At 51.6% G+C, this 115,343-nt stretch carries 101 protein-coding genes, 9 tRNA genes and 4 pseudogenes (2 of these 114 cut by a window edge); 35 read left to right on the top strand and 79 right to left on the bottom strand.

The window, feature by feature from the left end:
* The 6 genes from WC5_RS09355 to cusR all read right to left on the bottom strand — a co-directional run.
* A protein-coding gene (locus WC5_RS09355; RefSeq protein WP_000987172.1) for a hypothetical protein crosses the window boundary here: on the bottom strand, positions 1 to 146 show its beginning. Its footprint begins 532 nt before the window's first position; the window shows 146 of its 678 coding nt (coding positions 1–146); the start codon lies at positions 144 to 146; its stop codon lies off the left edge, out of view.
* 321 nt (positions 147 to 467) lie between these two features.
* Positions 468 to 1,358, bottom strand: a complete 891-nt coding sequence (locus WC5_RS09350; RefSeq protein ID WP_001228562.1) for a DUF4434 family protein — start codon at positions 1,356 to 1,358, stop codon at positions 468 to 470.
* Positions 1,359 to 4,331 carry a bacteriophage adsorption protein NfrA gene (gene nfrA, locus WC5_RS09345; RefSeq protein WP_010350298.1) on the bottom strand — a complete coding sequence of 991 codons (2,973 nt, stop codon included), beginning with the start codon at positions 4,329 to 4,331 and terminating at the stop codon, positions 1,359 to 1,361.
* Positions 4,318 to 6,555, bottom strand: coding sequence for a cyclic di-3',5'-guanylate-activated glycosyltransferase NfrB (gene nfrB / locus WC5_RS09340; RefSeq protein WP_000383892.1), 2,238 nt, complete (start codon positions 6,553 to 6,555; stop codon positions 4,318 to 4,320). Before nfrB ends, nfrA begins: the two co-directional genes overlap by 14 nt.
* Positions 6,556 to 6,704: 149 nt before the next feature.
* The gene (cusS, locus tag WC5_RS09335; protein ID WP_001284604.1) at positions 6,705 to 8,147 is read right to left on the bottom strand and encodes a Cu(+)/Ag(+) sensor histidine kinase CusS; all 1,443 of its coding nucleotides are present in this window, start codon (positions 8,145 to 8,147) and stop codon (positions 6,705 to 6,707) included.
* On the bottom strand, positions 8,137 to 8,820 hold the full coding sequence (cusR, locus tag WC5_RS09330; RefSeq protein WP_000770939.1) for a copper response regulator transcription factor CusR: 684 nt from the start codon (positions 8,818 to 8,820) through the stop codon (positions 8,137 to 8,139). The genes cusS and cusR overlap by 11 nt, the downstream gene beginning before the upstream one ends.
* 156 nt (positions 8,821 to 8,976) lie before the next feature.
* Between cusR and cusC the strand changes: the two genes are divergently transcribed.
* From cusC to pheP, 5 genes are all read left to right on the top strand, one after another.
* On the top strand, positions 8,977 to 10,359 hold the full coding sequence (gene cusC, locus WC5_RS09325; RefSeq protein WP_000093103.1) for a Cu(+)/Ag(+) efflux RND transporter outer membrane channel CusC: 1,383 nt from the start codon (positions 8,977 to 8,979) through the stop codon (positions 10,357 to 10,359).
* Between the two features lie 23 nt (positions 10,360 to 10,382).
* Positions 10,383 to 10,715 (top strand): Cu(+)/Ag(+) efflux RND transporter periplasmic metallochaperone CusF, encoded by a 333-nt coding sequence (cusF, locus tag WC5_RS09320; protein ID WP_000709872.1) that lies wholly within the window; start codon positions 10,383 to 10,385, stop codon positions 10,713 to 10,715.
* Positions 10,716 to 10,730: 15 nt separating this feature from the next.
* Entirely contained in the window at positions 10,731 to 11,954 is a 1,224-nt protein-coding gene (cusB, locus tag WC5_RS09315; RefSeq protein ID WP_000717129.1) for a Cu(+)/Ag(+) efflux RND transporter periplasmic adaptor subunit CusB, read from the top strand.
* Positions 11,955 to 11,965: 11 nt separating this feature from the next.
* Positions 11,966 to 15,109 (top strand): Cu(+)/Ag(+) efflux RND transporter permease subunit CusA, encoded by a 3,144-nt coding sequence (gene cusA / locus WC5_RS09310; RefSeq protein ID WP_016231620.1) that lies wholly within the window; start codon positions 11,966 to 11,968, stop codon positions 15,107 to 15,109.
* Between the two features lie 101 nt (positions 15,110 to 15,210).
* Positions 15,211 to 16,587, top strand: coding sequence for a phenylalanine transporter (gene pheP / locus WC5_RS09305; protein WP_000786322.1), 1,377 nt, complete (start codon positions 15,211 to 15,213; stop codon positions 16,585 to 16,587).
* A 66-nt stretch (positions 16,588 to 16,653) separates the two neighbouring features.
* Here the strand turns inward: pheP and ybdG are convergent, their stop codons facing one another.
* The 6 genes and pseudogenes from ybdG to WC5_RS26030 all read right to left on the bottom strand — a co-directional run bounded on the left by ybdG (position 16,654) and on the right by WC5_RS26030 (position 21,105).
* Positions 16,654 to 17,901: a mechanosensitive ion channel YbdG gene (gene ybdG / locus WC5_RS09300; protein ID WP_001153137.1), complete on the bottom strand. Its 1,248-nt coding sequence runs from the start codon at positions 17,899 to 17,901 to the stop codon at positions 16,654 to 16,656.
* A 111-nt stretch (positions 17,902 to 18,012) separates the two neighbouring features.
* Complete coding sequence (gene nfsB / locus WC5_RS09295; RefSeq protein WP_000351445.1) at positions 18,013 to 18,666, bottom strand: oxygen-insensitive NAD(P)H nitroreductase; 654 nt, start codon at positions 18,664 to 18,666, stop codon at positions 18,013 to 18,015.
* Positions 18,667 to 18,758: 92 nt separating this feature from the next.
* Complete coding sequence (locus WC5_RS09290; RefSeq protein ID WP_000360932.1) at positions 18,759 to 19,127, bottom strand: MmcQ/YjbR family DNA-binding protein; 369 nt, start codon at positions 19,125 to 19,127, stop codon at positions 18,759 to 18,761.
* 64 nt (positions 19,128 to 19,191) lie between these two features.
* Positions 19,192 to 19,440 (bottom strand): DUF1158 domain-containing protein, encoded by a 249-nt coding sequence (locus tag WC5_RS09285; protein WP_000682511.1) that lies wholly within the window; start codon positions 19,438 to 19,440, stop codon positions 19,192 to 19,194.
* Positions 19,441 to 19,505: 65 nt separating this feature from the next.
* Entirely contained in the window at positions 19,506 to 20,624 is a 1,119-nt protein-coding gene (locus tag WC5_RS09280; RefSeq protein ID WP_001130710.1) for a YbdK family carboxylate-amine ligase, read from the bottom strand.
* Positions 20,625 to 20,830: 206 nt separating this feature from the next.
* Positions 20,831 to 21,105 (bottom strand): annotated as a pseudogene (locus tag WC5_RS26030) (hypothetical protein).
* Between WC5_RS26030 and hokE the strand changes: the two are divergent.
* A complete protein-coding gene (gene hokE / locus WC5_RS09275; RefSeq protein ID WP_000956467.1) occupies positions 21,074 to 21,226 on the top strand; it encodes a type I toxin-antitoxin system toxin HokE in 153 nt (50 codons plus the stop codon). The pseudogene WC5_RS26030 and the gene hokE overlap by 32 nt on opposite strands.
* Positions 21,227 to 21,347: 121 nt before the next feature.
* Here the strand turns inward: hokE and entD are convergent, their stop codons facing one another.
* Both entD and fepA read right to left on the bottom strand, forming a co-directional pair.
* On the bottom strand, positions 21,348 to 21,968 hold the full coding sequence (entD, locus tag WC5_RS09270) for an enterobactin synthase subunit EntD (protein WP_077629238.1): 621 nt from the start codon (positions 21,966 to 21,968) through the stop codon (positions 21,348 to 21,350).
* Positions 21,969 to 22,141: 173 nt separating this feature from the next.
* Positions 22,142 to 24,382 (bottom strand): siderophore enterobactin receptor FepA, encoded by a 2,241-nt coding sequence (gene fepA / locus WC5_RS09265; protein WP_001034898.1) that lies wholly within the window; start codon positions 24,380 to 24,382, stop codon positions 22,142 to 22,144.
* A 242-nt stretch (positions 24,383 to 24,624) separates the two neighbouring features.
* On the opposite strand from fepA, the gene fes reads away from it, so the two are divergent.
* The 4 genes from fes to wzz(fepE) all read left to right on the top strand — a co-directional run bounded on the left by fes (position 24,625) and on the right by wzz(fepE) (position 31,274).
* Entirely contained in the window at positions 24,625 to 25,827 is a 1,203-nt protein-coding gene (fes, locus tag WC5_RS09260) for an enterochelin esterase (protein WP_000126121.1), read from the top strand.
* 2 nt (positions 25,828 to 25,829) lie between these two features.
* Entirely contained in the window at positions 25,830 to 26,048 is a 219-nt protein-coding gene (ybdZ, locus tag WC5_RS09255) for an enterobactin biosynthesis protein YbdZ (protein ID WP_000885782.1), read from the top strand.
* Complete coding sequence (entF, locus tag WC5_RS09250) at positions 26,045 to 29,926, top strand: enterobactin non-ribosomal peptide synthetase EntF (protein ID WP_000077690.1); 3,882 nt, start codon at positions 26,045 to 26,047, stop codon at positions 29,924 to 29,926. Before ybdZ ends, entF begins: the two co-directional genes overlap by 4 nt.
* A gap of 214 nt (positions 29,927 to 30,140) precedes the next feature.
* Positions 30,141 to 31,274, top strand: a complete 1,134-nt coding sequence (gene wzz(fepE), locus WC5_RS09245; protein WP_000096752.1) for an LPS O-antigen length regulator Wzz(fepE) — start codon at positions 30,141 to 30,143, stop codon at positions 31,272 to 31,274.
* On the opposite strand, the gene fepC is transcribed toward wzz(fepE), so the two are convergent.
* Genes fepC through fepD form a run of 3 tightly spaced genes read right to left on the bottom strand, consistent with a single transcriptional unit; the run spans position 31,271 to position 34,076 of the window.
* A complete protein-coding gene (gene fepC, locus WC5_RS09240; RefSeq protein WP_000140652.1) occupies positions 31,271 to 32,086 on the bottom strand; it encodes an iron-enterobactin ABC transporter ATP-binding protein in 816 nt (271 codons plus the stop codon). The genes wzz(fepE) and fepC overlap by 4 nt on opposite strands.
* Positions 32,083 to 33,075, bottom strand: coding sequence for an iron-enterobactin ABC transporter permease (gene fepG / locus WC5_RS09235; protein WP_000640922.1), 993 nt, complete (start codon positions 33,073 to 33,075; stop codon positions 32,083 to 32,085). The genes fepC and fepG overlap by 4 nt, the downstream gene beginning before the upstream one ends.
* A complete protein-coding gene (fepD, locus tag WC5_RS09230) occupies positions 33,072 to 34,076 on the bottom strand; it encodes a Fe(3+)-siderophore ABC transporter permease (RefSeq protein WP_001295314.1) in 1,005 nt (334 codons plus the stop codon). Before fepD ends, fepG begins: the two co-directional genes overlap by 4 nt.
* A gap of 110 nt (positions 34,077 to 34,186) precedes the next feature.
* On the opposite strand from fepD, the gene entS reads away from it, so the two are divergent.
* Positions 34,187 to 35,437, top strand: a complete 1,251-nt coding sequence (gene entS, locus WC5_RS09225; protein WP_001041807.1) for an enterobactin transporter EntS — start codon at positions 34,187 to 34,189, stop codon at positions 35,435 to 35,437.
* Positions 35,438 to 35,517: 80 nt separating this feature from the next.
* On the opposite strand, the gene fepB is transcribed toward entS, so the two are convergent.
* Positions 35,518 to 36,483, bottom strand: coding sequence for a Fe2+-enterobactin ABC transporter substrate-binding protein (gene fepB / locus WC5_RS09220; protein WP_001234321.1), 966 nt, complete (start codon positions 36,481 to 36,483; stop codon positions 35,518 to 35,520).
* A gap of 188 nt (positions 36,484 to 36,671) precedes the next feature.
* Here fepB and entC point away from each other — a divergent pair, with 188 nt between their 5' ends.
* The 7 genes from entC (at position 36,672) to WC5_RS09185 (ending at position 44,126) form a co-directional block, all read left to right on the top strand.
* Positions 36,672 to 37,847, top strand: a complete 1,176-nt coding sequence (gene entC, locus WC5_RS09215; RefSeq protein ID WP_010352083.1) for an isochorismate synthase EntC — start codon at positions 36,672 to 36,674, stop codon at positions 37,845 to 37,847.
* A gap of 9 nt (positions 37,848 to 37,856) precedes the next feature.
* Positions 37,857 to 39,467 carry a (2,3-dihydroxybenzoyl)adenylate synthase EntE gene (entE, locus tag WC5_RS09210; protein WP_000026763.1) on the top strand — a complete coding sequence of 537 codons (1,611 nt, stop codon included), beginning with the start codon at positions 37,857 to 37,859 and terminating at the stop codon, positions 39,465 to 39,467.
* A gap of 13 nt (positions 39,468 to 39,480) precedes the next feature.
* Positions 39,481 to 40,338: an enterobactin biosynthesis bifunctional isochorismatase/aryl carrier protein EntB gene (gene entB, locus WC5_RS09205; RefSeq protein WP_001007144.1), complete on the top strand. Its 858-nt coding sequence runs from the start codon at positions 39,481 to 39,483 to the stop codon at positions 40,336 to 40,338.
* Positions 40,338 to 41,084: a 2,3-dihydro-2,3-dihydroxybenzoate dehydrogenase EntA gene (gene entA, locus WC5_RS09200; protein WP_016231622.1), complete on the top strand. Its 747-nt coding sequence runs from the start codon at positions 40,338 to 40,340 to the stop codon at positions 41,082 to 41,084. The genes entB and entA overlap by 1 nt, the downstream gene beginning before the upstream one ends.
* A gap of 2 nt (positions 41,085 to 41,086) precedes the next feature.
* Positions 41,087 to 41,500: a proofreading thioesterase EntH gene (gene entH, locus WC5_RS09195; RefSeq protein ID WP_000637953.1), complete on the top strand. Its 414-nt coding sequence runs from the start codon at positions 41,087 to 41,089 to the stop codon at positions 41,498 to 41,500.
* 180 nt (positions 41,501 to 41,680) lie between these two features.
* The gene (gene cstA, locus WC5_RS09190) at positions 41,681 to 43,786 is read left to right on the top strand and encodes a pyruvate/proton symporter CstA (RefSeq protein WP_001043162.1); all 2,106 of its coding nucleotides are present in this window, start codon (positions 41,681 to 41,683) and stop codon (positions 43,784 to 43,786) included.
* Between the two features lie 142 nt (positions 43,787 to 43,928).
* A complete protein-coding gene (locus WC5_RS09185; protein ID WP_000460431.1) occupies positions 43,929 to 44,126 on the top strand; it encodes a YbdD/YjiX family protein in 198 nt (65 codons plus the stop codon).
* A gap of 9 nt (positions 44,127 to 44,135) precedes the next feature.
* Here WC5_RS09185 and hcxA read toward each other — a convergent pair whose 3' ends face one another.
* Positions 44,136 to 45,224 (bottom strand): hydroxycarboxylate dehydrogenase HcxA, encoded by a 1,089-nt coding sequence (hcxA, locus tag WC5_RS09180; protein ID WP_016231623.1) that lies wholly within the window; start codon positions 45,222 to 45,224, stop codon positions 44,136 to 44,138.
* A 108-nt stretch (positions 45,225 to 45,332) separates the two neighbouring features.
* Between hcxA and ybdL the strand changes: the two genes are divergently transcribed.
* Entirely contained in the window at positions 45,333 to 46,493 is a 1,161-nt protein-coding gene (gene ybdL / locus WC5_RS09175) for a methionine-oxo-acid transaminase (RefSeq protein ID WP_000183915.1), read from the top strand.
* Here ybdL and WC5_RS09170 read toward each other — a convergent pair whose 3' ends face one another.
* From WC5_RS09170 to dsbG, 4 genes are all read right to left on the bottom strand, one after another.
* Positions 46,494 to 47,123, bottom strand: coding sequence for an IbrB-like domain-containing protein (locus WC5_RS09170; RefSeq protein ID WP_000528560.1), 630 nt, complete (start codon positions 47,121 to 47,123; stop codon positions 46,494 to 46,496). It abuts the gene before it with no gap.
* Positions 47,096 to 48,316, bottom strand: a complete 1,221-nt coding sequence (locus WC5_RS09165; protein WP_000029786.1) for a phosphoadenosine phosphosulfate reductase — start codon at positions 48,314 to 48,316, stop codon at positions 47,096 to 47,098. The genes WC5_RS09170 and WC5_RS09165 overlap by 28 nt, the downstream gene beginning before the upstream one ends.
* Positions 48,317 to 48,456: 140 nt before the next feature.
* Positions 48,457 to 49,362 carry a DNA-binding transcriptional repressor CitR gene (gene citR / locus WC5_RS09160; RefSeq protein WP_000002458.1) on the bottom strand — a complete coding sequence of 302 codons (906 nt, stop codon included), beginning with the start codon at positions 49,360 to 49,362 and terminating at the stop codon, positions 48,457 to 48,459.
* Positions 49,363 to 49,570: 208 nt separating this feature from the next.
* On the bottom strand, positions 49,571 to 50,317 hold the full coding sequence (gene dsbG / locus WC5_RS09155; protein ID WP_000913741.1) for a thiol:disulfide interchange protein DsbG: 747 nt from the start codon (positions 50,315 to 50,317) through the stop codon (positions 49,571 to 49,573).
* Positions 50,318 to 50,690: 373 nt separating this feature from the next.
* On the opposite strand from dsbG, the gene ahpC reads away from it, so the two are divergent.
* Both ahpC and ahpF read left to right on the top strand, forming a co-directional pair.
* Positions 50,691 to 51,254: an alkyl hydroperoxide reductase subunit C gene (gene ahpC, locus WC5_RS09150; protein WP_000052804.1), complete on the top strand. Its 564-nt coding sequence runs from the start codon at positions 50,691 to 50,693 to the stop codon at positions 51,252 to 51,254.
* A gap of 128 nt (positions 51,255 to 51,382) precedes the next feature.
* The gene (ahpF, locus tag WC5_RS09145; RefSeq protein ID WP_010352341.1) at positions 51,383 to 52,948 is read left to right on the top strand and encodes an alkyl hydroperoxide reductase subunit F; all 1,566 of its coding nucleotides are present in this window, start codon (positions 51,383 to 51,385) and stop codon (positions 52,946 to 52,948) included.
* Positions 52,949 to 53,067: 119 nt separating this feature from the next.
* Here the strand turns inward: ahpF and uspG are convergent, their stop codons facing one another.
* The 11 genes from uspG to citC form a co-directional block, all read right to left on the bottom strand.
* Positions 53,068 to 53,496 (bottom strand): universal stress protein UspG, encoded by a 429-nt coding sequence (uspG, locus tag WC5_RS09140; RefSeq protein WP_010352343.1) that lies wholly within the window; start codon positions 53,494 to 53,496, stop codon positions 53,068 to 53,070.
* A 123-nt stretch (positions 53,497 to 53,619) separates the two neighbouring features.
* Entirely contained in the window at positions 53,620 to 53,709 is a 90-nt protein-coding gene (gene yldA, locus WC5_RS26035; RefSeq protein ID WP_016231624.1) for a small membrane protein YldA, read from the bottom strand.
* 142 nt (positions 53,710 to 53,851) lie between these two features.
* The gene (gene rnk / locus WC5_RS09135; RefSeq protein WP_000089726.1) at positions 53,852 to 54,262 is read right to left on the bottom strand and encodes a nucleoside diphosphate kinase regulator; all 411 of its coding nucleotides are present in this window, start codon (positions 54,260 to 54,262) and stop codon (positions 53,852 to 53,854) included.
* 229 nt (positions 54,263 to 54,491) lie between these two features.
* A complete protein-coding gene (rna, locus tag WC5_RS09130) occupies positions 54,492 to 55,298 on the bottom strand; it encodes a ribonuclease I (RefSeq protein WP_010355769.1) in 807 nt (268 codons plus the stop codon).
* A gap of 113 nt (positions 55,299 to 55,411) precedes the next feature.
* Positions 55,412 to 56,875 (bottom strand): citrate/succinate antiporter CitT, encoded by a 1,464-nt coding sequence (citT, locus tag WC5_RS09125; RefSeq protein WP_000050310.1) that lies wholly within the window; start codon positions 56,873 to 56,875, stop codon positions 55,412 to 55,414.
* 50 nt (positions 56,876 to 56,925) lie between these two features.
* Positions 56,926 to 57,804, bottom strand: coding sequence for a triphosphoribosyl-dephospho-CoA synthase CitG (gene citG / locus WC5_RS09120; RefSeq protein ID WP_000062486.1), 879 nt, complete (start codon positions 57,802 to 57,804; stop codon positions 56,926 to 56,928).
* Entirely contained in the window at positions 57,779 to 58,330 is a 552-nt protein-coding gene (citX, locus tag WC5_RS09115) for a citrate lyase holo-[acyl-carrier protein] synthase (protein ID WP_000550395.1), read from the bottom strand. The genes citG and citX overlap by 26 nt, the downstream gene beginning before the upstream one ends.
* A gap of 3 nt (positions 58,331 to 58,333) precedes the next feature.
* Positions 58,334 to 59,866, bottom strand: a complete 1,533-nt coding sequence (citF, locus tag WC5_RS09110; RefSeq protein WP_000192252.1) for a citrate lyase subunit alpha — start codon at positions 59,864 to 59,866, stop codon at positions 58,334 to 58,336.
* 10 nt (positions 59,867 to 59,876) lie between these two features.
* Positions 59,877 to 60,785, bottom strand: a complete 909-nt coding sequence (gene citE, locus WC5_RS09105; RefSeq protein ID WP_000622357.1) for a citrate (pro-3S)-lyase subunit beta — start codon at positions 60,783 to 60,785, stop codon at positions 59,877 to 59,879.
* The gene (gene citD, locus WC5_RS09100) at positions 60,782 to 61,078 is read right to left on the bottom strand and encodes a citrate lyase acyl carrier protein (protein ID WP_000700703.1); all 297 of its coding nucleotides are present in this window, start codon (positions 61,076 to 61,078) and stop codon (positions 60,782 to 60,784) included. Before citD ends, citE begins: the two co-directional genes overlap by 4 nt.
* A 14-nt stretch (positions 61,079 to 61,092) precedes the next feature.
* A complete protein-coding gene (gene citC / locus WC5_RS09095) occupies positions 61,093 to 62,151 on the bottom strand; it encodes a [citrate (pro-3S)-lyase] ligase (protein WP_000467677.1) in 1,059 nt (352 codons plus the stop codon).
* 378 nt (positions 62,152 to 62,529) lie between these two features.
* Here citC and dpiB point away from each other — a divergent pair, with 378 nt between their 5' ends.
* The gene (gene dpiB / locus WC5_RS09090; protein WP_000938912.1) at positions 62,530 to 64,188 is read left to right on the top strand and encodes a sensor histidine kinase DpiB; all 1,659 of its coding nucleotides are present in this window, start codon (positions 62,530 to 62,532) and stop codon (positions 64,186 to 64,188) included.
* Complete coding sequence (gene dpiA / locus WC5_RS09085) at positions 64,157 to 64,837, top strand: two-component response regulator DpiA (protein ID WP_000126492.1); 681 nt, start codon at positions 64,157 to 64,159, stop codon at positions 64,835 to 64,837. Before dpiB ends, dpiA begins: the two co-directional genes overlap by 32 nt.
* A gap of 38 nt (positions 64,838 to 64,875) precedes the next feature.
* Here dpiA and dcuC read toward each other — a convergent pair whose 3' ends face one another.
* Complete coding sequence (gene dcuC / locus WC5_RS0122330; protein WP_000955046.1) at positions 64,876 to 66,261, bottom strand: anaerobic C4-dicarboxylate transporter DcuC; 1,386 nt, start codon at positions 66,259 to 66,261, stop codon at positions 64,876 to 64,878.
* 303 nt (positions 66,262 to 66,564) lie between these two features.
* Positions 66,565 to 66,657: pseudogene (locus WC5_RS24110) on the bottom strand (fluoride efflux transporter CrcB); the annotation flags it as partial.
* 92 nt (positions 66,658 to 66,749) lie between these two features.
* Here WC5_RS24110 and WC5_RS09080 point away from each other — a divergent pair.
* Both WC5_RS09080 and tatE read left to right on the top strand, forming a co-directional pair.
* The gene (locus WC5_RS09080; protein WP_010351627.1) at positions 66,750 to 67,538 is read left to right on the top strand and encodes a deaminated glutathione amidase; all 789 of its coding nucleotides are present in this window, start codon (positions 66,750 to 66,752) and stop codon (positions 67,536 to 67,538) included.
* A 128-nt stretch (positions 67,539 to 67,666) separates the two neighbouring features.
* The gene (gene tatE / locus WC5_RS09075) at positions 67,667 to 67,870 is read left to right on the top strand and encodes a twin-arginine translocase subunit TatE (RefSeq protein WP_000503931.1); all 204 of its coding nucleotides are present in this window, start codon (positions 67,667 to 67,669) and stop codon (positions 67,868 to 67,870) included.
* 99 nt (positions 67,871 to 67,969) lie between these two features.
* On the opposite strand, the gene lipA is transcribed toward tatE, so the two are convergent.
* The 14 genes from lipA to leuS all read right to left on the bottom strand — a co-directional run bounded on the left by lipA (position 67,970) and on the right by leuS (position 82,491).
* A complete protein-coding gene (gene lipA, locus WC5_RS09070) occupies positions 67,970 to 68,935 on the bottom strand; it encodes a lipoyl synthase (protein ID WP_000042619.1) in 966 nt (321 codons plus the stop codon).
* Between the two features lie 411 nt (positions 68,936 to 69,346).
* Positions 69,347 to 69,988, bottom strand: coding sequence for a lipoyl(octanoyl) transferase LipB (gene lipB / locus WC5_RS09065; protein WP_000284038.1), 642 nt, complete (start codon positions 69,986 to 69,988; stop codon positions 69,347 to 69,349).
* A gap of 101 nt (positions 69,989 to 70,089) precedes the next feature.
* The gene (gene ybeD, locus WC5_RS09060; RefSeq protein ID WP_000850550.1) at positions 70,090 to 70,353 is read right to left on the bottom strand and encodes a DUF493 family protein YbeD; all 264 of its coding nucleotides are present in this window, start codon (positions 70,351 to 70,353) and stop codon (positions 70,090 to 70,092) included.
* A gap of 108 nt (positions 70,354 to 70,461) precedes the next feature.
* On the bottom strand, positions 70,462 to 71,673 hold the full coding sequence (dacA, locus tag WC5_RS09055) for a D-alanyl-D-alanine carboxypeptidase DacA (protein WP_001092444.1): 1,212 nt from the start codon (positions 71,671 to 71,673) through the stop codon (positions 70,462 to 70,464).
* Between the two features lie 139 nt (positions 71,674 to 71,812).
* Positions 71,813 to 72,901: an endolytic peptidoglycan transglycosylase RlpA gene (rlpA, locus tag WC5_RS09050; RefSeq protein WP_001231395.1), complete on the bottom strand. Its 1,089-nt coding sequence runs from the start codon at positions 72,899 to 72,901 to the stop codon at positions 71,813 to 71,815.
* A 10-nt stretch (positions 72,902 to 72,911) separates the two neighbouring features.
* The gene (gene mrdB, locus WC5_RS09045; protein WP_000131717.1) at positions 72,912 to 74,024 is read right to left on the bottom strand and encodes a peptidoglycan glycosyltransferase MrdB; all 1,113 of its coding nucleotides are present in this window, start codon (positions 74,022 to 74,024) and stop codon (positions 72,912 to 72,914) included.
* A 2-nt stretch (positions 74,025 to 74,026) separates the two neighbouring features.
* On the bottom strand, positions 74,027 to 75,928 hold the full coding sequence (gene mrdA / locus WC5_RS09040; protein ID WP_000776182.1) for a peptidoglycan DD-transpeptidase MrdA: 1,902 nt from the start codon (positions 75,926 to 75,928) through the stop codon (positions 74,027 to 74,029).
* Between the two features lie 30 nt (positions 75,929 to 75,958).
* Positions 75,959 to 76,426, bottom strand: coding sequence for a 23S rRNA (pseudouridine(1915)-N(3))-methyltransferase RlmH (rlmH, locus tag WC5_RS09035; protein ID WP_000776104.1), 468 nt, complete (start codon positions 76,424 to 76,426; stop codon positions 75,959 to 75,961).
* Between the two features lie 3 nt (positions 76,427 to 76,429).
* Positions 76,430 to 76,747, bottom strand: coding sequence for a ribosome silencing factor (gene rsfS, locus WC5_RS09030; protein ID WP_001161665.1), 318 nt, complete (start codon positions 76,745 to 76,747; stop codon positions 76,430 to 76,432).
* A gap of 259 nt (positions 76,748 to 77,006) precedes the next feature.
* A complete protein-coding gene (locus WC5_RS09025) occupies positions 77,007 to 77,618 on the bottom strand; it encodes an adenosylcobalamin/alpha-ribazole phosphatase (protein WP_010351190.1) in 612 nt (203 codons plus the stop codon).
* Between the two features lie 23 nt (positions 77,619 to 77,641).
* Positions 77,642 to 78,283 (bottom strand): nicotinate-nucleotide adenylyltransferase, encoded by a 642-nt coding sequence (nadD, locus tag WC5_RS09020; protein WP_024191079.1) that lies wholly within the window; start codon positions 78,281 to 78,283, stop codon positions 77,642 to 77,644.
* Between the two features lies 1 nt (position 78,284).
* Entirely contained in the window at positions 78,285 to 79,316 is a 1,032-nt protein-coding gene (gene holA, locus WC5_RS09015) for a DNA polymerase III subunit delta (protein WP_000620557.1), read from the bottom strand.
* The gene (gene lptE / locus WC5_RS09010) at positions 79,316 to 79,894 is read right to left on the bottom strand and encodes an LPS assembly lipoprotein LptE (RefSeq protein WP_001269666.1); all 579 of its coding nucleotides are present in this window, start codon (positions 79,892 to 79,894) and stop codon (positions 79,316 to 79,318) included. Before lptE ends, holA begins: the two co-directional genes overlap by 1 nt.
* A gap of 14 nt (positions 79,895 to 79,908) precedes the next feature.
* Positions 79,909 to 82,491 carry a leucine--tRNA ligase gene (gene leuS, locus WC5_RS09005; protein WP_010351186.1) on the bottom strand — a complete coding sequence of 861 codons (2,583 nt, stop codon included), beginning with the start codon at positions 82,489 to 82,491 and terminating at the stop codon, positions 79,909 to 79,911.
* Between the two features lie 234 nt (positions 82,492 to 82,725).
* Between leuS and WC5_RS09000 the strand changes: the two genes are divergently transcribed.
* A complete protein-coding gene (locus WC5_RS09000) occupies positions 82,726 to 83,208 on the top strand; it encodes a zinc ribbon-containing protein (RefSeq protein ID WP_001044880.1) in 483 nt (160 codons plus the stop codon).
* Between the two features lie 74 nt (positions 83,209 to 83,282).
* Here the strand turns inward: WC5_RS09000 and WC5_RS24890 are convergent.
* Positions 83,283 to 83,528 (bottom strand): annotated as a pseudogene (locus WC5_RS24890) (hypothetical protein); the annotation flags it as partial.
* Between the two features lie 4 nt (positions 83,529 to 83,532).
* Here WC5_RS24890 and WC5_RS08990 point away from each other — a divergent pair.
* Positions 83,533 to 83,802, top strand: a pseudogene (locus tag WC5_RS08990) (J domain-containing protein); the annotation flags it as partial.
* A 9-nt stretch (positions 83,803 to 83,811) separates the two neighbouring features.
* Here WC5_RS08990 and WC5_RS08985 read toward each other — a convergent pair.
* Positions 83,812 to 84,366 (bottom strand): tetratricopeptide repeat protein, encoded by a 555-nt coding sequence (locus WC5_RS08985; protein ID WP_001035174.1) that lies wholly within the window; start codon positions 84,364 to 84,366, stop codon positions 83,812 to 83,814.
* 101 nt (positions 84,367 to 84,467) lie between these two features.
* On the opposite strand from WC5_RS08985, the gene WC5_RS08980 reads away from it, so the two are divergent.
* Complete coding sequence (locus tag WC5_RS08980) at positions 84,468 to 85,175, top strand: DUF1266 domain-containing protein (RefSeq protein WP_000356616.1); 708 nt, start codon at positions 84,468 to 84,470, stop codon at positions 85,173 to 85,175.
* Complete coding sequence (locus WC5_RS08975; RefSeq protein WP_016231626.1) at positions 85,172 to 86,623, top strand: co-chaperone; 1,452 nt, start codon at positions 85,172 to 85,174, stop codon at positions 86,621 to 86,623. Before WC5_RS08980 ends, WC5_RS08975 begins: the two co-directional genes overlap by 4 nt.
* A 75-nt stretch (positions 86,624 to 86,698) precedes the next feature.
* Here the strand turns inward: WC5_RS08975 and hscC are convergent, their stop codons facing one another.
* From hscC to miaB, 11 genes are all read right to left on the bottom strand, one after another.
* Positions 86,699 to 88,369 (bottom strand): molecular chaperone HscC, encoded by a 1,671-nt coding sequence (gene hscC, locus WC5_RS08970; RefSeq protein ID WP_000367834.1) that lies wholly within the window; start codon positions 88,367 to 88,369, stop codon positions 86,699 to 86,701.
* A gap of 83 nt (positions 88,370 to 88,452) precedes the next feature.
* Positions 88,453 to 89,388, bottom strand: a complete 936-nt coding sequence (gene rihA, locus WC5_RS08965) for a pyrimidine-specific ribonucleoside hydrolase RihA (RefSeq protein WP_016231628.1) — start codon at positions 89,386 to 89,388, stop codon at positions 88,453 to 88,455.
* Positions 89,389 to 89,505: 117 nt separating this feature from the next.
* A complete protein-coding gene (gene gltL / locus WC5_RS08960; RefSeq protein WP_000631384.1) occupies positions 89,506 to 90,231 on the bottom strand; it encodes a glutamate/aspartate ABC transporter ATP-binding protein GltL in 726 nt (241 codons plus the stop codon).
* The gene (gene gltK / locus WC5_RS08955) at positions 90,231 to 90,905 is read right to left on the bottom strand and encodes a glutamate/aspartate ABC transporter permease GltK (RefSeq protein ID WP_000272809.1); all 675 of its coding nucleotides are present in this window, start codon (positions 90,903 to 90,905) and stop codon (positions 90,231 to 90,233) included. The genes gltL and gltK overlap by 1 nt, the downstream gene beginning before the upstream one ends.
* The gene (gene gltJ / locus WC5_RS08950) at positions 90,905 to 91,645 is read right to left on the bottom strand and encodes a glutamate/aspartate ABC transporter permease GltJ (protein WP_000020950.1); all 741 of its coding nucleotides are present in this window, start codon (positions 91,643 to 91,645) and stop codon (positions 90,905 to 90,907) included. Before gltJ ends, gltK begins: the two co-directional genes overlap by 1 nt.
* A gap of 169 nt (positions 91,646 to 91,814) precedes the next feature.
* Positions 91,815 to 92,723, bottom strand: coding sequence for a glutamate/aspartate ABC transporter substrate-binding protein GltI (gltI, locus tag WC5_RS08945; protein WP_016231629.1), 909 nt, complete (start codon positions 92,721 to 92,723; stop codon positions 91,815 to 91,817).
* A 396-nt stretch (positions 92,724 to 93,119) separates the two neighbouring features.
* Positions 93,120 to 94,658, bottom strand: a complete 1,539-nt coding sequence (gene lnt, locus WC5_RS08940) for an apolipoprotein N-acyltransferase (RefSeq protein WP_000853082.1) — start codon at positions 94,656 to 94,658, stop codon at positions 93,120 to 93,122.
* A gap of 24 nt (positions 94,659 to 94,682) precedes the next feature.
* Positions 94,683 to 95,561 (bottom strand): CNNM family magnesium/cobalt transport protein CorC, encoded by an 879-nt coding sequence (gene corC, locus WC5_RS08935; RefSeq protein ID WP_001278605.1) that lies wholly within the window; start codon positions 95,559 to 95,561, stop codon positions 94,683 to 94,685.
* Between the two features lie 89 nt (positions 95,562 to 95,650).
* Positions 95,651 to 96,118, bottom strand: a complete 468-nt coding sequence (gene ybeY / locus WC5_RS08930; protein ID WP_000084469.1) for an rRNA maturation RNase YbeY — start codon at positions 96,116 to 96,118, stop codon at positions 95,651 to 95,653.
* Positions 96,115 to 97,155 carry a PhoH family protein gene (locus WC5_RS08925; RefSeq protein WP_002430212.1) on the bottom strand — a complete coding sequence of 347 codons (1,041 nt, stop codon included), beginning with the start codon at positions 97,153 to 97,155 and terminating at the stop codon, positions 96,115 to 96,117. The genes ybeY and WC5_RS08925 overlap by 4 nt, the downstream gene beginning before the upstream one ends.
* A 327-nt stretch (positions 97,156 to 97,482) precedes the next feature.
* Positions 97,483 to 98,907: a tRNA (N6-isopentenyl adenosine(37)-C2)-methylthiotransferase MiaB gene (gene miaB, locus WC5_RS08920; protein WP_000162741.1), complete on the bottom strand. Its 1,425-nt coding sequence runs from the start codon at positions 98,905 to 98,907 to the stop codon at positions 97,483 to 97,485.
* Positions 98,908 to 99,052: 145 nt separating this feature from the next.
* On the opposite strand from miaB, the gene ubiF reads away from it, so the two are divergent.
* Positions 99,053 to 100,228, top strand: a complete 1,176-nt coding sequence (gene ubiF / locus WC5_RS08915) for a 3-demethoxyubiquinol 3-hydroxylase (RefSeq protein WP_000184610.1) — start codon at positions 99,053 to 99,055, stop codon at positions 100,226 to 100,228.
* A gap of 216 nt (positions 100,229 to 100,444) precedes the next feature.
* Here ubiF and WC5_RS08910 read toward each other — a convergent pair.
* The 9 genes from WC5_RS08910 to WC5_RS08870 form a co-directional block, all read right to left on the bottom strand.
* Positions 100,445 to 100,519 (bottom strand) — tRNA-Gln (locus tag WC5_RS08910).
* Positions 100,520 to 100,556: 37 nt separating this feature from the next.
* Positions 100,557 to 100,631, bottom strand: a tRNA-Gln gene (locus WC5_RS08905).
* Positions 100,632 to 100,668: 37 nt separating this feature from the next.
* A tRNA-Gln gene (locus WC5_RS08900) sits at positions 100,669 to 100,743 on the bottom strand.
* 46 nt (positions 100,744 to 100,789) lie between these two features.
* Positions 100,790 to 100,866: transfer RNA gene (locus WC5_RS08895), tRNA-Met, on the bottom strand.
* A 15-nt stretch (positions 100,867 to 100,881) separates the two neighbouring features.
* Positions 100,882 to 100,956: transfer RNA gene (locus WC5_RS08890), tRNA-Gln, on the bottom strand.
* Positions 100,957 to 100,990: 34 nt separating this feature from the next.
* Positions 100,991 to 101,065, bottom strand: a tRNA-Gln gene (locus WC5_RS08885).
* Positions 101,066 to 101,099: 34 nt separating this feature from the next.
* Positions 101,100 to 101,174 (bottom strand) — tRNA-Gln (locus tag WC5_RS08880).
* A 104-nt stretch (positions 101,175 to 101,278) separates the two neighbouring features.
* Positions 101,279 to 101,363 (bottom strand) — tRNA-Leu (locus WC5_RS08875).
* A gap of 10 nt (positions 101,364 to 101,373) precedes the next feature.
* Positions 101,374 to 101,450 (bottom strand) — tRNA-Met (locus tag WC5_RS08870).
* Positions 101,451 to 101,770: 320 nt separating this feature from the next.
* Here WC5_RS08870 and WC5_RS25315 point away from each other — a divergent pair.
* A complete protein-coding gene (locus WC5_RS25315) occupies positions 101,771 to 102,208 on the top strand; it encodes a hypothetical protein (RefSeq protein WP_000943401.1) in 438 nt (145 codons plus the stop codon).
* 41 nt (positions 102,209 to 102,249) lie between these two features.
* Here the strand turns inward: WC5_RS25315 and asnB are convergent, their stop codons facing one another.
* The 5 genes from asnB to nagB all read right to left on the bottom strand — a co-directional run bounded on the left by asnB (position 102,250) and on the right by nagB (position 108,210).
* Positions 102,250 to 103,914, bottom strand: a complete 1,665-nt coding sequence (gene asnB / locus WC5_RS08860; RefSeq protein WP_000337056.1) for an asparagine synthase B — start codon at positions 103,912 to 103,914, stop codon at positions 102,250 to 102,252.
* 256 nt (positions 103,915 to 104,170) lie between these two features.
* Positions 104,171 to 104,923: a ribonucleotide monophosphatase NagD gene (gene nagD / locus WC5_RS08855; protein ID WP_000153129.1), complete on the bottom strand. Its 753-nt coding sequence runs from the start codon at positions 104,921 to 104,923 to the stop codon at positions 104,171 to 104,173.
* Positions 104,924 to 104,970: 47 nt separating this feature from the next.
* A complete protein-coding gene (nagC, locus tag WC5_RS08850) occupies positions 104,971 to 106,191 on the bottom strand; it encodes a DNA-binding transcriptional regulator NagC (protein ID WP_000187570.1) in 1,221 nt (406 codons plus the stop codon).
* A gap of 8 nt (positions 106,192 to 106,199) precedes the next feature.
* On the bottom strand, positions 106,200 to 107,348 hold the full coding sequence (gene nagA / locus WC5_RS08845) for an N-acetylglucosamine-6-phosphate deacetylase (RefSeq protein WP_000271177.1): 1,149 nt from the start codon (positions 107,346 to 107,348) through the stop codon (positions 106,200 to 106,202).
* A gap of 61 nt (positions 107,349 to 107,409) precedes the next feature.
* The gene (nagB, locus tag WC5_RS08840) at positions 107,410 to 108,210 is read right to left on the bottom strand and encodes a glucosamine-6-phosphate deaminase (protein ID WP_001237072.1); all 801 of its coding nucleotides are present in this window, start codon (positions 108,208 to 108,210) and stop codon (positions 107,410 to 107,412) included.
* Between the two features lie 331 nt (positions 108,211 to 108,541).
* Here nagB and nagE point away from each other — a divergent pair, with 331 nt between their 5' ends.
* From nagE to WC5_RS08820, 4 genes are all read left to right on the top strand, one after another.
* A complete protein-coding gene (gene nagE, locus WC5_RS08835; RefSeq protein WP_001023090.1) occupies positions 108,542 to 110,488 on the top strand; it encodes a PTS N-acetyl glucosamine transporter subunit IIABC in 1,947 nt (648 codons plus the stop codon).
* A 254-nt stretch (positions 110,489 to 110,742) separates the two neighbouring features.
* Positions 110,743 to 112,407 (top strand): glutamine--tRNA ligase, encoded by a 1,665-nt coding sequence (glnS, locus tag WC5_RS08830; protein ID WP_016231630.1) that lies wholly within the window; start codon positions 110,743 to 110,745, stop codon positions 112,405 to 112,407.
* Between the two features lie 579 nt (positions 112,408 to 112,986).
* Positions 112,987 to 114,393, top strand: a complete 1,407-nt coding sequence (chiP, locus tag WC5_RS08825) for a chitoporin ChiP (protein WP_001201181.1) — start codon at positions 112,987 to 112,989, stop codon at positions 114,391 to 114,393.
* 49 nt (positions 114,394 to 114,442) lie between these two features.
* Positions 114,443 to 114,769 carry a ChiQ/YbfN family lipoprotein gene (locus WC5_RS08820; protein WP_000733592.1) on the top strand — a complete coding sequence of 109 codons (327 nt, stop codon included), beginning with the start codon at positions 114,443 to 114,445 and terminating at the stop codon, positions 114,767 to 114,769.
* 83 nt (positions 114,770 to 114,852) lie between these two features.
* Here WC5_RS08820 and fur read toward each other — a convergent pair whose 3' ends face one another.
* Both fur and uof read right to left on the bottom strand, forming a co-directional pair.
* Positions 114,853 to 115,299 (bottom strand): ferric iron uptake transcriptional regulator, encoded by a 447-nt coding sequence (fur, locus tag WC5_RS08815; protein WP_000131706.1) that lies wholly within the window; start codon positions 115,297 to 115,299, stop codon positions 114,853 to 114,855.
* Positions 115,292 to 115,343, bottom strand: partial view of a fur leader peptide gene (gene uof / locus WC5_RS0122345; RefSeq protein ID WP_001406816.1) — the 3' portion only. 35 nt of this gene lie beyond the right edge of the window; only the last 52 of its 87 coding nucleotides appear in the window; its start codon lies beyond the right edge, outside the window; the stop codon is at positions 115,292 to 115,294. The genes fur and uof overlap by 8 nt, the downstream gene beginning before the upstream one ends.

Raw genomic sequence — 115,343 nt, forward strand, 5'->3', positions numbered from 1 at the left:
CCATTATTAACTGGGTCATTATCAATAACCATCTTAAAGGTGGCACCTGGAAACAAGCAGTTAGGAAAATGGTAACCATTCTTCATATCATTGTTAATATCATAGATATGGTTGTCAACTAAAACGCCTGTAATTTTACTCATCATTAACTCTCTTTGTTTGTTAAATAAAAGGGTTTATTCCTGTGTAAAGGAATATACTGATGTTAATACAATCAATGAATAATTGTTCTTATTTACAGGTTATATAGTGGCATGAATATGATTATATAATGCCTCTGAGTAGTGGCTGCACCGGTTATTTGTGTCACTGCTATCTTCTTATTGGCTATGCAGGTCGTAGTGGGGCAAAACCGAGACGCATAAAATGCGTTGAAAAAAGAGAATCTGCTAAACAATTAATACAAACAGGATTCTGATTAGGAAAGTGAAAAGGAAGGGAGCAAGCAAAGTTGCTCCCTTAAACAATTAATATTCGAGGATGCCACGCGCGACGGGCAAATAGCGCAGGGAGAAATAGAGCAAGTCCTTGCCGCAGGAGGCGCGTTTTGCTAATAGTGAGGCGATCTCCGCATCTGGTTTTGGTTTAGCTTCAAACGTTTTACCTTTGCCCGCGACAAACAATTCATAAACAATGCCGCTGGCGGGCGAGGCAATCTGGCAATCTGCACTGGCTTGCAGATAACGTTCGCGCTGCCCGGCGGTGAGTTTATCCACGCCGCTGCCATCCTGTACCCAGACATTAACGCTGGTTGCTTTAACTTGTTCCAGCAGTTGGCGATAGCCATCGGGCGACATGTTTCCGGCGAAAAAACTACTGACATAAATCGGTTTTGCCAAAACATCACTAAGCAGTCGCTGAGTATTATTTAACCATTTCAGCAATGGCTGGCGGGCGGCTTCGCTGCGCCAGTTCAAATCGTCAATTTCCGCACTGATGTACCAGCCATCCGGCGTTACGCCCGGTGCGGCGCTCCATAATCTGGCTTGCTGGAGATCGGCCGCCAGCAGGCGATTAAGATAGCTTTCCAGCGCCACAGATGACTGCTTCTGATGCATAAAAAATTCCGGATCGGCATTCAGGCCAACAATCAGCTTCAGGCCAGCGTGCTGCGCTGCCGCTGCACGTCTGAACAATAATGCACGCTCTTCTGGCTGGGTGAATGCATCGCCGTAACGGGTCCATTGCAAAACCAGAGTATCGAAGCCCTGCAAACGTAACTGGCTCATCAGCCCCTGCCACTGGGCGTCGGTGACCTGACTGTCACGATTTTGCGGTTGCCAGATGATACCTTTCATCGCAAAGGAAAAAGGGCTGACCAGCAGCAGTGTCAGCATTACGAAAATTAACTTACGCATTTACCAGTGCACTCCAATGGTGAGAAACGCGTTGTTGCGCTCCCCGCTACGTTGATTAATCGCCTTAAAGGTATGCTGATATTCGACGCCGAGACTGACTTTGTGCGGCCAGGCATCATAGTGCGTCTCGCCGGTCCAGATATTCCAGCGCACGCCAACACCGCCAAGCTGCGCGCCCTGAGTGCCTTTATCACGATAGCCGTTGTCCTGAACGTGAGCGTAAGGCTCAATGGTTTGTCCGTTCGCCACCTTCTGATGCCAGCTCACGCGATAATCTGCCGTCCACGCCTGAATATCCTGGCGGACATATTGCGCCGCATCGAGATACAGGTTTTGGGCAAACCAGCCTGAACCGTTCGGGTGCCACTCGTCGCTGTATTTGCCGCCGTTAAAGAACGAGGCACTGGCGCGCAGCATGGTATCGGAGGCGCCATTTTGCCCGTTCAGCGGCAACTGCTGTTCAACGGCGAGGAAAAAGATTTGGTCGCGCAGGGGCTTCCAGCGCAGGCCGGTGCCGGACATCGGATTTTTCACCGGCATTGCTACACCGTTTTCTCCGGTATCGGCAAATACACGGCTGTAAACCGAAAGCAGGTCGCCTTCCAGCAGCATATTGCGCCCGATGCGGTACTCGGCTTCCAGTTGCGCGTAGCTACGATAACTTTTCCCTGGCGCAGCGCCGCCAACATTGTTGTTAGCGGTACTCATCGCCCCGGAACGCAAGCCGATGGAAGAATCGAAACTGAACGTCCAGCGGCGACCGACATCTTCATGCAGACGGCGGAAATTGAAACGTTGCTGATTTTGCTCTGGCGTCAGTGGGGTTATTAGCGCCTGGTTATCAATATCATCAATTACCAGCCGGGCGTACTGTTGTGTTGCAGGCATATCATCCAGACGCTGGTTCACGTAGGCCAGTTGTCGGATCAGTGCTGGATCGTCCGGCAATCCTTTATGCGCCTGTTCCAGCATTTCCCGCGATTGCGCGATATCACCGCTATCCCACAAGGCGTAACCGAGCGCCGCCTGGGTGTTGCTGTTATTGGGTTCCAGTTCCAGAGCGGCGCGCAAATCGCTCACCGCCGCAGAGACATCATGACGTTGGCGATAAATCGTCGCCCGCGCAACGTAAGCGTTAGCAGAAGGTGCAATGTTAATTGAGCGTGTGAGATCGTTCAGTGCGAGTTCCGGTTGACCGGGAATATAACGTTGCGCATGTAGCCACCAGTACAGCGCATTGTTTCCCAGCCCGCGTTGTTCTGCCTGCTGAAGCCAGCGATCGCGAGCCGCGCCATTTCCTGCCGCCTGAGCGGTATTGGCGGCAGCAAGTAGATCTTCATTGCTCATGTCGTGAAGGCTGATTTTCTGCCAGGCCGCCAGTGCGGTGTTGTAGTCTTCCACCTGGTATGCCTGATAAGCCACCGCGCGATGTTGCCACGCGTTCGGTTGTCGTTGTTCTGCCTGAAGCCAGGCATACAACGCCACGCCGGGTAGCGTGTCCCGATAACACTTCGCCAGACGGTTCCAGGCCGCAGCATCGTAGGAAGGCGACATATCGCCCAGCAAGCGGACTATCACCGGGCAATTATCTGCAATCCCCGGTAACTGGCTTTGCCACTGACGCTGCTCCGCCAGCGGCAAGGGTTTCGATAAAATCGCCACTTTTGCCGGGGTCGCCAGGTAAGGATGCTTTTCCAACAGCGAAGCCAGTCGCGCCATTAAAGTATGACTGACGGTTGTATCTCCCTGGAAGGGGTAGCGTTGCAGCAACAAATCGGCAGCTTCGCGTGACTGTCCGTTCTGTATCAGTTGCCAGGTCAGTTGATCCAGACGGGTAAGATTTGCCGGTTCTTGCTGATACAGCAACCGCGCCAGACGCAGAGCTTCAGCCTTGTTACGAGTCGCCACGCTGACGGCATAACGCTCCTCAAGCATTTCATTGGCGGGAAGGGTAGCGAGCAGTTTTTGCGCTGCGTCGTACTGACCTTCTTTTAACAGCACCGGTAGCGTCGCGCCAACAACATACTGGCGGTTATCGGCAAACTGTACCGTGTGATTCGCCAACGCTTGCACCGGGTTGTCACTGTATTTTGATAACAGATAGAGCCAGCTTTTCTCTTGTGTGTCCGAGGTAAACAGCGGCTTATTTTCAGCGAGATAACGCTGGAGACGTGCTTTTTCGCCACGATAAGCCAGAGAGGTCGCGTAAGTAATATACGACTGTGGATCGGTGAAGATCCCCACTGATTGCAGCGCCAGGATCCGATCATCCAATTGCCCGGTAAGAAGCACATCAAACCACTGGCGGCGCTCTGCCGCGCTTAATGTATTCTGCTGGCGTGCTTCATTGTATAGCGTATCTGCCTGGGACCATTGTTTCAGGTAGATTGCCCGTTGCAGCAGATCGGTACGCAACGTTTTTCCTTCCGGCGATGCGGCAAACGTTGCATCGTTCAGTTGCGCTCTGGCGACAGGTAACTGTGCCAGGCGCAGGGCATTCTGCCCGACTTCACTGCGACAACGCAGGGTCGGCACAGCATCGCACGCCTTTTGCTGAGCCAGCAGTTCTTCAACGGTATTAACGGTTTTGACTTCTACTGGAATTGCCGCGAGATTGCGTTCAAGGCGGGCATCGCCAGGATGACGTTTTAGTTGATCCTCAAGCAACAGCCGCGCGCGATCATCATGACCAAAATGGCGATAGGCTTCTGCCAGATATAACGTCAACGGAATATTATCCGGCACCTGCTGATGAATATATTCAAATTCGCGGATGGCGGTTTTTTCGTCGTTATTTTTCTGTGCCTTCAGCGCCTTATCGAGACGGGGATAAATAACAAAATGGCGATAGTCGCTCAGCCCCAGCTCTTCTGCGCTGGTGCCGATATTGTCTGCGAGTGCGCTGGTACTCAATAAAGACGTCAGCAGTAAACCAGACCATCCGATGACGCGATTAAGGTTATTTTCCTTCATTTTCGGACTCCAGCTCCGCAACCTGTTCTGTGGTTAAACCTGCTTTGAGTAATAATGATTGCATCGAAACTTGTAATTCGCGTTGAATTGTCAGGACGCGATCCAGCGTTTCCTGGCTAATAACGCCTTCGGTGACCAAAAATTTACCGAGCGGCAGTGAGCTGCGTTCATGGCGCAATAACAACACGTTAATTGCAGAACGATTAATATGGCCGAGCGTGGTCAGTATTTCGGCGAACAGGAACTGATGCGGTACATATTGCTGCCAGATGTCGCTGGCCTGCTGTTCAGTGAGCCATTGCTGCTGAACCGCATTGTGCAACATTGCTCGTGGGTCATAACCGCGACGACGCGCATACCAGTGACGTAAACCGGTGACGATTTGCCCGCGCAGAACAATGACGTAACGCACCTTGCGTCCGACCTTACGTGTCAGAGCCGCCAGTGAAACCGGATCGATACCATCTTCGCTGCCGACAATTAACTCATCATTTTCCAGACGTAGCGGCAGCACCGCATAATGTAGCGCCACGGACGCAGGCATTTCGGCAATCAGCGAGGAAGGGATCTGCCAGGCATCGATCGATTCCCACGCCACGCCGTTTTGCTCCGCCAGTGCCTGCGCCAGTTGCTCGGCGCTAATCAATCCCTGCATCAGCATCGAACCGCCGAGGCGTAGACCTTCAACACGATTACGCAGTGCTGTATCGAGTTGCTCTTCAGTGATGACCTGATTTTCCAGCAGGATTTGACCTAACGGGCGCAACGAACGGGTATCGCCAGTCACGCTGGGGAAATCATGCGTCGTTTTATCCCATGCCACGCGACGCGGGTCGCCGTGCTGAAGAACCTGTTTCAACGCGCGCCAGTTGGCCATAAAATTAATCAGGTTGCCCCAGAATAGCCGCAGGACGGAGAGTAAGCCTTGCGTCAGGCCGTAGTATCCGGTGACAAAAATCACTCGTTGCACAATGCGGTTGATCATCAAGCCAAAGTTTAGCCACAGCAGGGTCATCAACCATGTGCTGCCGCTGAAAATAGAAAGAAAATGCCAGGCGTCGGAGCACAAACTTTCATACGCCATCAACAGCAGAAGCTGGAGCATCACCAGCATCGCGAGGAAGCTGACAAAGTTACTGATTGCCCCTTTGCGGTCGCGCCAGAGAAAGTAGTTCAGCGTCAGACTGGAGGTCCATTTGTGGGTTTTAAAGCCCTGGAAAACAATGCCGATGATCCAGCGAGATTTTTGTCGAACCGCAGTTGAAAATGTGTCGGGGAAATATTCGCGCACGCAGATCATGTTTGACGTCCGCGCGTGCTGTAAAAATTTACGCTGTTCGCGCTCTTTGGCTTCGTCCACCACCGGAAAACGGACAAAAATTTCCGTCATACCTTTTTCTTTCAGGCGGAAGCCAATGTCGTAATCTTCAGTAAGACTCTGCACGTCGAAAGCAATACCGTCACCGTCAGCTAACAGTGCGGTCACGGCGCGGCGGCTGAAACAGGTGCCGACGCCTGCGCTGGGCACTTGTCCGGCGAGGGCTTCACGCACCGGAACATCTTTGCCATGCAGTTCTGAAAACTCATCGATATAGGTCATGCTGGTGAAGTGCGTCCATTCGCGTTCGAACGGATACACCGGGATCTGAATCAGATCTTTACGCTCGACCAGATAGTTGAACAGACGCAATTCCATCGGTGAAATCACGTCTTCGGCATCATGCAGAATAAAACCAGCAAAAGCGAAATTGGCGCTACGCTCAAACTGGGTGATGGCGTCCAGCACATTGTTCAGACAGTCGGCTTTACTGGTGGGGCCAGGACGCGCACAGACCACCTTGTGCACATTCGGAAAGCGAGCGCACACTTCGTCAACATCACGCTGAGTATCGGGGTCGTTGGGGTAAGTGCCGACAAAGATATGATAGTTTTCGTAGTCGAGCGTGGTTGCCGCCAGCTCGGCCATATTGCCGATGACGCCAGTTTCATTCCACGCCGGAACCATAATCGCTAAGGGTTTTTCATCCGGCTTATACAGTTCGCGGTAACTCATTCGCGGGTAGTGGCGATAAACACTCAACTTGCGCTTAATGCGGCGTACCCAGTAGACGACATCAATAAAAAAATCGTCCAGCCCGCTGATGAACATTATGACCGCTAACGTTATCGCGATTACTTTTAAGCCGTAGAGCCAGGTAGCAAAAACATCAAGAAGCCAGTCCACACAAAAACCTTACATTAACGCTGGTTATGTTTAGGGTGGCGTATATTAAGGTTTTTTATGGATTGTGACAGCTTTTTACCATTAATAGGTAGGATTATTGCGGCACGTTATTTTTACACTGGTTATAAAAGTTGCCGTTTGCTGAATGATTAAGCGGGTAATGTGATAATAAACCTTGTCTCCCGCGCATCTGACGTAACCGCAACCGTGCCTTTATGCGCGACAACAATCGATTTCACTATCGCCAGACCAATGCCGCTACCTTCGCCTTTTCTCTGGCGGGAAGGGTCAACGCGGTAGAAACGGTCAAACAATCGCGGTAAGTGTTCGGGCGCAATGGGCGTACCGGGGTTTTCGACGGAAACTTGCACCAGGTGATCGACCTTCTGGCAGCGTACTACAATTGTCTCTCCGGGCGGCGTATAACGCAGGGCGTTAGAAAGCAGGTTACTTAACGCCCGACGCAGCATCAGCGGATCGCCCGCAACCTGACACTCGTCACCAACAAACCGCAGCTCCACGCCGCGATCTTCTGCTAACGCCTCGAAAAAATCGAACACTTTGCCGACTTCATCCGCCAGGTTGAGCATTTTCTTTTCGGGGATTAGCTGGTTGTTATCGGCCTGAGCGAGAAACAGCATATCGCTGACCATTTTCGCCATTCGCGTCAGCTCTTCGAGATTAGAGTAGAGCACATCTTCCAGCTCCTTCTGGCTGCGCGACTGGCTGAGGGCGATTTCTGTTTGCGTAATGAGATTTGTAATTGGTGTGCGAATTTCGTGGGCGATATCCGCTGAGAAATTGGACTGGCGGGTAAAGACATCCTCAATACGCTCGATCATATGGTTGAACGACAGTACCAGCTGTTCCAGCTCAATGGGCACGGTCTGCGGGTTGAGGCGAACGTCGAGATCTTTCGAGGTGATATTCTGGATTTGACGGCTGACGCTGCGGATCGGCGCGTGACCTTTATGTACCGCCAACAGCACGATGAAGACGATCAGGATGCTGATGATCGATGCGGTCATAATAAGTTTATTCATCAAATCATTAATGTAATGAAGATGAAAATCGATCGAAAGTGCGATGTAGAGCGTATAAATCGGTTTGCCGTCCACCAACGGGCCAACCGGCAAGCTAATCATCCGCCAGTTGCTGTGTTCCATATGCCCGTGACCGTGGCCTGGCATCATAATCGTCGGGCCGGAAAGGAGATACACCTCGCCGCCCCGCGCGTCTTTATCGGGTATGGCGTCACGCGTAAACTCGCGGATATCGGGCGCGCCGGGGGAGTGATACACCGTTTTACCGTGGCTATCTGCCAGAGAAATCAATACGTTGGAATAACCACTGACAATATCTTCCAGCGTCATTAAGCGTCGGGCTTGCGTCTCTTCAGGATGATTAAGAACGCGCTTGAGCGTGGCGCTAATCTCTTTTAAATCATTAATATCCTGCTCGGCAAAATGCACCTTTACCGAGTGGATCATGATCCACGCGAAGGCGAAAAATGCCGCGATGGTGGCAAGGCTGATAAAAAAGGTCAGGCGGGTTGCCAGCGAAAACGGGCGCTGAAACGGCTTATTGGCCATCCGGCACCTCAAGCATATAGCCCACGCCGCGCACGGTCTGAATTAGCTTCGGCTCAAAGTCGTTGTCGATTTTGCCTCTCAGCCGCTTCACTGCCACATCAATGGCGTTGGTGTCGCTGTCAAAATTCATGTCCCACACCTGTGAGGCGATAAGCGAGCGGGGCAGCACTTCGCCCTGATGGCGGAGAAAAAATTCCAGCAGAGTAAACTCTTTACTGGTCAAAGTGATGCGCGTGCCGCTGCGGGTGACTTTGCGGCTGACGAGATCGACCATCAGGTCGGCAACCTGAAACTGACTTTCGACAATTACCGCCGCCCCGCGCCGCAGTAAAGTGCGCACCCGCGCCAGCAGTTCAGCAAAAGCGAACGGCTTCACCAGGTAGTCATCCGCTCCCAGCTCCAGCCCCTTGACACGATGTTCAATCGTACCCAGCGCGCTGAGCAGCAGAATCGGCATCCCTTTGTTGGCAGAACGCAACATGCGCACGATATCCCAGCCGTTCACGTCCGGCAGCATAATATCGAGGATTATCAGATCATAATCACCGGTCATCGCCAGATGGTAGCCATTCAACCCGTTGTCGGCCAAATCGACTACAAAACCGGCTTCGGTTAACCCTTTGGTCAAGTATTCTCCGGTTTTCTTTTCATCTTCGACAATCAACAGTTTCATATTTCCTCCGCATGTTGCCCGGGCAATTCTAGAGGAGCGGGATCAGATGGCAATCGCTTATTGGCAAAATGACAATTTTGTCATTTTCCTGTCACCGGAAAATCAGAGCCTGGAGGGTAAAGTTGGCGGCATAAAATCACCAGAAATTATGCGCCTATGTCTTCTTGTAAACTCCTGACACTTTGTGTAGCCCTTGCACTAACCGGTTGTTCACTGGCGCCGGATTATCAGCGTCCGGCAATGCCTGTGCCGCAACAGTTCTCACTCAGCCAGAACGGCCTGGTTAACGCGGCAGATAACTACCAGAACGCGGGCTGGCGCACCTTTTTTGTTGATAATCAACTGAAGACGTTGATTAGCGAGGCGCTGGTGAATAACCGGGATTTGCGCATGGCGACCCTGAAAGTGCAGGAGGCGCGGGCGCAATATCGTCTGACCGATGCCGACCGTTACCCGCAACTCAATGGCGATGGCAGCGGCAGCTGGAGCGGCAATCTTAAAGGCGATTCAGCCACGACTAGGGAGTTTTCGACTGGCCTTAACGCCAGCTTTGACCTCGATTTTTTCGGTCGCTTAAAGAACATGAGCGAAGCCGAGCGACAAAATTATTTAGCCACTGAGGAAGCTCAGCGCGCGGTGCATATTCTGCTGGTTTCTAATGTCGCGCAAAGCTATTTCAATCAGCAACTGGCTTATGCGCAATTGCAAATAGCCGAAGAAACGCTGCGTAATTATCAGCAGTCATATGCGTTTGTCGAAAAACAACTGTTAACCGGCAGCAGCAATGTTCTGGCGCTGGAACAGGCTCGCGGGGTGATTGAAAGTACCCGCAGCGATATCGCTAAACGTCAGGGGGAACTGGCGCAGGCGAATAATGCATTGCAACTGTTATTAGGAAGCTACGGCAAGCTGCCGCAAGCGCAGACAGCGGGTAGCGACAGCCTGCAAAGCGTTAAATTACCGGCGGGCTTGTCGTCGCAAATCTTGTTGCAGCGCCCGGATATTATGGAAGCTGAACACGCGTTAATGGCGGCTAATGCCAATATTGGCGCCGCACGCGCGGCATTTTTCCCGTCTATCAGTCTGACCAGCGGAATCTCAACCGCCAGCAGCGATCTCTCATCATTATTTAACGCCAGCAGCGGAATGTGGAATTTTATTCCCAAAATTGAGATCCCCATTTTTAATGCCGGGCGTAACCAGGCCAATCTGGATATCGCTGAAATTCGCCAGCAGCAGTCGGTGGTGAATTATGAACAAAAAATCCAGAATGCCTTTAAAGAAGTGGTAGATGCGCTGGCGTTACGTCAAAGCCTGAATGATCAAATTAGCGCCCAACAGCGTTATCTGGCGTCGCTGCAAATTACCCTGCAACGGGCACGGGCATTATATCAGCACGGCGCAGTCAGTTATCTGGAAGTGCTGGATGCCGAACGTTCTTTATTTGCTACCCGACAAACCTTACTCGACCTGAATTATGCCCGTCAGGTTAATGAAATTTCTTTATATACCGCCCTGGGTGGCGGTTGGCAGCAATAATTTTTAACTCCAGGAGAGAATAAATGAAAAAAGCACTGCAAGTCGCAATGTTCAGTCTGTTTACTGTTATTGGTTTTAATGCCCAGGCTAACGAACATCATCATGAAACCATGAGCGAAGCACAACCGCAGGTGATTAGCGCCACCGGTGTGGTAAAAGGTGTTGATCTGGAAAGCAAAAAAATCACCATCCACCACGATCCGATTGCCGCAGTGAACTGGCCAGAGATGACTATGCGCTTTACCATCACCCCGCAGACGAAAATGGGTGAAATTAAAACCGGCGACAAAGTGGCGTTTAATTTTGTCCAGCAGGGCAACCTTTCTTTATTACAGGATATTAAAGTCAGCCAGTAACCCAGGTTTAATTCAATGAAAAAAATCGCGCTTATTATCGGCAGCATGATCGCGGGCGGTATTATTTCTGCGGCAGGTTTTACCTGGTTTGCAAAGGCGGAACCGCCAGTGGAAAAAACGCCAACCGCAGAACGTAAAATCTTATTCTGGTACGACCCGATGTATCCCAATACGCGGTTCGATAAACCAGGTAAATCGCCGTTTATGGATATGGATCTGGTGCCGAAATATGCCGATGAAGAGAGTTCTGCGTCTGGTGTACGCATTGACCCGACCCAGACGCAGAATCTGGGGGTGAAAACGGCTACCGTCACGCGCGGGCCGCTGACTTTTGCCCAGAGTTTCCCGGCGAATGTCAGTTACAACGAGTATCAGTTTGCCATTGTGCAGGCTCGAGCCGCCGGATTTATTGACAAAGTTTATCCGCTCACGGTGGGCGATAAAGTGAAAAAGGGCGCGCCGCTTCTCGACCTGACCATTCCCGACTGGGTGGAAGCGCAGAGTGAGTATTTACTGCTGCGCGAAACCGGCGGTACGGCGACCCAGACCGAAGGTATTCTTGAACGCCTGCGGCTGGCGGGAATGCCGGAGGCCGATATTCGCCGCCTGATCGCCACGCAAAAAATCCAGACTCGCTTTACGCTCAAAGCGCCCATTGATGGCGTGATCACCGCGTTTGATCTGCGCGCGGGAATGAATATCGCCAAAGATAATGTGGTAGCGAAAATTCAGGGTATGGACCCGGTGTGGGTCACTGCTGCGATCCCGGAGTCTATCGCCTGGCTGGTGAAAGATGCCTCGCAGTTTACGCTCACCGTTCCGGCGCGACCCGATAAAACGCTCACCATCCGCAAATGGACGATGCTACCCGGCGTAGATGCCGCGACCCGCACTTTGCAACTGCGTCTGGAAGTCGACAACGCCGACGAGGCGCTAAAGCCGGGAATGAACGCCTGGTTGCAACTCAACACCGCCAGCGAACCGATGCTGCTCATTCCGTCACAGGCGCTGATTGATACCGGCAGCGAACAGCGGGTGATTACCGTTGACGCCGACGGGCGCTTTGTACCGAAACGCGTTTCCGTTTTCCAGGCCTCGCAAGGCGTCACCGCGTTACGCTCAGGTCTGGCGGAAGGGGAAAAGGTGGTTTCCAGCGGCCTGTTCCTGATTGATTCTGAAGCCAATATTTCTGGCGCGCTGGAGCGGATGCGCTCTGAAAGTGCTACCCACGCGCATTGAGGGAATAACCAATGATTGAATGGATTATTCGTCGCTCGGTGGCGAACCGTTTTCTGGTGCTGATGGGCGCGTTGTTTTTGAGCATCTGGGGCACCTGGACCATCATTAACACGCCAGTGGATGCACTGCCGGATCTCTCTGATGTGCAGGTGATTATTAAAACCAGCTATCCCGGTCAGGCACCGCAAATCGTTGAAAATCAGGTGACTTATCCGCTAACTACCACCATGTTGTCGGTGCCTGGCGCGAAGACTGTGCGTGGTTTCTCGCAGTTTGGCGACTCTTATGTGTATGTCATTTTCGAAGATGGCACAGATCCATACTGGGCGCGCTCGCGGGTGCTGGAGTACCTCAACCAGGTGCAGGGTAAGCTGCCAGCGGGTGTCAGCGCGGAGCTGGGGCCAGACGCCACGGGCGTTGGCTGGATTTATGAATACGCGCTGGTGGATCGCAGCGGTAAGCACGATCTGGCTGATTTACGCTCATTGCAGGACTGGTTTCTCAAATATGAGCTAAAAACCATCCCTGACGTTGCGGAAGTGGCGTCGGTGGGCGGTGTGGTGAAAGAGTATCAGGTGGTTATCGATCCCCAGCGCCTGGCGCAATATGGCATCACACTCGCCGAAGTGAAAAGCGCGCTGGATGCCTCAAACCAGGAAGCGGGTGGTTCGTCGATTGAACTGGCGGAAGCGGAATATATGGTGCGCGCCAGCGGCTATCTGCAAACGCTCGACGACTTTAATCACATCGTTTTAAAAGCCAGTGAAAATGGCGTGCCCGTTTATTTGCGTGATGTTGCGAAAGTCCAGGTAGGGCCGGAAATGCGCCGGGGCATTGCGGAACTGAACGGCGAAGGCGAAGTCGCTGGCGGGGTGGTGATCCTGCGTTCCGGCAAAAATGCCCGTGAAGTGATCGCCGCCGTGAAGGACAAACTGGAAACGCTGAAAAGCAGTCTGCCGGAAGGCGTGGAGATAGTTACAACATACGATCGCAGCCAGCTCATTGACCGCGCCTTCGACAACCTCAGCGGCAAGCTGCTGGAAGAGTTTATTGTGGTGGCGGTAGTCTGCGCGCTGTTTCTCTGGCATGTGCGCTCGGCGCTGGTGGCGATTATTTCGTTGCCGCTGGGGTTGTGTATTGCTTTTATTGTCATGCACTTCCAGGGGCTGAATGCCAATATTATGTCGCTGGGCGGTATTGCGATTGCCGTCGGGGCGATGGTCGATGCCGCTATCGTCATGATCGAGAATGCGCATAAACGGCTGGAAGAGTGGCAGCACCAGCATCCTGACGCCACGCTGGATAATAAAACGCGCTGGCAGGTGATTACCGATGCATCTGTTGAAGTGGGGCCGGCGCTTTTTATCAGTCTGCTGATTATCACGCTGTCGTTTATCCCAATCTTCACTCTGGAAGGGCAGGAAGGGCGTCTGTTTGGTCCGCTGGCGTTCACCAAAACTTATGCCATGGCAGGCGCGGCGCTGCTGGCGATCGTGGTGATCCCCATTCTGATGGGCTACTGGATCCGTGGCAAAATTCCGCCAGAAAGCAGTAACCCGCTCAATCGTTTTTTGATTCGTATTTACCATCCGCTGTTGCTGAAAGTACTGCACTGGCCGAAAACCACGCTGCTGGTGGCGGCGCTTTCGGTGCTGACAGTTATCTGGCCGCTCAATAAAGTTGGCGGGGAATTTTTACCGCAGATCAATGAAGGCGACTTGTTGTATATGCCTTCGACGCTGCCGGGGATTTCCGCGTCGGAAGCAGCGAGTATGCTGCAAAAAACCGACAAGCTGATTATGAGCGTACCGGAAGTGGCGCGGGTGTTTGGCAAAACCGGGAAAGCGGAAACTGCCACCGACTCCGCTCCGCTGGAGATGGTAGAAACGACCATTCAGCTTAAGCCGCAGGATCAGTGGCGGCCTGGCATGACGATGGACAAAATCATCGAAGAGCTGGATAGCACCGTGCGACTACCGGGGCTGGCGAATCTGTGGGTGCCACCAATCCGTAACCGTATTGATATGCTTTCCACCGGCATTAAAAGCCCCATCGGCATTAAAGTGTCCGGCAATGTGCTGGCGGATATCGACGCGATGGCGGAGCAAATTGAAGACGTGGCGCGAACGGTGCCAGGCGTGGCTTCTGCTCTTGCCGAACGTCTGGAAGGTGGGCGCTATATCAATATTGAGATTAACCGTGAAAAAGCCGCGCGTTACGGTATGACGGTGGCGGATGTACAGTTGTTTGTGACATCTGCGGTGGGTGGGGCGATGGTTGGCGAAACGGTGGAAGGGATTGCCCGTTATCCAATTAATCTACGTTATCCGCAAAGCTGGCGCGATAGCCCGCAGGCTCTGCGACAGTTGCCGATCCTGACGCCGATGAAACAGCAAATCACCCTGGCAGACGTGGCCGACGTTAACGTCTCCACCGGTCCGTCGATGCTGAAAACCGAGAATGCGCGCCCGACGAGCTGGATTTATATCGACGCCCGCGATCGTGACATGGTGTCGGTGGTTCACGATCTGCAAAAAGCGATTGCCGAAAAAGTGCAGTTGAAACCGGGCACCAGCGTGGCGTTTTCCGGTCAGTTCGAGCTACTGGAGCGCGCCAACCATAAGCTGAAACTCATGGTGCCGATGACGCTGATGATCATTTTCGTGCTGTTATATCTGGCGTTCCGTCGGGTGGGCGAAGCGTTACTGATTATCAGCAGCGTACCGTTTGCGCTGGTGGGCGGTATCTGGTTTCTGTGGTGGATGGGCTTTCATCTTTCCGTCGCGACCGGCACCGGTTTTATCGCTCTCGCCGGGGTCGCTGCCGAGTTTGGCGTGGTGATGCTGATGTATTTACGTCACGCCATAGAGGCAGAGCCGTCGCTGGATAATCCACAAACATTCAGCGAGCAGAAACTGGATGAGGCGTTGTATCACGGCGCGGTACTGCGCGTGCGCCCGAAAGCGATGACGGTGGCGGTGATTATCGCCGGTCTGCTGCCGATTCTGTGGGGAACGGGGGCGGGTTCCGAAGTGATGAGCCGTATCGCCGCGCCGATGATTGGCGGCATGATCACCGCACCTTTGCTGTCGCTGTTTATTATCCCGGCGGCGTATAAGCTGATGTGGCTGCATCGGCATCGGGTACGGAAATAAAAGCAGGATACCCGGTTTAACTGTGTGGATTGTGTCTTGCGACGACCAGCACTAAATGTTAAAAGGAGCCCCTCAATAAAAAAGACACACAGGGGAAAGGCGTGAAAAACGCGTCAACCGTATCGGAAGATACTGCGTCGAATCAAGAACCGACGCTTCATCGGGGATTACATAACCGTCATATTCAGCTAATTGCGCTGGGTGGCGCCATTGGTACTGGTCTGTTTCTTGGCATTGGTCCGGCGATTCAGATGGCGGGGCCGGCTGTATTGCTGGGCTACGGCGTTGCCGGGATCATCGCTTTCCTGATTATGCGCCAGCTCGGCGAGATGGTGGTCGAAGAGCCGGTATCCGGTTCGTTTGCCCACTTTGCCTATAAATACTGGGGACCGTTTGCGGGCTTCCTCTCCGGCTGGAACTACTGGGTGATGTTCGTGCTGGTAGGAATGGCAGAGCTGACGGCGGCGGGTATCTATATGCAGTACTGGTTCCCGGATGTTCCCACCTGGATCTGGGCTGCTGCCTTCTTTATTATCATCAACGCCGTTAACCTGGTGAACGTGCGCTTGTATGGTGAAACTGAGTTCTGGTTCGCGCTGATTAAAGTGCTGGCGATCATCGGCATGATCGGTTTTGGCCTGTGGCTGCTGTTCTCTGGTCACGGCGGCGAGAAAGCCAGTATCGACAACCTCTGGCGCTACGGTGGTTTCTTTGCCACCGGCTGGAATGGGCTGATTTTGTCGCTGGCGGTGATTATGTTCTCCTTCGGCGGTCTGGAGCTGATTGGGATTACTGCGGCTGAAGCGCGCGATCCAGAAAAAAGCATTCCGAAGGCAGTGAATCAGGTGGTTTATCGTATCCTGCTGTTTTATATCGGTTCACTGGTGGTTTTACTGGCGCTCTACCCGTGGGTGGAAGTGAAATCCAACAGTAGCCCGTTTGTGATGATTTTCCATAATCTCGACAGTAATGTGGTGGCTTCTGCGCTGAACTTTGTCATTCTGGTGGCGTCGCTGTCGGTGTATAACAGCGGGGTTTACTCCAACAGCCGGATGCTGTTTGGCCTCTCTGTACAGGGGAATGCGCCGAAGTTTCTTACCCGTGTTAGCCGTCGCGGCGTGCCGATCAACTCGTTGATGCTTTCTGGAGCGATCACTTCGCTGGTGGTGTTGATTAACTATCTGCTGCCGCAAAAAGCGTTTGGTTTGCTGATGGCGCTGGTGGTGGCAACGCTGCTGCTGAACTGGATTATGATCTGCCTGGCGCATCTGCGTTTTCGCGCGGCGATGCGACGTCAGGGGCGAGAAACACAGTTTAAGGCACTGCTCTATCCGTTCGGCAACTATCTTTGCATTGCCTTCCTCGGCATGATTTTGGTGCTGATGTGCACGATGGATGATATGCGCTTGTCAGCAATTTTGCTGCCGGTGTGGATTGTGTTCCTGTTTGTGGCGTTTAAAACGCTGCGCCGGAAATAAGGCATTCACGCTACATCCGACAAAACGATGTCCGCTCTCATCCATTCGATGAGAGCGGTTTTTTAATTATTGCTTAAATGCACCTGCCAGAGAGCGAATATCATTGCCGGTTGGCGACTGATGAAGTCGCAGACCAAACTCTTCGACGATGGCAAATATATGGTCGAAAATATCAGCCTGAATGCTTTCATATTCCAGCCACACTACGGTATTGGTAAACGCATATATCTCAAGCGGTAAACCATTATCGCCCGGTGCAAGCTGGCGTACCATTAAGGTCATATCTTTACGAATACGTGGATGGTTTCGTAGATATTCGTTCAGATAGGCACGAAAAGTTCCAATATTCGTCATTCGGCGCAGATTTAATACTGACTCCGTAGACCCTTGCTGGCGGTTCCACTCATTAATTTCCTGATGGCGGCTGGTTAAATAAGGCTTTAACAGATGAGCTTTATTCAGCCGTTGCATTTCGGTTTCATCAAGAAAGCGAATACTGGTGACATCAATACTGATACTGCGTTTAATGCGTCGTCCACCAGAGGCTGACATTCCGCTCCAGTTTTTAAAGGAGTCAGAAACCAGAGACCAGGTGGGAATAGTGGTAATTGTATTATCCCAGTTACGCACTTTGACGGTGGTTAAACCAATATCGATCACCGCGCCATCCGCGCCGTATTTCGGCATTTCCAGCCAGTCGCCCAGTTTCAGCATATCGTTCGCGGAAAGCTGAATACCTGCTACCAGACCAAGAATCGGATCTTTAAATACCAACATCAGCACGGCAGCCATTGCGCCAAGACCACTGATCAGAATGGTTGGTGACTGACCAATCAGCAGTGAGATCATCAATATGCCGACCAGAATTGCGCCGATCAGCTTTATCCCCTGAAATATCCCTTTTAGCGGTAACTGTTTTGCTGCCGGGAATTTCTGCGCCAGATTTAAAATAACATCCAGCAACGAGAAGACTGAAAGCAGCGCATACATCATGATCCACAACTGCGCGCAGGTGGTCAGAATATCAGCCGCTTCGGTGCCTTTTTGCAGCCAGAATACCGCCTGAATATTGACGATAATCCCTTGCAGGGTAAAAGCTAAACGATGAAATAGTTTATTCTGGGTAATGATTTGCAACCACAGCCGTGAACTGGCAATGGCGCGTTTTTCGAAGGTACGTAGTACCACCCAGTGCAAAATAATATGCACTACAACGGCGGTCAGAAAAATAATACCGAAAATCATCACCATTGAGGTGGTGTGATCAATCTCAATACCCGCTAAATCTTCAACCTGGGATATTAAATCCTGCATAACGTCTCCTGTATACAACAGCGGCCTATGATGACGGCTGAAACAGGGTTATGCAAATCAGGAAAATCTGATGTGAAATAGCCGGGATCAGTTCCCGGCTATAAAGGAGAATTACACTTCAGTTAAGGTGATACTTTGTGGCAGACGAGATTTCGGCAGGGTAGCGTTAAAATCTTCCACGCTGTGATGGCCTACCGGTACGACCACCAGACTGGTGTAACCTTTCTCTTTCAAACCAAATTCTTCATCGAGGATCGCCGCGTCAAAACCTTCGATTGGCACCGCGTCCAGACCCAGTGCCGCAACGCCCAGCAGGAAGTTACCGACGTTGAGATAAACCTGTTTTGCCATCCACTCTGCATCATCATGCAGATCTTTACGGTGCATATCGGCGAAGAACTTACGGCCTTTATCGTTCGCCGCTTTGGCTTCCGGCGTGGCAAAGCGACCATCGGCATCTTCCTGGTCAACAACCAGCTTCAGCCAGGCATCGTCCATTGCGGTTTTCGCGCAGAACACCACGACGTGCGAGGCATCAAGTATTTTACGTTCGTTGAACACGTAATTGTCGGCGGCGGATTTAGCGACACGCGCTTTACCTTCTTCCGTGCTGGCCACAATAAAATGCCATGGCTGGGAGTTGGTGCTGGATGGGCTGTACTGCAACAGGGTTTTGATCTGCTCGGCTTGTTCCGGGGTAAGTTTTTTGCTGGCATCAAATGCCTTAGTGGAATGACGCTTTAAGGCGACAGAAATGATATCCATAAAGACTCCTTGTGAAAGATGTTTGTGTGCCAGCAGATTACAAGGATCAAAGTAAAATGGTAAGCGAGAAAAATGCTCTATAGATTTCCGTTTTAGCCAGGGCGCAGCCTTTTTTGATCGCGTTTAGCTAAGCCATCAACCACTAAATTCCATGAGTCGTTGATCAGCTCGCTGAGCAACGATTCAGAGATTTCCTCGCCGGGATACACAGAAATCCAGTGCTTTTTATTCATGTGATACCCAGGCTTAATGCTTGGATATATTTGCTGATTTAACAGGGAATTTTGTGGATCGGACTTCAGATTTATGAAGGGGACGCCGCGCAGCTCCGACGACAGCATAAAAATCTTGCCGCCAATTTTAAAGACATCGAACTCTGGGCCAAACGGCCAGCAAAGCTCGACGAAGGGTAACTCAAGGGCAAGGTGTTTCGCCGTTTCGTGCAGTGATTGCTTATCCATAAACGTTCCTTAAGGCGAAGGAGAATAAGCAAAGTATGCCGCGAAGTACGGTGATAATCGACGTTTAATCCGCCAGCGAGAACCAGCGTCGCCAGATAAATCTAAGAATAAAATATTCAATAGCGCCCAGCACTAAAAACCACAGACAAAATAACAATGTGTAAAGCTGACTCAGATCCATCAGATGGAACGTGGTCATCAGTTTCTGTGCCAGCGTCAGCCCCAGCGCAGGGGCGGGCAGCAGCAGGCAAGAGAGGAAAGCCATCAGCAAAATGCCTGCTGCGGTAGTCAAGGTTTCTAAGGGGTGTTTCATAACATTGTTAAATGTAAGTTAAAACACCATTGTCGGGGATATTTCTGCGTAACGCAATTCTCCGCTTAGTCTCCAGCCCAAATCTCACAATGCTTTTTCACCAGTCCAATCAGCGAGCCGCCATCGGCGACGAAATCTCTCATCAGCTGCGCTTCATTCAGACCGCTGATAACCTGGCGGTGCAGTGCTTCAATTGCACTCGATGCACCAATTTTATGTGCAGAAGGGGCGATTTTTTCCAGCAATCGCAAGGTGTCTTCCGTTAGTGGTCGACGATCGCCGGTGTGCGGATCGGTAACGACGCCTTCCAGACCATAACGGCAGGCCTGGAAACGGTTGAATTTATACAGCAGATAATCTTTCTCCTGATGTTTGAAAGGGCGTTCCGTCAGCAACCAGTGGGCGGTGGCCTGAATCAATCCCGCCATATTTACCGCATGGCTAAGGGTTAACGGGGTATCCATCACCCGAACTTCCACCGTGCCAAAATGGGGGCTGGGGCGAATATCCCAGTGCAGATCTTTAATGCTGTCGATCATCGTGGTGTAACTCAGGCAGCGAAACAGGGCTTCAAATTGTTGCCAGTTACTGACCCACGGCATCGGGCCATTATCGGGAAAGGCAGAAAAAATATTCGGTCTTGAGGAGGCAAAACGCGTATCCGTTCCTTGCATATACGGCGACGCGGCAGAAAGGGCGATAAAGTGCGGCACAAACCTCGATAAGCCGTGCAGCAAATAAATAGCGTCATCGCCACTGGCACAGCCAACGTGCACGTGTTGACCAAAAACGGTCGCCTGCTGAATGAGATAGCCGAAGTTTTCCAGCGTCCGTTGATAACGTTCGTTATCGCACACCTCCTGACGCTGCCATTTCTGAAATGGGTGTGTACCACCGCCGCAAATTTCCAGATGATGGTCTGCGGCTGCCTGCAATACGACTTTCTGCATCGCTGAATATTGCCCGGCAGCCTGGTTGATATCACGGCAAACATCTGTCGCCAGCTCCAGCATACTTTCGGTGATATCGTGCTTCACTTCCCCGGCAGTGATCTGATTTTTAACGGCGTCAATCAGCGTTGAAGAGTCCTGGCTAAGGTCATATCCCGGAGGATTAACCACCTGCATTTCCAGTTCAATACCGAGGGTAAAAGGTTCAGAAATATGAAACTCAGGTAATGGCATAGGTTTCTCTTATGTTGGCATTTTCATTCCAGTATAGAAGTGGCAGCGGCAGGGCGAGATGCGGAAGTTCTGGAATGTTTTTTTTTTGGTGGTGGTGAACTGATTGCTACTGAAGCAATTTGGCTACTTTTGCAAGGTGACCAGTAGTGGCAGAGCTGGCTGGCGGCGAAGAATTTTGACGATTGGGGCGTGCAGAAAAAACTGGCTCAGCTTCGGTTGATCAAATGAGTAGTGAGAAGTCCGGAACAGGATTTACTGTATAAATAAACAGCAATTTTATTAAGGAAGGGTAAGATAACGGCGGGTGCCTGAAGCTTTCCGGTTTCAGGTTAACTCTGAGATCTGGAAAGATGAAGCCCCAGGACGATATTTCTATCAACCCTGGGGCTGCCACTCCAAACCAGACAATTTGGATGGTAGTCCCTTCTTCGCATGGAGGCAATATAAACATGCTGACGAAATATGCCCTTGTGGCAGTCATAGTGCTGTGTTTAACGGTGCTGGGATTTACGCTTCTGGTCGGAGACTCGCTGTGTGAGTTCACCGTAAAAGAACGTAATATTGAGTTCAGGGCTGTTCTCGCTTACGAACCGAAGAAGTAGCCGTTGTGCGGGGAGCAATCCCCGCATATCCGGTTGTCAGGTCTGGATGGTAAGGCACCTGCTTTACACTTTCGCCCGCAGTCAGCAATGGCTGCGGGCGAATCGCACCGGGTATTGTCAATTAATCGTGTTGGCACAGCGTGATGACTCTCTTTTCTTTTATCTGCCAGTGCACAGCAAACTTCTCATCCTCTCGACGAATGATGATCTGCTGTTTATTCCAGTTAATTATTTGATAATCCAGAAAACCTTGAACTGTCTGTAACTTGCTTGCCTTAAACGCACTCTCTTTCGCTGAAAATGCCAGTGTAAGCGCCACAGAAAAGGGTAAATCGCTGACCTCAAGCAGCTCGTATTCTGCTGGTGTCATAATGCTGTCTTTCAGCTCTTCCGCTGCTTGTGCAGAGAAGGTCTCTTCGATATCAATACCTGTTGGTTGATGGGATACCACAGCTAATGCCGTAGCCCCGCAGTGGCTAATACTGCCGTATAACCCCGCAGGCCACACAGGTTGGCGTAGCTCGCCGATTGCGGGCACACATTTATAGCCATACTCTCGCAACGCATGAACAGCAGCAATCCGTCCGGCTAAATGTTCGGCTTTGCGTTTACGTCCGGCATGTTGCAGTTGCGCGTAATGCGGCAGCCAGAGCAAATCCTGCTCACAAAAACTTGCCGGCTCAAACTCAACAAAATGCAGCGTATGTCCGGCAAAGGGGAGGGAGGTATGCGTAGTTTTCATGTCGACCATATTAGAGACTGATGACAAACGCAAAACTGTCTGATGCGCTACGCTTATCAGGCCTACGTGATCCTGCAATATATTGAATTGGCAAGATTTTGTAGGCCGGATAAGGCGTTCACGCCGCATCCGGCATGAACGACGCGCACTTTGTCAACAATCTGACGTTAGCATCAGAAGTGAGTATTAATGCTCATATACCACGTACGTCCCGGCTCGTTATAGGTATACGCACCAGCACCGGCAATATAGTTGGCTCCTGCCAGATCGCCTGTGGTCTGGGCATTACCCGCACGCCACAAACGCTTGTCGAACAGGTTGTCTACGCCGCCGGTCAGACTGACATTCTTCGTTACATCCCAGGTCGCGCTCAGACCCACAATGCTGTACGGACTGATTTCTTTGGTTTCCGGCCCAACCGCTGGCTGACCTTTATAGTTGTACTTCTTCGGCTGCTGCTTGCCGTACCAGGTGAAGGTTGTTTGCATCGACAAATCTTCCCGTGCCTGCCAGTTCAGCGTTGAGTTCAACGTATATTCCGGGATGATAGACAAACGGTCGCCCGTGGTTTTGTTTTCACTCTTCAGCATATAAGTAATGTTGTTGGTCCACATCACCGTTTCGCTAACCGGCACGTTTAACGATCCTTCCAGACCTTCCACCACCGCTTTCGGTACGTTATCCCACTGATAGAGATCGGTGCCGACTGCATTTTGCCCTACAGCCACATAGCCCGCTTCAATCTTATTGCGATAATCGTTACGGAACCAGGTGACGCCCGCCAGCCAGCCGTCGCGTTTGAACTCCAGGCCAATCTCTTTGTTGATACTGGTTTCTGCTTTCAGGTCATCGTTCCCCTGCAAATAGCAGCCGCCCGCGCTGGCATAGCAACCCTGACCTTTACTGTAGAGAATGTAGTTCGGGTTAGTCTGGTACAGACTCGGCGCTTTATAAGCACGGGCGATGCCCATTTTCAGCGTGAAGTCATCGCCTAAACCTTGCGATATGTTCAGCGCCGGGCTCCAGTTATCGCCAACAATGCTGTGATGATCGAAACGCAGCCCCGGCGTTACGATGGTGCTGTCAGTCAGCTCCATGTTGTTTTCGGCAAACAGCGAGAAAATTTCTGCTTTTGAATACGGGCTACGGTCGGTGGCACTCACACCATCAATAGCACCGCCGGTATTCGTCCCGGTCAGCGCCTGGGTGTTGGAACTCAAGTCCTTCATCCGCTGCTGATTCCACTCCGTACCCAGCGTCAGCGTCTGGTTAACGAGGAAATCAATCGGTAGGTTAACTTCGCTGTGCAGCATCACGTCATCAAGATCGATATCGACGAAGTCTTGTGTCGCTTTTTCGTTAAATTTCCCTTCGGTGCCGCCCGCCAGACCTTCCGGAATACGCGAGTTACGGGTGTGTTCGTACTGCACCCAGTTACTGGTGGTCACACCGTTATCCCAGCCACCGTTCCAGGTCAGTGAGTAGTTCTGGCGATACAGGCGGTTGGTTTCATCGCCGTATTTAGAGCGAGTGTAGGCGTCGGAGTTGGTGTTCTGAGTATCGCCCGCATACAGGTTGCCCTGGCGGCTGTAACCCGCTTCCAGTTCGAGTGATTGCAGAGGCGCGAAGTCCCAACGAACAACGCCGTTAATATCTTTGTTGATCACCCCTTCGCGCCCGGCTGGTAACGTCGTGGCATACGTTCCGGCACGCGCGGACTGATGACCCTGGTTGATATCCCACGCGTCAGCCTGGGTTTTGTCGAGGTTGCCATACAAGCGGAAGCTGAATTCGTCGCCCAGCGGACCGGTCAGGCTGAAGTTGGTGCGTTTAGTGGCACCTTCCTCTTTATGTTCTGGCGCATTGAAATAAGCGTCCCAGGAGCCGTGCCACTCACCGCTGCCTTTTTTGGTAATGATGTTAACCACGCCGCCCGCCGCGCCGTTGCCGTAACGCGCAGCTGCCGGACCACGCAGAACTTCAATACGTTCAATCATTTCAGGTGGCACCCAGGAAGTATCACCACGGGTATCGCGCTCGCCACGCCAGCCCTGACGCACCGAGTTACGGCTGCTGACCGGTTTGCCGTCAATTAAAATCAGCGTGTTTTCCGGACCCATGCCGCGAATATCAATCTGGCGGTTATTACCACGCTGACCACTGGTGGAGTTACCGGTCAGGTTAACGCCTGGCATGGTACGGATAATCTCCGACACATCGCGGGCAACCGGGTTTTTGCGGATTTCATCTGCGGTGATGGTCGAAACGCCAGGCGCCTGCAAGTTCTGCTCGGCGGCGGTAACGACAATAGTATCGTCATGTGAAACAGGAGTATCGGTCGGCTCTTGTGCCTGCGCTACCCCATAAATCCCCAGATTGACCAACAAGGCCAGGGAATGAATCTTCTTGTTCATTGTTTTATTCCTGCATTTTTGCCACGAATTGCAACTGTCGGGCATGGTCGTCATCAGCATGACGCCTCCCGCTACCGCGAAAACCTTTGATCCTGAAAGACACGCAGTGCAGTTGGTTAATTAATGTGCGCGCTTGACATGGCGCGCCAATACGCTATTGCAAATGCAAATAGTTATCAATAATATTATCAATATATTTCTGCAATCAATAAAAAATTGCACAGTAAACATGGGGTTATGGTGTGACGGCGTTAAACGTGGGAAGTGAGAGCTGGTGGCTGTCGAAACATGGCCCGGAATGGCAGCGTCTGAATGACGAAATATATCAGGTCACTTTCTGGTGGCGTGACCCTCAAGGTTCTGAAGACCGCTCGACGATAAAGCGCGTATGGGTTTATATCACTGGCGTTACCGATCACCATCAGAACAGCCAGCCCCAGTCGATGCAGCGCATTGCAGGCACTGACGTTTGGCAGTGGACGACACAACTCAGTGCTAACTGGCGCGGCAGCTACTGTTTTATTCCCACTGAACGCGATGACATTTTTTCTGCACCATCACCCGATCGCCTCGAATTACGTGAGGGCTGGCGAAAACTATTACCCCAGGCGATAGCCGATCCGCTGAATCCACAAAGCTGGAAAGGCGGGCGAGGGCACGCTGTTTCTGCACTCGAAATGCCGCAAGCGCCTCTGCAACCGGGATGGGATTGTCCGCAAGCGCCAGAAATACCTGCCAAAGAAATTATCTGGAAAAGTGAATGGTTGAAAAATTCACGTCGTGTATGGATTTTTTCCACTGGTGATGCGCCAGCCGAAGAGCGTCCGTTAGCCATTCTGCTCGATGGCGAATTTTGGGCGCAAAGTATGCCCGTCTGGCCTGCGCTGACTTCGCTGACCTATCGTCAGCAACTTCCTCCCGCCGTGTATGTGTTGATCGATGCTATTGACACCACGCACCGTGCCCGCGAACTTCCGTGTAATGCGGATTTCTGGCTGGCAGTACAGCAAGAGTTACTGCCGCTGGTGAAAACAATCGCTCCTTTTAGCGATAGTGCCGATCGCACCGTGGTCGCCGGGCAGAGTTTTGGTGGACTTTCCGCGCTGTATGCCGGACTGCACTGGCCTGAACGCTTTGGCTGTGTATTAAGCCAGTCAGGATCGTACTGGTGGCCGCATCGGGGCGGGCAGCAAGAGGGCGTGTTACTTGAAAAGCTTAAAGCTGGTGAAGTTAGCGCCGAAGGTCTGCGCATTGTGCTGGAAGCGGGTATTCGCGAGCCGATGATTATGCGGGCCAATCAGGCGCTGTATGCGCAATTACACCCCATAAAAAAATCCATTTTCTGGCGTCAGGTTGACGGCGGACATGATGCGCTTTGTTGGCGCGGTGGCTTGATGCAGGGGCTAATCGACCTCTGGCAACCACTTTTCCATGACAGGAGTTGAATATGGCATTCAGTAATCCCTTCGATGATCCACAGGGAGCGTTTTACATTTTGCGCAATGCGCAGGGGCAATTCAGTCTGTGGCCGCAACAATGCGCCTTACCGGCAGGCTGGGACATTGTGTGTCAGCCGCAGTCACAAGAGTCCTGTCAGCAGTGGCTTGAAGCCCACTGGCGTACTCTGACACCGGCGAATTTCACCCAGTTGCAGGAGGCACAATGAGCCAGCATTTACCTTTGGTCGCCGCACAGCCCGGCATCTGGATGGCAGAAAAACTGTCAGATTTACCCTCTGCCTGGAGCGTGGCGCATTACGTTGAGTTAACCGGAGATGTTGATGCACCGCTGCTGGCCCGCGCGGTGGTTGCCGGATTAGCGCAAGCGGATACGCTGCGGATGCGTTTTACGGAAGATAACGGCGAAGTCTGGCAATGGGTCGATGATGCGCTGACGTTTGAACAGCCAGAAATTATCGACCTGCGTACCAATATTGATCCACACGGTACTGCGCAGGCCTTAATGCAAGCCGATTTGCAACAAAACCTGCGCGTCGATAGCGGTAAACCGCTGGTCTTTCATCAGTTAATTCAGGTGGCGGATAACCGCTGGTACTGGTATCAGCGTTACCACCATTTGCTGGTCGATGGCTTCAGTTTCCCGGCAATTACCCGCCAGATCGCCAATATTTACTGTGCATGGCTGCGTGGCGAACCAACGCCTGCTTCGCCGTTTACGCCTTTCGCTGAAGTGGTGGATGAGTACCAGCAGTACCGCGAAAGCGAGGCCTGGCAGCGTGATGCGGCATTCTGGGCGGAACAGCGTCGCCAACTGCCGCCACCTGCGTCACTTTCGTCTGCACCTTTAGCGGGGCGCGGCGCCTCGGCAGATATTCTGCGCCTGAAACTGGAATTTACCGATGGTGAATTCCGCCAGCTTGCTACACAACTTCCCGGTGTGCAACGTACCGATTTAGCACTTGCGCTGGCGGCCTTATGGCTGGGGCGATTGTGCAACCGCATGGACTACGCCGCCGGATTCATCTTTATGCGTCGAATGGGCTCGGCGGCGCTGACGGCTACCGGCCCCGTGCTCAACGTTTTACCGTTGGGTATTCACATTGAAGCGCAAGAAACGCTGTCGCAACTGGCAACCCGACTGGCGGCACAACTGAAAAAAATGCGCCGCCATCAACGCTACGACGCCGAACAAATTGTCCGTGACAGTGGGCGCGCGGCGGGAGAGGAACCGCTGTTCGGTCCGGTACTCAATATCAAGGTATTTGATTACCAACTGGATATTCCGGGTGTTCAGGCGCAAACCCACACCCTGGCAACGGGGCCGGTTAATGACCTTGAACTGGCGCTGTTCCCGGATGAACACGGTGGTTTGAGCATTGAGATCCTCGCCAATAAACAGCGTTACGATGAGCCAACGTTAATCCAGCACGCCGAACGCCTGAAAATGCTGATTGCGCAGTTCGCCGCGAATCCGGCGCTGTTGTGCGGCGATGTCGATATTATGCTGCCAGGTGAGTATGCACAGTTGGCGCAGATCAACGCCACACAGGTAGAAATCCCTGAAACCACGCTGAGCGCGCTGGTGGCAGAACAGGCAGCCAAAACGCCGGATGCTCCGGCACTGGCTGACGCTCATTATCAGTTCAGCTATCGGGAAATGCGCGAGCAGGTGGTGGCGCTGGCGAATCTGCTGCGTGAGCGCGGCGTTAAACCTGGCGACAGCGTGGCGGTGGCATTACCGCGCTCGGTCTTTTTGACCCTGGCGCTACATGCGATAGTTGAAGCAGGTGCGGCCTGGCTACCGCTGGATACGGGTTATCCGGACGATCGCCTGAAAATGATGCTGGAAGATGCGCGCCCGTCGCTGTTAATCACCACCGACGATCAACTGCCGCGCTTTAGCGATGTTCCCAATTTAACCAGCCTTTGCTATAACGCCCCGCTTACTCCACAGGGCAGTGCGCCGCTGCAACTTTCACAACCGCACCACACGGCTTATATCATCTTTACCTCTGGTTCAACCGGCAGGCCGAAAGGGGTGATGGTTGGGCAGAAGGCTATCGTCAACCGCCTGTTGTGGATGCAAAATCATTATCCGCTTACAGGCGAAGATGTCGTTGCCCAAAAAACGCCGTGCAGTTTTGATGTCTCGGTGTGGGAGTTTTTCTGGCCGTTTATTGCGGGGGCGAAACTGGTGATGGCAGAGCCAGAGGCGCACCGCGATCCGCTCGCTATGCAACAATTCTTTGTCGAATATGGCGTGACGACCACGCACTTTGTTCCCTCGATGCTGGCGGCGTTTGTTGCTTCACTGACACCGGAAACTGCCCGGAAAAGTTGTGCGACGTTGAAACAGGTTTTCTGTAGCGGTGAAGCGTTACCGGCCGATTTATGCCGTGAATGGCAACAGTTAACCGGCGCGCCGTTACATAATCTTTATGGCCCAACGGAAGCAGCGGTGGATGTTAGCTGGTATCCGGCTTTTGGCGAGGAACTGGCACAAGTACGCGGCAGCAGCGTGCCAATTGGTTATCCGGTGTGGAACACGGGGCTGCGTATTCTTGATGCGATGATGCATCCGGTGCCGCCGGGTGTGGCGGGCGATCTCTACCTCACTGGCATTCAACTGGCGCAAGGGTATCTTGGACGCCCCGATCTGACCGCCAGCCGCTTTATTGCCGACCCTTTCGCTCCAGGTGAACGCATGTACCGTACCGGAGACGTTGCTCGTTGGCTGGAAAATGGCGCGGTAGAATACCTCGGGCGCAGTGACGATCAGCTAAAAATTCGTGGTCAGCGTATTGAACTGGGCGAAATCGACCGCGTGATGCAGGCGCTGCCGGATGTCGAACAGGCCGTTACCCATGCTTGTGTGATTAACCAGGCGGCAGCAACCGGCGGCGACGCGCGCCAGTTGGTAGGGTATCTGGTGTCGCAATCAGGCCTGCCGCTGGATACCAGCGCATTACAGGCGCAGTTGCGCGAAACGTTGCCACCGCATATGGTGCCCGTCGTTCTGCTGCAACTTCCGCAGTTGCCGCTTAGCGCCAATGGCAAGCTGGATCGTAAAGCTTTACCGTTGCCGGAATTGAAAGCACAAACGCCGGGACGAGCGCCGAAAGCGGGCAGCGAAATGATTATCGCCAGGGCGTTTTCGTCATTGCTGGGATGTGATGTGCAGGATGCCGACGTTGATTTCTTCGCTCTTGGCGGTCATTCGCTGCTGGCGATGAAACTGGCGGCGCAGTTAAGTCGGCAGTTTGCCCGCCAGGTGACGCCGGGGCAGGTGATGGTTGCGTCAACCGTCGCCAAACTGGCAACGATTATTGATGGTGAAGAAGATAGCACCCGGCGCATGGGATTCGAAACCATTCTGCCGTTGCGTGAAGGTAATGGCCCGACGCTGTTCTGTTTCCATCCGGCGTCCGGTTTTGCCTGGCAGTTTAGCGTGCTCTCGCGTTATCTCGATCCACAATGGTCGATTATTGGCATTCAGTCGCCGCGCCCTCATGGACCTATGCAGACGGCGACGAACCTGGATGAAGTCTGCGAAGCGCATCTGGCAACGTTACTTGAACAACAACCTCACGGCCCTTATTACCTGCTGGGTTATTCGCTGGGCGGTACGCTGGCGCAGGGGATTGCGGCGCGGTTGCGTGCCCGTGGCGAACAGGTGGCATTTCTTGGCTTGCTGGATACCTGGCCGCCAGAAACGCAAAACTGGCAGGAAAAAGAAGCTAACGGTCTGGACCCGGAAGTGCTGGCGGAGATTAACCGCGAGCGCGAAGCCTTCCTGGCGGCACAGCAGGGAACTGCGTCGACGGAGCTGTTTACCACCATTGAAGGTAATTACGCTGATGCAGTGCGTCTGTTAAGCACGGCTCATAGCGTACCATTTGATGGTAAAGCGACGCTGTTTGTTGCTGAACGTACACTTCAGGAAGGTATGAGTCCTGAACGCGCCTGGTCGCCATGGGTAGCTGAGCTGGATATTTATCGTTTAGATTGTGCGCATGTGGATATTATCTCGCCAATGGCGTTTGAAAAAATCGGGCCAATTATTTTGGCGACGCTAAATAAATAACTTTATCTTAAATAAAATCCATAATTACTGTAAATGATTGTGGATTTTATTATTTATTATTATGATGAATCCTCAGTTGCTTCTCTGAAAACACGCTTAATGTTGTGTTCGGTGAGGGGAATTTACAAAGTTCAGCTTCGGATAATTCTTGCTAACTGATAAAGTGAGCGCCGTGGAGATTTAATCTTATTGGACTCATTTCAGGTCATATCGCATGTCATCACTGAATATTAAGCAGGGAAGCGATTCTCATTTTCCCGATTATCATCTGGCGTCGCCCAGTAATAATGAAATTGATTTACTTAAACTTATCGAAGTTTTGTGGTACGCAAAAACGCGGGTAATAGCGGTGGCTTTAGCCTTTGCCTGTATCGGGTTACTGGTGTCTTTCATTTTGCCGCAAAAATGGACCAGCTCGGCAGTTATCACGCCCGCAGAGGCTGTCCAGTGGCAAGATCTGGAGAAGGTCTTCACCAAACTCCGCGTGCTGGATCTGGATGCCAATATCGATCGCAACGGTGTGTTTAACCTGTTTATCAAGAAATTTCAGTCTGTGAGTTTATTGGAAGACTATCTGCGTTCGTCCCCTTATGTCATGGATCAATTAAAAGAGGCGAAGATTGATGAACAGGAGCTGCATCGCGCTATTGTCACATTGAGCGAAAAAATGAAAGCGGTTGATGACAACGCCAGTAAGAAAAAAGATGAGCCCGCGTTGTATACCTCCTGGACATTAAGTTTCACTGCGCCAACCAGTGAAGAAGCGCAGACAGTATTGGCTGGTTATATCGATTATATCTCAACGTTGGTGGTGAAAGAGTCGATAGAAAACATACGTAATAAACTGGAAATCAGAACCCAGTTTGAAAAAGAAAAACTGGCTCAGGATCGCATTAAAACGAAAAACCAGCTTGATGCAAATATTCAGCGGCTCAATTATTCACTGGATATTGCCAATGCGGCAGGAATTAAAAAGCCTGTTTATAGTAATGGTCAGGCTGTTAAAGATGACCCTGATTTTTCTATTTCTCTCGGCGCAGACGGTATTGAACGTAAACTTGACATTGAAAAATCAGTCACCGATGTTGCGGAACTGAACGTTGAATTACGTAATCGTCAATATCTTGTCGATCAATTAACAAAAGCAAATGTCAACGATGTTACTTTTCCGCCATTTAAATATCAGTTGCGCCCATCCTTGCCGGTGAAAAAAGACGGTCCAGGAAAAGCGATTATTGTGATCCTTTCCGCCTTGATCGGCGGTATGGTTGCTTGTGGCAGTGTGCTCTTACATCATGCAATGGCATCCAGAAAACAGGATGCCATGATGGAAGATCGGTTAGTTTAAATCACGGCGGTTGATGGTGCCGTTCGTCCGAGCGGCACCACTAATGGCGTTCCGGCTACTGGATCGTCAATAATCATGCAGCGCAGACCGTAAATACGCTCGATCAATTCAGCTGTGACGATCTCTTTCGGCGCTCCCTGAGCGACAATTTTTCCTTCCCGCAGCGCAATTAAATGGCTGGCGTAGCGACAGGCCTGATTAAGATCGTGCAGCACCGCCGCCAGGGTATAGCCTTTCTCGCGGTTCAGTTCGCTCAATAATTCCAGTAGATCAATTTGATGACTGATATCCAGCCAGGTGGTCGGCTCGTCGAGCAGCATAATCGCCGTTTCCTGTGCCAGCACCATCGCGATCCACGCTCGCTGGCGTTGTCCACCAGAAAGGGTATCCACGCTTTGATTTGCCAGATGAGTTATTCCCGTGGCCTGCATCGCTTTCGTTACCGCTTCTTCATCTTCTTTGCGCCAGCGGGTAAACAGCGGTTGATGCGGGTAACGTCCACGCGCCACCAGCTCCTGCACGGTGATATCGCCCGGCGTGGTAGCATTTTGCGCCAACAGACCAATCCGGCGTGCAACCTCTTTACTGGCGTAATGTTGAATGTGCTCGCCATCCAGCCAGACATGCCCGTGAGCAGGCGTCATCAGGCGGCTTAAAGTACGCAGTAAAGTGGATTTACCGCAGCCATTTGGCCCGATAATTGCCGTGAAGTGACCGTCAGGAATTTCTACAGTCAGATTTTCCGCAACGGTATATTTGCCATATCCGAGGGTTAACTGTTCGCCGCGCAAACGGGCTACTGATTCGGTCATTTTTTGCGAGACTCCTGAATTAACAAGACGATAAGGTAAATACCGCCGAGGCTGACGGTAACGACGCCAACCGGAAGTTGATACGGCATAAACAGTTGTTGGGCGCAGAGATCGGCTGCCAGCAGTAACAGCGCACCACACAGCGCAGCCTGGGTTAGTCCCCAGCGGGCAGTGCCGCTGATGCGCCGGGCAATGTGCGGTGCGACTAAAGCAATAAAGGAAATCGGCCCCGCCAGGGCAGTGGCAGCAGCGGTAAGTACTACGGCAACCAGCATCATTAACAGACGCGAGCGTTCGACGCTGACGCCCAGCGCGCAGGCGGTATCATCGCCCATCTCCAGCAAGCGCATTCTCCGTACCAACAAGGCGGCGGCAATTAACATCAATATAATGATGGGCGCGGAAGGCCAGGTTTTTGTCCACGTCAGGCCGTTGAGCGATCCGGCATTCCATAATCCTGCGGTTAGTGCCGTTTCTAAGGACGCTTTCAGCAACAGCCAGGTATTAAAGGCCACCAGCATGGCGCGAACGCCGATGCCGATAATAATCAACCGAAAGGTGTCGATACCGTTACGCCAGGCAAGTAGCCAGACCAGTAGAGAAGTGACAATGCCGCCTGCCATTGCTGCCAGCGCGATAGCTGTCAGATCCTGACCAAACAGCACCATCGCCACCAGTACGCCGCTCCACGCTCCGGTGTTAAAGCCCATTACGTCAGGGCTGCCGAGCGGGTTACGCATCAACGACTGAAAAATCGCGCCGCTGACGCCCAGCGCCGCGCCAATCAACAGCGCCATCAGCACGCGTGGTAAACGCCATTCGGTGACCACCATCGTCATACTGCGTGGTGCGTCACCCATCAGCGCGGCGAATACCTGCGAGGTTTCCAGTGGCACGGTGCCACTGCGTAATCCCCAAACACTTGCCACCGCACAGGCAGTTATCAACAGCAAACAGGTGATGATTAATCGGCGAGAGACGTAAATCATGCGCCACCTCGCGTTTTACGTCGCACGAGGAAGATCAACACCGGCGCACCAATAAACGCACTGACCACCGAAACGCGCAGCTCGCCGGGAACAATCACACGCCCGATGATATCGGCAAACAGCAGCAGGGCAGGGGTGGCGAGCAGCGTGACGGGCAGCGACCAGCGATGATCGGCACCCACCAGCCAACGCGCCATATGCGGCATCATCAGGCCGATAAAGGCAATCGGGCCAACTACCGCTGTCGCACTACCACAAAGCACGGTAATCGCCAGCAGACCAATTAACTGTGTGCGCGCCACGCGACTGCCCAGCGCCGTCGCGGTGTCGCTGCCGAGGCTTAAACTGTTCAGTGCGCGGCTCAGTAATAGCGCGGTTGCTCCGGCGATCAGCACCGGGATCAGCACCACTTTTAAGGTGTGTAGATTGCGAATATCCAGCGAACCGGCTTGCCAGAAACGCAGTTGATCGTAGACGTCAGGATTAAGCAGGGCGATGCCGCTGGTCAGCCCTTCCAGCACCGCTGCCAGCGCCACACCCGCCAGAGTTAAACGCACCGGACTTAACTGCCCGCCGCCCTGACTGCCGGTAAAGGCAACAATCAACGAGGCCACCAGCGCCCCGGCGAAGGCCATCGCCAGTTGTTCCTGTGCGGAAGAGTAACCAAACAGCGCCGCACCCAGCACAATGGCAAAGCTGGCTCCGGCGTTCACGCCAAGCAATCCGGGGTCGGCAAGTGGATTTCGGGTGAGGGTTTGCATCAACGCCCCGGCAAGGCCAAGCGCGCCGCCTGCAAGTAAACCGGCAAGGGTGCGCGGCAGTCGCGCGTCGAGCACGATGGTGCAGTCGGCGCTCTGACAGGTGCCGGAGAGGGCCTCCAGCACTACGGAAGCGGGGAGTGATTTTGCCCCAATGAGCAGGCTTAATGCCGTCGCGATAATCAGTAATAACAGCAATCCGGGCACGGCAATGGCGCGTGTCACGGCAACAGAACCAGACATACGAACTTCCATGATAATGAAATTAATTATCGTTATCGATCTTATTTGGATATGTTAGCATGTGCAGCCTAAGAATAGGTATTTAAAATATTTGATGGCAAGGCATTGTAATGAATAAACAATCCTGGCTGCTTAACCTCAGCCTGTTGAAAACGCACCCGGCGTTTCGCGCAGTATTCCTCGCTCGTTTTATCTCAATTGTGTCTCTGGGTTTGCTCGGCGTCGCGGTACCGGTGCAGATCCAGATGATGACGCATTCTACCTGGCAGGTGGGGCTTTCGGTGACGCTGACCGGCGGCGCGATGTTTGTTGGCCTGATGGTCGGCGGTGTGCTGGCGGATCGCTATGAGCGCAAAAAAGTGATTTTGCTGGCGCGCGGCACCTGTGGCATTGGCTTCATTGGACTGTGCCTGAACGTGCTGCTGCCGGAGCCGTCATTGCTGGCAATCTATTTACTTGGTTTATGGGATGGTTTTTTCGCATCGCTTGGCGTTACGGCGCTACTGGCGGCGACACCAGCACTGGTAGGACGTGAAAACTTAATGCAGGCCGGGGCGATCACCATGTTGACCGTGCGTCTGGGGTCGGTGATTTCGCCCATGATTGGCGGTTTATTGCTGGCGACCGGAGGCGTAGCCTGGAACTACGGGCTGGCGGCGGCGGGCACGTTTATTACCTTGCTACCGTTGTTAAGCCTTCCGGCGTTGCCACCGCCGCCGCAGCCGCGTGAGCATCCGCTGAAATCGCTTCTGGCAGCGTTTCGTTTTCTGCTCGCCAGCCCGCTGGTAGGAGGGATTGCGCTGCTGGGTGGTTTATTGACGATGGCGAGTGCGGTGCGGGTACTGTATCCGGCGCTGGCTGACAACTGGCAGATGTCGGCGGCACAGATTGGTTTTCTCTATGCGGCGATCCCGCTCGGTGCGGCTATTGGCGCGTTAACCAGCGGGAAGCTGGCACATAGCGCGCGACCAGGGTTATTGATGCTGCTCTCCACGCTGGGATCGTTCCTCGCCATTGGTCTGTTTGGCCTGATGCCGATGTGGATTTTAGGCGTGGTTTGTCTGGCGCTGTTCGGCTGGCTGAGCGCGGTTAGTTCGTTGCTGCAATATACAATGCTGCAAACGCAAACCCCGGAAGCAATGTTAGGGCGGATTAACGGTTTGTGGACGGCGCAGAACGTGACGGGCGATGCCATAGGCGCGGCGCTGCTGGGCGGTCTGGGGGCGATGATGACACCGGTGGCCTCCGCAAGCGTGAGCGGTTTTGGTTTGTTGATTATCGGCGTGTTGTTGTTGCTGGTGCTGGTGGAGTTGCGACGTTTTCGCCAGACGCCGCCACAAGCGGCAGCGTCTGAGAATTAGTTAAAGGTGCATTTTCCCCTCACCCTAACCCTCTCCCCGGAGGGGAGAGGGGACTGTTAGTGCTCTAATTGTATGTTTTATCAATCTTTTTTAAACAGTGAATTAAGCCCATCCAGCACTTGCATGGCGCTGTAGTAATCCAGACGGAACGTCTCGGTTCCCAGCGCATAAACCTGCTTGTTTTGTACTGCGGGCAGGTGCGCGAGCAGCGGATTGGCATAAATAGCATCGGCGTCTTTCTGATCACCGGCGAACAGGAATAGTGACTCGCCATTTAACCCTGCCGCCAGATTTTCCCCACCAAGCTGAATGATGTCATGGCGTTTGCCCTGGCTTTGGCTGGCGTTTAACCCTGCGGGCAACTTCGCCAGCGTAAAGCCGAGTTGTTCCAGCATCTGCCCTTGTGCTGATTCCGGCGTCCAGAGATTAGCACTGTGCGCGGCAGCAGTATAAACAATGGCAGTGACTGGCTGCGGCGGTAATTTGATTTGCTCTTTCGCCGCCGTCAGTTGCTTATCAAACTGTGCAATCCGCTCTGCCGCTTGTTTCTCATGTCCGGTAATTTCGCCAAGCTGCGTTAACAGCGACTGCCAGCTTTTGTCGTCGTAATTGATGATTAACGTCGGGGCGATGGTGGAAAGCTGATCGTACAGCGCCAGCGCCGAATCGCCGCCGGTGGCGCTAATTAAAATCAGATCTGGCATTTGCGCGGCAACGGCTTCGGCACTTGGTTCGCCGATATAGAGCCGCTGCAGTTTGCGTTCTTTCGCCACCTTGCTCCACTGGCGTAAAAAGCCCTGGTCATCCGCTACGCGGTTATTCGGCGTGGTCGCGCCACTGGCGATCACTGGAGCATCAATCGCCAGCAGTGAGCCGGTCAGGGTGACGCTGGTGGAAACAATACGCTGCGGTTGGCTTTCCAGGGTATGAGTGCCACGACTGTCAGTAATCTGACGCGGCCAGTCGGCAGCCTGAACTGCGGCTATTCCTGAAAGCAAAAGTCCTGTTAATAGAAGGGCGTTGCGGTAGAGCGGGGCGAGTCTCACGAATCAGCTTCCTGTTATTAATGAAGTTAATGCTTCTCATTTTCATTGTAACGACAAGCAGATGCAACCCCGAGTTGCAGATTGCGTTACCTCAAGAGTTGACATAGTGCGCGTTTGCTTTTAGGTTAGCGACCGAAAATATAAATGATAATCATTATTAAATCCTTTATCATTTTGTGGAGGATGATATGGATACGTCACTGGCTGAGGAAGTACAGCAGACCATGGCAACACTTGCGCCCAATCGCTTTTTCTTTATGTCGCCGTACCGCAGTTTTACGACGTCAGGATGTTTCGCCCGCTTCGATGAACCGGCTGTGAACGGGGATTCGCCCGACAGTCCCTTCCAGCAAAAACTCGCCGCGCTGTTTGCCGATGCCAAAGCGCAGGGCATCAAAAATCCGGTGATGGTCGGGGCGATTCCCTTCGATCCACGCCAGCCTTCGTCGCTGTATATTCCCGAATCCTGGCAGCCATTCTCCCGTCAGGAAAAACAAGCTTCCGCGCGCCGTTTCACCCGCAGCCAGGCGCTGAACGTGGTGGAACGCCAGGCAATTCCAGAACAAGCCACGTTTGAACAGATGGTTGCTCGCGCTGCTGCACTTACCGCCACGCCGCAGGTCGACAAAGTGGTGTTGTCACGGTTGATTGATATCACCACTGACGCCGCCATTGATAGTGGCGTATTGCTGGAACGGTTGATTGCGCAAAACCCGGTTAGTTACAACTTCCATGTCCCGCTGGCTGATGGTGGCGTCCTGTTGGGGGCCAGCCCGGAACTGCTGCTACGTAAAGACGGCGAGCGTTTTAGCTCCATTCCGTTAGCCGGTTCCGCGCGTCGTCAGCCGGATGAAGTGCTGGACAGGGAAGCGGGTAATCGTCTGCTGGCGTCAGAAAAAGATCGCCATGAACATGAACTGGTGACTCAGGCGATGAAAGAGGTGCTGCGCGAGCGCAGCAGTGAGTTACACGTTCCTTCCTCTCCACAACTGATCACCACGCCGACGCTGTGGCATCTCGCAACACCCTTTGAAGGTAAAGCGAATTCGCAAGAAAACGCACTGACACTGGCCTGTCTGCTGCATCCGACCCCCGCGCTGAGTGGTTTCCCGCATCAGGCCGCGACCCAGGTTATTGCTGAACTGGAGCCGTTCGACCGCGAACTGTTTGGCGGCATTGTCGGCTGGTGTGACAGCGAAGGTAACGGCGAGTGGGTGGTGACCATCCGCTGCGCGAAGCTGCGGAAAAATCAGGTGCGCCTGTTTGCCGGAGCGGGGATTGTGCCTGCGTCATCACCACTTAGCGAATGGCGCGAAACCGGCGTCAAACTTTCTACCATGTTGAACGTTTTTGGATTGCATTAAGGAGCGAGGATGAGCATCCCATTCACCCGCTGGCCGGAAGAGTTTGCCCGTCGCTATCGGGAAAAAGGCTACTGGCAGGATTTGCCGCTGACCGACATTTTGACCCGCCACGCCGCGAGTGACAGCATCGCGGTTATCGACGGCGAGCGGCAGTTGAGTTATCGGGAACTGAATCAGGCGGCGGATAATCTCGCCTGTAACCTGCGCCGTCAGGGAATTAAATCGGGCGAAACCGCGCTGGTACAGTTGGGTAACGTCGCTGAACTGTACATTACCTTTTTTGCGCTGCTGAAACTGGGCGTCGCGCCGGTGCTGGCGCTGTTCAGCCATCAGCGTAGTGAACTGAACGCCTATGCCAGCCAGATTGAACCGGCGTTACTGATTGCCGATCGCCAACATGCGCTATTTAGCGGGGATGATTTCCTCAATACTTTCGTCACAGACCATTCCTCCATTCGTGTGGTGCAACTGCACAACGACAGCGGCGAGCACAATTTGCAGGATGTGATTAACCATCCGGCAGAAGATTTTACTGCCACGCCGTCACCTGCCGATGAAGTGGCCTATTTCCAGCTTTCCGGCGGCACCACCGGCACACCGAAACTGATCCCGCGTACCCATAATGACTATTACTACAGCGTGCGCCGTAGCGTCGAGATTTGTCAGTTCACGCAACAGACTCGCTATCTGTGTGCGATTCCGGCGGCGCACAACTACGCCATGAGTTCACCAGGATCGCTGGGGGTATTTCTCGCTGGCGGCACAGTGGTTCTGGCGGCCGATCCCAGCGCCACGCTCTGCTTCCCATTGATTGCAAAACATCAGGTCAACGTCACCGCGCTGGTGCCGCCGGCGGTAAGCCTGTGGTTACAGGCGCTGGCTGAAGGTGAAAGCAGGGCGCAGCTTGCCTCGCTAAAACTGTTACAGGTCGGTGGCGCGCGTCTTTCTGCCACGCTTGCGGCGCGTATTCCCGCAGAGATTGGCTGCCAGTTGCAGCAGGTGTTCGGCATGGCGGAAGGGCTGGTGAACTACACCCGTCTTGATGATAGCGCGGAGAAAATTATCCATACCCAGGGTTACCCAATGTGTCCGGATGATGAAGTGTGGGTCGCCGATGCTGACGGAAATCCACTGCCGCAAGGGGAAGTTGGACGCCTGATGACGCGCGGACCGTACACCTTCCGTGGCTATTACAAAAGCCCGCAGCACAATGCCAGCGCCTTTGATGCCAACGGTTTTTACTGTTCTGGCGATCTGATCTCCATTGATCCAGACGGTTACATCACCGTGCAGGGGCGCGAGAAAGATCAGATCAACCGTGGCGGCGAGAAGATCGCTGCCGAAGAGATCGAAAACCTGCTGCTGCGCCATCCGGCGGTGATCTACGCCGCACTGGTGAGCATGGAAGATGAGCTGATGGGCGAAAAAAGCTGCGCTTATCTGGTGGTGAAAGAGCCGCTGCGTGCAGTGCAGGTGCGTCGTTTCCTGCGTGAGCAGGGTATTGCCGAATTTAAATTACCGGATCGCGTGGAGTGTGTGGATTCACTTCCGCTGACGGCGGTCGGGAAAGTCGATAAAAAACAATTACGTCAGTGGCTGGCGTCACGCGCATCAGCCTGAAGGAGAGAACACGATGGCTATTCCAAAATTACAGGCTTACGCACTGCCGGAGTCTCACGATATTCCGCAAAATAAAGTCGACTGGGCATTTGAACCGCAACGCGCCGCGCTGTTAATCCATGATATGCAGGATTATTTCGTCAGCTTCTGGGGCGAGAACTGCCCGATGATGGAACAGGTGATCGCGAATATTGCTGCGCTGCGCGACTACTGCAAACAGCACAATATTCCGGTTTATTACACCGCCCAGCCGAAAGAGCAGAGCGATGAAGATCGGGCGCTGTTGAATGATATGTGGGGGCCGGGCCTGACCCGTTCGCCGGAACAGCAAAAGGTGGTGGATCGCCTGACGCCGGATGCCGACGATACGGTGCTGGTGAAGTGGCGCTACAGCGCGTTTCATCGTTCTCCGCTGGAGCAAATGCTGAAAGAGAGCGGACGTAACCAACTGATTATCACCGGGGTGTACGCGCATATTGGCTGTATGACCACCGCGACCGACGCGTTTATGCGTGATATCAAACCATTTATGGTGGCGGATGCGCTGGCCGATTTCAGCCGTGACGAGCATTTGATGTCGCTGAAATATGTTGCCGGGCGTTCTGGTCGGGTGGTGATGACCGAGGAACTGCTGCCGACGCCAATTCCCGCCAGCAAAGCGGCGCTGCGAGAGGTGATCCTGCCGCTGCTGGACGAATCCGATGAGCCGTTCGATGACGACAACCTGATCGACTACGGTCTGGATTCAGTGCGCATGATGGCGCTGGCGGCGCGCTGGCGCAAAGTGCATGGCGATATCGATTTTGTCATGCTGGCGAAAAACCCAACCATTGATGCCTGGTGGAAACTGCTCTCCCGCGAGGTGAAATAATGGATTTCAGCGGCAAAAATGTCTGGGTTACCGGAGCGGGTAAAGGTATCGGTTACGCCACGGCGCTGGCGTTTGTTGACGTGGGTGCGAAAGTTACAGGTTTTGATCAAGCGTTCACTCAGGAGCAATATCCCTTTGCGACCGAAGTGATGGATGTAGCCGACGCCGGGCAGGTGGCGCAGGTATGTCAGCGACTGTTAGCTGAAACGGAGCGACTGGACGTGCTGGTCAATGCGGCGGGAATTTTACGCATGGGCGCGACCGATCAGCTCAGCAAAGAAGACTGGCAGCAGACCTTTGCGGTCAACGTTGGCGGCGCATTTAACCTGTTTCAGCAAACCATGAACCAGTTTCGCCGTCAGCGGGGCGGGGCGATTGTTACGGTAGCGTCCGACGCTGCACATACGCCGCGTATTGGTATGAGTGCTTACGGTGCGTCGAAAGCGGCGCTGAAAAGCCTGGCGTTGAGCGTCGGGCTGGAACTGGCGGGTAGCGGCGTGCGCTGTAACGTGGTTTCGCCCGGCTCCACCGACACCGATATGCAACGCACGCTGTGGGTGAGCGATGACGCCGAAGAGCTGCGTATTCGCGGCTTTGGCGAGCAGTTTAAGCTCGGCATTCCGCTGGGGAAAATTGCCCGTCCGCAGGAGATCGCCAACACGATTTTGTTCCTCGCCTCTGACCTCGCCAGCCATATCACGCTACAGGATATCGTGGTGGATGGCGGCTCAACGCTGGGAGCATAAGCATGATCTGGAAACGCCATTTAACGCTCGACGAACTCAACGCCACCAGCGACAACACAATGGTGGCGCATCTGGGAATTGTTTATACCCGCCTGGGCGATGATGTGCTGGAAGCCGAAATGCCGGTTGATACCCGTACTCATCAGCCGTTTGGCCTGCTGCATGGCGGTGCGTCGGCGGCGCTGGCGGAAACGCTGGGATCGATGGCCGGATTTATGATGACTCGCGACGGTCAGTGCGTGGTAGGCACGGAACTGAACGCCACGCATCATCGTCCGGTGTCTGAGGGAAAGGTGCGCGGCGTCTGCCAGCCGCTGCATCTTGGGCGGCAAAATCAGAGCTGGGAAATCGTCGTTTTCGATGAACAGGGGCGGCGTTGCTGCACTTGTCGGCTGGGTACGGCGGTTTTGGGATGAACCCGACAGAATTAAATGAGATTGCAGGAAAACTCGGTTAACGGAGTGATCGAGTTAACATTGTTAAGTTAATTATTGGTTTTAACTCTTATTTGTTTGGTTATCGCGTTGTTAAATTCCGCAAAGATGTTATAGAAACAAAATGTAACATCTCTATGGACACGCACACGGATAACAATTATGAACAAATCAGGGAAATACCTCGTCTGGACAGTGCTCTCTGTAATGGGAGCATTTGCTCTGGGATACATTGCTTTAAATCGTGGGGAACAGATCAACGCACTGTGGATTGTGGTGGCGTCGGTCTGTATCTATCTGATCGCTTACCGTTTTTATGGTCTGTATATCGCCAAAAATGTGCTGGCGGTTGACCCGACGCGTATGACGCCAGCGGTGCGCCATAACGACGGGCTGGACTATGTGCCGACGGACAAGAAAGTGCTGTTCGGTCACCATTTTGCGGCCATTGCCGGCGCAGGCCCGCTGGTGGGGCCGGTGCTGGCAGCACAAATGGGCTACCTGCCGGGGATGATCTGGCTGCTCGCCGGGGTGGTCCTCGCCGGTGCGGTGCAGGATTTCATGGTGCTGTTTGTTTCTACGCGCCGTGACGGTCGCTCGCTGGGCGAACTGGTCAAAGAAGAGATGGGGCCAACCGCCGGGGTGATTGCGCTGGTGGCCTGCTTTATGATCATGGTGATCATCCTTGCAGTGCTGGCGATGATTGTGGTGAAAGCCCTGACTCATAGCCCGTGGGGAACGTATACCGTTGCGTTCACCATTCCGCTGGCGCTGTTCATGGGGATCTACCTGCGCTACCTGCGTCCTGGTCGCATTGGGGAAGTGTCGGTGATTGGCCTGGTGTTCCTGATTTTCGCCATTATCTCTGGCGGCTGGGTGGCAGAAAGCCCGACCTGGGCGCCGTACTTTGACTTTACCGGTGTGCAGTTGACCTGGATGCTGGTGGGTTACGGTTTTGTGGCGGCGGTGCTGCCCGTATGGCTGCTGCTGGCTCCGCGTGACTACCTTTCTACCTTCCTGAAAATCGGGACTATCGTCGGTCTGGCGGTAGGCATTTTGATCATGCGCCCGACGCTGACTATGCCTGCGCTGACCAAATTTGTCGATGGCACAGGCCCGGTATGGACCGGTAACCTGTTCCCGTTCCTGTTTATCACCATCGCCTGTGGTGCGGTGTCTGGCTTCCATGCGCTGATCTCTTCCGGCACCACGCCGAAGATGCTGGCGAACGAAGGTCAGGCGTGTTTTATCGGCTACGGCGGGATGTTGATGGAATCCTTCGTGGCGATTATGGCGCTAGTTTCTGCCTGTATCATCGATCCGGGCGTGTATTTTGCCATGAACAGCCCGATGGCGGTGCTGGCTCCGGCGGGTACGACGGATGTGGTGGCTTCTGCCGCGCAGGTGGTGAGTAGTTGGGGCTTTGCGATAACCCCGGATACGTTAAACCAGATTGCCAGCGAAGTCGGTGAACAGTCGATCATTTCCCGTGCGGGCGGTGCGCCGACGTTGGCGGTGGGGATGGCCTACATTCTGCACGGCGCGCTGGGCGGCATGATGGATGTGGCGTTCTGGTATCACTTCGCCATTTTGTTTGAAGCACTGTTTATTCTGACAGCGGTGGATGCAGGTACGCGTGCTGCGCGCTTTATGTTGCAGGATTTGCTGGGTGTGGTTTCTCCGGGCCTGAAACGGACCGATTCACTGCCTGCTAACCTGCTGGCAACGGCGCTGTGCGTGCTGGCGTGGGGCTACTTCCTGCATCAGGGCGTGGTCGATCCGCTGGGCGGTATTAACACTCTGTGGCCGCTGTTTGGTATTGCCAACCAGATGCTGGCAGGGATGGCGCTGATGCTCTGTGCCGTGGTGTTGTTCAAAATGAAACGCCAACGTTACGCCTGGGTGGCGCTGGTGCCAACGGCCTGGTTGCTGATTTGTACCCTGACCGCAGGCTGGCAGAAAGCGTTTAGCCCGGATGCGAAAGTCGGCTTCCTGGCCATTGCTAACAAGTTCCAGGCCATGATCGACAGCGGCAACATTCCGTCGCAGTATACCGAGTCACAACTGGCGCAACTGGTGTTCAACAACCGTCTGGATGCCGGGTTAACCATCTTCTTTATGGTGGTCGTGGTGGTTCTGGCGCTGTTCTCGATTAAAACGGCGCTGGAGGCATTGAAAGAGCCGAAGCCAACGGCGAAAGAAACGCCGTATGAGCCGATGCCAGAAAATGTCGAGGAGATCGTGGCGCAGGCAAAAGGCGCGCACTAAAGTCAGAGTGAGGGGGAATGTTGGTATAGTGCCGATGGTTCCCCCTCACCCTAACCCTCTCCCCGGTGGGGCGAGGAGACTGACCGAGCGCGTTGATAGCTATTAATGCACTCTCTCAGCAATCTGATTACCGGAGGTAAAGATGTTTGATTCACTGGCAAAAGCCGGAAAATATTTAGGTCAGGCGGCGAAGCTGATGATTGGGATGCCTGATTACGACAACTATGTCGAACATATGCGGGTTAATCATCCCGATCAGACGCCGATGACCTATGAAGAGTTTTTCCGCGAGCGGCAGGACGCGCGCTACGGTGGGAAAGGCGGCGCGCGCTGCTGCTAAATTTGTTCGTCAGGCTTTAAACGATTCCACTTTTTCCAACGCTGCACGCAACGTATCTGGTGTCAGCGTGACTGGCAGGTAATGAATGGACTCCACCGGACGTAAGGTGTGGGCAATCACTTTGTCGATCTCCGCCTGATTATTGATATCCACTTCCAGCTCCGCCAGCGTAGTCGGCAGATGAAAACGCTGATACGCGCCTGTTAATTGCGCCAGCACATCATCCTGACCCAGCAAGGCGCTTTGCACCAGAATTCCGTAGGCGACTTTGGTGCCGTGGAGAAACTTCTCGGTTTGCGGCAGAACAGTCAGACCGTTATGCACGGCATGAGCCGCCGCCACACGCGTAAAACGATCGCCCAGACCGCCGACCATTCCGCCACCAGCGATAATGGCATCCACCACATCGCAAAATGATTGCGTTAACTGCTGATTTTGCTGATCGGCAAGCGCCTGTTCGCTACTGTTTAACAAGACGTCGCGAATGGCTTGCGCGTTATTAATCCCCAGACGCACGGTTAGCGGCAAGGTTTCTGGCTGCGGAGCCAGTACCACCGCTTCATACCATTTCGCCAGCGTGTCGCCGATCCCCGCCAGCAGATATTCTTGCGGCGCATTGAGGATAATCTCCGGTTCCACCAAAACCATAAAATTGGCGTCGTCGAAAATTTCATAATGTAGCGCCTGTCCGGCATCGTTATACCAGACGGAGAGCGGTGTCCAGGCGGCGCAGGTAGCGGCGATCGTTGGAACGGCAACAAACGGCAGACCGAGACGGCGGGCGAGGGCTTTCGCGGTGTCGAGCAGTGCGCCGCCACCGACGCCAATTACTACGCTGCGATCGTCACCAGACTGTGTCGCCAGTTGTTGCACATCGCTTTCGCTGCAATGACCGCGAAACAAAATATGCTTTGCTCCTGGCAGTTCAAACGCTAGTGGAAGTTTGGTTTGCGCCGCAGCAATGGCGCGTTCACCATAAATCCACACAGCGCGAGAAAGCTGTTCAGTCGTGAAAAAATCATGCAGGTGATTGAGACTGCCGGGATGAGAAAAGTAGTTAGCCGGGCCGACGACGACGCGGATAGGATTGTGAGGCATGTTGTGTTGTCCTTATTGTTTTATTTAGACATCTAAACGTCTTGATTGCCAAATACTAGCATCGTGTTATAGTGCCTTCAACACGCAACTTCGTCAGGCACAATAAAAATGACAAATAACCCTCTGATTCCACAAAGCAAACTTCCACAACTTGGCACTACCATTTTCACCCAGATGAGTGCGCTGGCGCAGCAACACCAGGCGATTAACCTGTCGCAAGGCTTTCCTGATTTTGATGGTCCGCGCTATTTACAGGAGCGACTGGCGTATCACGTTGCCCAGGGCGCAAATCAATACGCGCCAATGACCGGCGTACAGGCATTGCGCGAGGCGATTGCTCAGAAAACGGAACGTTTGTATGGCTATCACCCGGATGCCGACAGCGATATCACCGTAACAGCAGGGGCGACGGAGGCGTTATACGCGGCGATTACCGCGCTGGTACGTAGTGGCGATGAAGTTATCTGTTTCGACCCCAGTTATGACAGTTATGCGCCAGCCATTACGCTATCAGGTGGGATCGTGAAACGCATTGCGCTACAGCCGCCGCATTTTCGCGTTGACTGGCAAGAATTTGCTGCGCTATTGGGCGAGCGCACCCGGCTGGTGATCCTCAACACGCCGCATAATCCCAGCGCCACCGTCTGGCAACAGGCTGATTTTGCCGCTTTGTGGCAGGCAATTGCCGATCGTGAGATTTTTGTCATTAGTGATGAAGTTTACGAGCACATCAACTTTTCACAGCCGGGCCATGCCAGCGTGCTGGCGCATCCGCAGTTGCGTGAGCGGGCGGTGGCGGTGTCATCGTTTGGCAAGACCTATCACATGACCGGCTGGAAAGTGGGGTATTGCGTTGCGCCAGCGCCCATCAGTGCCGAAATTCGCAAGGTACATCAGTATCTGACCTTTTCGGTGAATACCCCGGCACAGCTGGCACTTGCGGATATGCTACGTGCAGAACCTGAGCATTATCTTGCATTACCGGACTTTTATCGCCAGAAGCGCGATATTCTGGTGAATGCCTTAAATGAAAGTCGGCTGGAGATTTTACCGTGTGAAGGCACATACTTTTTGCTGGTGGATTACAGCGCCGTGTCTACGCTGGATGATGTTGAGTTTTGCCAGTGGCTGACGCGGGAGCATGGCGTGGCGGCGATCCCGCTGTCGGTGTTTTGCGCCGATCCCTTCCCGCATAAACTGATTCGTCTCTGTTTTGCCAAGAAGGAATCGACGCTGATGGCGGCGGCTGAACGCCTGCGCCAGCTTTAGTTATTTGACAGTCCAGGCGCGGGAATATTGGCGGTCGGCAAACAGTTCTTGCAGGCCGTTAATTTGCTTCAGGCGCAACACTTCGTCGCTGTCCATTCCCAACTCTTTGCCGATTTTATTGTCATCCCAACCTAACTGGCTGAGTTCACGAACAATTTCTGACATTGCCGTGACCTGGTGGCGACCGCGCGCCCGGTTGTGGCGAATAGTTGCAGCGATACGTTCGTTACGTGTTCCTTCCAGGCAGGTGACCGGTAAATACCCTTTTAATCGCAATTTTAACGTGTTAGAGCCTTTACCAATTTCATGACGGTGAAAACCATCAACAATTTCAAGTGTGCTGGCTCGTGTGTTGGTCACCACAATTGGCTGGGTAAAACCATCGACCTCAATTGATTTTTGCAGTAATCGTTTCTCTGGCGGCGCGACGTTATTCGGATTGTAATCATTGGGAGTGAGTTGGGTGTTCTTAACCCACAAAACACAATCTACCGGTTCGTCGCGAAATGGACTTACTTGATGGATCGCCGTTCTGATCTCATTGATCGCCTTAATGCGATCTTCTTCCGCCAGACTGGCGAGAAATTGAGTTAAATCCTGCGTTAATCGCTGCTGCATAGTATTCCCCATTCCTGACGTTTTCCTTTAATCCGTTCGTTATAACGTTGATAATTTTTGGCTTTTGTGGGGCTGAATGATAATGCCCGACACCAATAATCATTGTTGAGCAATACTTTGCAGATTCGTCGCCAGGAAGGAACATCTTTTGAGCCAATATCTCCATGCTGTGTCTGAGGGATCTCGATGCCTTTTTTTTGATACCAGTGCAAATAAACAGCAATCTTATTGCGATAATGTTCAGCCGTTTTTTCCGGCATACTATTAAGCAGTAATAAGGCATATTCTTGCCAGTCTAAATGGTCGGGCTTAAGGATCTTCCTATGACCATAAAATTGATTGTCATGACCAGCGTAAATTCCACCGCTTTTTACGCCACTGACCCTGGCGCACATTGCGGCCCATCGGTCAGGTTCAAGAACATGATATAGCCATAAACCTTGCCGTTGCTCTGGACCAAAAGGTTCGCAGATTCGCATATGACGCAGAGGGACGCCAGCCTGGTACATCAGATTATACAAAGGGTTAGATAGAGTCTGGTGTTTAGCATACCAGGTCCAGATATCGGCCACCTTCCAGTCGTAAATGGGATAAATATACCAACAATGACCACCTGGTGCGGCGGTGGTCCACGGTTTATCGTCAGCAAAACGTTGTTTATTTAAGCTGGCAATGGCGACGAAACGATTATAAGACTCGTCGGCACGGATACCGACTAACATTGCGGCTGGACGATGTTGTGAAAACCATTCGGCAAATTCACGCACAAAATGTTCAAAGGTCATGCCTGATTGATAAAACGAGAAAAATGCTGGATCGGTTATCGCATCTTCTGGCGGCTGACGAACCCATTCAATATCAGGCTGCCAGCACTGCCATTCGGGTTGATATTGGGATAATGAATTTTGCGTTGTTAGCGGTAGTGCCACCCAATAAAACTCTTCGATAACATCGGCATACTGCTCACGTAGCGATTGAACATAGTCAATCGTACAAGAAAACTGAGCTTCCCAGTCGATAAACAGGACGTGTATTTTTTTTCCCATTTTTCTGGCCAGATCTGCGGTCAAATGGAGCATTAAGCCAGAATCTTTACCACCAGAAAAAGAGACGCATACGCGAGGCAGAGTATTAAGTGTCCAGGTGATACGGTCTTGTGCTGCTTCCAGGATATTGAGAGGTAGCGGGATTTTATAAATGGACATCTGAAGACGCTCTCTTAACGTGACCGTGAGAAAAGTGCGATAGTTTCCTGATTATAATATTAATAAATTAAAATGAGGTATCTTATTTTATATTCACATGCTGAATTTTTAAGACGAATATTATCCATGCCGGCAGATGTTTAACATAAGTTGTCATTCAAACGATCAATAAAACGAGAGAAACTCAGGTTGTTTAATGATGATTTATTATAGGAAATATAAAGTGTATTAGACGGTAGATTCTGTTCTATCTTTATTTGTTTTAATTGAAGGTTTTTTTGATAGCTACGATATAATTCGAAGGGCACAATGCCCAGTAAATCGGTAACCGCAATAGTATTGACAATAGTAAACAGTGAAGAGCTACGGAATGCTATTTTTCGGTTTGTAAGAATCGCTTCTATTTCCATCTGAAAATCTTCAAGGCCAGGTGCTTTCGATGTCAGAGAAGTGAACTCTTCATCAAGAATTTCTTCGCGGCTACTGTGTTCCGTTATTCTCGGATGGGATGCGCTACAGATAAGCGTGTTTCGTATCGACTGAAAAGGCATACAGCTTACCGAGCGACTGATGACCGGCATTAATGTGATGACCAGATCTGCTTTGCGATAAGTCAATAAATCTTCGGCGCTTTCTGCTGACATCATGATGTCATGATGTTCAATTTCTACGGCTGTATCTTGTCGCAGACATCCGATCAAGAGGCTACTGTTGGTTGAAGAGATGAGTTGCGGGCCATAAATAATAAATTTTTTCTTCAGTTCTGCTTTATTGACAATGTTGATTGTTTGCTCAAGGTTCTTGAGATTTTTCTCAAGGTGATGATGCAAATTTAACCCTGTCGTTGTTGGTGCAATACCTTTCCCGGAGCGAATAAATAAGGGGTCATTAAATTGTGCACGTAGACGTTGTAAAGACTGACTCACCGCAGAAGGGGTTATATATAACGATTCTGCGGCCTTGCTAATGCTAAGATGTTGGTATATGCATTCAAAAATGACAAGCAAGTTCAAATCGAATTTTTTTAAGTCGTAAAGATTAGCCATGATGCGCTCCATTCATATGCTTGTTCTCATAATATTCATCAAGTCAATGATATGGCTTTATGTATTTATATATATTATGTTGTTTTACTTAATTTACGATTAAGTTTTTCTAAAATACCATAGTTGATATGAGCGGGGTGAACAATACTTGCGATTTTATGGATAACTGAAAAGGAGTGAACTATTTCAGCTATCCATACAATGAATGTTATTTATTTCCCATAATAATATTTAAGGTCTTTTGATCCGGTAATCCGACAGCCTGCTGCAATGTGTTCTCTGGACTCATGTAATAAATCGCAGGTGTGACATTTGCACCCAGTTCGTCCATCAACGCCTCATTGGCACTTAGAATCTTCATCTGTTCCGGGCCCACGCTCCCGGAGAGGTTCAGCTTTAACTTGCCGCCTGATGCTTCATACTCTTGCCACGTTTTTGCCGGATCCTTAGACGCAAGGATTGCCGCCGCAGTTGCTGGGCTTTCGGGTTTTATCACGCCAACCAGTAGGGTACGGATTTGTACTTTACCGGCATCAACCCATGGGCGCGCTTGTTGCCAGAATTGTTTGCAATACGGGCAGAAAGGATCGGCAAAAACATAAACCACGACTGGTGCATCTTTTTTACCGTCAAGTAACCAGCTTGATTGTTCCATGCGTTGCCACATTTCGCGTCCGGCAGGTGCGTAAATCTCTTTTTCAATAAGGGCGTTACTGAGGTTCTCTCCCTTTTCGTTGTACATATAGCCAGATATGGCATGTTTGCCGTCAGGCGTAAGGTAGATAGTGACTCCCATGTCCTGATATTTCCCCAGATAACCTTTCATGCCGCCAGGTGCATCGAACGATTTGATAATCGTAATCCCCTGTTTTTCAATCGCTTTAACGGGCGCAGGAAGCTCTTCGGCGTAAGCAAATCCAGGGAGTAGGGTAAACAAAATTATCTTTTTTAACATTGCTTTGTCCTTTTCGTTCAGTGCAAATACACAATAAAAGGCTTAACCTATCACTGTCATAGTTAAGACCTTATGTCAGATGATTGCCCTTTGTTTATGAGGGTGTTGTAATCCCTCTCGTCGTTGCGATCATCATTGCAACACCGCAGCCTGTTGAACAGGCGCTGAAGATACCAAAGGGTAGTTCAGGTTATGCGGTCACCTGGAAAGGGGACCCTTTTTACTTTTTATCGCCGCTGGCGGTGCAAAGTTCACAAAGTTGTCTTACGAAGGTTGTAAGGTAAAACTTATCGATTTGATAATGGAAACGCATTAGCCGAATCGGCAAAAATTGGTTACCTTACATCACATCGAAAACACGGAGGAAGTATAGATGTCCTTGATTAACACCAAAATTAAACCTTTTAAAAACCAGGCATTCAAAAACGGCGAATTCGTTGAAATCACCGAAAAAGATACCGAAGGCCGCTGGAGCGTCTTCTTCTTCTACCCGGCTGACTTTACTTTCGTATGCCCGACCGAACTGGGCGACGTTGCTGACCACTACGAAGAACTGCAGAAACTGGGCGTAGACGTATACGCAGTATCTACCGATACTCACTTCACCCACAAAGCATGGCACAGCAGCTCTGAAACCATCGCTAAAATCAAATATGCGATGATCGGCGACCCGACTGGCGCCCTGACCCGTAACTTCGACAACATGCGTGAAGATGAAGGTCTGGCTGACCGTGCTACCTTCGTTGTTGACCCGCAGGGTATCATCCAGGCTATCGAAGTTACCGCTGAAGGCATTGGCCGTGACGCGTCTGACCTGCTGCGTAAAATCAAAGCAGCACAGTACGTGGCTTCTCACCCAGGTGAAGTTTGCCCGGCTAAATGGAAAGAAGGTGAAGCAACTCTGGCTCCGTCCCTGGACCTGGTTGGTAAAATCTAAGTTCCGCAATCGCGTAATTAATCGGGTGCTGCGGCACCCGATTTTCTTCCCCGCACCATGATGCAAGCTGCATCCAGGTAGCCGATGAGGCCGCTTGCATGATGATGTTTAAAGCCCAGGAGATAAACATGCTCGACACAAATATGAAAACTCAACTCAAGGCTTACCTTGAGAAATTGACAAAGCCTGTTGAGTTAATTGCCACGCTGGATGACAGCGCAAAATCGGCAGAAATCAAGGAACTGTTGGCTGAGATCGCAGAACTGTCAGACAAAGTCACCTTTAAAGAAGATAACAGCTTGCCGGTGCGTAAACCGTCATTCCTGATCACCAATCCAGGTTCCAACCAGGGGCCGCGTTTTGCAGGTTCCCCGCTGGGCCACGAGTTCACCTCACTGGTACTGGCGCTGCTGTGGACCGGTGGTCATCCGTCGAAAGAAGCACAGTCTCTGCTGGAGCAGATTCGCCATATCGACGGTGATTTTGAATTTGAAACTTATTATTCGCTCTCCTGCCATAACTGCCCGGACGTGGTGCAGGCGCTGAACCTGATGAGCGTACTGAACCCGCGCATTAAGCACACGGCGATTGATGGCGGTACGTTCCAGAACGAAATCACCGATCGCAATGTGATGGGCGTTCCGGCGGTGTTCGTGAATGGTAAAGAGTTTGGTCAGGGCCGCATGACTATTTCCGAAATCGTCGCCAAAATCGATACTGGTGCGGAAAAACGTGCGGCAGAAGAGCTGAACAAGCGTGATGCTTATGACGTATTAATCGTCGGTTCCGGCCCGGCGGGTGCAGCGGCGGCCATTTATTCCGCACGTAAAGGCATTCGTACCGGTCTGATGGGCGAACGCTTTGGCGGTCAGATCCTCGATACTGTTGATATCGAAAACTACATTTCTGTACCGAAGACCGAAGGGCAGAAGCTGGCAGGTGCACTGAAAGTTCACGTTGATGAATACGACGTTGATGTAATCGACAGCCAGAGCGCGAGCAAACTAATCCCGGCAGCAGTTGAAGGCGGCCTGCATCAGATTGAAACAGCTTCCGGCGCGGTACTGAAGGCACGCAGCATTATCGTGGCGACCGGTGCAAAATGGCGCAACATGAACGTTCCGGGCGAAGATCAGTATCGCACCAAAGGCGTGACTTATTGTCCACACTGCGACGGCCCGCTGTTTAAAGGCAAACGCGTAGCGGTCATCGGCGGCGGTAACTCCGGTGTCGAAGCGGCAATCGATCTGGCAGGTATTGTTGAACACGTAACCCTGCTTGAGTTTGCTCCAGAAATGAAGGCAGACCAGGTATTGCAGGACAAACTGCGCAGCCTGAAAAACGTCGATATTATTCTGAACGCGCAAACCACTGAAGTAAAAGGTGACGGCAGCAAAGTTGTTGGTCTGGAATACCGTGACCGTGTGAGCGGCGATATTCACAACATCGAACTGGCCGGTATTTTCGTCCAGATCGGTCTGCTGCCGAACACTAACTGGCTGGAAGGCACAGTTGAACGTAACCGCATGGGTGAGGTAATCATCGATGCGAAATGCGAAACCAACATTAAAGGTGTGTTTGCTGCCGGTGACTGTACGACTGTTCCGTACAAGCAGATCATCATTGCCACTGGCGAAGGTGCTAAAGCCTCTCTGAGTGCCTTTGACTACCTGATTCGCACCAAAACTGCATAAGAAGAAGTAAGATTCACCTGCAATTGTTAGCCGCCGGGGTCAAACCTGGCGGCTTTTTTTCGTTATAAAAAAACCTGCCGGGATTGCTCCGGGCAGGGCATCATAAATACGTTAATCTGTTAACGAACGACTAATACAGGCAGATTAGCATGGCGGATCACGCTGGAAGCGTTAGAACCTAACAGATGGGTTGAAATTGATGGATTACGCGAACCGATAACCACTACATCTGCATTCAGTTCTTTGGCTAACTCGTTCACCTCATCCCGCACGCTACCAAAGCGGACATGTGGTTTGATACGGGAGGGATCAATATTGAAATGACCAACCATTGTCTGTAGGCGTTCTTCCGCCTCATGTTGCAAATGCTCTTCGAAACGACGCACATCGGCAGCAAAACGGTGCAGACTAAGGCTTGCGGCGCCAGGTAATACATGGAGTAAATGAATTACACCATCATCCTGGGCGAGAAATTCAGCATGACGAACGGCTTTGTCGCTTAATTCCATTTCAAATACGTCTACCGGCATAATGATTGTTTTGTACATAAGCATTCTCTCCTTGCTGTTGCATGAATACATAACATCACATTATTGATTGCAGTTCTGTGATTTGCGACGTTGATTTTATATCTATTAAATATTGATTGGTAAAATATATTCACATAAACACTACCAGTGTTGCTCAAGGTATAGCACCGCGACAACGAGTATTGCCGCGATGAAAATATAAAGCACTGTAATACCAAGAGCTTCACTCATAATGGAGTCCGCAGGTTGATAACTTGTTCAGATTAGAACGTAGCGGGGAAGAGCAAAATGATAAGTCTGGTTGATATTTGAACAGAAAGAGGATGCGGATGCATCCTCTGGGCAAAGCGAGTAAACGCTTGTGCAGATGGGATTAAAGCAGGTAGTCGCCAGCGGCTTCAGGCTGGTATTCGAGTTCCAGCACTTCAAGGTGGGTTGCGGTGCCGCCCGGAAGTTCCCAGTGAATGGTATCGCCAACGCGAAGTCCCAGCAGTGCGGCACCCACCGGAGCCATCACGGAAAGCTGAGTATTGCTGTCGGTCATTTTGGCCGGATACACCAGCGTGCGCACACGCACTTCGCCATCGCTAAGATTGCGGAATTTAACCCGGCTGTTCATCGTCACCACGTCGTGTGGTATCTCTTCAGGCGAACACATTTGGGCGCGATCCAACTCTGCGTTTAACGCGTCGGCGATTGGCAAACCGGCATAGGCGGGTTGCTCCAGCAGAATATCGATGCGTTCGGCATCCAGGTCGTTAATGATGATAGTTGGTCTGGACATTTTTACTCCATGTCGTCGGTACTGCGAGTGTCGCAGATAAACATACCCAAAAGAAAACCCTCACCGTCAGGCGGCGAGGGTTTAACTCATATGATGATACTGACTGTTGCTCACTCTTTGAAGTGATATACGTCACATTCAGGTAATTCCTCAATGCAGCGCATTATGTATATATATTAATCATCATGTTTTACGTAAAACGCGCTACGACGTTTTACAGATTTGATTATTAATAACCCGCTTTATCAATCACAAAGGCTTTGCCACAGTTGCCAGGGTGTGGTTGTGGTAAGAATGAGTTTGCTGAGAGCGGTGCGTTGATGGCGTCAGCTTTTATCGAAATCTGGATTTCAGTCAAATACGCCGGGTTACCCTGGCACGTTAACTTGACCGCTTTGACGTTCTCTTTCCCCCAACTTTTGGCAAAGGCGGCGTCAAAGTCACTGCGGCTCACGGTTTTTCCGTAGTTATCCGCGAGGAATTTTCCGGCTGCGCTCTCTTTAATTTCTTGATTCAGACGCACCATCGTGCCGAAATAAGCATCCGGGTCAAAACCAAAACAGGCACCATGTTTCGCGTATTCGTAACGTTCCAGACAAGAGCGTCCGCCAGCCCCCGGCATAACTTCACTCAGTTTAGCTGCGGTTTCCAGCGATAACCCGGTTTCCGGTGAGGAACACATCCGGCTGGCGCGAGCTTCCGGCAAGTTCGGGATTGGACGAGTGGCGCAGCCGAAGCGCATCCAGCGACGTTCATCAACGCCACGCGCTGCAACTGATTTTGGCAACCCCGGCCACAGACCATGAACGGTCAGAAAATCGGCTTTGTTGGTCGTTTCGGTTTGCAGGCGACATTCATCCCGTTCGTTACGATTTCGATCGTGCTGGCTCTGGCAAAATCCTGTTTGCCAGGAGAGAGCCAGGACATAGCGGTCAAAATCGCCATACTGTTTTGCCTGCAACGCAGCGGCGTTGACAGAAGATAAGGGGAGCAGAGAAGCCGCCAGTAAAGCGGCGTTACGCCAGAATGCTTTCATAATGGGTGTGGGACTCATACATACACTGAATACTATCTATTAAATCATAAAAAAGCCCGCCAGGTGGGGTTACCTGGCGGGCGTGATGATTTATTCAGCGTTTGACGAACGTATTAGTTCCACATGGCGAGAATCGGCCAGCCTACCAGAAGCAGCATGGCAATATAAATCACCCCGAAGATAGCGCCAAGACGCCAGTAATCTTTCGATTTCACATAGCCGCAGCCGTAAATAATAACCCCTGGACCGGTTGCATATGGCGTCAGGCAGCCCATGATACCGATAGACAGAACCAGCAGGATACACAGTTGTTCCATCGGTACGCCCGGAATACCTTTACCGACGGCCAGAATGACCGGCAGCATGGTTGCGGTATGCGCAGAGAGGCTGGCAAACAGGTAGTGTGCAAAGTAGAAGACCAGAACCAGTACAATCACTGTGGCGTTTGGTGAGAAGCCTTCCAGGTGAGTACTCATGGTGCTGGCGAACCAGTCGATAAAGCCAGAACGGGTCAGGCCATTAGCCATAACAACCAGTGTTGCCAGGTTGACCAGCGTGTTCCATGCGCTGTTATAGCGGGTAATGTCTTTCCACGGCACAACGTGCAGCGCCAGCATCAGCGAAACCGCCAGCAGGCCAACTGCAGTGGCGTTAATGACTTCACTACCAAATACCCACAAACCTAAGCTGAGCAGAACAAGACCAATCAGCGTCCACTCTCTGCGTGTCAGCGCACCCATGGTTTTTAGTTCATCACCCGCCCAGGTTGCCACTTCTTCACTGTGTGTGATTTCCGGTTTGTACAGCACGTAGGAAAGCCACGGCGCAATGATAAGTAAGATAACCCCAACTGGCAGGAAGCAGAGGAACCACTGCAACCAGCTAATCTGGATACCGGCAATTTTGCTGACGAACTCCAGACCCAGCACGTTTGGTGCTGCACCGGTGACAAACATGGAGGAACTCAGACTGGTACTGATGACCATCATCCACATTAAATAACCGCCAATGCGACGTGCAGACGGATCGTTCGGGAATGATTTAAACAGCGGCGGCAGGTTTTTAATGACCGGGAAAACCGTACCCCCGGTACGTGCGGTGTTAGACGGTGTAAACGGAGCCAGCAGAATGTCGATAATGACAATTGCATAACCCAACGTCAGCGTGCGTTTACCCATGAATTTTACCAGGAAAAGGGCAATACGACGGCCTAATCCGGAAACTTCATACCCTAATGCAAAGATAAATGCGCCAAATACCAGCCAGACAGTGGTACTGGAAAAACCAGCCAGTCCCCATTTCAGCGCCTGTTTTTGGGCATTAAAAGCGGGGTCAGCTAATTCTTTGGCGTCAAAGAGCAGGTAATTACTGCCAATAACGCAAATAGTCACTGCAATAAAACTGATCGCTGTTGCCGGAATTGGCTCGAGGATCATGCCGACAATCATTGCCACAAACACGGCGAAGTAATGCCATGCCTGCGGCGGCATACCGTCGGGTACAGGGATAAGAAACATGACGCCCATCACCACCAGTGGGGCCAATAATTTCCATATCTTATCTTTTGCTAAAGACATACGGGTTCTCCGAAAATTAATATTTCCAAATTTATCAAGTGCTTAAATTTTTAAATCTGTGCTAAAAACCAGGTAAGAATCAGCAGGTCGGCGCTGCCGCCTGGACTGAGATTTCGTTCGATACACTCCCTGTCGAACTGCCGGAGATAATCGAGATCGGCGGGGGTTCGGATGCCCCCTTTTTGCAATAATGTTTGCGCCTCGCGCTGTAGCCAGCGCAGGCCCCCTTCGCCACCGCGCGATGCGACGTTGGTATCGCCGTTAATCGCCATCAGTAGGAGCAAGGTATCGAGCAATGCCAGTTCAGGATCCAGCCCCTGATCCAGCAGAGTGAGGTAATGCGGGAGGGCGCGGTTGATAACCAGCGGGTAGCCCGCTTCGGCTTCACCGCGCGCACCGGTAAGGCCAAGTTGCTGATATAACCGTTGGCCTGCCGTCAGTTGTGGATTATTGGTGCGCAGTTCGCGATCGGTCAGACCACGGCAAAAACTGGCTGCCGTCGCACAAACGGTTTTGGGCGTTACCGGCTGGTTGAGCTGAAGCAAACGACCAATTGCCGCACACATCAGCCCTAAAGAAAAAATACTGCCTTTATGGGTGTTTACACCTGCGGTAGCGCGGAACATATCGCCTTCGCAGGCCATACCAATTGGGCGTAATCCGCTGAGTACCGATTCTGGTGCCATTTCTGCACTACAGGCACCAAATTCAATGAAACGTGGTAACCAGCCCTGAATCGCCAGCGCGCTACGGTGGAAATCCTCCAGCGACATATCTTTGTGCGCACCGCAGTTAATGCGATCCACGAGACCGGGTTTCGGTGACAGATTGACTTCAGTCAGCATGGCGCGCCAGCCCAGAAGGGCATAGTCATTGATTAATGACGTCGCAAGCTTTGTGGTTTTAGTTGACGTTGCAGGCATCGACATCGTTCAGCAGCGCCTCCATACGGTTGAGTAAATCGGTCAGTTGATGCGTTTTTCCACGCGCACAAACAGCCGCACTTTGCTCGCATAACAGGCAGCGGCGAGGCGGCAGCGAATAATCGCGGCGGGAGAGAATTTCGCCTTCGGGCGTCAGGACATCGATATCCCACAAACGCCCGAGAGCATGACTATGCTCAAGCTCAATGGTTGCGAGCTTGAGGTCGCGAGCCGGTGCGGCAATGCTCAACATGCCCTCCGGCCCGCTGGCGGAAACCAGTGCAGCCTGCTCCTGAATTTGCCAGCCCTGTTTTGCGGCTAAAGCACGCAGGGCAGTCACGCCATGATTAAAAATCCGGCGTGTGACCTCGCTGTCTTTAACCGGCCCAGGCGCAACCACGGTAAAGGAGACCAGTGGAACAGGATGGCGCTTGAGCCAGGCGTGTTGCCGTGCTTGCCTTTCATCCCGGCTTATAAGCAACTCGGGAATCGAAACCGCATGGTGGCTGGCGAGTTCAGGGAGCAGGTGCATGGCTTATTCCTTCACCTGATGTACAACATCAATCACCGAGCCATCGCGGTAACGCACGACGGCAACGACGCGGTCGGTGAATTCAATCGGCTGTGGTTCACCGGTCAGCAGACGCGCGCGTTCGCGCAGCCACTCAATGGAAACCACTTTAATGCCCGCCTCCTGCAGACGCTCTGCCAGTTCAGGACGTGCCGGGTTAACTGCGATACCGTGGTCGGTAACCAGGATATCGACGCTGGAGCCAGGGGTGATGCAGGTCAGCACGTTATCCACCAGGGTCGGAATACGACCGCGCACCAGCGGTGCGACGATGATGGAAAGGGCGGATGCAATCGCAGTATCGCAGTGACCGCCGGAAGCGCCACGCAGTACGCCGTCAGAGCCAGTCAGCACGTTGACGTTGAACTGGGTATCAATTTCCAACGCGCTCAGTACCACCACGTCGAGACGATCAACCGATGCGCCTTTCGAACCCCAGTTGGCGTACTGGTTGGCGCTGATTTCGATGTGATTCGGGTTACGAGCCAGCGATTGCGCAGCGTGGCTGTCAAAGCTCTGCACATCCAGCAGTTTGCGGATCAGCCCTTTTTCATGCAGATCAACCATCGTTGCAGTAATACCGCCGAGGGCGAAGTCGGCGCGAATATCGCGGCTACGCATTTTGTCTTCCAGGAAACGGGTGACTGCCAGCGAAGCGCCGCCGGTGCCGGTCTGCATGGAAAAACCTTCTTTGAAGTAGCCGGAGTTGACAATCACATCCGCTGCGCTGCGGGCAATCAGCAGTTCGCGCGGGTTAGTGGTCATACGGGTCGCGCCTGCGCCGATTTTTGCGGCATCACCAACGCGATCGACTTTGACGATCAGATCGACCTGATCCTGTTCAATACTGGCCGGGTTATGCGGATAAGGCAGCAGTTCTTCGGTGAGCATCACGACTTGTTTTGCGTTGTCGGCATCGACCATCGCATAGCCGAGAGAACCGCAGCAGGCTTTACCGGTGTAGCCGTTGGCATTACCAAATTCGTCGCAGGACGGGACGCCGAGGAAAGCCACGTCGATATTCAGTTCACCGCTCTGTACCAGATGCACACGACCACCGTGAGAGTGGATTTGTACCGGTTCAGCCAGCAGACCACGGGAAATTTCTTCCGCCAGTGGGCCGCGCAGACCAGAGGTATAAATGCGGGTTACTACGCCCTGACGAATATGTTCTACCAGCGGCGCATGGCAGTCGCTCAAAGAGCTGGACGCCAGTGTCAGGTTTTTAAAGCCCATCTTCGCGATGACGTCCATCACCATATTGACGGTCAGGTCACCGCCACGGAAAGCGTGGTGGAAGGAGACGGTCATGCCGTCCTTTAAACCAGAACGACGAATAGCGTCTTCCAGGTTGGCGCACAGTTTGCGATCGCGCGCTTTTTCAGCCTGGTAGGTTTGCTTTGGCGAGTTCTGGAAAGCGGCAAGATCGCATTCAGCGCGACGATTCCAGGTCGCTACCCGTTCTTGTCGTTGAGATTGTTCAATTTTCTGCGTCATTTTGATTGCCTTATTCTTCGCGGATGCCGGAAAGTTCTGCGCGGGAGAGCACCAGACGGGCACGATCGATAACCGGACCGTCAACCATCTTGCCGTTCAGGGAAACCACGCCGAGGCCTTCGCGAGCGGCGGCTTCAGCGGCTTCTACGACGCGGCGTGCGTGATCCACTTCTTTCTGGGTTGGTGCGTAGAGGTTGTGCAGAAGATCAATCTGACGCGGGTTGATCAGCGATTTGCCATCAAAGCCCAGCTGTTTGATATGTGCAGCTTCTTGCAGGAATCCGGCTTCATTGTTAGCGTCGGAATAGACCGTATCGAATGCCTGGATACCGGCAGAGCGCGCGGCCTGCAAAATGGAGCAGCGAGCGAACAGCAGTTCCGTACCTTCCGGTGAGCGTTCTGTACGCAGGTTGCGCACGTAGTCTTCCGCACCCAGTGCGATACCGATTAAACGTTCAGATGCGTGAGCGATTTCTACCGCACGGGTAATACCCAGCGGAGATTCAATTGCCGCCAGCAAACCGGTGCTGCCCGGTTCACGTCCACAGGCTTTTTCAATACGCAGGATCTCTTTTTCGATATCCAGCACATCCTGAGCGGTGTCAGTTTTCGGCAGACGCACAACGTCTGCGCCACCACGAACGACGGCTTCCAGGTCGTTAACGCCCCATTCGGAATCCAGTGCGTTTACACGCACAATGGTTTCAATGTCGCGATACAGAGGATGTTGCAGTGCGTGGTAAACCATGCGGCGAGCGGTGTCTTTTTCACGCAGCGCCACGGAGTCTTCGAGGTCAAACATCAGGGCATCTGCCGGGTAGATGAAAGAGTTGCTGACCATCGCGGCATTAGCGCCAGGCACAAACAACATGCTGCGGCGGGTGCGGGTTTTACGTTGTTGCAGCGAAGCGGAAATCATTGGCAATCCTCCCATGGCAGAGCCGGGATACCGCTGGCGCGCGCCAGCAGGGCTTCCAGTCGTGCACGTAAAATGCAGTCCAGTGCGCCTTTGTCATCGACATTCAGCTGTACGCCGCGCACGTTATAGCGGGCGAGAACGTCCAGAATGGTGGTGCGAATCGCATCGCCAAACTGTTTCTCAACGCTGCTGTTGATTTGCAGGTCGATATCCTGCGTATCGAGCGGGGCGATGCGTATCATCACATCCCCAGACTCAAGGGTGCCTGCAACGGCGGGCTGGTTTATTTTCATTTTTCACCTGTTTCTCATGCGGGGGTCTTTTGACGAGCTGCCGCGTCCTGGCGGGAGTGTTCAAGCAGATTCTGCAAGTAATGCAGCGTGGCTGCCGGAACCAGCGGCGCGATAGCCGTGAGATCGTTTTTCACCAGCAGTTGGCGTACCCGGGAAGCGGATATCGGCATCTCCTGGTAACGCAGCCGCTCAATTTCAACCAGTTCAATGGGCGGTGCGGAGATAGTCGGTGTTTCCAGCCAGTAGCGCATATCCTGGTTGTACTGGGCGGTCACGCGGCAATAAGGTTCAGTACCAACAAAGCGATGGGTAACGCCCAGTGCGGGAGCGAGGTACTGACGGAAAATCTTCAGATCAATTTCGGTGTAACAATGGTTAATGACGCTCTGTTCTTTAATGAAGTAGCAGGGGAACGTGGCGCGGGAGATGATGTATTCGGAGCCGCGATGCACGGTCAGGCGCGGAATATCGGCGGTGCCTTTCAATACCAGATCCAGCCGGTCTTCATAGGGAAAGCGCGAAGAATCTTCTTTGACTAAAAACAGATGCAGGCAGTCACACTGTGCCGCTGCCTGTTGAATCAGATAACGGTGACCGTTAGTAAAGGGATTGGCGTTCATCACAATGCAGCCAATTTTGTTCCCTTCATGACGAAATTTTTTTAGTGACTCGGCATAGCGTTTCAGACGTGTGGCACTGTTTTCCATCAACACCATCACGCCAGGTACGCTGGTCAGCGTGTAAAAACCGCACTGGCGGAACAGCGCCTCGTATTCGGTTTTGGTATAAATAAACAGATGCGTGCTGTGTCGTTCATAGGCGAGGTTTATCAGTTCAGTGGCTAATGTCAGCGCCAGTCCTTCACCGCGAACAGATTCGCTGATAGCGACGCACTTAATAATATTTCCGGCGATTCCACCGCAAGCGATAAGCTTTTCATTGCGAGTTACGGTAATAAATACTTCGACTGTTGTGTCAACGCTCAAATCATTGTCATGCAGAAATTGGGCAATTTCTGCCATTTTTTTATTTTCTGAACGTTTTACCCGGGTGAAAATATCATTGCCGAACATAATAAGTCATATCCTGAAGGTATGTGTTGTTATCAATTTGCAATGAATGTTATTCAGTGTTGCAAACTGATAACCTTTTATTTTCAGTTGGGAGAAAGGGCAGCGAGCGAGGTATATCTGTTTCTCCTTTTGCCATACATCCTAAGGAGTATTGCGGCGTGAAATTTTGATTTATTTCACATAGAGTTAGTGGTTTTTTATTTATTTAATGGTTTTAAGTTTTTTAATTAATGTAATTGCGGATTAGTGCGTGGTTTTAAGTTATTTAATTGATTTAATGAATGAATTTTGCCACGATTATATTTGATTTTTATATATCGAGATTCAACATTTTAATTACATTCACCAAAAGACAGGGTTTACCCCGCAAGGAAAACAATGTTGCAGTTTAATGAGAATAAACAGTTTGCTTTTTTCGAACGACTGGCATTTCCGTTGCGTATCTTCCTGCTGATTCTGGTGTTCTCAATATTTGTCATCGCAGCACTGGCACAATATTTCACGGCCAGTTTTGAGGACTATTTAACGCTTCATGTGCGCGATATGGCAATGAATCAGGCGAAAATTATTGCCTCCAATGACAGCATCATCACGGCAGTTAAAGCGCGTAATTACAAACGGCTGGCGACCATCGCCAATAAATTGCAAAGAGATACTGATTTTGACTACGTGGTGATAGGTGACCGTAACTCGATCCGCCTTTATCATCCTAATCCCGAGAAAATTGGTTATCCCATGCAGTTCACCAAACCCGGCGCGCTGGAGAAAGGGGAGAGCTACTTCATCACCGGGAAAGGGTCAATTGGTATGGCGATGCGTGCCAAAACACCAATCTTTGATGATGATGGCAAAGTCATCGGCGTGGTGTCGGTGGGTTACCTTGTCAGTAAAATCGATAGCTGGCGCGCCGAATTTTTATTACCAATGGCCGGCGTATTTGTCGTGCTGCTGGGTATTCTGATGCTGTTGTCGTGGTTCTTAGCCGCACATATCCGCCGCCAGATGATGGGGATGGAACCGAAGCAAATTGCGCGCGTTGTTCGTCAGCAGGAGGCGCTGTTTAGTTCGGTTTATGAAGGGCTGATTGCAGTAGACCCGCACGGTGACATAACCGCCATCAACCGTAACGCAAGAAAAATGCTGGGACTGAGTTCCCCGGGGCGGCAGTGGCTGGGCAGACCCATTGCAGAAGTGGTCAGACCCGCCGATTTCTTCACCGAGCAGATTGATGAAAAACGCCAGGATGTGGTGACAAATTTTAACGGCCTGAGCGTCATTGCTAATCGGGAGGCTATTCGTTCTGGCGATGATTTGCTGGGGGCAATTATCAGCTTTCGTAGTAAAGACGAAATTTCCACCCTTAACGCACAACTGACGCAAATTAAACAATACGTTGAAAGCCTGCGCACATTGCGTCATGAACATCTCAATTGGATGTCTACGCTCAATGGTCTGTTGCAGATGAAAGAGTATGATCGCGTGCTGGCGATGGTTCAGGGGGAGTCTCAGGCTCAGCAACAGCTTATTGACAGCCTGCGCGAAGCCTTTGCCGATCGCCAGGTGGCGGGGCTGTTGTTTGGTAAAGTACAGCGCGCCCGCGAACTGGGGCTAAAAATGACAATCGTCCCCGGTAGCCAGCTTTCTCAACTGCCGCCAGGGCTGGACAGCACTGAGTTTGCGGCGATTGTGGGCAACTTACTCGATAACGCCTTCGAAGCCAGTTTGCGCAGCGATGAAGGGAATAAGATCGTCGAATTATATTTGAGTGATGAAGGCGCTGATGTGGTGATTGAAGTCGCCGATCAGGGTTGCGGCGTCCCAGAGGCTCTGCGCGACAAAATATTTGAGCAGGGCGTCAGTACGCGTGCTGATGAACCCGGTGAGCATGGCATTGGGTTGTATCTTATTGCCAGCTATGTAACGCGCTGCGGTGGAGTTATCACTCTTGAAGAGAATGACCCCTGCGGTACTTTATTTTCAATCTATATTCCGAAAGTGAAACCTAATGACAGCTCCATTAACTCTATTGATCGTTGAGGACGAAACGCCGCTGGCAGAGATGCATGCGGAATATATTCGTCACATTCCCGGATTCAGTCAGATATTGCTGGCGGGAAACCTGGCGCAGGCCCGAATGATGATCGAGCGTTTTAAGCCGGGGCTTATCTTGCTGGATAACTATCTCCCTGACGGTAGGGGAATTAATTTACTGCATGAACTGGTGCAGGCGCATTATCCTGGTGACGTGGTGTTTACTACTGCTGCCAGCGATATGGAAACGGTGTCTGAAGCAGTACGCTGTGGTGTGTTTGATTATCTGATAAAACCAATTGCTTATGAGCGTCTGGGACAGACGTTGACCCGTTTTCGCCAGCGTAAACATATGCTGGAAAGCATTGATAGTGCCAGTCAGAAGCAAATTGATGAGATGTTTAACGCTTATGCGCGTGGCGAACCGAAGGACGATCTTCCGACTGGTATTGATGCGTTGACACTTAACGCAGTGCGGAAACTTTTCAAAGAGCCAGGTGTGCAACATACGGCGGAGACGGTAGCGCAGGCATTGACCATCAGTCGCACTACCGCCAGACGTTATCTTGAATATTGCGCCAGCCGCCATCTTATTATTGCTGAAATTGTTCACGGCAAAGTTGGCAGGCCGCAGCGCATTTACCACAGTGGCTGAAGAGAGTGCCGGAGGAAGCACGCCTCCGGCAAGGAGAATTACTTACCTGTAACTGCGGCGGCTGTACCGGGTACAATCAACTCTGTAGCCACGATGACAATCACCAGCCCAACAAGCACCGGTACCGAGGTGCGTTTAACCACTTCAAAAGGCGAAATTTTTGCCATCCCGGCAACCGCAACCACCACGCCAGAGACAGGCGAAATCGTGCGACCCAGGTTTGACGCCTGGAGCATTGGAATAGTCAGGTATGCCGGGTTAATACCAGAAGAGTGCGCCAGTTTCGGGATCATCTCAACGAATGCATAGAATGGCGCATTGCCGGAACCCGTAGTCACCGCCGCCAGCATCGTCAGGATAACCAGCACCAGCATGAGGATAATGCTCGCTGAACCAAACGAGGTAGCGATTGAGATCAGGCTTTGGATAAAGCCAATGGTGCTAAGACCCTGAGCAAAAACCCCTGCCGCAACTAATAGCATTACCACGTTAGCGAAGGCATCAGCCATGCCGCGATAAGCCACTTCGAGGCCAGAAAAGACTTTTTGAGTATTAAAGCTGCGAATAAATTCCAGAACGGAGGCAATCAGCATACATATCACCAGAATGGTGATGATGTGTAATTGCGGACCCCATTTGCCGTCAAAAAATAGCACGCCAATGATCGGTGTGAACGGCAGAATGGCGTAAAACGTGGGAGCGGTGGTAGTGATTTCGCTGACATCTAACATTTCATGAGAGATGTGCTCTTTTTTATCCAGATAACGCTGCCAGAAAAAATGGGCAATCGCCATGCCGATAATTGCGGCAATTGAGATAGGCAGCGTCGTTTTGAAGGCGAAGTCAATTAACGGCATTTCGGAAGCCTGCGCCGCCAGCACCACATCACCGGAAGTTGGTGCGAGAATAATCGCCGCCGGTGAGGCGCAAATGGCAGCTGCCGCGCCGCGACTAATACCCACGTTCACCATGACCGGGAACAACGTTGCCATCAGTAAAACGCCCAGGCCCGTTGCGGAGGAAACTGCCAGTGACATCAGGCAGGCAACAAAATAGGCGGCAATCATCAGCAGGTAAGGGGAATTTATGTACTGCAGCGGTTTTGACGCCAGCTTGACGACCATATCATTTGCGCCGATATGGGTCATATAAGCGGCAAAACCACACAGCATCATAATCATCATGCCAAGATCGCCACCGCGACTCATCAGCAATATTTTAATGTATTCAACGATATCCGTGGCACTGTAGCCCGTTGAAGTCTGGCTGGCAGGTAAAACTTTGTGCCCCATAATGGCACTGATAATCAGCAATAACAGACCACCTGCAAATAATACCCCGGTGGCGGAATACCCTTTAATGATGTAGCGAGCTACACCCACAATAACCATAACTCCAATAAGGAGCTCAATGAATGTCAGCATAATTTTTCCTGTTCCAGACTCCAAGATAAATAATAACAAATTCCTAAGGCTAAAGAGAAAATATGCCGAATAAATGGGTGTCGAATGCTGATTAAAATCAAGAAAAGCTACCATTAAGACATTGGTGTTTTTGTTTTTTATACCTGAATAACAAAATGCATTTTTATGACCGGTATTTATTAATATGATTATGTGTGCTAATTGATAAGTAATTGATGCGGTTTTGTTAATTGTTTTGGTGGAGGATTGTTTTTTACGTAGAAAATGATTTTCTTTATACGCGTGCTGGTAGTGTAATGGATATTGGCTTGCTGGGTTAAATCGCATACTTAACAGCCATCTCGCCACGCTTCCCGTACCACCGCCAATAAAAACTGCTAAAAGGAGTTGTAACACTGCAAAATCCTGCTATTTGATTTGTATGAGTGATAAGTGTAACGCCGAATAATCGTCGTTGGCGAATTTTACGACTCTAACAGGAGGTGGTAATGCTGGTTGCCGCAGGACAGTTTGCTGTTACATCCGTGTGGGAAAAGAACGCTGAAATTTGCGCCTCGTTGATGGCGCAGGCGGCGGAAAACGACGTCTCGTTGTTTGTTCTGCCGGAAGCCTTGCTGGCGCGAGACGATCATGATCCGGATCTATCTGTTAAATCAGCGCAGCTGCTGGAAGGCCAATTTATCGGGCGTTTATTGCGGGAAAGTAAACGTAACATGATGACGACAATTCTGACGATTCATGTTCCCTCTGCGCCGGGGCGCGCATGGAATATGCTGGTGGCTCTTCAGGCGGGAAAAATTGTCGCTCGTTATGCCAAACTGCATCTTTATGATGCGTTCTCCATTCAGGAGTCGCGTCATGTTGATGCGGGTAATGAAATAGCCCCGTTACTGGAGGTCGAAGGCATGAAAGTTGGGCTGATGACCTGCTATGACTTACGCTTTCCGGAGCTGGCGTTGGCACAGGCCATACAGGGAGCAGAAATCCTGGTCCTTCCGGCAGCCTGGGTTCGCGGACCGCTCAAAGAGCATCACTGGTCAACGTTGCTTGCCGCTCGTGCTCTGGATACCACCTGTTATATGGTGGCGGCAGGGGAGTGCGGGAACAAAAATATCGGGCAAAGCCGGATTATAGATCCCTTTGGCGTCACTATTGCGGCGGCGGCAGAAATGCCGGCCTTAATCATGGCGGAAGTGACACCTGAACGCGTGCGTCAGGTACGTGCACAACTCCCCGTCTTAAACAACCGACGGTTTGCGCCACCGCAATTATTATGATGTTTTTTTATTCGGCGCTTGATTCACCTTGTTACAGATTGCTATTGTGTGCGCGCGTCGAATGACCGTTAATATTCTCTGGTTTTTAAGGCGCGTTCTGTTGCCGGTTTTATGTCAAGAAGGTATCTATGGGTGAGATTAGTATTACCAAACTGCTGGTAGTTGCGGCACTGGTCGTTCTGCTGTTTGGGACTAAGAAGTTACGTACGCTGGGCGGAGACCTTGGAGCGGCTATCAAAGGATTCAAGAAAGCGATGAATGATGACGATGCTGCGGCGAAGAAAGGCGCAGACGTTGATCTTCAGGCTGAAAAGCTCTCTCATAAAGAGTGACGTGGCGAGCAGGACGCTCCCTCAATATCTTGTTCGATAAAAAAAACCCGCTTCAGATAGCGGGTTTTTATCAGACAGATGTAAGTAATTATTACAGGATTACTTAACTTCCATCCCTTTCGCCTGCAAATCGGCGTGGTAGGAAGAACGGACAAACGGGCCACATGCAGCATGGGTAAAGCCCATCGCCAGTGCCTCGGCTTTCATTTCGTCGAACTCATCCGGGCTAACGTAACGTTGAACCGGCAGGTGATGACGGCTTGGCTGCAAATATTGCCCCAGCGTTAACATGGTCACACCATGACGACGCAGATCGCGCATCACTTCAATAATTTCTTCATTGGTTTCGCCCAGACCCACCATTAAACCAGATTTGGTCGGGATTTCCGGATGAGCTTCTTTAAAGCGTTCTAATAGTTTCAGCGACCAGTTGTAATCCGCGCCCGGACGTACCTGACGGTAAATACGTGGCACGTTTTCCAGGTTGTGGTTGAACACGTCTGGCGGCGTGGCGGTCAGAATATCCAGCGCGCGATCCATACGACCACGGAAATCCGGCACCAGAGTTTCAATTTTGATTTCCGGGCTTTTTTCCCGAATGGCTGTAATGCAATCCGCAAAGTGCTGGGCACCGCCATCGCGCAGGTCATCACGGTCAACGGAGGTGATAACCACATAACGCAGCGCCATATCAGCAATGGTCTGTGCCAGTTTCACCGGCTCATTGGCATCCGGAGCTACCGGGCGACCGTGGGCAACGTCACAGAACGGACAACGGCGGGTACAAATAGCGCCGAGGATCATAAACGTTGCTGTACCGTGGTTGAAGCATTCTGCCAGGTTAGGGCAGGAGGCTTCCTCGCAGACAGAATGCAGGCCATTTTTGCGCATTGCGGCTTTGATGCCCTGGATACGTGTAGAGTCTGCTGGAAGCTTGATTTTCATCCATTCCGGCTTGCGCAGCAGGGCTTCGTGCTCTGTTGCCACGTTTTTAACCGGGATAAGGGCCATCTTATCGGCATCGCGGTATTTAACACCGCGTTCCATCACAATGGGTTTACTCATAGCGTGCGTGTTCCAGTTGCGAATTACGAAGGAAAGCGTTCAACTCAATAGATTGTTGTAATTATCAACTATTTTTGAATTAACGACTGGCAGTATATCATTGAAACGGTCCAGAAAGCAGCCAAAGCGGTCGTGAAAATGTAAAATTGTTGTTGGTTTGTGCCATTTTGTCGTTTATCTCTGTGATCTGGCTGTAACAATAATTTTTTCAAATGGCGTTATCGGTAACATCAATCATTCATGAAGTCTGGGGCATGCCGGATGAATTTGTTGTAATAGGCAGCACAATCCATTTGCTCCTCATTTAATGCTGAAAAGGGCTATCTCTCCAGAGGCCAGCAACGGTTAAAGAGGACATAAATGTGGGCATGAGTAATGACCCAGTGCAAGTCGGGTCATTTATGAGCGTCGTTAAGCAGGTATATATTCTACGGCAGGATTATTTAGCAGTGCTAAAATATTTCTCAGCAACCGTGGTGCAACATTATCGGTTGTCGCATCAGGTCTCCATTGTGATATTTTAGCCATTTCCATTCCCGCATAACCACAAGGGTTAATGCGTAAAAATGGCGAAAGATCCATATTGACGTTTAATGCCAGGCCGTGGAATGAACAACCGCGACGAATACGTAAGCCGAGCGAGCAAATTTTCTTTTCCCCGACATAGACACCCGGAGCATCGGCACGAGGATGTGCATCAATATCCAGTTCAGCCAGGGTATTCACTACCGTTTGTTCGAGTAAGGTCACCAGCTCACGCACACCCAGTTTGCGGCGTTTAAGATTAAACAGAACGTACATTACCTGCTGACCTGGGCCGTGATAAGTCACCTGACCGCCACGGTCGCTCTGGATCACCGGAATATCGCCCGGCATTAAGATATGTTCCGCTTTTCCTGCTTGTCCCTGAGTGAATACCGGATAGTGCTCGACCAGCCAGATCTCATCAAGGGTATTTTCATCGCGGGTATCGGTGAATTCATGCATAGCCTGGGAAATTGGCTCGTAAGGCTGAAGACCGAGCTGGCGGACAAGAATTTTATCCTGATACAAAACGGCATCTCCGTGGAGAATGAGTAAAAGTGGAGAAAAAGTATATCACAGAGGAGGGAGGGGAGTTACCCGACCAGGAGGCCGGGTAATGGTAAAGCGAGTTACAGAACCATGCGGACAATATCGATTTTGCCCAGTTCTTCATACAGTGTTTCAACCTGCTCGATATGAGTGGCGTTGATAGTGATAGATACCGAGTGGTAGTTGCCTTTGCTGCTTGGTTTTACCGTTGGGGTGTAGTCACCTGGCGCATGGCGCTGTACCACTTCAACCACCTGATCAACCAGCTCAGGTAACGCCTGCCCCATTACTTTGTAGGTAAAAGGAGTAGGGAATTCAAGCAGTTCGTTAAGTTTGGTTTTCATGTCAGCTCCGGCGTAACGTAATTAAATAGCAACTCCCGCCAGAAGGCGGGAGTTTTTACTGATGCTTAGTATATGGGGGCGGAAATTACACTTTCAAGTGTTCAATTTTCAACCAAACCAGTGATGGAACATTAATTTAATGTAATCAATGATTTTACCGAAGAAGTTACCTTCCGGGATTTCCTGCAACACCACCAGCGGACGTTGCTCAATGGTTTTGCCGTCAAGCTGGAAGTTAATAGTACCGACGACCTGATTCTTTTGCAGCGGCGCATGAAGCTCACTGCTGTTCAGCACGTAGCTGGCTTTCAGGTCTTTCATGCGGCCACGTGGAATGGTCAGGTAAACGTCTTTATCAACACCTAACGAAGCACGGTCAGAATCACCAAACCATACTGGTTCAGAGGCGAACTCTTTGCCTACTTTCAGCGGGTTAACGGTTTCGAAGAAACGGAAGCCCCAGGTCAGCAGTTTTTTACTTTCAGCTTCACGGCCTTTGAAAGTACGTCCGCCCATGACTGCCGAGATCAGACGCATCTGACCCTCTGTCGCGGAAGCAACAAGGTTGTAACCTGCCTTGTCAGTATGGCCGGTTTTGATACCGTCGACATTCAGGCTGTTATCCCACAGCAGGCCGTTACGGTTGAGCTGACGAATACCGTTAAAGGTGAACTCTTTCTCTTTATAGATAGAGTATTCATTTGGCACATCACGAATCAGTGCCTGGCCGATCAGCGCCATATCACGTGCAGAGCTGTACTGACCGTCAGCGTCAAGACCGTGCACGGTCTGGAAGTGGGTATTTTTCAGACCCAGCGCGTTAACGTAGCTGTTCATCAGGCCAACAAAAGCATCCTGACTACCGGCGGCAAAGTCTGCCATAGCAACACAAGCATCGTTACCGGATTGCAGGTTAATACCACGGATAAGCTGTGAAACCGGTACTTGCATACCAGGTTTGAGGAACATCAGCGAAGAACCTTTAAACACCGGGTTACCGGTAGCCCAGGCGTCATTACCGATGGTCACTAAATCAGTTTCTTTAAATTTACCCGCTTTCATTGCCTGGCCGATAACGTAGCTGGTCATCATTTTGGTCAGACTGGCAGGATCGCGGCGGACATCTGCATTTTGCTCGGCGAGAACTTTGCCGGAGTTATAGTCGATCAGGATGTAGGACTCCGCGTCGATCTGCGGTACACCCGGGATCATAGTTTTGATATTCAGGTCATCGGCATGTGCAGCAGAGATAAAGGCTGTGCAAAGAGCCGTGGTGAGCGCCAGGCGCTTCATGATACGAGCGGAAGAAATGGTATTCATGGTCTGAACTACGACATCCGTGATGGAATTAAAAAAAGTGCCCTACTATAGCAAATGCACTACCGGCAGGCATCTGACTTTCCGCGTGACTTTGTTAACGTCATTTACAGAAATTGACACTTCAGTTGCCTGCTTTACGCTACTGCGCGGTGGTAATAAATGACTGTAATTGGGCTTCGGTTTGTAAACGTTGCTGCAAGGTACTGGCTTCGGCTTTGCTGGCAAATGGGCCAAGCTGGATCCGCCAGACTGCGCCGTTTTGGGTCACACGACCGGGAACGCCGAACTTCTGTCCTAACTGCTGTTGATACTGTTGAGCGCGCGCCTGATCGCTAACAGCACCGACTTGCACCATAAAGTTACCGCTGACATTTTGCGAAGCTGCTTGCGGTGTCACCATTGCTGGTGTTGTTGCAGGCGTTGAAGCCGGAGCTGTGACCACTGGCTGCGGTGCCGGCGTCGGTTCGCTGCCCTCCAGTACACCAGGTGCTAAGGTGGTTGGTGCGCCGAGAAAACCGCTGCTGGTTACCGGCGCGCCGGTCGGATCTTCGCTTTTTAGCGTCGCATTACTGACCGGAAGAATGTCACCCTGCGGGCCAGACCCTGAGCTTGTTCCCGCGCCGCCGCTTAAGTCGGGTGGTGCGGGCAGGGCATAAGTCTGTTTGGCGACAGTAGTACAAGCCATACCTGGGCCAGAAAGTGAACCATCCTGGGCGACGATAATCGGGTCGATGCGAACTTTGGTGTTGTTCGAGGTGTTAAGACGGTCGGCTGCCGCGCGCGAAAGTGAAATTACGCGGTCGTTGCCGTAGGGACCACGATCGTTAATGCGCACCACAATCATCCGACCGTTAGCCAGGTTAGTGATTCGCGCGTAGCTGGGGATCGGCAGCGTCGGGTGTGCCGCTGTTAGCTGCATCGGATCGAATGCTTCACCTGAGGCCGTCAGATTGCTGCCCGGTTCGGCATCATAAATAGCAGCCAGGCCAGCCTGACTAAAGCGTGATGGATCCTGCACGATTTTGTAGCTTTTGCCATCGCGCTGGTAATCCTGATTCGCTGTCGCGTTCAGTGGTTCGAAACGTGGTTCTGCCCCGCCAATCTCAACTATTGGGCCATTACATACCGCAGGCTGCGGTACACTTACCGTCTGTTGCTGACCATCATCGCTTGTACATGCCGCGAGCATTCCTGCCGCGATGCAGATCCCGAGCCACTGCTTACGCATTGCGCACCTCTTACACGCTTTTCGACAACATTTTCCTGTGGGTGTGGATTGACATCACAATCCCGAACCCAGCCATCAGCACTATAAGCGCCGATCCTCCATAACTGACCAGTGGGAGCGGAACCCCTACAACCGGCAGAATACCGCTTACCATACCAATATTTACGAAGACATAAACGAATAATATCAGCATTAAGCCGCCAGCCATGACGCGACCAAAGGTGGTTTGCGCTCTGGCGGCTATCCACAGTCCGCGCATGATCAGCAGAATATAGAGAGCGAGCAGAATCAAAATACCCACTAATCCCAGCTCTTCTGCCAGTACCGCGAAGATAAAGTCGGTATGGCGTTCGGGCAGAAATTCAAGCTGTGACTGAGTACCGTGCAGCCAGCCTTTGCCGCGTAATCCGCCGGAGCCAATAGCTATTTTAGACTGAATAATGTGATAACCCGCGCCAAGAGGGTCTGATTCTGGGTCGAGGAGCATCATTACGCGCTGGCGTTGGTAATCATGCATCAGGAAGAACCACAGAATCGGAATGAACGCGGCTACCAGCACCACTGCAACGCCGATTAGGCGCCAGCTAAGGCCAGAGAGGAACAGTACGAACAGACCGGAAAGCGCAACGAGAATTGATGTCCCCAGGTCAGGCTGCGCTGCGACCAGCAGCGTGGGCATAAATATCAGCACCAGCGCGATGGCGGTATTTTTTAACGACGGCGGACAAACATCGCGGTTGATAAAGCGCGCCACCATCAGCGGTACGGCTATTTTGGCAATTTCCGACGGCTGAAAACGGACGATACCGAGATCCAGCCAGCGTTGAGCACCTTTAGAGATGGCACCAAAGGCATCTACCGCCACCAGCAAAATAATACAGATGATATAGAGATAGGGCGCCCAGCCTTCATAAACGCGCGGAGGGATTTGCGCCATTACGACCATAATGACCAGACCCATTGCGATCTGACCGATTTTACGCTCCATCATGCCGATATCCTGGCCGCTGGCACTCCAGATTACCAGAGCACTGTAGACCAGCAATGCCAGTAAAATCAGCAGCATCGTGGGATCAAGATGGACTTTATCCCAGAATGTTTTTTTATTCGGATTATCCGTCATGATTAATGGTCCTCCGCTGCGGTAACCGCTGGGTTTTCCGCAGGCAGATCGGTGTTGTTATCGCCCAGCATAATGTGGTCGAGGATCTGGCGCATCAGCGTACCGACCGCCGGGCCCGCGCCGCCGTTCTCCAGAATCATGGCGACAGCCACTTGCGGATTGTTATACGGCGCAAAGGCGGTCATCAATTTGTGGTCACGCAGACGCTCAGCAATTTTGTGCGCATTATAGGTTTCGTTCGCTTTCAGACCGAAGACCTGAGCTGTACCCGATTTCGCCGCAATTTTGTACGGTGCGCTGGCAAAGTATTTATGTGCCGTACCGTTAGGGCGGTTAGCAACCCCGTACATACCGTCTTTCGCCAGCTCCCAGTAACCGGAGTGAATATCGCCGACTGGCGGTTCATGCGGTTGTACCCATGGCACCTGTTTGCCGTCTTCGGCGGTACTCATCAGCAAATGCGGAACCTTCACGACACCGTCATTAATCAGGATCATCAGTGCCTTACTCATCTGGATTGGGGTTGCTGTCCAGTAACCCTGACCGATACCGACCGGAATGGTGTCACCCTGATACCACGGTTTTTTAAAGCGTTTTTGTTTCCATTCGCGGGTAGGCATGTTGCCGGAACGTTCTTCTGCAAGATCGATACCGGTGTAATGGCCATAACCGAATTTACCCATCCATTCGGAAAGGCGATCGATCCCCATATCGTAGGCCACCTGGTAGAAGAAGGTATCCGCAGATTCTTCCAGCGATCTTGTGACATTCAGGCGACCATGGCCCCATTTTTTCCAGTCACGGTAACGTTTTTCCGACCCTGGCAGCTGCCACCAGCCAGGGTCAAACAGCGTAGTATTGCGAGTGATCACCCCCGCACTTAATGCTGAAACTGCCACATAAGGTTTAACCGTAGACGCCGGTGGATAAACCCCTTGCGTGGCTCGGTTCACCAGCGGTGTGTTCGGGTCGTTCAGCAATGCGGAATAATCTTTGCTGGAGATACCGTCAACAAACAAATTTGGGTCATAGCTTGGCGTGGAAACCAGCGCCAGCACACCGCCCGTGCGCGGATCGGTGACTACTACAGCCGCGCGGCTGCCTGCCAGCAGTGTTTCAATATACTGCTGGAGTTTGAGATCTATCGTCAGGTAAATATCGTGTCCGGCTTGCGGCGGTACTTCTTTTAACTGGCGGATGACGCGACCACGGTTGTTAACTTCAACCTCTTCATAACCGGTTTGACCGTGCAGCACATCTTCATAGTAACGCTCAATTCCCAGCTTACCGATATCATGCGTTGCCGCATAGTTGGCTAGTTTGCCGTCATTATTCAGGCGTTCGACGTCTTTATCGTTGATTTTCGACACATAGCCGATGACGTGAGTCAACGCTGAACCGTAGGGATAGTAACGGCGTTTATAGCCTTTAACTTCCACCCCGGGAAAACGGTACTGATTGACGGCAAAGCGCGCCACCTGTACTTCGGTCAGGTTAGTTTTCACTGGAATCGAGGTGAAACGGTGTGAACGTGCGCGCTCTTTTCTGAATGCAGCGATATCATCATCGGTCAGATCGACGACGCTGCGCAGGGCATCCAGCGTTTGCTGCACGTTATCGACTTTCTCCGGCATCATCTCTATCTGATAGATAGTGCGGTTGAGTGCCAGAGGGATGCCGTTACGGTCGTAGATAATGCCGCGACTGGGGGCGATAGGCACCAGTTTGATGCGGTTTTCATTAGAACGGGTCTGATAATCGGTAAAACGAACAATTTGCAGATTATACAGGTTGGCGATAAGCACGCCGGTCAGCAGCAAAATTCCCAAAAAGGCGACCAGCGCCCGGCGCACAAACAGTGCGGACTCTGCCGTATAGTCGCGAAAAGAGTTCTGTAGTTTCATCCGCTGCGTTTTCTACTCAAAGCTTTCTTATCACTCACGATGATAAGGATGGTTGGTGGTAATGCTCCACGCCCGGTACAGACTCTCTGCGACCAGTACGCGAACCAGCGGATGGGGGAGGGTCAGCGCGGAAAGCGACCAGCTTTGTTCTGCCGCTGCTTTACAGGCAGGTGATAACCCTTCAGGCCCGCCAATAAGCAGGCTGACGTCGCGGCCATCAAGCTTCCATCGTTCCAGTTCAGCGGCTAACTGCGGTGTGTCCCAGGGCTTGCCTGGAATGTCGAGGGTGACAATGCGGTTTTTGCCTGCGGCTGCCAGCATCTGCTCACCCTCTTTGTCGAGTATGCGCTTGATGTCCGCGTTCTTGCCGCGTTTTCCAGCCGGAATTTCAATCAGCTCAAAAGGCATATCTTTCGGAAAACGACGCAGGTACTCAGTAAAACCGGTTTGTACCCAGTCCGGCATTTTCGTTCCCACGGCCACAAGTTGCAGCTTCACACATTAACTCCAGAGTTTTTCCAGTTCATACAGGCGACGGCTCTCTTCCTGCATGACATGGACAATAACTTCGCCCAAATCAACGACAATCCAGTCGGCGCTGTTTTCACCTTCTACGCCGAGCGGCAATAGACCAGCAGCACGAGACTCCTGAACAACGTGGTCAGCAATGGACATAACATGACGGCTGGACGTACCCGTACAGATGATCATGCAGTCGGTGATGCTGGATTTGCCCTGAACGTCTAAGGCGATGATGTCCTGACCTTTGAGGTCATCAATTTTGTCGATAACAAAATCCTGGAGTGCTTTACCCTGCAAGTTTTCCCCCTGGGTGAATTAAAAAGATAAAAACGGTTTGTCAGTATACCTGAACCAGAGGCGATTTCGGGACAATTGTCGCCGAATCGGCTTTCGAAAGTGGGCTATCATCCCACCCCGCGCCGCAGATTGCATCGCCATTTTTGTAAAACAATTTCTACAAAGTCGTGTTTAGCGGAAAAAGTCTGGCTGCGGAGAATATCAGCCTGTCCGGGGCTGTCAATGGGCGCTGCACCTTACATGCAAAAAAACAGAAAAGTCATGCATCCCTATGCCAGATAGCACGGCTATTGAGGACACGTAGAGTTGCGAATGCGTCATTGATTTCAATGGCGCTCCAGCAGCCCTGCTCTACACGAAAATGCCACATCGCCCCGGCTGGCATACCAAGTAAGCGGGCAATTAACAGACTCAACACGCCCTGATGGCTGACGACTAATATATTTTTGTCGTGCTGATATTCAACAAATCTGGCAATAAACCTTTCTACCCGCTGCAAAAACGCCTGAAAACCTTCACCGTTAGTTGGGACGGTATGCTGCCAGTCATTGCACCATGCGTTATAGTTTTCGGCATCTTCTTGCATCAAATCGCGATGATGCCGCATCTCCCAGTCACCAAAAAACATTTCATTAAGCTCAGGGACGGTTTGTACAGGGAGCTGGCGGTCACTGAGAACCAGCCGCGCGGTATGCTGCGCGCGTTCCAGTTCACTACATAAAACCCTATCGAAGGGAACATCACGCAACAGGGTATGCAGGCTTTGAGCTTGCTCGATACCGCGTGCAGTCAGTGGCGTCGGCGCATGACCGCTGTACAATCCATCGACATTTGCCTGCGTTTCGCCGTGACGAATTAACCACAGTCGCATCATTCCCTCCGTGATGACAGCTATCAGCGATACAAGCCTTGTTGGTTAATGTAAGTCAATACAGATTCCGGCAACAAATCTTCACATGATTCGCCGTTTTGCAAGCGTTCGCGGATGATGGTCGCCGAGATGTTAAACCACGGCGTTTCAGCGAGGTAAATTTTACCAGCAGACTGAAGGTGCAGATCTTCCGGATTATGCGTCAAATGATCTTCCAGCCACTGCTGGTATTGTGGTTGCGCCATTTCAAGCGGGTAGCCAGGACGCCGACAGACAATTAAATGCGCATTGTCGAGGATCGTTTCGTATTCGTACCAGGTTGGAAAAGTCAGCAGTGAATCCTGACCAATAATAAACGCCAGTGGCACATCGGCACCTTGTTCCTGTCGCCACTCTTTGAGTGTTTGCGCAGTGTAAGAGGGGGCATTGCGTTTTAACTCACGTTCATCAAGGGTAAACAGTGGTTTATCGGCAATAGCCAGTTCAAGCATATGTTTTCGCTGCGCGCTGTTTGCTTCCGGCTGTGGACGATGCGGAGGAACATTGTTAGGGATAATAGTCACTCGCGTCAGACCAATCAGATTCGCCAGCGTTTCCACGGGTTTAAGATGACCATAGTGCACCGGATCGAAGGTGCCGCCAAACAGAGCCTGTAAAGATTTCATATCAACCATTGATAAATACGTCTGCCAGTGGTTTATGGCACAACAGAAGGGATAATCCCTCCAGATCTGCCCACACCGACTGGCCGTAATCTTGTTTGAGGGTGAGTTCCGTTCGTGTCAGAAGTTGCACGGCCTGACGTAACTGCGGCTGGCTTAAGCGATTTAATGCCTCGCCCATCATGCCCCGCCGGTTCTGCCAAACGCGATGCTTATCAAATAACGCGCGTAGCGGCATATGGGCAGATTGACGTTTCAAATTAACCAGTAACAACAGTTCACGTTGTAATGTGCGCAACAAAATAACCGGCTCGCTGCCTTCCAGACGCAGTTGCTGAAGAATGTGCAACGCGCGCTTGCTTTTGCCCATCAACAAAGCATCAACCCAATGAAAAGGGGTGAAATGCGCGGCATCATTCACTGCCTGCTCAACGCGCGGTAATGTCAGTTTGCCTTCCGGCCAGAGAAGCGATAAACGCTCCAGTGCCTGTGCCAGCGCCAGCAGGTTACCTTCATAACAATAGCAGAGCATCTGATTTGCAGCGTCATCCAGCTCTAAGTTGAGCTGTTTTGCACGCGCAGCAACCCAGCGAGGAAGCTGAGCCTGCTCCGGTGTCTGACAGGTTACCTGCACGCTTCGATTAGCAAGAGCAGTAAACCAGGCAGCATTTTCCTGCGCTTTGCTTAATTTATTGCCGCGCACGATCAACAGCAAATCGTCATGCAGCAGTCCGGTCAGTGTCAGAAGTTGTTCATTGATCGCCGCATTTGGTCCGTTTTCTGGTAACAGCAGCAATAGCGTTTGTCGACTGGCGAACAGACTCATGGCCTGGCATAGCGAAAATATCGCATTCCAGTCGGTGTTGGGATCAATGGAAAAAGTGTGGTGTTCTGCAAATCCTTGTGTTGCAGCCACCTGACGAACAGCGTCCTGGCTTTCCTGCAACAACAGAGGATCGTTACCAAGCAAAAGATACGCCGCGCGCAGCCCTTCATTGAGCTGCGCGCGGAGTTGTTCCGGGTACAACCGAATCATCAGTTACCCAGTGTGGTAGAGACGCGTGCAGGCGTTGCTGCAGTATCCGTTGTTTTCGACGTATCTTCGTCGGAACGGATATCCGCAGCGCGAATGCTTGGCAGCTTACGAATCAGCTGTTCGGCAGCACGGTCGTACATCTCTTGAATGATCATGCCTTGCTCATTATCTTTCGCTAACGCCATTTGCGGGTTATCGAAGAACGAACGGAAGACTTTGGCGCTAATCGGGTAGATGTCACGGCCAGGGATCAATACCGACGCGCTGACGGTCATCACCATTTGATATTCAGCAGTTTGACCATTACGGAAAACTGAAGCGGTATCCTGGGAGATTGATACAGCGCCCAAACGCAGGGATGGAACGTCCTTACGCGTGGTTTCTTTATCAAGCAACTCGACACCGTTCAGACGTAACTGATTACGCACCGCACGGCTTAACGGCCCGTTCGGGTCGCCTGAGTCCAGGATCATGACCTTCATAGTGGAAGGAACCTGCGTGGTATCACGCAGATGCCAGCCACACCCGGCGGTGATTAACACCGCCAGAGATAACAACAATGTTGCCAGATATCGCACGCTTCCTCCCGCGCTTAGCCAACGACCAGATTGAGGAGTTTACCCGGTACGTAAATCACTTTACGCACGGTAACGCCATCAAGATATTTTGCTACCAGATGTTCCTGGCCAGCACGTTCGCGAACCTGTTCTTCCGTTGCATCTACCGGAACGGTGATTTTGGCACGGACTTTACCGTTAACCTGCACCACCACCAGCGTGGAGTCTTCCACCATCGCTTTCTCGTCTGCAACCGGCCACGGCGCGTTGTCGATATCGCCTTCGCCTTTCAGTTCCTGCCACAGCGTGAAGCAGATGTGCGGCGTGAACGGGTTAAGCATACGGACAACGGCCAGCAGGGCTTCCTGCATCAGCGCGCGATCCTGCTCGCCATCGGTCGGCGCTTTCGCCAGTTTATTCATCAGCTCCATAATCGCCGCAATTGCGGTGTTGAAGGTCTGACGACGACCGATATCATCGGTCACTTTAGCGATAGTTTTATGAACATCACGACGCAGAGCTTTCTGATCTTCAGTCAGTGCATCAACGTTCAGCGCCGCAACATCACCTTTCGTAGTGTGCTCGTAAACCAGTTTCCAGACACGTTTCAGGAAGCGGTTAGCCCCTTCAACGCCGGACTCTTGCCATTCGAGAGTCATATCCGCCGGAGAAGCGAACATCATAAACAGACGAACGGTGTCCGCGCCGTAACGTTCAACCATCACCTGTGGGTCGATACCGTTGTTCTTCGACTTGGACATTTTGCTCATGCCGGTATACACCAGTTCATGGCCAGCCGCGTCTTTCGCTTTCACGATACGGCCTTTCTCGTCGCGCTCAACGATAGCATCAACCGGGGAAACCCAGTTACGTTCGCCGTTTTCGCCTACATAGTAGAAGGCGTCTGCCAGCACCATACCCTGACACAGCAGCTGTTTCGCTGGTTCGTCAGAGTTCACCATGCCTGCATCACGCATCAGTTTGTGGAAGAAGCGGAAGTAGAGCAGGTGCATGATGGCGTGTTCGATACCACCAATATAGATATCCACCGGCAGCCAGTAGTTAGCCGCTTTGGAATCCAGCATACCCTCTTTGTACTCTGGGCAAGTGTAGCGCGCATAGTACCAGGAGGACTCCATAAAGGTGTCGAAAGTATCGGTTTCACGCAGCGCCGGCATACCGTTAACGGTGGTTTTCGCCCACTCAGGATCTGCTTTGATCGGGCTGGTAATACCGTCCATTACCACATCTTCCGGCAGGATCACCGGCAGTTGGTCGTCCGGGGTAGGCATCACCGTGCCGTCTTCCAGCGTCACCATCGGAATCGGCGCACCCCAGTAACGTTGACGGGAAACACCCCAGTCGCGCAGGCGATAGTTTACTTTACGCTCGCCAACACCCATTGCCGTCAGTTTGTCGGCAATGGCGTTAAAGGCCGCTTCATGGTCAAGACCGTTGAACTCGCCAGAGTTGAACAGCACGCCTTTTTCCGTCAGCGCCTGCTGGGAGAGATCCGGTTCAGAACCGTCAGCCGCCAGGATAACCGGCTTGATGTTCAGGCCGTATTTAGAGGCAAACTCGTAGTCGCGCTGGTCGTGACCCGGAACTGCCATGACTGCGCCAGTGCCGTACTCCATCAATACGAAGTTTGCTGCCCAAACCGGAATTTCTTCGCCCGTTAATGGGTGAACCGCTTTAAAGCCAGTATCGACACCTTTTTTCTCCATCGTTGCCATTTCAGCTTCAGCAACTTTGGTGTTACGACATTCGTCAACGAAAGCCGCCAGTTCAGGATTATTTTCTGCCGCTTTCTGCGCCAGCGGGTGACCCGCCGCTACCGCCAGATAAGTACAACCCATAAAGGTGTCCGGGCGGGTAGTGTAAACGGTCAGCGTGTTGTCATAGCCGTTAACGTTGAAGGTGATTTCCACGCCTTCGGAACGACCGATCCAGTTACGCTGCATGGTTTTAACGGTGTCTGGCCAGTGATCCAGTTTATCCAGATCGTTGAGCAGTTCGTCAGCGTAAGCGGTGATTTTGATAAACCACTGCGGGATCTCTTTACGTTCAACTTTGGTATCGCAGCGCCAGCAGCAGCCGTCAATAACCTGTTCGTTAGCCAGTACGGTCTGGTCGTTCGGACACCAGTTGACCGCAGAAGTCTTCTTATATACCAGGCCTTTTTTATACAGCTCGGTGAAGAATTTCTGTTCCCAACGGTAGTATTCCGGCGTACAGGTTGCCAGCTCGCGGCTCCAGTCATAACCAAAGCCCAGCATTTTGAGCTGGTTTTTCATATACGCGATGTTGTCGTATGTCCACGGTGCCGGTGCGGTGTTGTTTTTCACCGCCGCGCCTTCCGCAGGCAGACCAAACGCGTCCCAGCCGATCGGCTGCAGGACGTTTTTGCCCAGCATACGCTGGTAGCGGGCGATCACGTCACCGATGGTGTAGTTACGTACGTGGCCCATGTGTAGTCGACCAGAAGGATAGGGAAGCATAGACAGGCAGTAATACTTCTCTTTGCTCTCGTCTTCGGTTACTTCAAATGTGCGCTTCTCATCCCAGTGAAGCTGTACTTTGGATTCTATCTCTTCCGGGCGGTATTGCTCTTGCATGGCAGCCAGTGGTCCTGTTTTCAATACGGCTACAAATGTAGCGTTGAGGTGGTTTTTCAGATCCGCATAGCATAGCCCAAACGTCCGCGTCAAAACAGCCTTTCGCGCACTCGACGTTGAAATGATGCCCGGATTATTCATACATTAATTTACAGAGTTTGTGGGCGTATTAGCAAAGCAAGGAACAAAGAACGTCTATTATTATAGTCAGTTAACGACCCGGGAGATGAAACGATGAACAAGGTTGCTCAATATTACCGTGAACTGGTCGCGTCACTGAGCGAACGCCTGCGCAATGGCGAACGTGATATCGACGCACTGGTGGAACAGGCGCGCGAGCGCGTAATAAAAACAGGGGAGTTAACGCGAACCGAGGTCGATGAGTTGACGCGAGCTGTCAGGCGTGACCTGGAAGAGTTCGCCATGAGCTATGAAGAGAGCCTGAAAGAAGAGTCTGACAGTGTTTTTATGCGGGTGATTAAAGAAAGCCTCTGGCAGGAACTGGCGGACATCACCGATAAAACGCAGCTTGAATGGCGCGAAGTTTTCCAGGATCTCAACCATCACGGGGTTTATCACAGCGGAGAAGTGGTAGGGCTGGGGAATCTGGTCTGCGAGAAATGTCACTTCCATCTCCCGATCTACACGCCGGAAGTCCTAACGCTATGCCCGAAATGTGGTCATGACCAGTTCCAGAGACGCCCGTTCGAGCCGTAATAGTCTGATTTCGCACAGCAATAAAGATAATTGGGGTCGAATGAAAATCGTCCGGCCCTTATTTGTTTTTATCTCTACAGTAAATCTTCAACCTCACGGATTTCTTGATCGACATCTCTTGTACCGGATGACTGAACCTTACGGTATAAGTCGAGAGCCTGTCGGAGATCGGCGGATCTTCCTTCGCCATAGTGGTACATAATGGCCAGGCTATACCAGGCGATGACGTCATTGCATTCAGCGGCTTTCGTAAACCATTCAAAGGCAGCTTTCAGATACCAGTACATCGCTTGCTTATAGTTCTGCTCTACCCCTTCGCCTGGTGCTGGCGAACCAACTACGGAAGAATCATTAATGCCGCTCTTGAGCTGTCTTGATGCAGAAGATCGTTGTCCACTGGAAGCATTAATTATTAGGCGATTATTAATTCAGTCAGCGAATTTTGTCGGTCAACAAACCATCGAGCCAGAGCCGAAATCGAAGCCAATGCCCGTTGACGATGGTGGACCGGGCTGCCTGGGCGTCATCAAAATTATTTTCTACATTTTTATCTTTGCCGGTTTGATAGGGAAAATACTCCATCTACTGGGTTGAAACTCAACCTTAATGTGCGGGAAGTTCAGCCAGTAATCTTTCCGCATTTTTATAATGTTGATCCGCTGCCAGTTTTAGCCATTTGCGTGCTTCATAATTGTTGATGTTAATTCCAGTGCCGTTTCTGTAGATCAAACCCAAAGTGTATTGAGCATGGGCATATCCTTTTTCCGCAGCTTGTTTATACCACTGGATTGCCATTCGACTATCGGGCTTTACACCCAATCCTTTCAGGTAGATCCACCCTAGTTTGCTCTGCGCGCGCGGATTTTCCTGTTCTGCCGATTGCTTATACCAGTATCTCGCCATCGTGTAATCCAGAGGCTTACCATTGCTGCCATGAAGATAAAATCCGCCAAGGCTATATTGTGACGTCGAGTGACCATGAATGGCGGAAAGCTCCGTTGCTGCCGTGGTAAACGGAAGACTGCCCGGTGCGCTTAAATAATCAAAGACATAATTCGCCATAGCTTTATCGCGCAAGGTCGTTTTCTTAGGTTGGCTAATACAAGTGATTGCCGCAACTATAAATATTGCGAATATAAAATATATTTTTTTGTTCATTTATCAATGCTTCGATTTTCTTTTTATTTTGAAAGCGTCAAGTTTATACTCATCATTAATAAAAAAGTAGTCAGTTAATGTACTTAAAGGATTGTTAATAAATGGATAAGGAAGAACAACACCTTCTATTTGCGCTTTCTACGCCAATGGAAATTCTTAATCAGGGATGCAAGCCCGCACATGACTCGCCAAAAATGTATACCGGAATAAAAGAATTTGATCTCTCATCATCCTGGGGAATAAATAATCGTGATGATTTAATTCAGACTATTTACCAAATGACTGATGATGGTCACGCAAATAATTTAGCTGGTTTATATCTGGCATGGCATCGTTCTTCCCCTGATGAGTGGAAAACATTAATTGCTGGCGGCTCCGAACGCGGGTTGATTTATACCCAATTTGTTGCCGAAACTGCCCTGTGTTGTGGGGAGGCAGGAATCAAAGCCTGGGATTATGTTCGCATGGGCTTTTTATCGCGCGTCGGTGTGCTCAACAAGTGGCTGACGGAAGACGAGAGTTTATGGCTGCAATCGCGCATTTATGTACGAGCTCACCATTACTATCACAGCTGGATGCACTATTTTTCTGCCTATTCGTTAGGACGTCTCTACTGGCAATCCTCTCAGTGTGAAGACAACGCTTCGCTACGCGAGGCGCTAATCCTGTACAAATACGATAGCGCCGGGAGCCGGATGTTTGAAGAGCTGGTGGCAGGAAGCGATCGTTTCTATGCCACGCTTCCCTGGCAGCCGTTAACTGTCCAACCAGAATGTCCGGCAACGCTTAAGGATGTGAGCGACCTATGAAAACATGTTGGCAAATTCTCGAAATTGAAAGCACGACGCAAACAGAGATTATCCGTCAGGCTTATCTTGCTCGCTTACCGTTGTGTCACCCCGAAACCGATCCGCAGGGGTTTAAAGCATTACGCCAGGCCTATGAAGAGGCGCTGCGACTGGCGGTAAATCCTGTAGAAGAATCAGTTGATGGAAAGAGTAACGCCGCTGTTGAACATGAAGCACTGGGCGCATTAAGGGCATTACTGGATTCGGAAAGTGATCGTTTTCAGCCCTCCGCCTGGCAGAAATTTATTCAGCAATTAAATACCTACAACATGGAAGAGGTGGATCAATTACGCTGGCCGCTGTGTGCAATCGCCATAGAAGCGCGATACCTTTCATTAAATTGCGCTTCTTTGCTGGCAGAGCGTTTGAACTGGCATTCGTTTAATGATAGCGAAGGAATGGTCGAGGAAGAACGGGAGGCTTTTCTTGAGGCTATTCAGGCTGGGGATTGTTTCGATTTTCTCAGCCTTCTGGAATATCCCGTCGCGTTACAGAACCAGACTGTTGAGTATTACTTCGCGCTGGAACGCTGCTGTCGTTACCATCCTGACTATGTGACTGCGTTTTTAGCGATGGAAGGTCCGTGGTTCATTCCTGATGATGCAAAGTTACATCGCAAACTGTTGCGCTGGTACAGCTCGGTGCAAACAGGTATGGCGGAACTCATTCCTGTTGCCCAACAATGGCAAACGGAAGAACCAGAAAGCGAAGATGCCCGGTATTACCAGTGTGCACAACGTTTGTACTGCGGCGAGGGGGAAAGCCTGCTTGCCGATCTCTGCGCGAACTGGGAAAGTTACCCATCTACACAAGCTGATAATTTGTTGTTGCAGTGGAGCAAGCGTCATTGCCCGGATTATTTCGCGTTATTAGTGATGGTTATCGAAGCGCGGAGCATGGTAGATGCGCAAGGTCAACCGCTGAAATATGTTCCTGGCGAGAGCGCCCTGACGCGGCTTTTGTGGGCGCAAATTTTACATAGCGGTAAATTATCGCCGTTGGGTCAATCATTTATCGAGTCGCTGTTTTATAAGCGCAAAGCATGGGCGTGGTGGAAATCGAGAGTAGGTAGTGAGACAGAGCAAGATTCACCATTACTGGATCTGTATCGGGTGGCGGAACAGGTTGTGCTGGAAGCGTTTCCGAAACAAGAGATGCTGGCTCGCCTGAACGCGAGGCTGGAACGCGGAGATGCCCATCCATTAGAGGCTATTATCACCCGGATGCTGTTGACGAAAGTGAAGCTTGAGCCGGTGGATGAAGATGTCGATGAGCCAACACCTGAAGCACATGAAGAGAAGAATGATGAGGTTGAAAAACCACAGAGCATTTCCAGCATTATCAAAATCAGCTTAACGGTGCTGGTGATAGGTTATGCACTCGGCAAAATTGCGATGTTGTTTAGTTAGATACGATGCTGACGCATCTTATCCGACCTACGAGTAGGCGGGATAAGGCGTTTACGCCGCATCCGGCAGTCGTGTTCAGGGGATCTCAATTGCCAGATAATCGCTCGCCCGCTGACGAACTTCATCGACGCGGGCCATATCGTTTGACTGCAACGCCGCATCAAAATCGGTGATCACCTGACCAATCTCTTCTCGTTCATCGCCCAGCGCCCGGGCCCACAACTCTTCCAGTTTGGCTTTAAAGGTACGGTTGATGAGCATATCGCGCGGATAAATTTTCAATGCGGATAACCGCGCCCGACTCTCTTCAATCTGCTGCGCGCTCAATGTTACCGGGCTGTGGTTAATGACTCTGGACTTAACGCTACCGTCTTCCAGAAGTACGTCAACTTCAAGCAAACCATTGATATCATAGCTAAATCTAATATCGATAGACTGGTAATCCCCGTTTTTTTTCAACGGCACATCGAAGGACTCTACCAGGATATTATTCTTAACTTTGTGGTTTTCCCCCTGGTAAACATTTACCGTAATTGAATCCTGCTCCGGGTGCATGGTCGAGTAAGTTTCGACTCGCGACACAGGCACCGTGGTGTTTCGCTCAATAATCGGCGAGAAAATGCCGGAAACGCCCTGGCGGTTAACTTCAACGCCTAAAGAGTAGGGACAGATATCAGTAAGGATCACTTCTTCGATATCTTCGCTACGTAAGCGGCAGGCGGCCTGGATTGCTGCGCCCAGCGCGACAATGGTGCTCGGATCGTAACTTTGATATGGTAATTTGCCAAACAGACGCACGGCGATTCGCTGCACCAGCGGCATTTGCGACGCGCCGCCAACAAGTACCAGGCTGTCGATTTGGCTCGGTTTCAGACGCGCATCGCGCAATGCTTGTTCGATTGGCACACGCAAGCGGTTGAGCAGCGGCAACCACAAATCTTCCAGTTCGTTCTCGTAAAATTCGCACTCACGCGTTTCTTCCTGATACTGCCAGCTAATTTGCAGCGGTAATTGATTGCCACATTTTGCCGCTTCCACGCTGGTGTACAGGGCTGCCAGTTCACTTTCGTTGAGCATGTTTTTAGCCACTGTGGCGCGTTTTAAAACTTTATCCACCAGCATATGAGTAAAATCTTCGCCACCAAGAAAGTTGTCGCCAGCGGAGGCGTGAACTTCAATCACCGGTGTGGCGTATTCGAGCACCGTGACGTCAAACGTGCCGCCACCGAGATCAAAAACCAGCGAGCGGGTGTTTTGCTGCGTATGCAGGCCATACGCCATCGCGGCTGCCGTGGGTTCATTAATTAAGCGTACCGCATTTAACCCTGCCAACTCTGCTGCTAAACGGGTATGTTTGCGTTGTTCATCACTGAAATAAGCCGGAACGGAGATCACCACATCTTTAATTGGGCGTTGCAGAAATTCTTCGGCATCTTCTTTTAATGAACGTAATACCAAAGAAGACAATTCCGGCGCGTTAAATGTGCCATTGCCTAAGTGCCAGTTGGTATTACTGCCCATGGCACGTTTAAATAACGCAGCGGTTTTATCAGGATGTGAAGTACGCCGTGATACAGCCGGTTTTCCGACCAGAATATGATTATTTTCATCCATGCTAATTATAGATGGTGTTAAATATTCACCGAATTTATTTGGAATTAATTGCGCGGCACCGTCTTTCCAGATGGCAATTAAACTATTGGTAGTACCGAGATCGATACCAATGGCGAGTTCTGCATTATCCATTGCATTTATATCTTGAAGGAAAAAGAGAGCGTCAGAGTAAGACCACCACATTTTTACATGGTGATCTTAATCAATGACGTGTATTAAGCGTAAAATTTCAGACGATCTGCCAGTAAATCAACAAAGCCCTGACGATCAACATCGACCATGACGGTGGCATTCGGTTTATTGCCGGTCAGATAGTAATAATCAACAACTGTCATGCCCTGGGTATATTTCCCTTGCGTTTCGACGCCAACCCAGCGTTCAACGGTGGTGAACAGTTCAGGTTTCAGCAGCCAGGCGATGGTGCATGGGTCATGCAGCGGTGCGCCAACAAATCCCCATTTTTCATCTTTATGATATTCGAGGAAGAAATCCAGCAGTTCGGCGACGATGGTTGAAATTGGGTTGCCAATCGCGCGGAAACGCTCGGTGTCCTCAACGTGAATTTGCGCTTTGTGAGTGACATCCAGACCTGCCATTACCACCGGAATTCCAGACTGGAAGACAATTTCAGCCGCTTCCGGGTCAACGTAAATATTAAATTCAGCCGCTGGCGTCCAGTTACCAAGCCCCATTGCACCGCCCATAATCACGATACGGGCAATTTTGCTATGCAGTTCCGGATGGCTATTGAGCAGCAAGGCGACGTTAGTTTGCGGTCCGGTAGAGACAATGGTGACGGGGTCCACACTTTCACGCAGCGTTTTCGCCATCAGCTCCACCGCCGTGCAGTTTTGCGGTGCGAATGCGGGTTCCGGTAATGCCGGGCCGTCCAGTCCACTTTCGCCGTGCACGTTGTCTGCGATAATCAACTCACGCATTAACGGTTTCACCGCGCCGCCTGCCACCGGAATATCGGTGCGATTAAGCAGGGTCAGCATACGCAGAACATTACGTAATGTTTTTTCTGGTGTCTGGTTTCCGGCGGAAGAAGTAATCGCTTTGACATCAAGCTCTGGTGAGGCGAGGGCGAGAACTATTGCGATAGCGTCATCATGACCTGGGTCGCAATCTAACAGAATTGGCAGTGCCATTGTTGCTCCTTGTTGTGTGCTTCTTTGCGACAAGGGTAACGCCAGGATGTAACAGATACGAGAGGCGAAATGATAAAGCGTGAGATGGCGCGCACTTGGCTATGCGCGCCAGAGTGATTAATGCAGTATTTTCGCGAGGAAGTCTTTTGCACGGTCCGATTTCGGATCATCAAAGAAAGCGTCTTTCGGCGAATCTTCGACAATTTTACCTTCATCCATAAAGATCACCCGATTCGCCACTTTGCGGGCAAAGCCCATTTCGTGGGTCACCACCATCATGGTCATCCCCTCGTTCGCCAGTTCCACCATCACGTCCAGCACTTCGTTGATCATCTCCGGATCGAGCGCCGATGTCGGTTCGTCGAACAGCATGGCGATGGGGTCCATACATAACGCGCGAGCGATTGCCACACGCTGCTGCTGACCACCGGAAAGCTGCGCCGGAAACTTATTGGCGTGAGCAGAAAGCCCGACTCGCTCCAGCAGTTTCAGTGCTTTTTCACGAGCCGGCGCTTTATCGCGTTTAAGTACTTTCACCTGCGCCAGCGTCAGGTTTTCGATAATCGACAGATGGGGAAACAGCTCAAAATGCTGGAACACCATTCCCACACGGGAGCGCAGCTTTGCCAGATCGGTTTTCTTATCGTTAACCACGATGCCATCAACGGTAATTTCGCCTTGCTGCACCGGTTCGAGGCCGTTGACGGTTTTAATCAGCGTTGATTTACCGGAGCCTGACGGCCCACAAACCACCACCACTTCGCCTTTTTTCACTTCCGTTGAGCAGTCGGTCAGCACCTGAAAGTGACCATACCATTTTGAAACATTTTTCAGGGTAATCATTATGCTGTCCTTCTTTTCAAGTAGCTGACCAACAACGATGCGCTAAGGCTAATAACGAAATAAACAAATCCGGCAAACAGGATCATCTCGACCTGCGTACCATCACGCTCACCAATGGTTGAGGCGGTACGGAAGAAATCGGCCAGAGATAACACATACACCAGCGAGGTATCCTGGAACAGAACGATGCCCTGAGTGAGCAGCAGCGGCACCATTGCACGAAACGCCTGTGGCAGAATGATGAGTTTCATCGACTGCCAGTGAGTCATGCCCAACGCCAGCGCGGCGCTCGACTGCCCACGAGAAATACTTTGAATACCGGCACGGATAATCTCTGAATAGTAGGCCGCTTCAAACATCGAAAACGCCACCATCGCAGAAATTAAGCGGATATCGGTTTTCGGCGATAATCCCAGCACGTTTTGCAGAAAACCCGGCACAATCAGGTAAAACCACAGCAGAACCATCACCAGTGGGATTGAACGGAATACGTTAACGTAGGCTTTGGCAAACCATGCCACGGGCGCAAAGCTGGACAGGCGCATCACTGCCAGCATGGTGCCCCACAAAATACCAATCACTACCGCCGTAATGGTGATTTTCAGGGTGATCACCAGCCCATCCAGCAGATACGGCAGGGAAGGGACAATGGAACTCCAGTCAAACTCGTACATTATTTGCCTCCCATATTGCCGGGCAGGCGAACTTTACGTTCAACCAGCGTCATCACCAGCATGATAACCGCGTTAATCAACACATACGCCAGCGTAATAGCAGTGAACGATTCCCAGGCGTGAGCGGAGTAATCGAGCAATTTACCGGCCTGCGCCGCCATATCCACCAGCCCGATGGTCGAGGCGATGGCGGAGTTTTTCACCAGGTTCATCATCTCGGACGTCATCGGCGGGACGATAACGCGATAAGCGTTAGGCAGTAGTACGTAGCGGTAAGCCTGCGGTAGCGTCAGACCCATTGCCAGCGCGGCATTTTTTTGCCCACGCGGTAACGACTGGATCGCGGCGCGTACCTGTTCGCAAACACGGGCGGCGGTAAACAGCCCCAGGCAAAGCATGGAGGAGAGGAAAAACTGAATATTAGGATCCAGCTCCGCCTTAAACCACATGCCAATTTTCTCCGGCAGTAGCTCCGGGATCACCAGATACCAGGTAAAGAACTGCACAATCAGTGGCACGTTGCGGAACAGTTCGACATACAACGTACCCAGACCGGAGAGAAAACGGTTAGGAACGGTACGCAAAATGCCGAATAACGAGCCGACGAGGAAAGCGATAATCCAGGCGCAGATCGACAGAGCGATCGTCACCTGAAAGCCGCTCCAGATCCAGCCGAGATAGGTGGTGTTGCCGAACGGGGCTTGTTGTAAAAAAATACCCCAGTTCCAGTCTATAGACATAAATCTACTCCAGAAAAAAGAGGGTAGCAGCGTTAACTGCTACCCTCGAAGATTGTTACCCAGCGTATTGCGGTTTTCAGGCCCGATGGGGAACGACCATCAGGCGTATAGTCTGTCCGTGCTACGTAACAATCGAGAGGGCTGGAATTTCCGCCCCTGGTTCTTGTAATTAGTTCAGTGCCTTGTCATTCGGTTCTTTGAACAGTGCTTTCATTTCGTCTGACAGTTCGAAATTCATGTTCAGGTTTTTCGGCGGAATGGGGTTTTTGAACCACTTATCAAACCATTTTTCCGCTTCACCGGAGGTCTGCACCTGAGCGATAGTGTCATCCATCAGCTTTTTGAACAGCGGATCGTCTTTACGTAACATGCAGCCGTAAGCTTCCTGAGACTGCGGTTTGCCGACGATTTCCCAGTTGTCTGGTTTCTTCGCTTTCGCACGTTCACCGGCCAGCAGGGCATCGTCCATCATAAAGGCAACGGCACGACCGCTTTCCAGGGTGCGGAAAGAGTCACCGTGATCTTTGGCGCTGATGATGCGCATATTCATTTTTTGCTCTTCATTCAGTTTGTTGAGCAAAACTTCAGAGGTGGTGCCGGAAGTGACGACTACGGCTTTATCTTTCAGATCGGCAAAATCTTTAACATCGCCGCCTTTTTTGGTCAGCAGGCGCGTACCGACCACGAAAATGGTGTCAGAGAAAGCCGCCTGTTTCTGGCGTTCGAGGTTGTTGGTGGTTGAACCGCATTCAAAATCGAAAGTGCCGTTTTGCAGCAGCGGAATACGATTTTGTGAGGTGATCGGAATCAGTTTCACCTGTAAGTCCGGTTTGTTGAGTTTCTTTTTCACTGCTTCAACGATGGCGTTGGAGTAATCCTGTGAGTAACCCACCACTTTTTGCTGATTGTCGTAATAAGAGAAAGGTACTGAAGATTCACGGTGACCGACGACAATCACGCCGTTTTTGGCGATTTTGTCCAGCGTACTGCCCGCTGCCGGGGCAGCGTCTTCTGCCTGTGCCAGTCCTGCAGAAAGCGCCAGGGCCAGGATTGCTGTGGCAGGTTTACGTAATTGCATATCCAACTCCTTTATCTCCTGCGTTAAAAACGCATGGATACCCGTTGTGAGTGTTTGTGTTGTTATCATCTGCAACTTTATTGTGCAGTGTTGTGCTTGTTAGGTAACATTTAGTTTGGCTAAATGTAAAGATATTGCTGTTTTATTGTTTGTTTTTGCGAGATGTACCGCACCATTCCGAAGCAAAATTCTTAAAATGCACTCTTTTGGTGCTGCCCGTGGATTGCTGTGGTGCAACCGGGTTGTACTGACGCCGGTTCAAGGTTTGCCTTGTATAACAAAGCAATAGATGTGCCAAAGTTGGAGGGACGTATTTTGTCATCCGGATAACGCATTGACGCTGCATCCGGTGAATGTGCCGAAATACGGGATGTATTCCGGCACGATAAGAAGGGATTATTTACGTCGCTGACGCAGACTCATCAGCACAGCGGCAAAACCAAACAGTGCTGTCAGTACCCACAGCGGCCAGTTGCCGGTACGTGCGTACGGTGTGAGTCCGGTGGTTGGCGTCACGTGAGTGGTCAACACCTCGCGGGTGAATTGCGGGATCATCGCCTGAATCTCACCTTGCGGACCAATTACCGCCGTAATGCCGTTGTTGGTGCTACGCAGCAGCGGGCGCGCCAGCTCCAGCGCACGCATTCGCGCCATCTGGAAGTGCTGCCACGGACCAATAGACTTACCAAACCACGCATCGTTTGAGATGGTCAGCAGATAGTCGGTATCCGGGCGGAAGTTATCGCGCACTTGCTCGCCGAGAATGATCTCGTAGCAAATAGCCGCAGTAAGCTCAATACCATTTACCGACAGCGGCGGCTGGATATATGGCCCACGGCTGAACGACGACATCGGCAGATCAAAGAACGGTGCTAACGGACGCAGAATCGACTCCAGCGGGACAAACTCGCCAAACGGCACCAGATGGTTTTTGTTATAGCGATCGGCTGATTCGTAGCTGTACGGCGCACCTTTACCCAGCGTGATGATGGTGTTGTAAGTATCGTAGCGGTTCTGCTTATTGAGGCGCGCGTCGACAATCCCGGTTACCAGCGAACTACCTTTATCGCGCAACTCACTGTCCAGTGCTTTGAGGAACGGTTGCTGATTAATTTCCAGATCGGTTATCGCCGACTCCGGCCAGATAATCAGTGAAGATTTGCCCATCAGCAGCGCCGTCGCGTTGTAATAAATTTTCAGCGTATTAAGAAGCTGGCTTTCATCCCATTTCAGCGATTGCGGAATATCGCCCTGAACCATCGAAACCTGAATGGTTTTCTCCGGTTGCTGGGTAAACCACTGGATGTAACGCAGCGGGAAGGGAAGGGCAAACAGCACGACGGCTACCACCAGCGGACGCCAGTTGCGTTTGACCAGCGCCAGCGCCAACAGGCCGCTTACCATCATCAGCAGGAAGTTAATGGCTTCCACGCCCATTATCGGTGCCAGCCCTTTTAACGGGCCGTCAATCTGACTATAGCCGAACTGTAACCACGGGAAGCCAGTCAGCACCCAACCGCGCAGAAACTCGGTCACTTGCCAGAGGGCAGGAGCCGCAATGGCTACGCGCAACCAGGTCGTTTTCGGCCACAGCCGCGACAGCACACCGGCAAACAGCCCGGTATACAACGACAGATACGCCGCCAGCAGTACCACCAGGAAGATGTTTACCGGGCCAGGCATCCCGCCAAAGGTCGCAATGCTGACATAGACCCAGTTAATACCGCTGCCAAAGAGACCAAATCCCCAGCAGAAGCCGATAGCGGCAGACTGGAGTGGGCGACGGTTAAAGGTTAGTGCCTGCAACCCCATCAGCGAAACAATCGCCGCAGGCCAGACATCATAAGGAGAGAAGGCCAGCGTTCCGCAGGCACCGAATAATAACGCCAGCAGCAGGCGAATGCGCTGGCGTTCAATTAATGAGGCAAAAGCCATGTAGTTATCTATCCAGTTTCGGTTTTATTCATCCAGCTTCGGCTGGGGTGAGTCATCCGGGATTTTGACATGAACCTGAATAATACGCCGACTGTCAGCCATCGCCACCTTGAACTGGTAACCGTCGATGTCGATGGTTTCGCCACGCGCCGGGAGATGTCCAAACGCCTGCATCACCAGACCACCGATAGTGTCGACCTCTTCATCGCTGAAGTGGGTGCCGAACGCTTCGTTGAAATCTTCAATAGAAGCCAGCGCGCGCACGGTCCAGGTATGACGACTCAGCTGACGGAAGTCGATATCATCTTCTTCGTCATACTCGTCTTCAATCTCACCAACAATCAGTTCCAGGATGTCTTCAATGGTCACCAGACCGGAAACACCACCGAATTCGTCAATGACGATCGCCATGTGGTAACGCTGAGAGCGAAACTCTTTCAGCATCCGGTCTACGCGCTTACTTTCAGGAACGACAACCGCCTGACGTAACACTTTGTCCATGCTGAAGGCTTCAGCATCGCTACGCATAAACGGCAGCAAGTCTTTCGCCATCAGAATCCCTTCAATGTGATCTTTGTCTTCGCTAATCACCGGGAAACGTGAGTGGGCGGACTCGATGATGACATCAAGGCATTCGTCCAGCGTCTGGTTGCGTTTCAGGGTAATCATCTGGGAGCGGGGGATCATGATGTCGCGAACGCGTTGGTCTGCGATGTCCATCACCCCTTCGAGCATATCGCGCGTATCTTCGTCGATAAGGTCGTTCTGCCCGGAATCACGGATCAGCGCCAGCAGTTCGTCACGGTTTTTCGGTTCACCGTGGAAAAGTTGGCTGAGTAACAGGGAGAAAAATCCCTTCTTGTTGCTTATCGTGTCACTACTGTGTGAATTGTCGTCGCTCATGGCGTCGTATGGGTTCTCATGTTAGTTAATCAAAACGCCGTCGTTAATCGCCAACGGCGGGGACGTCTGCCAGTCAAATGCTTGGCAAATTACTCTTTCTCGGCAATGTACGGATCCTCATAGCCCAGAGCAAGCATAATCTCTGTTTCGAGGGCTTCCATTTCTTCTGCTTCGTCATCTTCGATGTGATCGTAACCTAACAAATGCAGACTGCCGTGCACCACCATATGCGCCCAGTGCGCCTCCAGTGGTTTGCCTTGCTCCTGTGCTTCCTTCTCAACCACCTGACGGCAGATAACCAGATCGCCCAGTAGCGACATCTCCATGCCAGGAGGCACTTCAAACGGGAAGGAGAGCACGTTGGTCGGCTTATCCTTACCGCGATAGGTCAGATTCAGACTGTGGCTTTCGGCGGTATCGACCACGCGAATAGTCACTTCCGATTCTTCCTGAAACTGCGGGATCACCGCATTCAGCCATGTCTGAAACTGGCTCTCTTCCGGCAATCCGGAGTTATCTTCACATGCCAGTTGTAAATCGAGGATCACCTGACTCATTTTTGTTCCTGTTCTTCGCGCTTGCGCTCTGCTGCCAGCGCCGCTTTTCGTTTTTGTTCGGCTTCTTCCCAGGCTTCATAGGCGTTAACGATGCGCGCCACCACTGGGTGACGAACCACGTCTTCGCTGTGGAAGAAGTTAAAGCTGATTTCTTCGACTTCGGCGAGCACCTCAATGGCGTGACGCAAGCCTGACTTGGTATTACGTGGCAGGTCGATCTGCGTGACGTCGCCGGTGATAACTGCTTTTGAGTTAAAACCGATACGGGTCAGGAACATCTTCATCTGTTCGATGGTGGTGTTCTGGCTCTCATCAAGAATGATAAAGGCGTCGTTCAGCGTACGACCACGCATATAGGCCAGCGGTGCGACTTCAATAACGTTGCGCTCAATCAGCTTCTCGACTTTCTCAAAGCCAAGCATTTCGAACAGCGCGTCGTACAGCGGACGCAGATACGGGTCCACTTTCTGACTTAAATCGCCAGGCAGGAAGCCCAGCTTCTCACCGGCCTCTACTGCTGGACGAGTCAGCAGAATACGGCGGATTTCCTGACGCTCCAGGGCATCAACCGCCGCAGCTACCGCCAGGTAGGTTTTACCCGTACCCGCCGGGCCAACGCCGAAAGTGATGTCATGGTCGAGAATATTGGCGATGTACTGTGCCTGGTTCGGTGTACGCGGCTTAATCACGCCGCGTTTGGTCTTGATATTGACCGCTTTGCCGTACTCCGGCACGCTCTCCGCGCTTTGCTCCAGCACTCGTGCTTCTTTAATCGCAAGGTGGATCTGTTCCGGCTCGATATCCTGAATCTGACCGCGCATCGGGGCAGTATCGACATACAGGCTACGCAGAATATCTGCCGCAGCGGTGACGCAAATCGGACGGCCGGTCAGTTTAAAGTGGTTATCGCGGCGATTGATTTCGATGCCGAGACGGCGTTCGAGCTGCTTGATATTGTCATCAAACGGGCCGCACAGGCTCAACAGACGCGCATTGTCTGCTGGCTCCAGGGTGATTTCGCGAGTGTCTATGTTCAAACCGTTCCTCTTATCTGTATGCCGCCGGAAGCTGAACATTCACCGGCCTATAAGGAAATTATTCACGCCACAGGAAAAAGGCGCAAGCATTGCGATAAAGATGGGGATAAAGAGAGAAAAAACAAGGCCCACCGGAACGGCGGGCCAGTGATAATTGACGGAGTGCGTATTGTTCATGCCGGATGCGGCGTAAACGCCTTATCCAGCCTACAAATTCATGCGAATTCAATATATTGCAGGAATCATGTAGGCCTGATAAGCGTAGCGCATCAGGCAATTTGCATTTGTCGTCAATCTCATAACTTGCCGGAACGGCGAGCCTGAGAATTACGGCTGATAATAACCCACGCCCAGGTCATTTTCTTTGCGGGTACGGGCAATCACCGATTCCGGGGTTTCTGCCACGCGCAGACCCATTTCCTCTTCGGTACGTACCACTTTACCGCGCAGGGAGTTCGGGTAGACGTCGGTAATTTCTACATCGACGAATTTACCGATCATATCCGGTGTGCCCTCGAAGTTGACCACGCGGTTATTTTCGGTACGCCCGGAAAGCTCCATGATGCTCTTACGTGAAGTCCCTTCTACCAGAATACGCTGGGTGGTGCCGAGCATCCGGCGGCTCCATGCCATCGCCTGCTGATTAATGCGCTCTTGCAGAATATACAGACGCTGCTTCTTCTCTTCTTCCGGAACATCATCAACCATATCGGCGGCTGGCGTCCCCGGACGTGCGGAGAAGATAAAGCTGTAGCTCATGTCGAAATTGACGTCGGCAATCAGCTTCATCGTTTTCTCGAAGTCTTCGGTGGTTTCGCCAGGGAAGCCAACGATGAAGTCAGAACTGATCTGAATATCCGGACGCGCCGCCCGCAGTTTACGGATGATCGCTTTGTACTCCAGCGCCGTATGGGTACGTCCCATCAGGTTCAGAATGCGATCGGAACCGCTCTGTACCGGCAGGTGCAGGAAGCTCACCAGCTCCGGTGTGTCGCGATACACTTCGATGATATCGTCGGTGAATTCGATCGGATGGCTGGTGGTAAAGCGAATACGATCGATCCCGTCGATCGCAGCAACCAGACGCAGCAGATCGGCAAACGATCCGGTGGTGCCGTCGTAGTTCTCACCACGCCAGGCGTTCACGTTCTGGCCGAGCAGGTTGACTTCACGCACGCCCTGAGCCGCAAGTTGGGCAATCTCAAACAGAATATCGTCGGACGGACGGCTTACCTCTTCACCACGGGTGTAAGGCACCACGCAGTAGGTGCAATATTTATTGCAGCCTTCCATTATGGAGACAAACGCGGTCGGCCCTTCGGCGCGCGGTTCCGGCAGACGGTCAAACTTCTCGATTTCCGGGAAGCTGATATCTACAACCGGGCTGCGGTCGCCGCGCACGGAGTTAATCATCTCCGGCAGGCGGTGCAGCGTTTGCGGCCCAAAAATAATATCGACATAGTGGGCGCGCTGGCGAATGTGCTCGCCTTCTTGCGATGCCACGCAGCCGCCGACGCCGATAATCAGGTCTGGATTCTTCTCTTTTAACAGTTTCCAGCGACCCAACTGATGGAAGACTTTTTCCTGAGCCTTCTCGCGGATTGAGCAGGTGTTCAGCAGCAGCACATCCGCTTCTTCCGCCACGTCGGTCAGTTGATAGCCGTGGGTGGCATCCAGCAGATCGGCCATCTTCGATGAATCGTACTCGTTCATCTGACAGCCCCAGGTTTTAATATGGAGTTTTTTGGTCATCGACTTGCTCTTGCGAAATAGTAGCCAGGAATGCAGGGCGCATAGTGTAATGCTTTGCTGCCGTTGTGACCAGTATGAGCGTTATCAGCCCTTGGGGGTAAAAATCCTGTAAACTTAAAGCATATTGCTAACAGGATGATTGACCATGACAAATCAACCAACGGAAATTGCCATTGTCGGCGGAGGAATGGTCGGTGGCGCACTGGCGCTGGGACTGGCACAGCACGGATTTACGGTAACGGTGATCGAGCACGCAGAACCTGCACCGTTTGTCGCTGACAGCCAACCGGACGTTCGGATCTCAGCGATCAGCGCGGCTTCGGTATCATTGCTTAAAGGTTTAGGCGTCTGGGATGCGGTACAGGCCATGCGTTGCCATCCTTACCGCAGACTGGAAACCTGGGAGTGGGAAACGGCGCATGTGGTGTTTGACGCCGCTGAACTTAAGCTACCGTTGCTTGGCTATATGGTGGAAAACACGGTCCTGCAACAGGCGCTGTGGCAGGCGCTGGAAGCGCATCCGAAAGTAACGTTACGTGTGCCTACCTCGCTGATTGCGCTGCATCGCCATAATGATCTTCAGGAGCTGGAACTGAAGGGCGGTGAAACGATCCGCGCGAAACTGGTGATTGGTGCCGACGGCGCAAATTCGCAGGTGCGGCAGATGGCGGGAATTGGCGTTCATGCCTGGCAGTATGCGCAGTCGTGTATGTTGATTAGCGTACAGTGCGAGAACGATCCCGGCGACAGCACCTGGCAGCAGTTTACCCCGGACGGCCCACGCGCGTTTCTGCCGCTGTTTGATAACTGGGCGTCGCTGGTGTGGTATGACTCTCCGGCGCGCATTCGCCAGTTGCAGAATATGAATATGGTGCAGTTGCAGGCGGAGATAGCGAAACATTTCCCGTCGCGTCTGGGTTATGTGACGCCGCTTGCCGCAGGCGCTTTTCCGCTGACGCGCCGTCATGCATTGCAGTATGTTCAGCCGGGGCTGGCGCTGGTGGGCGATGCCGCGCACACCATCCATCCGCTGGCGGGGCAGGGGGTGAATCTTGGTTATCGTGATGTCGATGCCCTGATTGACGTTCTGGTAAACGCGCGCAGTCATGGTGAAGCATGGGCCAGTTATCCCATTCTCAAGCGTTACCAGATGCGGCGCATGGCGGATAACTTTATTATGCAGAGCGGTATGGATCTGTTTTATGCCGGATTCAGCAATAATCTGCCGCCGCTGCGTTTTATGCGTAATCTCGGATTAATGGCGGCGGAGCGTGCTGGCGTTTTGAAACGTCAGGCGCTGAAGTATGCGTTAGGGTTGTAGCGTAACGGTTGATACCAAAGCTACAAAAGCGTGCGGACGATCCCCTCGCCCCTCGTGGAGAGGGTTAGGGTGAGGGGGAAAGCCGCGCCTGCGTGTGCTTCCAGGCTGGTTTGCCCTGAACCGTGAGCCAAATTCAAATTAGCTGTATCAACATCGCATTCGACATTGAATATATGCAGAAAAGCAAAAAGCTCGCCGAAGCGAGCTTTTCTAATGTGGCTGGGGTACGAGGATTCGAACCTCGGAATGCCGGAATCAGAATCCGGTGCCTTACCGCTTGGCGATACCCCAACTGGGTGCACTTACGATGTAAGCGTCTTGAATAAATTGGCTGGGGTACGAGGATTCGAACCTCGGAATGCCGGAATCAGAATCCGGTGCCTTACCGCTTGGCGATACCCCAACTGGGTGCACTTACGATGTAAGCGTCTTGAATAAATTGGCTGGGGTACGAGGATTCGAACCTCGGAATGCCGGAATCAGAATCCGGTGCCTTACCGCTTGGCGATACCCCAACAAATTTTTTCGAATTTGCCGAACATATTCGACACATTCAGAATTTGGTGGCTACGACGGGATTCGAACCTGTGACCCCATCATTATGAGTGATGTGCTCTAACCAACTGAGCTACGTAGCCAGATTATTTCTTCGATGGCTGGGGTACCTGGATTCGAACCAGGGAATGCCGGTATCAAAAACCGGTGCCTTACCGCTTGGCGATACCCCAATAACCGGGCGGTGAACCGCTTACTCGAAGAAGATGGCTGGGGTACCTGGATTCGAACCAGGGAATGCCGGTATCAAAAACCGGTGCCTTACCGCTTGGCGATACCCCAATAACCGGGCGGTGAACCGCTTACTCGAAGAAGATGGCTGGGGTACCTGGATTCGAACCAGGGAATGCCGGTATCAAAAACCGGTGCCTTACCGCTTGGCGATACCCCAACAAATTTCTTACAGAATGGAGAACTTCAAACTATATCATTGCCAGCCGAGGTGGCTAACTTACAGCCTGGATATACCCCATCCGTACAACGCTTTCTGGTGAATGGTGCGGGAGGCGAGACTTGAACTCGCACACCTTGCGGCGCCAGAACCTAAATCTGGTGCGTCTACCAATTTCGCCACTCCCGCAAAAAAAAGATGGTGGCTACGACGGGATTCGAACCTGTGACCCCATCATTATGAGTGATGTGCTCTAACCAACTGAGCTACGTAGCCATCTTTTTTTTCGCGTTACCTTATCGGCGTTGCGGGGCGCATTATGCGTATAGAGCCTTGCAGCGTCAACCTCTTTTTCAAGGAAAATTGCTCGAAAGTGACTGTTTGGTTAGGTTGCGAACAGCGTGGCGCTATATTCGTCAATTATTGTTTATTTCGTGTTTTTCTCTGTTGTTTTGCGATGCAGGATGAAATTCGGAATTCAACAATAGCGCCCGAGAATTATCCCATGAAATACTGCACCGTTACGATTGGACAGAGCAGGGATTGCGGTGCCTGCATCTCTGCTACCACTTCAGGCTATTTATTGAGGGAATAATATGCTGCGTTTTATCACGGTGCTGGTCAGTGCTTTATTACTTATGCAATCCGCATTTGCCGACGAAGCCCGATCGGAAATCGGTAAGTATGTCTTTGGTTATCGTGGTCAGGAAGGGGCAGTGGTCTGGATGATGCGAATCGGGCCGAAAGCGAAAAATGAAGCACTCGTTCAGGTATCTCATGTTGATAATGACATCGATGGTCAGATTTTTCGCTGTAAAGTGAAAGCATTACAGGACGGTGAGAAATCCTATACCGCCGTAATTAAGGGCAAATCTTTTGAGTTATTACGCCTGAAAGAGGGAAATGGCAGCCTGCATATCCCGGATGAGCAGGCAACCTGGTCGGTGGCTTACAGTGATGAGTTGTCAAACAGCGATGTAGCAAATCCGGAACATTTCCTCACTGCGTATCAAAATCAACAAGCTCCCCAGTAACTGAAATTGCCCCGGAATTCTCCGGGGCGTTAATACACTTCTTATTTATACGCTGACTGGTGAACGCCAACCGCGCGACCAGAAGGATCATCCATTTTTTTGAACGCTTCATCCCACTCGATCGCTTTGGCGGAAGAACAGGCGACGGAAGGGCCGCCCGGTACGCACTCTGCGGCGCTCGGAAGCGGGAACAGTTCTTCAAAGATTTCCCGGTACAGATATGCTTCTTTGGAAGTTGGCGTGTTGTACGGGAAGCGGAAGCGGGCAGTTTCCATTTGCTGATCAGTAACCTGCTGCGCCGCTACTTCTTTCAGAGTGTCGATCCAGCTATAACCGACGCCATCAGAGAACTGCTCTTTCTGCCGCCAGGCCACGCTTGCGGGCAGATACGACTCAAAACATTCACGCAGGATGTGTTTTTCCATTTTGCCGTTGCCGCACATTTTATCCTGCGGGTTAATGCGCATCGCCACATCGAGGAATTTTTTGTCGAGGAACGGAACGCGTGCTTCCACGCCCCAGGCTGACATCGCTTTGTTGGCGCGTGCGCAGTCATACATATGCAGGGCCAGCAGTTTACGTACCGTCTCTTCATGCAGCTCTTTGGCATTCGGCGCTTTGTGGAAGTAGAGATAACCACCAAATACTTCGTCAGAACCTTCGCCTGACAACACCATTTTAATACCCATCGCCTTGATCTTACGCGACATTAAATACATCGGCGTCGAAGCGCGAATAGTCGTCACATCATAGGTTTCGATGTGGTAAATCACGTCGCGGATGGCATCCAGACCTTCCTGTACGGTGAAGTGAATTTCGTGATGCACAGTACCCAGATGGTTTGCCACTTCCTGTGCCGCTTTCAGATCCGGTGAACCCGGCAGACCCACGGCAAAGGAGTGCAACTGCGGCCACCATGCTTCCGAGCGTTCCTGATCTTCCACGCGACGGGCGGCGTATTTCTTGGTGATCGCAGAAATAATTGAGGAATCCAGACCACCCGAGAGCAGCACGCCGTACGGCACATCGGACATCAGATGGCTTTTAACGGAATCCTCCAGCGCCTGGCGCAGCTCGTTTTTGTCGGTCACGTTATCTTTCACTGCATCGTAGTCGAACCAGTCGCGATGATAATAAGAACGGATTTCGCCGTCCTGACTCCATAAATAGCTTCCTGCCGGGAACTCTTTAATGGTGCGGCAAACCGGCACCAGGGCTTTCATTTCTGAGGCCACATACAGCTGACCATGTTCGTCATAGCCCATATACAGCGGGATGATCCCCAGATGGTCGCGACCAATCAGATATGCATCTTTTTCGCTGTCGTACAGGGCAAAGGCGAACATGCCTTGCAAGTCGTCGAGAAATTCCGCCCCTTTTTCCTGATACAGCGCGAGGATCACTTCGCAGTCAGATCCAGTCTGGAACTGGTAACGATCGCCATACTCGGCGCGCAATGCCTGGTGGTTGTAGATTTCACCGTTTACCGCCAGTACGTGGGTTTTTTGTTGGTTGTAGAGAGGTTGCGCGCCTGCGTTAACGTCAACAATTGACAGACGTTCGTGGGCGAGAATGGCGTTATCGCTGGCATAAATACCGGACCAGTCCGGGCCACGATGACGCATCAGGCGTGACAGCTCGAGTGCTTTCTTGCGCAGCTCAACTGCGTCTGTTTTGATATCGAATACGCCAAAAATTGAACACATAACCTTCTCCGTTAACCTGGTGTTTGCTGCTTGTTGTGTTTGCTTGTTTAAAAAAATGCCGCAAAGCAGCACTGTGCGCAAGAGATTTGGCGGTGTAAAAATAAAAAACGTAATGGTGATTGCTGATTGATGAAAAAGGGTAGGGTGTAGTGGCGTGTTTATTGATGAATCGATAATTTTTGACGTGTTTTATTGAATGGGTGAGTTTTGGCGAGCGGTGAAAATAAAAAACCACGTCCTGAGACGTGGTTGATATTCAGATAACGTCGATTTCAGCGACCGACGGGTAAATCCAGCTTGGGCGGAACGGCATACTGTCGATATCGTCGAGCGAAGAAACGCCAGAGAGCACCAGAATCGTCTCCAGACCCGCCTGGAAGCCCGCCAGAATATCGGTACGCAGGTTATCGCCGACAATCACCGTTTCTTCCGAATGCGCCTGCATTTTGTTTAATGCCGCGCGGATGATCCACGGACTTGGCTTACCGACATAAAAAGGTTTACGCCCGGAGATTTTCTCAATACCTGCGCACAGCGCGCCACAGGCGGGATAAAAACCGCGCCCGTGGGTATCCGGGTTAGTGGCGATAAATCGCGCACCGTTAGCGACGAAATACGCCGCTTTATGCATCATGTCCCAGTTGTATGAACGCGTTTCGCCAACAATCACAAAATCAGGATTCACGTCCGTAATAGTGAAACCGGCTTTGTACAGCTCATGGATCAGCGCGCCTTCGCCCACCACATACGCTTTTTTACCTTCCTGACGGCGCAGGAAATCGGCGGTTGCCATCGCGGAGGTATAAAACACGCTGTCCGGCACATCGACACCCGCAGTGGCAAAGCGGTTCGCCAGATCTTGCCCGGTCTGCGAAGGATAGTTGGTCAGCAACACCAGCGGCAGGCCTTTATCCATAATCCCGTGCAAAAATTCCGCTGCACCCGGTACGGCGACGTTATCGTGCATCAGCACGCCGTCGATATCGCAAATTACATTTTTAATGGTCATGGACTACCCAGAATATTGACAACAATAAGCGCCACTATAAAAGCACATTAATTTTCCAGCAAATGCTGGAGCAAAATACCGTTGAGCATGGCGCGTTTTACCAGCGCAAAAGCGCCGATTGCTGAGCGGTGATCCAGCTCAGAACGTACCACGGGCAGATTGGTGCGAAATGCCTTCAGCGCCTGGGTATTAATGCAGCTTTCAATAGCAGGGAGCAGCACTTTATCGGCTTCGGTAATTTCACCGGCGATAACAATTTTTTGCGGATTAAATAAGTTGATAGCAATGGCGATGGTTTTGCCCAGATGACGACCGACATACTCAATCACTTCCGACGCCAGACCGTCGCCTTTGTTCGCGGCTTTGCAGATAGTTTTGATAGTGCAGTCATCCAGCGGCACACGGCTCTGGTAGCCCTGCTTTAACAGATTCAACACCCGCTGTTCAATGGCGGCGTTGGCAGCGATAGTTTCCAGACAACCGAAGTTGCCGCAGTGGCAGCGTTCACCCAGTGGTTCGACCTGAATATGACCAATTTCACCGACGTTGCCGTTGCGACCGATAAAAATGCGCCCGTTAGAGATAATACCGGCCCCGGTTCCGCGATGTACTCGCACCAGAATAGAGTCTTCGCAATCCTGACTTGCACCGAAGTAGTGCTCTGCCAGCGCCAGACTGCGGATATCGTGACCGACAAAACAGGTCACTTTAAAACGCTCTTCCAGTGCCTCTACCAGCCCCCAGTTTTCCACCTGAATATGCGGCATGTAATGAATTTTACCGCTGTCCGGGTCAACAAGCCCGGGCAGGATCACGGAAATCGCGATCAGCTCGCGCAGTTTGCGCTGGTAGCTATCAATAAACTGAGCAATGGCATTCAGCAGGGCATGTTCCAGCGTCTGCTGGGTACGTTCTGGTAGCGGATAATGTTCTTCTGCCAGCACTTTGCTGCTGAGATCAAACAGAGTGATGGTGGCATCGTGACGACCGAGTCGTACGCCGATAGCGTGGAAATTACGAGTTTCAGTAACGATGGAGATAGCGCGGCGGCCCCCGGTGGAGGCCTGCTGATCGACTTCTTTGATCAGCCCGCGTTCGATAAGCTGACGTGTAATTTTGGTTACGCTGGCGGGGGCAAGCTGGCTTTGCTCAGCAATCTGAATCCGCGAGATTGGCCCGAACTGGTCAATCAGGCGATAAACCGCCGCGCTGTTAAGCTGTTTTACGAGATCAACATTACCTATCTGAGCTTGTCCGCCTGGTGTCATACTTTCTCTTATTGAGTTACGACCTCGTTACCATTAACGATGGTCCTGGTGATTTTAAAATCAGGTGTGAATGCGGTCAGGTTGGCCACTTTACCTGCGGCGAGCGTGCCGAGACGTTTTTCAACGCCAATTGCACGTGCCGGGTAGAGCGTCGCCATACGCAGCACTTCATCCAGTGCGATACCGCAATGTTCGACCAGATTACGCACGCCTTCAATCATGGTTAATGATGAACCACTTAACGTACCATTTTCATCCACACAAAGTCCGTTGCGGTAGTATATTGTTTTACCCGCAAAAATGAACTGTTCAATATTGGCGCCTGCTGGTGCAGTAGCGTCGGTGACCAGACACAGTTTGTCGCCTTTCAGACGTTTGGCGTTGCGGATGTTAGCGTAATCAACGTGCAGGCCATCGGCAATAATACCGCAATAAATGTCTGCTTCGTCGAGAATTGCACCTGCCAGTCCCGGTTCGCGACCAGTAATATACGGCATCGCGTTATACAGATGGGTGGCAAAAGTAATACCTGCGCGGAAACCGGCTTTCGCTTCTTTCAACGTCGCGTTGGAGTGACCAGCAGAAACCACAATCCCGGCATTTGCCAGTTTGCTGATGACTTCCGCAGGAACCATTTCCGGTGCCAGGGTAACTTTAGTAATCACATCAGCGTTTTCGCACAGGAAATCAACCAGCGCAGCATCGGGTTTACGCACGAAATTCGGGTTATGAGTGCCTTTTTTCACCAGGTTCAGCCACGGACCTTCCAGATGCAGACCTAATGCCTGATTCGGATGTTTTGCCAGGTACTCGCGCATTACGCGCACACCCTGTTTCATCAGGTCATCGCTGGTAGTGATAAGCGTCGGCAGATAGTTAGTACAGCCTGATTTCTCATTGGCTTTCTGCATGATTTCCAGCGTTTCAACGCTTACCGCTTCCGCAGTGTCGTTGAACTGCACGCCGCCGCAGCCGTTTAACTGTACATCAATAAAACCGGGGGAGAGAATGGCTCCGTTCAGTGAACGTTGTTCAATTTCTGACGGCAGTTCCGCAACCGGACAGACGCTTTTAATCAGGCCATCAGCGATAACAACCGCGTGGTCATCAAGAAATTCGTGACCGGTAAAGATCCGGCCCTGGGTTAATGCATACATTCCGACCCCCGATTTTAAAGATAATATTGCCCTGAACAAGGTGTCAGGGCAGGGATAATAATTACAGACCTTTGATATTTTCTGCTTCTAATTCATTGAAATATCTTAAAGTCTTAACTTTCAGCTCCATGGTGGAAGGTTCATCGCACACCATGATCGCTTTCGGATGCAGTTGCAGGCAGCTGATGGTCCACATATGGTTAACGCAACCTTCAACTGCGGCTTGCAGCGCCAGTGCTTTCTGGCTACCCAGAACCAGAATCATCACTTCTTCGGCATCCAGCAATGTACCAACACCGACAGTCAGGGCATATTTTGGCACCTGATTAACATCGTTATCAAAGAAACGAGAGTTCGCGACGCGAGTGTCATGAGTCAGGGTTTTGATACGGGTGCGAGAAGCCAGAGAAGAGGCCGGTTCGTTAAATGCGATGTGACCGTCGTTACCTACGCCGCCCATAAACAGATGAATTTTACCGTAAGAGCGGATTTTTTCTTCATACTGGCGGCACTCGGCGTCGATATCCGGGGCGTTACCGTTGAGAAGGTTGATATTTTCTGCTGGAATATCAACGTGATCGAAGAAATTACGGTGCATAAAGCTGTAGTAACTTTCCGGATGCTCTTTCGGCAGACCGACATATTCATCCATGTTGAAGGTGACAACGTGTTTAAAGCTGACCTGGCCTGCTTTATGCATTTCGACTAACGCTTTATAGGTGGTCATCGGTGTGCCGCCAGTCGGCAGACCGAGCACGAACGGACGATCGGCAGTCGGTTTGAACGCGTTGATACGATTAACGATATGGCGAGCAGCCCATTTGCCGACCTGTTCAGCGGTAGTCAGGGGGATCAGTCTCATTATTCACCTCAATAAGTAAAATGTAAGCCGTTGGCGGATTAGGCATCTTTAAGCGTAACCTGGATTTGCGCAGAGAGGCGTCAATCCGACCTGATTTTTTGAATGATAAAATAAGTTTTCTGGTTTAGCCAGTAAAAGGGAGTAATGATAACGATATTTGGTGACAAAACTCACAAAAGACACGCGTTTAATTTGCGGTACGAATTAATTTTTTACACACTCTGTAGCAGATGATCTAACAATATGATTACAGAACATCGGCAGTACAGTTTGCAGCAAAATAAAAAACGGCTTTAAACGAGCCAAATAGGATTCTCGTAGGGGGAATAAGATGAATATTTTAGGGTTTTTTCAGCGACTCGGTAGGGCGTTACAGCTCCCTATCGCAGTACTGCCGGTGGCGGCACTGTTGCTGCGATTCGGTCAGCCAGATTTACTTAACGTTGCGTTTATTGCCCAGGCGGGCGGCGCGATTTTTGATAACCTCGCATTAATCTTCGCCATCGGCGTGGCATCCAGCTGGTCCAAAGACAGCGCAGGTGCGGCGGCGCTGGCAGGTGCGGTAGGTTACTTTGTGTTAACCAAAGCGATGGTGACCATCAACCCGGAAATCAACATGGGTGTACTGGCGGGTATCATTACCGGTCTGGTCGGTGGTGCAGCCTATAATCGCTGGTCCGATATTAAACTGCCGGACTTCCTGAGCTTCTTCGGTGGTAAACGTTTTGTGCCGATTGCCACTGGCTTCTTCTGCCTGGTATTGGCGGCTATTTTTGGTTATGTCTGGCCACCGGTGCAGCACGCTATTCATGCTGGTGGTGAATGGATCGTTTCTGCGGGCGCGCTGGGCTCCGGTATCTTTGGTTTCATCAACCGTCTGCTGATCCCAACCGGTCTGCATCAGGTGCTGAACACCATCGCCTGGTTCCAGATTGGTGAATTCACCAACGCGGCGGGGACGGTTTTCCACGGCGACATCAACCGCTTCTATGCCGGTGATGGCACTGCGGGGATGTTCATGTCCGGCTTCTTCCCGATCATGATGTTTGGTCTGCCGGGTGCGGCACTGGCGATGTACTTCGCAGCACCGAAAGAGCGTCGTCCGATGGTTGGCGGGATGCTGCTTTCCGTTGCTATCACCGCGTTCCTGACCGGTGTTACCGAGCCGCTGGAATTCCTGTTCATGTTCCTTGCTCCGTTGCTGTACCTTCTGCACGCACTGCTGACCGGTATTAGCCTGTTTGTGGCAACGCTGCTGGGTATTCACGCGGGCTTCTCCTTTTCTGCGGGTGCCATCGACTATGCGTTGATGTATAACCTGCCGGCAGCCAGCCAGAACGTCTGGATGCTGCTGGTGATGGGCGTTATCTTCTTCGTTATCTACTTTGTGGTGTTCAGTGCAGTTATCCGCATGTTCAACCTGAAAACGCCAGGTCGTGAAGATAAAGAAGACGAAATTGTTACTGAAGAAGCCAACAGCAACACTGAAGAAGGTCTGACTCAACTGGCGACCAACTATATTGCTGCGGTTGGCGGTAGTGACAACCTGAAAGCGATTGACGCCTGTATTACCCGTCTGCGCCTGACGGTGGGTGACTCAGCCCGCGTCAACGATGCGATGTGTAAACGTCTGGGTGCTTCTGGGGTGGTGAAACTGAACAAACAGACCATCCAGGTGATTGTTGGTGCGAAAGCGGAATCTATCGGTGATGCGATGAAGAAAGTCGTTGCTCGTGGTCCGGTAGCTGCTGCTTCTGCTGAAGCTGCTCCAGCAACTGCCGCGCCGGTTGCGAAACCACAGGCTGTACCAAATGCAGTGTCTATCGCTGAGCTGGTATCGCCGATCACTGGTGATGTTGTCGCACTGGATCAGGTGCCAGACGAAGCGTTTGCCAGCAAAGCGGTGGGCGACGGTGTGGCGGTGAAACCGACGGATAAAATCGTTGTATCACCAGCCGCAGGGACTATCGTAAAAATCTTCAACACCAACCACGCGTTCTGCCTGGAAACCGAAAAAGGCGCCGAGATCGTCGTCCACATGGGTATCGACACCGTGGCGCTGGAAGGTAAAGGCTTTAAACGTCTGGTGGAAGAGGGCGCGCAAGTAAGCGCAGGGCAACCGGTTCTGGAAATGGATCTGGATTACCTGAACGCTAACGCCCGCTCGATGATTAGCCCAGTGGTTTGCAGCAATATCGACGATTTCAGCGGCCTGAACATTCAAGCTCAGGGTCATGTTGTGGCGGGTCAAACGCCGCTGTATGAAATCAAAAAGTAATCTGTTTCATGCCTGATGCGACGCTTGACGCGTCTTATCAGGCCTGTCGGTTGGATAAGACGCACCAGTGTCGCATCCAACTATGACACAGCAGTGGCAAAAGCGGCGGATATCATCTTCGCCGCTTTTTTTTTCATCAATCATCCCCATAATCTCAGTGAGATTTTCTATTTTCTCTAACTAACAGTTGTCAGCCTGTCCCGCTTATAAGATCATACGCCGTTATACGTTGTTTACGCTTTGAGGAATCCACGATGAGTGAGGCAGAAGCCCGCCCGACTAACTTTATTCGTCAGATCATTGATGAAGATCTGGCCAGTGGCAAGCACACCACAGTACACACCCGTTTCCCGCCAGAACCAAATGGCTATCTGCATATTGGTCATGCGAAATCTATCTGCCTGAACTTCGGGATCGCCCAGGACTATAAAGGCCAGTGCAACCTGCGTTTCGACGACACTAACCCGGTAAAAGAAGATATCGAGTACGTAGAGTCGATCAAAAACGACGTTGAATGGTTAGGTTTTCACTGGTCTGGTAACGTTCGTTACTCCTCCGACTATTTTGATCAGCTCCATGCCTATGCGATCGAATTGATCAATAAAGGCCTGGCGTATGTCGATGAACTGACGCCGGAACAGATCCGCGAATACCGTGGCACCCTGACGCAGCCAGGTAAAAACAGCCCGTACCGCGACCGCAGCGTTGAAGAGAACCTGGCGCTGTTCGAAAAAATGCGTACCGGCGGTTTTGAAGAAGGTAAAGCCTGCCTGCGAGCGAAAATCGACATGGCTTCGCCGTTTATCGTGATGCGCGATCCTGTGCTGTATCGTATTAAATTTGCGGAACACCACCAGACCGGCAACAAGTGGTGCATCTACCCGATGTACGACTTCACCCACTGCATCAGCGATGCGCTGGAAGGCATTACGCACTCTCTGTGTACGCTGGAGTTCCAGGACAACCGTCGTCTGTATGACTGGGTTCTGGACAACATCACCATTCCTGTTCATCCGCGCCAGTACGAATTCTCGCGCCTGAATCTGGAATACACCGTGATGTCCAAGCGTAAGCTGAACCAGTTGGTGACCGACAAGCACGTAGAAGGCTGGGACGATCCGCGTATGCCGACCATTTCTGGTCTGCGTCGTCGTGGTTATACCGCAGCTTCTATTCGTGAGTTCTGCAAACGCATCGGCGTGACCAAACAGGACAACACCATTGAGATGGCATCTTTGGAATCCTGCATTCGTGAAGATCTCAACGAAAACGCGCCGCGTGCAATGGCGGTTATCGATCCAGTGAAACTGGTTATCGAAAACTATCAGGGCGAAGGCGAAATGCTCACCATGCCGAACCATCCGAACAAACCGGAAATGGGTAGCCGTCAGGTGCCGTTTAGCGGTGAGATTTGGATCGATCGCGCTGATTTCCGCGAAGAAGCTAACAAGCAGTACAAGCGTCTGGTGCTGGGTAAAGAAGTGCGTCTGCGTAATGCTTACGTGATTAAAGCAGAACGCGTGGAGAAAGATGCCGAAGGCAATATCACCACCATCTTCTGTACTTACGATGCCGACACCTTAAGCAAAGATCCGGCTGATGGTCGCAAAGTGAAAGGCGTTATCCACTGGGTAAGCGCGGCACATGCGCTGCCGGTTGAAATCCGCCTGTACGATCGCCTGTTCAGCGTGCCGAATCCAGGCGCTGCGGATGATTTCCTGTCGGTGATTAACCCGGAATCGCTGGTCATCAAACAGGGCTTTGCTGAACCGTCGCTGAAAGATGCGGTTGCGGGTAAAGCATTCCAGTTTGAGCGTGAAGGTTACTTCTGCCTCGACAGCCGCCATTCTACGGCGGAAAAACCGGTATTTAACCGTACCGTTGGGCTGCGTGATACTTGGGCGAAAGTTGGCGAGTAATTTTAAGTTCTACCAGGCCGGGTGAAGCGTTTACGTCGCATCCGGCAATAAATAGACAATAAATTTCAAATGCTAAATTGCCTGATGCGCTTCGCTTATCAGGCCTACATGATCTCTGCAATATATTGAATTTGCGTGCTTTTGTAGGCCGGATAAGGCGTTCACGCCGCATCCGGCAAGAAACATGCAAACAATCCCAAACGCCGCGCTCTGCGGCGTTTTTTTGTGCTTTTCTTCGCGAATTAATTCCGCTTCGCAATTTATCCATAAAACAAATTTAAAATTACAAATCATAATTAAATAAAATGTAACCGCTTTCATCTTGCTGGAAATTCACGCTTTTATTCTTCTACAAGCCTTTCAACCGCCAACTTAAGCCTTGTAACAAAAATCATCAAAATATGTGCGGTTGCTCATGTTCTTACATTCTGGTTACAGAAAGAGATTGATAATTCGCGTCGCGAAAAATAGTCTGTTCCTGTAGTCAGCGAGACTTTTCTCAACGCTACTTTTTTAATTTTTATTTTTTTCGCTGTTCACCTGTGGTGCAGCAATTTATACGTCAAAGAGGATTAACCCATGCGTGCGTTTAGTGGCAAACGTAGTACGCTGGCGCTGGCTATCGCCGGTGTTACAGCAATGTCGGGCTTTATGGCAATACCGGAGGCTCGCGCCGAAGGATTCATCGACGATTCAACCTTAACCGGCGGTATCTATTACTGGCAGCGTGAACGCGACCGTAAAGATGTTACCGACGGCGACAAATACAAAACCAACCTTTCTCACTCCACCTGGAACGCCAACCTCGATTTTCAGTCTGGTTATGCTGCTGATATGTTCGGCCTCGATATTGCCGCGTTTACGGCGATTGAAATGGCGGAAAACGGCGACAGCTCCCACCCGAACGAAATCGCGTTTTCAAAAAGTAATAAAGCCTATGACGAAGACTGGTCCGGCGATAAAAGCGGTATAAGCCTGTATAAAGCAGCTGCAAAATTTAAATACGGTCCGGTGTGGGCGAGGGCAGGTTATATTCAGCCAACGGGTCAAACACTGTTAGCGCCGCACTGGAGTTTTATGCCGGGTACTTATCAGGGCGCGGAAGCCGGGGCTAATTTTGATTACGGCGATGCCGGCGCATTGAGTTTCTCCTATATGTGGACGAACGAATATAAAGCGCCGTGGCATCTGGAAATGGATGAGTTTTATCAGAACGATAAAACTACCAAAGTTGATTATCTGCACTCCCTCGGGGCGAAGTACGACTTCAAAAATAACTTCGTACTGGAAGCGGCGTTTGGGCAGGCTGAAGGTTATATCGATCAATATTTTGCCAAAGCCAGCTATAAATTTGATATCGCTGGTAGCCCATTAACTACCAGCTATCAGTTCTATGGTACGCGCGACAAGGTTGACGATCGCAGCGTCAACGATCTTTACGACGGCACCGCCTGGCTGCAGGCGTTGACCTTTGGCTACCGGGCGGCTGACGTAGTGGATTTGCGTCTGGAAGGCACCTGGGTTAAAGCTGACGGTCAGCAGGGATACTTCCTGCAACGTATGACCCCAACCTATGCTTCCTCGAACGGTCGCCTGGATATCTGGTGGGATAACCGTTCTGACTTCAACGCCAACGGCGAAAAAGCGGTCTTCTTCGGCGCGATGTATGACCTGAAAAACTGGAATCTTCCAGGCTTCGCCATCGGCGCTTCCTACGTTTATGCATGGGATGCCAAACCAGCGACATGGCAGAGCAGCCCGGATGCGTACTACGACAAAAACCGGACTATCGAAGAGTCTGCTTACAGTCTGGATGCGGTCTACACCATTCAGGACGGTCGCGCCAAGGGCACGATGTTCAAACTGCATTTCACCGAATACGACAACCACTCCGACATCCCAAGCTGGGGTGGCGGTTACGGCAACATCTTCCAGGATGAGCGTGACGTGAAATTCATGGTTATCGCACCCTTCACTATCTTCTGATGCCCGATGCGGCAGGCATTTCACCTGCCGCACGTTTGAGGAATTTGCTATGAAAAAACTGATTCTCATCGCCATGATGGCATCGGGGCTGGTGGCTTGTGCGCAATCGACCGCGCCACAGGAAGACAGTCGTCTGAAAGAGGCATACAGCGCCTGTATCAATACCGCACAAGGCTCGCCGGAAAAAATTGAGGCCTGCCAGAGCGTGTTAAACGTGCTGAAGAAAGAGAAACAACATCAGCAGTTTGCCGACCAGGAAAGTGTGCGGGTACTGGATTATCAGCAGTGTCTGCGAGCAACGCAAACCGGAAATGATCAGGCGGTGAAAGCCGATTGTGATAAGGTCTGGCAGGAAATACGCAGTAATAACAAATAAGTGAGAGCTGTAACTCTCGCTTTTCTTATTTCCCTTGTATAAAAAAGCCAACCCGCAGGTTGGCTTTTCTCGTTCAGGCTGACTTATTTGCCTTCGTGCGCGTGCTCATCTTCGCGGCAATCGCCTTCGGCACAGTGACCGTAAAGATAGAGACTATGGTTAGTCAGGCGAATGCCATGTTTCGCGGCGATTTCACGCTGACGCGCTTCGATAGATTCATCACTAAATTCAATAACCTTGCCGCAGTCGAGGCAGATCAGGTGATCGTGGTGATGTTGTTGGGTCAGTTCAAATACGGATTTACCGCCTTCAAAATTGTGGCGGGTGACGATACCGGCATCGTCAAACTGGTTCAGTACGCGATATACCGTAGCCAGACCAATTTCTTCACCCATATCGATCAGACGTTTATATAAATCTTCCGCACTGACGTGATGGTTGTCCGGCTCCTGAAGAACTTCCAGGATTTTTAAACGAGGAAGCGTTACTTTCAGGCCAGCTTTCTTTAGGGCGGTATTGTTATCAGTCATGCGGAATCTGTCCTGTTACTAAGCGGTTCACTTCATTAGAAGAA

Origin of the sequence: Escherichia sp. KTE114 (genome assembly GCF_000407765.1) — a bacterium.
In the GTDB taxonomy this organism is placed as follows: Bacteria; Pseudomonadota; Gammaproteobacteria; order Enterobacterales; family Enterobacteriaceae; genus Escherichia; species Escherichia ruysiae.

Coding starts and splice junctions, on each gene's coding strand:
- nagC (WP_000187570.1), bottom strand. CDS start 106,191: ATGACACCAGGCGGACAAGCTCAGATAGGTAATGTTGATCTCGTAAAA.
- citE (WP_000622357.1), bottom strand. CDS start 60,785: ATGATTTCCGCTTCGCTGCAACAACGTAAAACCCGCACCCGCCGCAGC.
- ybeY (WP_000084469.1), bottom strand. CDS start 96,118: ATGAGTCAGGTGATCCTCGATTTACAACTGGCATGTGAAGATAACTCC.
- nagB (WP_001237072.1), bottom strand. CDS start 108,210: ATGAGACTGATCCCCCTGACTACCGCTGAACAGGTCGGCAAATGGGCT.
- chiP (WP_001201181.1), top strand. CDS start 112,987: ATGCGTGCGTTTAGTGGCAAACGTAGTACGCTGGCGCTGGCTATCGCC.
- lnt (WP_000853082.1), bottom strand. CDS start 94,658: ATGGCTTTTGCCTCATTAATTGAACGCCAGCGCATTCGCCTGCTGCTG.
- leuS (WP_010351186.1), bottom strand. CDS start 82,491: ATGCAAGAGCAATACCGCCCGGAAGAGATAGAATCCAAAGTACAGCTT.
- rna (WP_010355769.1), bottom strand. CDS start 55,298: ATGAAAGCATTCTGGCGTAACGCCGCTTTACTGGCGGCTTCTCTGCTC.
- dcuC (WP_000955046.1), bottom strand. CDS start 66,261: ATGCTGACATTCATTGAGCTCCTTATTGGAGTTATGGTTATTGTGGGT.
- cusA (WP_016231620.1), top strand. CDS start 11,966: ATGATTGAATGGATTATTCGTCGCTCGGTGGCGAACCGTTTTCTGGTG.
- dpiA (WP_000126492.1), top strand. CDS start 64,157: ATGACAGCTCCATTAACTCTATTGATCGTTGAGGACGAAACGCCGCTG.
- dpiB (WP_000938912.1), top strand. CDS start 62,530: ATGTTGCAGTTTAATGAGAATAAACAGTTTGCTTTTTTCGAACGACTG.
- corC (WP_001278605.1), bottom strand. CDS start 95,561: ATGAGCGACGACAATTCACACAGTAGTGACACGATAAGCAACAAGAAG.
- ybdL (WP_000183915.1), top strand. CDS start 45,333: ATGACAAATAACCCTCTGATTCCACAAAGCAAACTTCCACAACTTGGC.
- entF (WP_000077690.1), top strand. CDS start 26,045: ATGAGCCAGCATTTACCTTTGGTCGCCGCACAGCCCGGCATCTGGATG.
- WC5_RS08980 (WP_000356616.1), top strand. CDS start 84,468: ATGGATAAGGAAGAACAACACCTTCTATTTGCGCTTTCTACGCCAATG.
- nfrA (WP_010350298.1), bottom strand. CDS start 4,331: ATGAAGGAAAATAACCTTAATCGCGTCATCGGATGGTCTGGTTTACTG.
- WC5_RS09285 (WP_000682511.1), bottom strand. CDS start 19,440: ATGAAACACCCCTTAGAAACCTTGACTACCGCAGCAGGCATTTTGCTG.
- WC5_RS08975 (WP_016231626.1), top strand. CDS start 85,172: ATGAAAACATGTTGGCAAATTCTCGAAATTGAAAGCACGACGCAAACA.
- mrdA (WP_000776182.1), bottom strand. CDS start 75,928: ATGAAACTACAGAACTCTTTTCGCGACTATACGGCAGAGTCCGCACTG.
- citX (WP_000550395.1), bottom strand. CDS start 58,330: ATGCACCTGCTCCCTGAACTCGCCAGCCACCATGCGGTTTCGATTCCC.
- gltI (WP_016231629.1), bottom strand. CDS start 92,723: ATGCAATTACGTAAACCTGCCACAGCAATCCTGGCCCTGGCGCTTTCT.
- glnS (WP_016231630.1), top strand. CDS start 110,743: ATGAGTGAGGCAGAAGCCCGCCCGACTAACTTTATTCGTCAGATCATT.
- WC5_RS09025 (WP_010351190.1), bottom strand. CDS start 77,618: ATGCGACTGTGGTTAATTCGTCACGGCGAAACGCAGGCAAATGTCGAT.
- uspG (WP_010352343.1), bottom strand. CDS start 53,496: ATGTACAAAACAATCATTATGCCGGTAGACGTATTTGAAATGGAATTA.
- citC (WP_000467677.1), bottom strand. CDS start 62,151: ATGTTCGGCAATGATATTTTCACCCGGGTAAAACGTTCAGAAAATAAA.
- ybeD (WP_000850550.1), bottom strand. CDS start 70,353: ATGAAAACCAAACTTAACGAACTGCTTGAATTCCCTACTCCTTTTACC.
- hokE (WP_000956467.1), top strand. CDS start 21,074: ATGCTGACGAAATATGCCCTTGTGGCAGTCATAGTGCTGTGTTTAACG.
- entB (WP_001007144.1), top strand. CDS start 39,481: ATGGCTATTCCAAAATTACAGGCTTACGCACTGCCGGAGTCTCACGAT.
- nagA (WP_000271177.1), bottom strand. CDS start 107,348: ATGTATGCATTAACCCAGGGCCGGATCTTTACCGGTCACGAATTTCTT.
- hscC (WP_000367834.1), bottom strand. CDS start 88,369: ATGGATAATGCAGAACTCGCCATTGGTATCGATCTCGGTACTACCAAT.
- nfsB (WP_000351445.1), bottom strand. CDS start 18,666: ATGGATATCATTTCTGTCGCCTTAAAGCGTCATTCCACTAAGGCATTT.
- entD (WP_077629238.1), bottom strand. CDS start 21,968: ATGAAAACTACGCATACCTCCCTCCCCTTTGCCGGACATACGCTGCAT.
- ybdG (WP_001153137.1), bottom strand. CDS start 17,901: ATGCAGGATTTAATATCCCAGGTTGAAGATTTAGCGGGTATTGAGATT.
- fepC (WP_000140652.1), bottom strand. CDS start 32,086: ATGACCGAATCAGTAGCCCGTTTGCGCGGCGAACAGTTAACCCTCGGA.
- WC5_RS09165 (WP_000029786.1), bottom strand. CDS start 48,316: ATGTCCATTTATAAAATCCCGCTACCTCTCAATATCCTGGAAGCAGCA.
- cstA (WP_001043162.1), top strand. CDS start 41,681: ATGAACAAATCAGGGAAATACCTCGTCTGGACAGTGCTCTCTGTAATG.
- gltK (WP_000272809.1), bottom strand. CDS start 90,905: ATGTACGAGTTTGACTGGAGTTCCATTGTCCCTTCCCTGCCGTATCTG.
- ybdZ (WP_000885782.1), top strand. CDS start 25,830: ATGGCATTCAGTAATCCCTTCGATGATCCACAGGGAGCGTTTTACATT.
- cusB (WP_000717129.1), top strand. CDS start 10,731: ATGAAAAAAATCGCGCTTATTATCGGCAGCATGATCGCGGGCGGTATT.
- citF (WP_000192252.1), bottom strand. CDS start 59,866: ATGACGCAGAAAATTGAACAATCTCAACGACAAGAACGGGTAGCGACC.
- hcxA (WP_016231623.1), bottom strand. CDS start 45,224: ATGCCTCACAATCCTATCCGCGTCGTCGTCGGCCCGGCTAACTACTTT.
- lipA (WP_000042619.1), bottom strand. CDS start 68,935: ATGAGTAAACCCATTGTGATGGAACGCGGTGTTAAATACCGCGATGCC.
- asnB (WP_000337056.1), bottom strand. CDS start 103,914: ATGTGTTCAATTTTTGGCGTATTCGATATCAAAACAGACGCAGTTGAG.
- ahpC (WP_000052804.1), top strand. CDS start 50,691: ATGTCCTTGATTAACACCAAAATTAAACCTTTTAAAAACCAGGCATTC.
- entC (WP_010352083.1), top strand. CDS start 36,672: ATGGATACGTCACTGGCTGAGGAAGTACAGCAGACCATGGCAACACTT.
- fur (WP_000131706.1), bottom strand. CDS start 115,299: ATGACTGATAACAATACCGCCCTAAAGAAAGCTGGCCTGAAAGTAACG.
- dsbG (WP_000913741.1), bottom strand. CDS start 50,317: ATGTTAAAAAAGATAATTTTGTTTACCCTACTCCCTGGATTTGCTTAC.
- nagE (WP_001023090.1), top strand. CDS start 108,542: ATGAATATTTTAGGGTTTTTTCAGCGACTCGGTAGGGCGTTACAGCTC.
- dacA (WP_001092444.1), bottom strand. CDS start 71,673: ATGAATACCATTTCTTCCGCTCGTATCATGAAGCGCCTGGCGCTCACC.
- citT (WP_000050310.1), bottom strand. CDS start 56,875: ATGTCTTTAGCAAAAGATAAGATATGGAAATTATTGGCCCCACTGGTG.
- rlpA (WP_001231395.1), bottom strand. CDS start 72,901: ATGCGTAAGCAGTGGCTCGGGATCTGCATCGCGGCAGGAATGCTCGCG.
- cusF (WP_000709872.1), top strand. CDS start 10,383: ATGAAAAAAGCACTGCAAGTCGCAATGTTCAGTCTGTTTACTGTTATT.
- ahpF (WP_010352341.1), top strand. CDS start 51,383: ATGCTCGACACAAATATGAAAACTCAACTCAAGGCTTACCTTGAGAAA.
- WC5_RS08985 (WP_001035174.1), bottom strand. CDS start 84,366: ATGAACAAAAAAATATATTTTATATTCGCAATATTTATAGTTGCGGCA.
- WC5_RS09350 (WP_001228562.1), bottom strand. CDS start 1,358: ATGCGTAAGTTAATTTTCGTAATGCTGACACTGCTGCTGGTCAGCCCT.
- fepA (WP_001034898.1), bottom strand. CDS start 24,382: ATGAACAAGAAGATTCATTCCCTGGCCTTGTTGGTCAATCTGGGGATT.
- mrdB (WP_000131717.1), bottom strand. CDS start 74,024: ATGACGGATAATCCGAATAAAAAAACATTCTGGGATAAAGTCCATCTT.
- nagD (WP_000153129.1), bottom strand. CDS start 104,923: ATGACCATTAAAAATGTAATTTGCGATATCGACGGCGTGCTGATGCAC.
- holA (WP_000620557.1), bottom strand. CDS start 79,316: ATGATTCGGTTGTACCCGGAACAACTCCGCGCGCAGCTCAATGAAGGG.
- citR (WP_000002458.1), bottom strand. CDS start 49,362: ATGGCTAATCTTTACGACTTAAAAAAATTCGATTTGAACTTGCTTGTC.
- WC5_RS09080 (WP_010351627.1), top strand. CDS start 66,750: ATGCTGGTTGCCGCAGGACAGTTTGCTGTTACATCCGTGTGGGAAAAG.
- miaB (WP_000162741.1), bottom strand. CDS start 98,907: ATGACCAAAAAACTCCATATTAAAACCTGGGGCTGTCAGATGAACGAG.
- cusC (WP_000093103.1), top strand. CDS start 8,977: ATGTCTTCTTGTAAACTCCTGACACTTTGTGTAGCCCTTGCACTAACC.
- yldA (WP_016231624.1), bottom strand. CDS start 53,709: ATGAGTGAAGCTCTTGGTATTACAGTGCTTTATATTTTCATCGCGGCA.
- fepD (WP_001295314.1), bottom strand. CDS start 34,076: ATGTCTGGTTCTGTTGCCGTGACACGCGCCATTGCCGTGCCCGGATTG.
- tatE (WP_000503931.1), top strand. CDS start 67,667: ATGGGTGAGATTAGTATTACCAAACTGCTGGTAGTTGCGGCACTGGTC.
- WC5_RS09170 (WP_000528560.1), bottom strand. CDS start 47,123: ATGGGGAATACTATGCAGCAGCGATTAACGCAGGATTTAACTCAATTT.
- citD (WP_000700703.1), bottom strand. CDS start 61,078: ATGAAAATAAACCAGCCCGCCGTTGCAGGCACCCTTGAGTCTGGGGAT.
- WC5_RS09185 (WP_000460431.1), top strand. CDS start 43,929: ATGTTTGATTCACTGGCAAAAGCCGGAAAATATTTAGGTCAGGCGGCG.
- entH (WP_000637953.1), top strand. CDS start 41,087: ATGATCTGGAAACGCCATTTAACGCTCGACGAACTCAACGCCACCAGC.
- cusS (WP_001284604.1), bottom strand. CDS start 8,147: ATGGCCAATAAGCCGTTTCAGCGCCCGTTTTCGCTGGCAACCCGCCTG.
- rnk (WP_000089726.1), bottom strand. CDS start 54,262: ATGTCCAGACCAACTATCATCATTAACGACCTGGATGCCGAACGCATC.
- entA (WP_016231622.1), top strand. CDS start 40,338: ATGGATTTCAGCGGCAAAAATGTCTGGGTTACCGGAGCGGGTAAAGGT.
- WC5_RS09290 (WP_000360932.1), bottom strand. CDS start 19,127: ATGGATAAGCAATCACTGCACGAAACGGCGAAACACCTTGCCCTTGAG.
- WC5_RS25315 (WP_000943401.1), top strand. CDS start 101,771: ATGCTGCGTTTTATCACGGTGCTGGTCAGTGCTTTATTACTTATGCAA.
- fepG (WP_000640922.1), bottom strand. CDS start 33,075: ATGATTTACGTCTCTCGCCGATTAATCATCACCTGTTTGCTGTTGATA.
- entS (WP_001041807.1), top strand. CDS start 34,187: ATGAATAAACAATCCTGGCTGCTTAACCTCAGCCTGTTGAAAACGCAC.
- citG (WP_000062486.1), bottom strand. CDS start 57,804: ATGTCGATGCCTGCAACGTCAACTAAAACCACAAAGCTTGCGACGTCA.
- WC5_RS09280 (WP_001130710.1), bottom strand. CDS start 20,624: ATGCCATTACCTGAGTTTCATATTTCTGAACCTTTTACCCTCGGTATT.
- rihA (WP_016231628.1), bottom strand. CDS start 89,388: ATGGCACTGCCAATTCTGTTAGATTGCGACCCAGGTCATGATGACGCT.
- gltJ (WP_000020950.1), bottom strand. CDS start 91,645: ATGTCTATAGACTGGAACTGGGGTATTTTTTTACAACAAGCCCCGTTC.
- WC5_RS09000 (WP_001044880.1), top strand. CDS start 82,726: ATGAACAAGGTTGCTCAATATTACCGTGAACTGGTCGCGTCACTGAGC.
- nadD (WP_024191079.1), bottom strand. CDS start 78,283: ATGAAATCTTTACAGGCTCTGTTTGGCGGCACCTTCGATCCGGTGCAC.
- WC5_RS08820 (WP_000733592.1), top strand. CDS start 114,443: ATGAAAAAACTGATTCTCATCGCCATGATGGCATCGGGGCTGGTGGCT.
- cusR (WP_000770939.1), bottom strand. CDS start 8,820: ATGAAACTGTTGATTGTCGAAGATGAAAAGAAAACCGGAGAATACTTG.
- ubiF (WP_000184610.1), top strand. CDS start 99,053: ATGACAAATCAACCAACGGAAATTGCCATTGTCGGCGGAGGAATGGTC.
- gltL (WP_000631384.1), bottom strand. CDS start 90,231: ATGATTACCCTGAAAAATGTTTCAAAATGGTATGGTCACTTTCAGGTG.
- entE (WP_000026763.1), top strand. CDS start 37,857: ATGAGCATCCCATTCACCCGCTGGCCGGAAGAGTTTGCCCGTCGCTAT.